This is a genomic window from Mycobacterium sp. 852002-51152_SCH6134967 (assembly GCF_001667105.1).
GTDB lineage: Bacteria > Actinomycetota > Actinomycetes > Mycobacteriales > Mycobacteriaceae > Mycobacterium > Mycobacterium neumannii_A.
In genome coordinates, this window is sequence record NZ_LZIK01000012.1 from 57036 (window position 1) to 172378 (window position 115343).

At 66.5% G+C, this 115343-nt stretch carries 107 protein-coding genes, 4 tRNA genes and 2 pseudogenes (2 of these 113 cut by a window edge); 57 read left to right on the forward strand and 56 right to left on the reverse strand.

What is annotated here, in order from left to right:
* Window positions 1–373, reverse strand: partial view of a helix-turn-helix domain-containing protein gene (locus A5790_RS02920; protein ID WP_066841329.1) — the 5' portion only. 95 nt of this gene lie to the left of the window's left edge; only the first 373 of its 468 coding nucleotides appear in the window; its start codon is at window positions 371–373; the stop codon falls past the left edge of the window.
* A 93-nt stretch (window positions 374–466) separates the two neighbouring features.
* Here A5790_RS02920 and A5790_RS02925 point away from each other — a divergent pair, with 93 nt between their 5' ends.
* The gene (locus A5790_RS02925) at window positions 467–1648 is read left to right on the forward strand and encodes a thiolase family protein (protein WP_066841330.1); all 1182 of its coding nucleotides are present in this window, start codon (window positions 467–469) and stop codon (window positions 1646–1648) included.
* Window positions 1649–1702: 54 nt separating this feature from the next.
* Here the strand turns inward: A5790_RS02925 and A5790_RS02930 are convergent, their stop codons facing one another.
* Window positions 1703–2125 (reverse strand): nitroreductase family deazaflavin-dependent oxidoreductase, encoded by a 423-nt coding sequence (locus tag A5790_RS02930; RefSeq protein ID WP_066841331.1) that lies wholly within the window; start codon window positions 2123–2125, stop codon window positions 1703–1705.
* A gap of 56 nt (window positions 2126–2181) precedes the next feature.
* On the opposite strand from A5790_RS02930, the gene A5790_RS02935 reads away from it, so the two are divergent.
* The gene (locus A5790_RS02935) at window positions 2182–2976 is read left to right on the forward strand and encodes an SDR family NAD(P)-dependent oxidoreductase (protein ID WP_066841332.1); all 795 of its coding nucleotides are present in this window, start codon (window positions 2182–2184) and stop codon (window positions 2974–2976) included.
* Here A5790_RS02935 and A5790_RS02940 read toward each other — a convergent pair whose 3' ends face one another.
* Window positions 2977–3846, reverse strand: coding sequence for a DUF4436 family protein (locus tag A5790_RS02940; RefSeq protein WP_231987580.1), 870 nt, complete (start codon window positions 3844–3846; stop codon window positions 2977–2979).
* Between the two features lie 46 nt (window positions 3847–3892).
* Complete coding sequence (aspS, locus tag A5790_RS02945) at window positions 3893–5659, reverse strand: aspartate--tRNA ligase (RefSeq protein ID WP_066841333.1); 1767 nt, start codon at window positions 5657–5659, stop codon at window positions 3893–3895.
* A gap of 76 nt (window positions 5660–5735) precedes the next feature.
* Between aspS and A5790_RS02950 the strand changes: the two genes are divergently transcribed.
* Together A5790_RS02950 and A5790_RS02955 are read left to right on the forward strand one after the other, a co-directional pair.
* Window positions 5736–6623, forward strand: coding sequence for an oxidoreductase (locus tag A5790_RS02950; protein WP_066841334.1), 888 nt, complete (start codon window positions 5736–5738; stop codon window positions 6621–6623).
* A gap of 36 nt (window positions 6624–6659) precedes the next feature.
* Window positions 6660–7160, forward strand: a complete 501-nt coding sequence (locus A5790_RS02955; RefSeq protein ID WP_066841335.1) for an SRPBCC family protein — start codon at window positions 6660–6662, stop codon at window positions 7158–7160.
* Window positions 7161–7226: 66 nt separating this feature from the next.
* Here the strand turns inward: A5790_RS02955 and A5790_RS02960 are convergent, their stop codons facing one another.
* Window positions 7227–8732, reverse strand: a complete 1506-nt coding sequence (locus A5790_RS02960) for a carboxylesterase/lipase family protein (protein WP_066841519.1) — start codon at window positions 8730–8732, stop codon at window positions 7227–7229.
* Window positions 8733–8763: 31 nt separating this feature from the next.
* Between A5790_RS02960 and A5790_RS02965 the strand changes: the two genes are divergently transcribed.
* The 5 genes from A5790_RS02965 to A5790_RS02985 are packed head-to-tail and all read left to right on the forward strand — an operon-like array spanning window position 8764 to window position 13668.
* Window positions 8764–9657: a neutral zinc metallopeptidase gene (locus A5790_RS02965; RefSeq protein ID WP_066841336.1), complete on the forward strand. Its 894-nt coding sequence runs from the start codon at window positions 8764–8766 to the stop codon at window positions 9655–9657.
* The gene (locus tag A5790_RS02970) at window positions 9650–11308 is read left to right on the forward strand and encodes a DUF885 domain-containing protein (RefSeq protein WP_066841337.1); all 1659 of its coding nucleotides are present in this window, start codon (window positions 9650–9652) and stop codon (window positions 11306–11308) included. Before A5790_RS02965 ends, A5790_RS02970 begins: the two co-directional genes overlap by 8 nt.
* Window positions 11309–11348: 40 nt before the next feature.
* Window positions 11349–12023: an MBL fold metallo-hydrolase gene (locus A5790_RS02975; protein ID WP_066841338.1), complete on the forward strand. Its 675-nt coding sequence runs from the start codon at window positions 11349–11351 to the stop codon at window positions 12021–12023.
* 56 nt (window positions 12024–12079) lie between these two features.
* Window positions 12080–12844 (forward strand): SDR family oxidoreductase, encoded by a 765-nt coding sequence (locus A5790_RS02980; protein ID WP_231987581.1) that lies wholly within the window; start codon window positions 12080–12082, stop codon window positions 12842–12844.
* Window positions 12841–13668, forward strand: a complete 828-nt coding sequence (locus A5790_RS02985; RefSeq protein ID WP_066841339.1) for a mycofactocin-coupled SDR family oxidoreductase — start codon at window positions 12841–12843, stop codon at window positions 13666–13668. Before A5790_RS02980 ends, A5790_RS02985 begins: the two co-directional genes overlap by 4 nt.
* 100 nt (window positions 13669–13768) lie before the next feature.
* Here the strand turns inward: A5790_RS02985 and A5790_RS02990 are convergent, their stop codons facing one another.
* Window positions 13769–14653 carry an acyl-CoA thioesterase II gene (locus tag A5790_RS02990; protein ID WP_066841340.1) on the reverse strand — a complete coding sequence of 295 codons (885 nt, stop codon included), beginning with the start codon at window positions 14651–14653 and terminating at the stop codon, window positions 13769–13771.
* 77 nt (window positions 14654–14730) lie between these two features.
* On the opposite strand from A5790_RS02990, the gene A5790_RS02995 reads away from it, so the two are divergent.
* The 4 genes from A5790_RS02995 (at window position 14731) to A5790_RS03010 (ending at window position 19196) form a co-directional block, all read left to right on the forward strand.
* The gene (locus A5790_RS02995) at window positions 14731–15381 is read left to right on the forward strand and encodes a TetR/AcrR family transcriptional regulator (RefSeq protein ID WP_064426131.1); all 651 of its coding nucleotides are present in this window, start codon (window positions 14731–14733) and stop codon (window positions 15379–15381) included.
* Window positions 15382–15491: 110 nt separating this feature from the next.
* Window positions 15492–16715 carry an amidohydrolase family protein gene (locus tag A5790_RS03000; protein ID WP_064395393.1) on the forward strand — a complete coding sequence of 408 codons (1224 nt, stop codon included), beginning with the start codon at window positions 15492–15494 and terminating at the stop codon, window positions 16713–16715.
* Between the two features lie 73 nt (window positions 16716–16788).
* Window positions 16789–17937 (forward strand): acyl-CoA dehydrogenase family protein, encoded by a 1149-nt coding sequence (locus A5790_RS03005; protein ID WP_066841341.1) that lies wholly within the window; start codon window positions 16789–16791, stop codon window positions 17935–17937.
* Window positions 17934–19196, forward strand: a complete 1263-nt coding sequence (locus tag A5790_RS03010) for an acyl-CoA dehydrogenase family protein (RefSeq protein ID WP_066841342.1) — start codon at window positions 17934–17936, stop codon at window positions 19194–19196. Before A5790_RS03005 ends, A5790_RS03010 begins: the two co-directional genes overlap by 4 nt.
* Window positions 19197–19203: 7 nt before the next feature.
* Here A5790_RS03010 and A5790_RS03015 read toward each other — a convergent pair whose 3' ends face one another.
* Window positions 19204–20223, reverse strand: coding sequence for an Rv2578c family radical SAM protein (locus A5790_RS03015; protein WP_066841343.1), 1020 nt, complete (start codon window positions 20221–20223; stop codon window positions 19204–19206).
* A gap of 80 nt (window positions 20224–20303) precedes the next feature.
* On the opposite strand from A5790_RS03015, the gene helR reads away from it, so the two are divergent.
* Window positions 20304–22478: an RNA polymerase recycling motor ATPase HelR gene (gene helR, locus A5790_RS03020; protein ID WP_197696699.1), complete on the forward strand. Its 2175-nt coding sequence runs from the start codon at window positions 20304–20306 to the stop codon at window positions 22476–22478.
* Window positions 22479–22505: 27 nt separating this feature from the next.
* On the opposite strand, the gene A5790_RS03025 is transcribed toward helR, so the two are convergent.
* Window positions 22506–22925, reverse strand: a complete 420-nt coding sequence (locus A5790_RS03025; RefSeq protein ID WP_231987586.1) for a hypothetical protein — start codon at window positions 22923–22925, stop codon at window positions 22506–22508.
* A gap of 253 nt (window positions 22926–23178) precedes the next feature.
* Here A5790_RS03025 and urtA point away from each other — a divergent pair, with 253 nt between their 5' ends.
* The 7 genes from urtA (at window position 23179) to A5790_RS26095 (ending at window position 29162) form a co-directional block, all read left to right on the forward strand.
* Window positions 23179–24444: an urea ABC transporter substrate-binding protein gene (urtA, locus tag A5790_RS03030; protein ID WP_066841345.1), complete on the forward strand. Its 1266-nt coding sequence runs from the start codon at window positions 23179–23181 to the stop codon at window positions 24442–24444.
* 36 nt (window positions 24445–24480) lie between these two features.
* On the forward strand, window positions 24481–25365 hold the full coding sequence (gene urtB, locus A5790_RS03035) for an urea ABC transporter permease subunit UrtB (RefSeq protein ID WP_066841346.1): 885 nt from the start codon (window positions 24481–24483) through the stop codon (window positions 25363–25365).
* Window positions 25362–26480 (forward strand): urea ABC transporter permease subunit UrtC, encoded by a 1119-nt coding sequence (urtC, locus tag A5790_RS03040; protein WP_066841347.1) that lies wholly within the window; start codon window positions 25362–25364, stop codon window positions 26478–26480. The genes urtB and urtC overlap by 4 nt, the downstream gene beginning before the upstream one ends.
* Window positions 26477–27295, forward strand: coding sequence for an urea ABC transporter ATP-binding protein UrtD (urtD, locus tag A5790_RS03045; RefSeq protein WP_066841348.1), 819 nt, complete (start codon window positions 26477–26479; stop codon window positions 27293–27295). The genes urtC and urtD overlap by 4 nt, the downstream gene beginning before the upstream one ends.
* Window positions 27295–27987 (forward strand): urea ABC transporter ATP-binding subunit UrtE, encoded by a 693-nt coding sequence (urtE, locus tag A5790_RS03050; protein ID WP_066841349.1) that lies wholly within the window; start codon window positions 27295–27297, stop codon window positions 27985–27987. The genes urtD and urtE overlap by 1 nt, the downstream gene beginning before the upstream one ends.
* Window positions 27988–28092: 105 nt before the next feature.
* Window positions 28093–28623, forward strand: a complete 531-nt coding sequence (locus A5790_RS25915; RefSeq protein ID WP_197696700.1) for a hypothetical protein — start codon at window positions 28093–28095, stop codon at window positions 28621–28623.
* Window positions 28620–29162 (forward strand): hypothetical protein, encoded by a 543-nt coding sequence (locus tag A5790_RS26095; protein WP_082961547.1) that lies wholly within the window; start codon window positions 28620–28622, stop codon window positions 29160–29162. The genes A5790_RS25915 and A5790_RS26095 overlap by 4 nt, the downstream gene beginning before the upstream one ends.
* 94 nt (window positions 29163–29256) lie before the next feature.
* Here A5790_RS26095 and hisS read toward each other — a convergent pair whose 3' ends face one another.
* Window positions 29257–30522 (reverse strand): histidine--tRNA ligase, encoded by a 1266-nt coding sequence (gene hisS / locus A5790_RS03065; RefSeq protein ID WP_066841350.1) that lies wholly within the window; start codon window positions 30520–30522, stop codon window positions 29257–29259.
* 9 nt (window positions 30523–30531) lie between these two features.
* Window positions 30532–31218, reverse strand: coding sequence for an MBL fold metallo-hydrolase (locus tag A5790_RS03070; RefSeq protein WP_066841523.1), 687 nt, complete (start codon window positions 31216–31218; stop codon window positions 30532–30534).
* Window positions 31219–31321: 103 nt separating this feature from the next.
* Here A5790_RS03070 and A5790_RS03075 point away from each other — a divergent pair, with 103 nt between their 5' ends.
* Both A5790_RS03075 and A5790_RS03080 read left to right on the forward strand, forming a co-directional pair.
* Complete coding sequence (locus A5790_RS03075; protein ID WP_066841351.1) at window positions 31322–32191, forward strand: peptidylprolyl isomerase; 870 nt, start codon at window positions 31322–31324, stop codon at window positions 32189–32191.
* Window positions 32192–32195: 4 nt separating this feature from the next.
* On the forward strand, window positions 32196–33194 hold the full coding sequence (locus A5790_RS03080) for a peptidylprolyl isomerase (RefSeq protein ID WP_066841352.1): 999 nt from the start codon (window positions 32196–32198) through the stop codon (window positions 33192–33194).
* 4 nt (window positions 33195–33198) lie between these two features.
* Here A5790_RS03080 and A5790_RS03085 read toward each other — a convergent pair whose 3' ends face one another.
* The 7 genes from A5790_RS03085 to yajC form a co-directional block, all read right to left on the reverse strand.
* Window positions 33199–33492 carry a DUF4333 domain-containing protein gene (locus tag A5790_RS03085; RefSeq protein ID WP_066841353.1) on the reverse strand — a complete coding sequence of 98 codons (294 nt, stop codon included), beginning with the start codon at window positions 33490–33492 and terminating at the stop codon, window positions 33199–33201.
* 116 nt (window positions 33493–33608) lie between these two features.
* Window positions 33609–35963, reverse strand: coding sequence for a bifunctional (p)ppGpp synthetase/guanosine-3',5'-bis(diphosphate) 3'-pyrophosphohydrolase (locus tag A5790_RS03090; RefSeq protein WP_066841524.1), 2355 nt, complete (start codon window positions 35961–35963; stop codon window positions 33609–33611).
* A gap of 84 nt (window positions 35964–36047) precedes the next feature.
* Window positions 36048–36614 (reverse strand): adenine phosphoribosyltransferase, encoded by a 567-nt coding sequence (locus tag A5790_RS03095; RefSeq protein ID WP_064417062.1) that lies wholly within the window; start codon window positions 36612–36614, stop codon window positions 36048–36050.
* Window positions 36581–38272, reverse strand: a complete 1692-nt coding sequence (locus A5790_RS03100; protein ID WP_082961548.1) for an ABC transporter substrate-binding protein — start codon at window positions 38270–38272, stop codon at window positions 36581–36583. The genes A5790_RS03095 and A5790_RS03100 overlap by 34 nt, the downstream gene beginning before the upstream one ends.
* Before the next feature lie 4 nt (window positions 38273–38276).
* Window positions 38277–39548 carry a protein translocase subunit SecF gene (gene secF, locus A5790_RS03105; RefSeq protein WP_066841354.1) on the reverse strand — a complete coding sequence of 424 codons (1272 nt, stop codon included), beginning with the start codon at window positions 39546–39548 and terminating at the stop codon, window positions 38277–38279.
* A gap of 3 nt (window positions 39549–39551) precedes the next feature.
* Window positions 39552–41375, reverse strand: coding sequence for a protein translocase subunit SecD (gene secD / locus A5790_RS03110; RefSeq protein ID WP_066841355.1), 1824 nt, complete (start codon window positions 41373–41375; stop codon window positions 39552–39554).
* A gap of 79 nt (window positions 41376–41454) precedes the next feature.
* Window positions 41455–41790, reverse strand: a complete 336-nt coding sequence (gene yajC / locus A5790_RS03115) for a preprotein translocase subunit YajC (RefSeq protein ID WP_064415788.1) — start codon at window positions 41788–41790, stop codon at window positions 41455–41457.
* Window positions 41791–42158: 368 nt separating this feature from the next.
* On the opposite strand from yajC, the pseudogene A5790_RS03120 reads away from it, so the two are divergent.
* Window positions 42159–43600: pseudogene (locus tag A5790_RS03120) on the forward strand (gamma-aminobutyraldehyde dehydrogenase).
* 66 nt (window positions 43601–43666) lie between these two features.
* On the opposite strand, the gene A5790_RS03125 reads toward A5790_RS03120, so the two are convergent.
* The gene (locus tag A5790_RS03125; protein WP_066841356.1) at window positions 43667–43975 is read right to left on the reverse strand and encodes a hypothetical protein; all 309 of its coding nucleotides are present in this window, start codon (window positions 43973–43975) and stop codon (window positions 43667–43669) included.
* Between the two features lie 248 nt (window positions 43976–44223).
* Window positions 44224–44964, reverse strand: coding sequence for a hypothetical protein (locus tag A5790_RS03130; protein WP_066841357.1), 741 nt, complete (start codon window positions 44962–44964; stop codon window positions 44224–44226).
* A gap of 74 nt (window positions 44965–45038) precedes the next feature.
* Here A5790_RS03130 and A5790_RS03135 point away from each other — a divergent pair, with 74 nt between their 5' ends.
* Complete coding sequence (locus tag A5790_RS03135) at window positions 45039–45677, forward strand: maleylpyruvate isomerase N-terminal domain-containing protein (protein ID WP_066841358.1); 639 nt, start codon at window positions 45039–45041, stop codon at window positions 45675–45677.
* A gap of 148 nt (window positions 45678–45825) precedes the next feature.
* Complete coding sequence (car, locus tag A5790_RS03140) at window positions 45826–49344, forward strand: carboxylic acid reductase (protein WP_066841359.1); 3519 nt, start codon at window positions 45826–45828, stop codon at window positions 49342–49344.
* A gap of 34 nt (window positions 49345–49378) precedes the next feature.
* Here car and A5790_RS03145 read toward each other — a convergent pair whose 3' ends face one another.
* From A5790_RS03145 to A5790_RS03170, 6 genes are all read right to left on the reverse strand, one after another.
* A complete protein-coding gene (locus A5790_RS03145) occupies window positions 49379–49765 on the reverse strand; it encodes a DUF1304 domain-containing protein (RefSeq protein WP_066841360.1) in 387 nt (128 codons plus the stop codon).
* Window positions 49765–50403 carry a hypothetical protein gene (locus A5790_RS03150; RefSeq protein WP_066841361.1) on the reverse strand — a complete coding sequence of 213 codons (639 nt, stop codon included), beginning with the start codon at window positions 50401–50403 and terminating at the stop codon, window positions 49765–49767. The genes A5790_RS03145 and A5790_RS03150 overlap by 1 nt, the downstream gene beginning before the upstream one ends.
* A gap of 10 nt (window positions 50404–50413) precedes the next feature.
* Window positions 50414–51481: a Holliday junction branch migration DNA helicase RuvB gene (gene ruvB, locus A5790_RS03155; protein ID WP_066841362.1), complete on the reverse strand. Its 1068-nt coding sequence runs from the start codon at window positions 51479–51481 to the stop codon at window positions 50414–50416.
* Window positions 51478–52065 (reverse strand): Holliday junction branch migration protein RuvA, encoded by a 588-nt coding sequence (gene ruvA / locus A5790_RS03160; RefSeq protein ID WP_066841363.1) that lies wholly within the window; start codon window positions 52063–52065, stop codon window positions 51478–51480. Before ruvA ends, ruvB begins: the two co-directional genes overlap by 4 nt.
* The gene (gene ruvC / locus A5790_RS03165) at window positions 52062–52628 is read right to left on the reverse strand and encodes a crossover junction endodeoxyribonuclease RuvC (RefSeq protein WP_064395616.1); all 567 of its coding nucleotides are present in this window, start codon (window positions 52626–52628) and stop codon (window positions 52062–52064) included. The genes ruvA and ruvC overlap by 4 nt, the downstream gene beginning before the upstream one ends.
* Before the next feature lie 75 nt (window positions 52629–52703).
* A complete protein-coding gene (locus A5790_RS03170) occupies window positions 52704–53012 on the reverse strand; it encodes a hypothetical protein (RefSeq protein ID WP_066841364.1) in 309 nt (102 codons plus the stop codon).
* Window positions 53013–53140: 128 nt separating this feature from the next.
* Between A5790_RS03170 and A5790_RS03175 the strand changes: the two genes are divergently transcribed.
* The gene (locus A5790_RS03175) at window positions 53141–54370 is read left to right on the forward strand and encodes a mechanosensitive ion channel family protein (protein WP_066841365.1); all 1230 of its coding nucleotides are present in this window, start codon (window positions 53141–53143) and stop codon (window positions 54368–54370) included.
* Window positions 54371–54377: 7 nt separating this feature from the next.
* Here the strand turns inward: A5790_RS03175 and A5790_RS03180 are convergent, their stop codons facing one another.
* Window positions 54378–54710, reverse strand: coding sequence for a hypothetical protein (locus A5790_RS03180; RefSeq protein ID WP_066841366.1), 333 nt, complete (start codon window positions 54708–54710; stop codon window positions 54378–54380).
* 46 nt (window positions 54711–54756) lie between these two features.
* Between A5790_RS03180 and A5790_RS03185 the strand changes: the two genes are divergently transcribed.
* Complete coding sequence (locus A5790_RS03185) at window positions 54757–55158, forward strand: nuclear transport factor 2 family protein (protein WP_066841367.1); 402 nt, start codon at window positions 54757–54759, stop codon at window positions 55156–55158.
* Here A5790_RS03185 and A5790_RS03190 read toward each other — a convergent pair.
* Together A5790_RS03190 and A5790_RS03195 are read right to left on the reverse strand one after the other, a co-directional pair.
* The gene (locus A5790_RS03190; RefSeq protein ID WP_066841368.1) at window positions 55155–55913 is read right to left on the reverse strand and encodes a YebC/PmpR family DNA-binding transcriptional regulator; all 759 of its coding nucleotides are present in this window, start codon (window positions 55911–55913) and stop codon (window positions 55155–55157) included. The genes A5790_RS03185 and A5790_RS03190 overlap by 4 nt on opposite strands.
* An 86-nt stretch (window positions 55914–55999) precedes the next feature.
* Complete coding sequence (locus A5790_RS03195) at window positions 56000–56434, reverse strand: hypothetical protein (protein ID WP_066841369.1); 435 nt, start codon at window positions 56432–56434, stop codon at window positions 56000–56002.
* Between the two features lie 81 nt (window positions 56435–56515).
* On the opposite strand from A5790_RS03195, the gene A5790_RS03200 reads away from it, so the two are divergent.
* Window positions 56516–57727 (forward strand): acyl-CoA dehydrogenase family protein, encoded by a 1212-nt coding sequence (locus tag A5790_RS03200; RefSeq protein ID WP_066841370.1) that lies wholly within the window; start codon window positions 56516–56518, stop codon window positions 57725–57727.
* 60 nt (window positions 57728–57787) lie between these two features.
* Here A5790_RS03200 and pdxT read toward each other — a convergent pair whose 3' ends face one another.
* From pdxT to pdxS, 3 genes are read right to left on the reverse strand one after another with little or no spacing between them, the layout of a single operon-like run.
* The gene (gene pdxT, locus A5790_RS03205; RefSeq protein ID WP_066841371.1) at window positions 57788–58378 is read right to left on the reverse strand and encodes a pyridoxal 5'-phosphate synthase glutaminase subunit PdxT; all 591 of its coding nucleotides are present in this window, start codon (window positions 58376–58378) and stop codon (window positions 57788–57790) included.
* On the reverse strand, window positions 58375–59211 hold the full coding sequence (tesB, locus tag A5790_RS03210) for an acyl-CoA thioesterase II (RefSeq protein WP_066841372.1): 837 nt from the start codon (window positions 59209–59211) through the stop codon (window positions 58375–58377). Before tesB ends, pdxT begins: the two co-directional genes overlap by 4 nt.
* A gap of 8 nt (window positions 59212–59219) precedes the next feature.
* Window positions 59220–60140: a pyridoxal 5'-phosphate synthase lyase subunit PdxS gene (gene pdxS / locus A5790_RS03215; RefSeq protein WP_066841373.1), complete on the reverse strand. Its 921-nt coding sequence runs from the start codon at window positions 60138–60140 to the stop codon at window positions 59220–59222.
* A 370-nt stretch (window positions 60141–60510) separates the two neighbouring features.
* Here pdxS and A5790_RS03220 point away from each other — a divergent pair, with 370 nt between their 5' ends.
* The gene (locus tag A5790_RS03220) at window positions 60511–61230 is read left to right on the forward strand and encodes a hypothetical protein (protein WP_082961549.1); all 720 of its coding nucleotides are present in this window, start codon (window positions 60511–60513) and stop codon (window positions 61228–61230) included.
* A 7-nt stretch (window positions 61231–61237) separates the two neighbouring features.
* Here the strand turns inward: A5790_RS03220 and A5790_RS03225 are convergent.
* The 9 genes and pseudogenes from A5790_RS03225 to A5790_RS03265 all read right to left on the reverse strand — a co-directional run bounded on the left by A5790_RS03225 (window position 61238) and on the right by A5790_RS03265 (window position 69692).
* Window positions 61238–62262: pseudogene (locus A5790_RS03225) on the reverse strand (NUDIX hydrolase).
* The gene (locus A5790_RS03230) at window positions 62262–63449 is read right to left on the reverse strand and encodes a glycosyltransferase family 4 protein (RefSeq protein ID WP_066841374.1); all 1188 of its coding nucleotides are present in this window, start codon (window positions 63447–63449) and stop codon (window positions 62262–62264) included. Before A5790_RS03230 ends, A5790_RS03225 begins: the two are co-directional and overlap by 1 nt.
* Window positions 63446–64384, reverse strand: coding sequence for a phosphatidylinositol mannoside acyltransferase (locus A5790_RS03235; RefSeq protein ID WP_082961550.1), 939 nt, complete (start codon window positions 64382–64384; stop codon window positions 63446–63448). The genes A5790_RS03230 and A5790_RS03235 overlap by 4 nt, the downstream gene beginning before the upstream one ends.
* Window positions 64381–65058 (reverse strand): phosphatidylinositol phosphate synthase, encoded by a 678-nt coding sequence (pgsA, locus tag A5790_RS03240; RefSeq protein WP_066841375.1) that lies wholly within the window; start codon window positions 65056–65058, stop codon window positions 64381–64383. Before pgsA ends, A5790_RS03235 begins: the two co-directional genes overlap by 4 nt.
* Window positions 65055–65642, reverse strand: coding sequence for an HIT domain-containing protein (locus tag A5790_RS03245; RefSeq protein ID WP_066841376.1), 588 nt, complete (start codon window positions 65640–65642; stop codon window positions 65055–65057). Before A5790_RS03245 ends, pgsA begins: the two co-directional genes overlap by 4 nt.
* Entirely contained in the window at window positions 65639–67693 is a 2055-nt protein-coding gene (gene thrS / locus A5790_RS03250; RefSeq protein ID WP_066841377.1) for a threonine--tRNA ligase, read from the reverse strand. The genes A5790_RS03245 and thrS overlap by 4 nt, the downstream gene beginning before the upstream one ends.
* A gap of 77 nt (window positions 67694–67770) precedes the next feature.
* A complete protein-coding gene (locus A5790_RS03255) occupies window positions 67771–68190 on the reverse strand; it encodes a TIGR02611 family protein (protein ID WP_066841378.1) in 420 nt (139 codons plus the stop codon).
* Window positions 68187–68804, reverse strand: coding sequence for a PaaI family thioesterase (locus tag A5790_RS03260; protein WP_066841379.1), 618 nt, complete (start codon window positions 68802–68804; stop codon window positions 68187–68189). The genes A5790_RS03255 and A5790_RS03260 overlap by 4 nt, the downstream gene beginning before the upstream one ends.
* A 21-nt stretch (window positions 68805–68825) precedes the next feature.
* Window positions 68826–69692 carry an aldo/keto reductase gene (locus A5790_RS03265; protein ID WP_066841380.1) on the reverse strand — a complete coding sequence of 289 codons (867 nt, stop codon included), beginning with the start codon at window positions 69690–69692 and terminating at the stop codon, window positions 68826–68828.
* A 38-nt stretch (window positions 69693–69730) separates the two neighbouring features.
* Here A5790_RS03265 and A5790_RS03270 point away from each other — a divergent pair, with 38 nt between their 5' ends.
* Entirely contained in the window at window positions 69731–70228 is a 498-nt protein-coding gene (locus A5790_RS03270; RefSeq protein WP_066841381.1) for a DUF1990 family protein, read from the forward strand.
* 130 nt (window positions 70229–70358) lie between these two features.
* Window positions 70359–71054: a GAF and ANTAR domain-containing protein gene (locus A5790_RS03275; RefSeq protein WP_066841528.1), complete on the forward strand. Its 696-nt coding sequence runs from the start codon at window positions 70359–70361 to the stop codon at window positions 71052–71054.
* A 13-nt stretch (window positions 71055–71067) separates the two neighbouring features.
* Here A5790_RS03275 and A5790_RS03280 read toward each other — a convergent pair whose 3' ends face one another.
* Window positions 71068–71934, reverse strand: a complete 867-nt coding sequence (locus A5790_RS03280) for a L,D-transpeptidase (protein WP_066841382.1) — start codon at window positions 71932–71934, stop codon at window positions 71068–71070.
* A gap of 228 nt (window positions 71935–72162) precedes the next feature.
* Complete coding sequence (locus tag A5790_RS25920; RefSeq protein ID WP_082961551.1) at window positions 72163–72651, reverse strand: hypothetical protein; 489 nt, start codon at window positions 72649–72651, stop codon at window positions 72163–72165.
* 353 nt (window positions 72652–73004) lie between these two features.
* Here A5790_RS25920 and A5790_RS03285 point away from each other — a divergent pair, with 353 nt between their 5' ends.
* Window positions 73005–73406 carry a phage holin family protein gene (locus tag A5790_RS03285; protein WP_197696702.1) on the forward strand — a complete coding sequence of 134 codons (402 nt, stop codon included), beginning with the start codon at window positions 73005–73007 and terminating at the stop codon, window positions 73404–73406.
* On the forward strand, window positions 73403–73732 hold the full coding sequence (locus A5790_RS03290) for a DUF3618 domain-containing protein (protein ID WP_066841384.1): 330 nt from the start codon (window positions 73403–73405) through the stop codon (window positions 73730–73732). Before A5790_RS03285 ends, A5790_RS03290 begins: the two co-directional genes overlap by 4 nt.
* Before the next feature lie 7 nt (window positions 73733–73739).
* Here A5790_RS03290 and A5790_RS03295 read toward each other — a convergent pair whose 3' ends face one another.
* Window positions 73740–74147, reverse strand: coding sequence for a pyridoxamine 5'-phosphate oxidase family protein (locus A5790_RS03295; RefSeq protein WP_066841385.1), 408 nt, complete (start codon window positions 74145–74147; stop codon window positions 73740–73742).
* 175 nt (window positions 74148–74322) lie between these two features.
* Between A5790_RS03295 and A5790_RS03300 the strand changes: the two genes are divergently transcribed.
* The gene (locus tag A5790_RS03300) at window positions 74323–74616 is read left to right on the forward strand and encodes a hypothetical protein (protein ID WP_066841529.1); all 294 of its coding nucleotides are present in this window, start codon (window positions 74323–74325) and stop codon (window positions 74614–74616) included.
* Window positions 74617–74649: 33 nt separating this feature from the next.
* On the opposite strand, the gene A5790_RS03305 is transcribed toward A5790_RS03300, so the two are convergent.
* Both A5790_RS03305 and A5790_RS03310 read right to left on the reverse strand, forming a co-directional pair.
* Window positions 74650–77403 carry a LuxR family transcriptional regulator gene (locus A5790_RS03305; RefSeq protein WP_082961553.1) on the reverse strand — a complete coding sequence of 918 codons (2754 nt, stop codon included), beginning with the start codon at window positions 77401–77403 and terminating at the stop codon, window positions 74650–74652.
* A gap of 66 nt (window positions 77404–77469) precedes the next feature.
* Window positions 77470–77541 (reverse strand) — tRNA-Val (locus tag A5790_RS03310).
* 490 nt (window positions 77542–78031) lie between these two features.
* On the opposite strand from A5790_RS03310, the gene A5790_RS03315 reads away from it, so the two are divergent.
* From A5790_RS03315 to A5790_RS03325, 3 genes are all read left to right on the forward strand, one after another.
* Window positions 78032–78104 (forward strand) — tRNA-Gly (locus tag A5790_RS03315).
* Window positions 78105–78131: 27 nt separating this feature from the next.
* Window positions 78132–78202, forward strand: a tRNA-Cys gene (locus A5790_RS03320).
* A gap of 13 nt (window positions 78203–78215) precedes the next feature.
* A tRNA-Val gene (locus A5790_RS03325) sits at window positions 78216–78290 on the forward strand.
* 335 nt (window positions 78291–78625) lie between these two features.
* On the opposite strand, the gene A5790_RS03330 is transcribed toward A5790_RS03325, so the two are convergent.
* Entirely contained in the window at window positions 78626–82570 is a 3945-nt protein-coding gene (locus A5790_RS03330; RefSeq protein ID WP_066841387.1) for a cadherin-like domain-containing protein, read from the reverse strand.
* A gap of 691 nt (window positions 82571–83261) precedes the next feature.
* Between A5790_RS03330 and A5790_RS26360 the strand changes: the two genes are divergently transcribed.
* The 4 genes from A5790_RS26360 (at window position 83262) to A5790_RS03350 (ending at window position 87171) form a co-directional block, all read left to right on the forward strand.
* On the forward strand, window positions 83262–83390 hold the full coding sequence (locus tag A5790_RS26360) for a hypothetical protein (protein ID WP_255361500.1): 129 nt from the start codon (window positions 83262–83264) through the stop codon (window positions 83388–83390).
* Between the two features lie 866 nt (window positions 83391–84256).
* On the forward strand, window positions 84257–84805 hold the full coding sequence (locus A5790_RS25675) for a hypothetical protein (protein ID WP_156656285.1): 549 nt from the start codon (window positions 84257–84259) through the stop codon (window positions 84803–84805).
* Between the two features lie 717 nt (window positions 84806–85522).
* Window positions 85523–85987 carry a hypothetical protein gene (locus tag A5790_RS03345; protein WP_066841390.1) on the forward strand — a complete coding sequence of 155 codons (465 nt, stop codon included), beginning with the start codon at window positions 85523–85525 and terminating at the stop codon, window positions 85985–85987.
* Window positions 85988–86223: 236 nt separating this feature from the next.
* A complete protein-coding gene (locus A5790_RS03350) occupies window positions 86224–87171 on the forward strand; it encodes an alpha/beta hydrolase fold domain-containing protein (protein ID WP_197696703.1) in 948 nt (315 codons plus the stop codon).
* 403 nt (window positions 87172–87574) lie between these two features.
* Here A5790_RS03350 and A5790_RS03355 read toward each other — a convergent pair whose 3' ends face one another.
* On the reverse strand, window positions 87575–88147 hold the full coding sequence (locus A5790_RS03355) for a hypothetical protein (RefSeq protein ID WP_231987582.1): 573 nt from the start codon (window positions 88145–88147) through the stop codon (window positions 87575–87577).
* Window positions 88148–88231: 84 nt separating this feature from the next.
* Entirely contained in the window at window positions 88232–88540 is a 309-nt protein-coding gene (locus A5790_RS03360; protein ID WP_066841393.1) for a hypothetical protein, read from the reverse strand.
* Window positions 88541–88864: 324 nt separating this feature from the next.
* Here A5790_RS03360 and A5790_RS03365 point away from each other — a divergent pair, with 324 nt between their 5' ends.
* Window positions 88865–89290 carry a hypothetical protein gene (locus A5790_RS03365; protein WP_066841394.1) on the forward strand — a complete coding sequence of 142 codons (426 nt, stop codon included), beginning with the start codon at window positions 88865–88867 and terminating at the stop codon, window positions 89288–89290.
* A 3-nt stretch (window positions 89291–89293) separates the two neighbouring features.
* On the opposite strand, the gene A5790_RS03370 is transcribed toward A5790_RS03365, so the two are convergent.
* On the reverse strand, window positions 89294–89647 hold the full coding sequence (locus A5790_RS03370) for a helix-turn-helix transcriptional regulator (RefSeq protein WP_064395337.1): 354 nt from the start codon (window positions 89645–89647) through the stop codon (window positions 89294–89296).
* 75 nt (window positions 89648–89722) lie between these two features.
* Between A5790_RS03370 and A5790_RS03375 the strand changes: the two genes are divergently transcribed.
* From A5790_RS03375 to A5790_RS03400, 6 genes are all read left to right on the forward strand, one after another.
* The gene (locus tag A5790_RS03375) at window positions 89723–90211 is read left to right on the forward strand and encodes an SRPBCC family protein (protein WP_066841395.1); all 489 of its coding nucleotides are present in this window, start codon (window positions 89723–89725) and stop codon (window positions 90209–90211) included.
* Window positions 90212–90244: 33 nt separating this feature from the next.
* Complete coding sequence (locus tag A5790_RS03380; RefSeq protein WP_066841396.1) at window positions 90245–90970, forward strand: Clp protease N-terminal domain-containing protein; 726 nt, start codon at window positions 90245–90247, stop codon at window positions 90968–90970.
* Window positions 90971–91011: 41 nt separating this feature from the next.
* Window positions 91012–91485, forward strand: a complete 474-nt coding sequence (locus tag A5790_RS03385; protein ID WP_066841397.1) for an RNA polymerase sigma factor — start codon at window positions 91012–91014, stop codon at window positions 91483–91485.
* Complete coding sequence (locus A5790_RS03390; protein ID WP_066841398.1) at window positions 91482–92075, forward strand: methylated-DNA--[protein]-cysteine S-methyltransferase; 594 nt, start codon at window positions 91482–91484, stop codon at window positions 92073–92075. Before A5790_RS03385 ends, A5790_RS03390 begins: the two co-directional genes overlap by 4 nt.
* Before the next feature lie 66 nt (window positions 92076–92141).
* Window positions 92142–92633, forward strand: a complete 492-nt coding sequence (locus A5790_RS03395; protein WP_066841399.1) for a hypothetical protein — start codon at window positions 92142–92144, stop codon at window positions 92631–92633.
* Window positions 92634–92639: 6 nt separating this feature from the next.
* On the forward strand, window positions 92640–93170 hold the full coding sequence (locus tag A5790_RS03400) for a GNAT family N-acetyltransferase (protein ID WP_066841400.1): 531 nt from the start codon (window positions 92640–92642) through the stop codon (window positions 93168–93170).
* Between the two features lie 66 nt (window positions 93171–93236).
* Here the strand turns inward: A5790_RS03400 and zapE are convergent, their stop codons facing one another.
* Window positions 93237–94256, reverse strand: coding sequence for a cell division protein ZapE (gene zapE, locus A5790_RS03405; protein WP_066841401.1), 1020 nt, complete (start codon window positions 94254–94256; stop codon window positions 93237–93239).
* Window positions 94257–94290: 34 nt separating this feature from the next.
* Here zapE and A5790_RS03410 point away from each other — a divergent pair, with 34 nt between their 5' ends.
* The 6 genes from A5790_RS03410 to msrB all read left to right on the forward strand — a co-directional run bounded on the left by A5790_RS03410 (window position 94291) and on the right by msrB (window position 107843).
* Window positions 94291–95073, forward strand: a complete 783-nt coding sequence (locus tag A5790_RS03410) for a pyrimidine reductase family protein (protein ID WP_066841531.1) — start codon at window positions 94291–94293, stop codon at window positions 95071–95073.
* Window positions 95074–95098: 25 nt separating this feature from the next.
* Window positions 95099–96664 carry an alpha/beta hydrolase gene (locus tag A5790_RS03415; protein ID WP_066841530.1) on the forward strand — a complete coding sequence of 522 codons (1566 nt, stop codon included), beginning with the start codon at window positions 95099–95101 and terminating at the stop codon, window positions 96662–96664.
* A 36-nt stretch (window positions 96665–96700) separates the two neighbouring features.
* Window positions 96701–98014 carry an arabinofuranan 3-O-arabinosyltransferase gene (gene aftC / locus A5790_RS03420; RefSeq protein WP_082961555.1) on the forward strand — a complete coding sequence of 438 codons (1314 nt, stop codon included), beginning with the start codon at window positions 96701–96703 and terminating at the stop codon, window positions 98012–98014.
* Between the two features lie 128 nt (window positions 98015–98142).
* Entirely contained in the window at window positions 98143–99210 is a 1068-nt protein-coding gene (locus A5790_RS03425; RefSeq protein WP_066841402.1) for an oxidoreductase family protein, read from the forward strand.
* 2 nt (window positions 99211–99212) lie between these two features.
* Window positions 99213–107420, forward strand: a complete 8208-nt coding sequence (locus tag A5790_RS03430) for an adenylate/guanylate cyclase domain-containing protein (protein ID WP_066841403.1) — start codon at window positions 99213–99215, stop codon at window positions 107418–107420.
* A 9-nt stretch (window positions 107421–107429) separates the two neighbouring features.
* Complete coding sequence (msrB, locus tag A5790_RS03435) at window positions 107430–107843, forward strand: peptide-methionine (R)-S-oxide reductase MsrB (RefSeq protein ID WP_064395327.1); 414 nt, start codon at window positions 107430–107432, stop codon at window positions 107841–107843.
* 82 nt (window positions 107844–107925) lie between these two features.
* On the opposite strand, the gene A5790_RS03440 is transcribed toward msrB, so the two are convergent.
* The 4 genes from A5790_RS03440 to hemE are packed head-to-tail and all read right to left on the reverse strand — an operon-like array spanning window position 107926 to window position 111381.
* Entirely contained in the window at window positions 107926–108237 is a 312-nt protein-coding gene (locus A5790_RS03440; protein ID WP_094292059.1) for a hypothetical protein, read from the reverse strand.
* Window positions 108238–108264: 27 nt separating this feature from the next.
* Window positions 108265–108960: a hydrogen peroxide-dependent heme synthase gene (hemQ, locus tag A5790_RS03445; RefSeq protein WP_064426012.1), complete on the reverse strand. Its 696-nt coding sequence runs from the start codon at window positions 108958–108960 to the stop codon at window positions 108265–108267.
* 4 nt (window positions 108961–108964) lie between these two features.
* Window positions 108965–110320: a protoporphyrinogen oxidase gene (locus A5790_RS03450; RefSeq protein WP_066841404.1), complete on the reverse strand. Its 1356-nt coding sequence runs from the start codon at window positions 110318–110320 to the stop codon at window positions 108965–108967.
* Complete coding sequence (gene hemE / locus A5790_RS03455) at window positions 110317–111381, reverse strand: uroporphyrinogen decarboxylase (RefSeq protein WP_066841405.1); 1065 nt, start codon at window positions 111379–111381, stop codon at window positions 110317–110319. Before hemE ends, A5790_RS03450 begins: the two co-directional genes overlap by 4 nt.
* A gap of 164 nt (window positions 111382–111545) precedes the next feature.
* On the opposite strand from hemE, the gene A5790_RS03460 reads away from it, so the two are divergent.
* Window positions 111546–112082, forward strand: a complete 537-nt coding sequence (locus A5790_RS03460) for a DUF3000 domain-containing protein (RefSeq protein ID WP_231744895.1) — start codon at window positions 111546–111548, stop codon at window positions 112080–112082.
* Between the two features lie 2 nt (window positions 112083–112084).
* The gene (locus A5790_RS03465) at window positions 112085–113383 is read left to right on the forward strand and encodes a ribonuclease D (protein WP_066841406.1); all 1299 of its coding nucleotides are present in this window, start codon (window positions 112085–112087) and stop codon (window positions 113381–113383) included.
* On the opposite strand, the gene A5790_RS03470 is transcribed toward A5790_RS03465, so the two are convergent.
* Together A5790_RS03470 and dxs are read right to left on the reverse strand one after the other, a co-directional pair.
* Entirely contained in the window at window positions 113380–114294 is a 915-nt protein-coding gene (locus tag A5790_RS03470; protein WP_066841407.1) for an alpha/beta fold hydrolase, read from the reverse strand. The two genes, A5790_RS03465 and A5790_RS03470, sit on opposite strands and share 4 nt — an antisense overlap.
* A gap of 129 nt (window positions 114295–114423) precedes the next feature.
* Window positions 114424–115343: the final stretch of a 1-deoxy-D-xylulose-5-phosphate synthase gene (gene dxs, locus A5790_RS03475; RefSeq protein ID WP_066841408.1), read on the reverse strand. The gene runs 994 nt beyond the window's last position; only the last 920 of its 1914 coding nucleotides appear in the window; its start codon lies off the right edge, out of view; its stop codon occupies window positions 114424–114426.

Below are 115343 nucleotides of genomic sequence, written 5' to 3' on the forward strand. Positions count from 1 at the left end.
GCGCAAGGCGCAACAGCGTGCGGTTGGGCAGATGGCGCCGGCCCCACTCGAACATCGCCCAGACCACCGGCATGAACTCCCGGCCGGCGTCAGTGAGGACGTACTCGTCGCGGCTGCGCTGGCCCGGCTCCTGATAGGGCTGCCGCTGCAGCAGGCCGGCCTCGACCAGGTCCGAAAGCCGGGCCGCCGCGGCGGCTTTGGTGATGCCGACCCGGCGCCAGAAGTCGTCGAAGCGGGTGGTGCCGTAATAGGCCTCGCGCATGATGAGCATCGCCGACTTGGTGCCCAGCACCGCCATCGTCTTCTCGATCGGGCACTCCCCGACCGCCGACCAGGCGTCCCGGTCGGCCAGCCTCCCCTGCAGAACTGTCATGGAATTCACCCTACCCCTGAGTTGTTCTACCTATACCTAGCTGGTATAGCTGGGTATAGACAAGTTCACTCAGCGTGGAGGTAGGAGGCAGCAATGTCCGGATTCTCAGGTCGGGACGCCGTCATCGTCGGAGCGGTTCGCACACCGATCGGCAAAGGCAAGCAAAACGGGGCGCTGCACGACGTGCTGCCCGTGGACCTGCTCGCACACAGTCTGAAGGAACTGGTGGCCAGGACAGGCATCGACCCGGTACAGATCGACGATGTCATCGCCGGGGCGGTCACCCAGGTCGGCGACCAGGCGGTCAACATCGCGCGCAACGCGCTACTCGGCGCGGGATTCCCCGAATCGGTACCGGGTACGACGGTCGACCGGCAGTGCGGCAGCAGCCAGCAGGCCATCCACTTCGCCGCCCAGGGCGTCATCTCGGGCGCCTACGACATCGTCGTCGCCGCCGGGGTGGAATCGATGTCGCGGGCTCCGATGGGTTCGAGCGTGCTACCCGGCAGTGACCCGTTCGGCGCCATGGCGCAGCGCTACCCCGAAGGGCTTGTGCCGCAGGGCATCAGCGCTGAGTTGATCGCCGCGAAGTGGGGTCTGTCGCGTCAGCAGCTCGACGAGTTCTCGGCGGGCAGCCATGAGAAGGCCGCGACCGCGACCAAAGAGGGCCGCTTCGACAACGAACTGATCCCGATCGCCGGTCTGACCACCGATGAGATCATCCGGCCGGGTACGACCGTCGATACGCTGGCCGCGCTGAAGCCGGCGTTCTACAACCCGGCCTACGAGCAGCGGTTCCCGCAGATCGGCTGGGAGATCACCCCGGGCAACTCGTCGCCACTGTCCGATGGCAGCGCCGCGGTGTTGATCACGACCAGCGAGGTGGCCGCGAATTTAGGTTTGCAGCCGCTGGCCCGGATCCACTCGATGACCGTCGTCGGCTCTGACCCGCTCTACATGCTGACCGGTGTCATCCCAGCGACGGAGAAGGTGCTGCAGCGCGCCGGCCTCACCCTCGCCGACATCGACCTATTCGAGGTCAACGAGGCGTTCGCGCCCGTCGTCCTGGCGTGGGCACACGACACCGGAGCCGATCTCGCCAAGACGAACGTCAACGGCGGCGCGATCGCGATCGGTCACCCCCTGGGTGCCAGCGGCGCGCGCATCATGACGACTCTCGTGAACGCGTTGGAGCAGCGCGGCGGACGGTATGCGTTGCAGACGATGTGTGAGGGCGGCGGGATGGCCAACGCCACGATCATCGAACGCCTCTGAACCGAACGACTTCGGTGTAGTTGGTCGCGCTGACCGCGCCCAACTACACCGAAGTCACGCCCTGGCGAGCTCGAAGACCGGGATGACCCGACTCGTCTTCGCTTGGTACTCGGCGAACACCGGCGCATACTCGACGAGCTTCGGGTAGAGCTCGTCGCGCTCCTGGTGCGGCAGCTCCCGAGCGGTGGCGTCGTAGTCGGTGGTCCCGACCTCGACGTTGACCTTCGGATTCGCCCGGAGGTTGTGCACCCACGCTGGATCTTTGTCGGAGCCGGCGTAGGAGCCGACGACGTAGATCCTGTCCTCGTGTCGCAAGTACGCCAGCGGCGACACCCGCCGTTGACCTGACTTCGCGCCGGTGGTGTGCAGCAGCAGGAGGTTTCCGCCCTCGAACGGCCCGCCGACCTTGCCGCCGTTGGCGCGGAACTCATCGACGATGCTTGCGTTGAAGTCCTTGATGTTGGAGATCTCGGTCATTCCCTCTCCAAGTCCCGGCGGACGCCCGGTATTCCGCATCCGCATAATCGACGACCATGCGGGTGATAGTGACGGGCGGTAACAGCGGTGTCGGCAAGGCCACGGCGGCGGCTCTCGCGGCCGACGGCCATAGCGTGCTGATTGCCTGTCGCGATGTCGACAAGGGGCGCCGCGCGGCGGCCGAGATCACCGGTGACGTCGACGTGGCCGCCCTCGATCTCGCCGACCTGGCCAGCGTGCGCGCGTTCGCCGACTCCGTCGAATCCGTTGACGTGCTGGTGAACAACGCCGGCGTGATGGGCATGCCGCTGACGCGCACGGCCGACGGTTTCGAATCCCACATCGGCATCAACCATCTCGGCCACTTCGCGTTGACGTCGCTGCTGGCCGACCGGATCACCGACCGGGTGATCTCGGTGGCGAGCGCGACCTATCTGTTCGCCACTTTGCATCTCGACGACCTGAACTGGCAGCGCCGCAAGTACTCGAAGTGGAGCGCCTACGGCGAGTCCAAATTAGCCAACCTGCTGTTCGTCGCCGAGTTGGCGAACCGAGGTGTGCGCGCGTATGCCGCCGACCCGGGCGCCACCGACACCGACATCACACGATCGCTCGGAATGGGCGAGCATCAACGGATTCGGCGCCTGATGCACACCCCCGCCCAGGGTGCCCGGGCCATCTTGCAGGCGGTGACGACCGACCTGCCCAGCGGGACCTATCTGGCGCCGCGGTTCAATCAGCTCGGCAGGCCCAAGGTCACCCGGTTGCGACGCAAGGCCGTCGATCCGGCGACGGCCCGCCGACTGTGGGACGCGTCGGCCGAACACACCGGCTGCGACTGGCCGCGCTGATCAGTCCCGCTGTCGCCACCACGCGACGACGTACAGCACCATCGCCGCCGCCAACGCGATCAGCACCCACAGCACCACCGCCAGATCGATCCAGGCGCCCGCCGGCGGCGCGCCGGGCAACAGGTTGCGAAGCGGCACCACCGCGAACAGCATCGCCGCGAACCAGGTCGTCAACGGAGGCAGGAACTTTCGGCGGCCCAGCACCGTCTCGATCGCCACGAACAACGCCGCCGCAGGCAGTGCCAGCAGCACCAGCAACACCCCGAGGTCGAACGCGAGCGCTCCCCTGGTGCGCTCCATGGTGAAACGTACGGTCGGGATCGGGTCCGGCGCCGAATCGACCGTGCCGTTCTGGACACGAAAGTCCCATCCGTTGATCTGCCCCGCCGCGACGATTCCCGCCGGGATGCGGCGTTGTTCGGCACCGTAGCCCGCGAAGGCCTCCACGCCGATGGTGTCGGTGGTGAACTTGTCGAACGGCCAGTCGTCGGGGTCGCCGACCGCGACGAGGTGGGTGGCCGATTCACTGACAGACAGGTCGCCGTGCACATAGATCAACTCGCCGGAAGCGGTCCATGAACTCAACCGGACGGTGAAATCGGCGGGCTCGTACTGCTGCAGGTTGGGGCCCGGGTGTATGAGAACGTCGACCGCCAGGCGGTTCTGGATCGCGTCCATCTGCCGCAAGCGGATGATGACGACGGATTCACCGGTGACCGACGGCTCCGAGAATTCGAAGTTGCGAGGCCGCGGCTCCAACAACGCATATCCGAGGAGGGATCCGACGTAGACAGCCATCACCGCCACGACCGTCGTCACGACGGTGACCCGTCGCCGTTTGGGCGTGCCTGATGGCGCCGCACCTGTCACGCGCGGATCGTAGCCTCAGTCGCGCCGAACCCGACGCGGATTGGGATCAGTCGGTCCTCGGCTTGGCGTCGATCCCGGATTCCTTGCGCTGCTGCGGGGTGATCGGCGCGGGCGCGCCGGTCAACGGGTCGACACCGCCACCGGACTTCGGGAACGCGATCACTTCGCGGATCGAGTCCGCACCGGCCAGCAGGGCGGTGGTGCGATCCCATCCGAACGCCAGACCGCCGTGTGGCGGCGCGCCAAAAGTGAACGCCTCCAACAGGAATCCGAACTTCTCCTCGGCTTCGGCCTTGTCGATACCCATCACCGCGAACACCCGCTCCTGGATGTCGCGACGGTGGATACGGATCGAGCCGCCGCCGATCTCGTTGCCGTTGCACACCACGTCGTAGGCGTCGGCCAGCACGCTGCCGGGATCGGTGTCGATGCGGTCCTCGAACTCCGGCTTGGGCGCGGTGAACGCGTGGTGCACCGCGGTCCACGCGCCGGATCCGACCGCGATGTCACCGTGCGCGGTCGCCTCGTCGGCGGGCTCGAACAGCGGCGGGTCCACCACCCAGGTGAACGCCCAGGCGTTCGGGTCGATCAATTCGAGCCGTTTGGCGATCTCGATGCGCACCGCGCCGAGCAGCGCGCGCGAACTCTTCGCCGGGCCCGCCGAGAAGAACACGCAGTCACCCGGGGATGCGCCGACGTGCGCGGCGAGGCCGTCGCGCTCGACGTCGGAGAGGTTCTTGGCCACCGGGCCGCCCAATGTGCCGTCCTCGCCGACGAGCACATACGCAAGCCCCTTGTGCCCGCGCTGCTTGGCGAAGTCCTGCCAGGCGTCGAGCGTGCGGCGAGGCTGAGAAGCGCCGCCGGGCATGACGACGGCGCCCACGTACGGCGCCTGGAACACCCGGAACGGGGTGTCCTTGAAATAGTCGCCGCACTCGACGAGTTCGAGTCCGAACCTCAGATCGGGCTTGTCCGAACCGAAGCGGCGCATCGCGTCGGCGTAGGTGATCCGCGGCAGCGGCAGGGGTACGTCGTAGCCGATCAACCGCCACAGCGCCGCGACGATCTCCTCGGAGACCGCGATCACGTCCTCGGAGTCGACGAAGCTCATCTCGAGGTCGAGCTGGGTGAACTCGGGCTGGCGGTCGGCGCGGAAGTCCTCGTCGCGGTAGCAGCGCGCGATCTGGTAGTAGCGCTCCATGCCCGCGACCATCAGCAGCTGCTTGAACAGCTGCGGGCTCTGCGGCAACGCGTAGAACGACCCGGGCTGCAGCCGTGCGGGCACCAGGAAGTCGCGCGCACCCTCGGGGGTCGAGCGCGTCATCGTCGGGGTCTCGATCTCGACGAAGTCATGCCGTTCCAGCACTTCGCGGGCGGCGGCGTTCACCTTGGACCGCAGCCGGATCGCGTGGCCGGGGCCGTCGCGCCGCAGGTCGAGGTAGCGGTACTTCAGGCGCGCCTCCTCGCCGGCCTGCTCGTCGAGCTGGAACGGCAGCGGCGCGCTCTCCCCGAGCACGGTCAGCGACGTCGCGTTGACCTCGATCTCACCGGTGGCGATCTCGGGGTTGGCGTTGCCTTCGGGGCGGATCTCGACCACACCGTCGATCGCGATGCAGAACTCGGCGCGCAGCCGGTGCGCCGCCTCGAGGACGCCGGCCTCACGGAACACGACCTGCGACACCCCGGACGCGTCGCGCAGATCGATGAAGATGACGCCGCCGTGGTCGCGCCGACGCGCCACCCACCCGGCCAACGTCACCTTCTGACCGGCGTCGGCGGGCCGCAACGATCCGGCGGCATGACTGCGCAGCACTGAAACTCCTGGAATTCGCCTGACAAGACAACTGCACAAGTGTAGAGGGGTCGGATCCGCCGGTAGTTTGGCGTTCATGCCCAGTCGCGTCGCGCTCGTCGGACCCGGGGCGATCGGATCGACGGTCGCGGCTCTGCTGCACGCGGCCGGCCACCCGGTGATGCTGTGCGGGCGCACGCCGCGCGACGCGATCGAGGTCAGGTCCGACGACGGCGAGCCGATTGTGGTGCCCGGCCCGGTGCTGACCGACCCGGCCGACATCTCCGAACCGGCCGATGTCGTGCTGCTGGCGGTCAAGGACACCCAGAACGAGCAGTCGGCCGGGTGGCTGGCGAAGTTGTGCGACGAGCGCACCGTGGTGTGTGCGCTGCAGAACGGTGTCGAACAGGTCGAGCGCGTCGGGCGCTACTGCCCTTCATCGACGGTTGTGCCTGCGGCCGTCTGGGTTTCGGCGGAGCCGACGGAGCAGGGTTATGTCCGGTTGCGCACCGGGGCCCGCCTCGTGCTGCCCGACACCGACGGGGCGCGGACACTGGCGGCACTGTTCGCCGACAGCGCCGTCACGGTCGACATCGACCCGAACTTCCTCAGCGCGGCGTGGCACAAGCTTCTGGTCAATGCGGTCGTGGGGTTCATGGTGCTCAGTGGGCGCCGCTCGGGCATGTTCCGCCGCGACGACGTCGACGGCCTGGCGCGTCGCTATCTGGCCGAATGCCTCGCGGTGGCGCGGGCAGAGGGCGCACAGCTGAGCGAAGAGGTGATCGACGACATCGTCGGCCTGCTCGCCAAGTCGCCGGAGGACATCACCACCTCGATGCTGACCGACCGCGAGGCCGGCCGGGAGCTGGAGTGGGACATCCGCAACGGGGTGATCGCCCGCAAGGCCGCCGAGCACGGGCTGAGCACGCCGATCAGCGACGTGCTGGTGCCGCTGCTGGCCGCGGCCAGCGACGGGCCTGGCTAGGCTTGGGCTCTGACTAGACAGCGTCCTTTACTGTGTATGCCCATGCAGCAGTGTGAACGCGTCGACCTGGACTTCGTCGAGAACGCGCCGTTTCGGTTCGTCAGCACCGTCGACCTCGCGATCACGCCCGAGCAGCTCTTCGACGTGCTCGCCGATGCGGAGTCGTGGCCGCACTGGGCCACCGTGATCACCGAGGTGACGTGGACCAGCCCCGAACCACGCGGCGTCGGCACCACCCGAACGGTGAAGATGCGCGGCGGCATCGTCGGCGACGAGGAGTTCCTGGCCTGGGAGCCATACAGCCACATGGCGTTTCGGTTCAACGAGGCCTCGACCGGAAGTATCGGCGCGTTCGCCGAGGACTACCGGGTGGTTCGGACGCCGCAGGGCTGCCACCTGACGTGGGTGATGGCGATGAAGCCCAACGGCGCCGCCGCCCGGATCGGAATGACGTTCGGCGGGCCGGTGATGGGCTGGCTGTTCCAGAAGTTTCTCTACAACCTGCGCGACTACTCCGCGAAGCGCTTCGGGGTCTGAAGTTCGCGAAATTGCATTCCCGCAGGCGTCTACTCGCATTTTCGCTGCTGGAATTCCATTTCGCGGTTAATACAGGCCCGCCCAGGCTTCGCGGCGCTCGGCGTCGGGATCGGAGACCACCGTGTCGCGCGCACTCATGATGATCCGGGTGCAGCGCCGTTGGGTGTCGTAGACGGGCCAGTCGTGTCCGTTCGACCAGTGGATCTCGCCGGTGTCCCACCCCTGAGAAGCGAAGTCGAGCCACGCCCGCTGCATGCGCCTGCCGACCGCAGGCTGCAGCCGCCGCCCCAGCGGGTGGATCTTGCGTCCGAGATATGACGCGTAGCTGTGCTGGATGTGCACGATCTCGCTGCCGTGGGTCGCGCCGAGGCCGAGCATGCGCAGGCTGAAGCCGAAGTGGTCGAAGCGGTACATGTGGGTCGGGGCGTGTGCGCTGTAGGCATCGGCGAACGCCCACGCCGGACCGCCGAACATCACGTCGGAGGCGAACGCCAGCAACTCCCTTCGGCGCGGAAAGTGCGGGTACGCGGCCAGCACCCGCTGTTTGGCGTCGGGCGCGACGCGGGCGAAGTAGGCCTCCACGGACGCCTGGGTGGTCGGCAGCATCGGCGGTTTGGTCCAGGCGAACATCGACGCTTCGTGGCTGTTGGTTCCGATGATCAGTGGCACCCGCCGCAGGGTTCCGGCGCGCGCGGCGTCCACAGGGTGACGCGGCAGCAGCTCGACGCCGTGGGTCAAGCCGTAGGCCAACGTCGGCGTGCGCGCGGCGCTTTCGAGTTGCAGCCTGCCCGCCGCTCTGCGCAGCTCGCGTTGCGGTAAGCCCTTGATCTCCGAGACCGGCACGCCGAGTCGGCGCACGAACTCGTGTGCCTGCTCGGCGCGCAGCTCGCGATCGGCGATCAGCGGCAGCGCCGGGCTCTGGGCGATCGCGCGGCTGAAAAGACCATCGGCGGCGGGGCTGGCGATCAGCGCGAGCACCGATGTGCCGCCCGCGGACTCACCGAACACCGTCACGCGGGACGGATCACCGCCGAAGGCCGCGATGTGGTCGCGGACCCACCGCAGTGCGGCGATCTGGTCCCGCAGGGCAAGGTTGTCGTCGAACCCGTCGCCGAGGTCGCCGAGTTCGAAGCCACCGAAGACGCCGATGCGATAGGTGATGTTGACGACGACCACGTCGCCGTTGGCGGCCAACCGCGAGCCGTTGTACAGCTGGAACTGTCCGGCACCGAACACGAACGCGCCGCCGGGGATCCACACCATCACCGGAAGCGACGCACTGGTGTCGGGCGACCACACCGTCAAGGTCAGGCAGGCTTCGTCACGCACTTTCGGATCGTCGCGCCCGCCGCCGACGAACGACTTGCCCTGCGGGGGCAGCGGCCCGTGCTCGATCGCGTCTCGCACCCCTGCCCACGGTCGCTTCGCCTCGGGACCAAGGAACCGGCGCTCGCCCACGGGCTGCTCGGCATACGGCACGCCTCGCCAGACCCCGACGCCGCCCTCGCTAGTGCCGCGGAGATCACCGAGGTCGGTGTGCACGATGACCGAATGTCCGACAACGGTGGCCACGACCGAATCGTAGTGTGCAAAGCTGAACGTCATGACCTTCAACGAAGGCATGCGAATCGACACCAGCACCGCCTCGTCCAGCGGTGGCGGTGGCGGGCCCGGGCGGGGCATCGCGGTCGGCGGTGGCGTCGGCGGCCTGCTCATCCTCGTGGTGGCGCTGTTCCTCGGCGTCGACCCCAGCACGGTGGTGCCTCAGCAGGGTCAGTACGACAGCCAGGGCGTCGAGTCGCCAGGTTTCGACCTCAGCCAGTGCAAGACCGGTGCGGACGCTAACGCGATCCCCCAGTGCCGGGTGCTCGCCACCGGCAACTCGCTCGACGCGATCTGGCCACAGCTGATGCCGGACTACACGCGGCCCGGCGTTCATCTCTTCAGAAACAGCGTCAACACAGCCTGCGGCCCGGCGACCAGCGAGGTCGGCCCCTTCTACTGCCCGGCGGATCAGACCGCTTATTTCGACGTCGAGTTCTTCGACGTGCTGCGCGACCAATTCGGTTCCAGCGGCGGCCCGTTGGCGCAGGAGTACGTGGTCGCACACGAGTACGGTCACCATGTTCAGAACCTCACCGGCGCGCTTCGGCAGTCGCAGGGTCCCGGCGCCGCGGGCCCCACCGGCGGCGGCGTCCGCACCGAACTGCAGGCCGACTGCTACGCGGGGGTGTGGGCGCACTACGCCGCCATCACCAAGCAGGAAGGCACCGATGTCACGTTCCTACAGCCGTTGACCGACAAGGACATCGCCGACGCGCTGTCGGCCGCGGCCGCGGTGGGCGATGACCGCATCCAGAAGCAGACCACGGGCCGGGTCAACCCGGAGGCGTGGACGCACGGATCGGCCGCGCAGAGGCAGAAGTGGTTCACCGAGGGCTACCGCACCGGTGATCCGAAGGCCTGTGACACGTTCTCCACGAACGACCTTGGGTAGGACACCCACGGCCGTCGACGCCGTCGCCGAACGCTATCTGGACACCCTCGCCGCGCTCGACCCTTGTGCGGCAACCGAAATGGGGATCACCGGCCACGACCGCAACTACGACGAGGAGATCACCGACTACTCCCCCGACGGTGTCGCCGCACGTGCCGACGCCGCGCGCCACACACTGCGGGAGCTCGACAACGTCACCGCCGAGGACGCCGTCGACGAGGTGACGGTGGCGGCGATGCGCGAGCGCCTCGGCATCGTGATCGACATCAACGACGCCGGGCTCGATATGGGCGAACTCAACGTGATCGCCTCCCCGCTGCAGTCGATGCGCGACGTGTTCGACCTCATGCCGACCGAAACCAACGACGACTGGGCGGTGATCGCGCGCCGACTCTCGCAGGTGCCCGACCGTGTCGCCGGATATGCCGACGCGCTGCGGACCGCGGTCACCACCGGCCATCCCCCCGCGGTGCGCCAGGTCGCGCGCGGCATCGAGCAGTCCGCAAGCATCCAGCACCTGTTGGTGGACATGGTCGCGGCCGCGGTCCCCGACAACGCAACGCTGCACGACGAACTGCAACAGAACGCCGCCCATGCGGCGAACGCCTACCGCGAACTCGGCAGGATTCTCGGAGACGAGATCGCACCACATGCGCGCGTCGAGGATGCGGTCGGCCGCGATGCCTACCGGTTGTGCTCACGTTCCTTTCTCGGCGCCGAGGTCGATTTCGAGGAGACATACGAGTGGGGCCTTCAGCGGCTGGAAAGCATTGTCGCCGAACAGGAGAAGCTCGCCAAGCAGTTGTACCCCGGAACGTCGATCGCGGACGCGCTGCGGCGCCTGGACACCGAGGAGCGCTACCTCATCCAGGGCGTCGACGCACTGCAGGCATGGATGCAAGACCTCTCCGACCGCGCTGTCGAGGCGCTCGCCGACACGCACTTCGACATCGCCGAACCGCTGCGCGAGCTGGAGTGCCGGATCGCGCCGACCCACACCGGCGGCATCTATTACACCGGTCCGTCGGAAGACTTCAGCAGACCCGGTCGGATGTGGTGGTCGGTTCCGCACGGCATCGACACCTTCCATACGTGGCAGGAGACGACGACGGTGTTCCACGAGGGCGTTCCGGGACACCATCTGCAGATCGGGCGTGCGGTCGTGCGCGCCGACCAACTCAACCGGTGGCGGCGACTGGGCTGTTTCGTATCGGGCCACGGGGAGGGTTGGGCGCTCTACGCCGAACGGCTGATGGCCGAACTCGGTTGGCTCGACGATCCCGGCGACCACATCGGAATGCTTGACGCGCAACGTTTTCGGGCCGCACGCGTCGTCATCGACATCGGTGTGCACTGCGCCATGACCGCACCCGACGGCACCGTGTGGGATGTCGACAAGGCGTGGCAATTTCTGGTCTCGCACAGCGCGATGAACGAGGAGCACCTGCAGTTCGAACTCGACCGCTACCTCGGCTGGCCGGGTCAGGCGCCGTCGTATGCGATCGGCCAGCGGATCTGGCAACGGCTGCGCGACGAGATGCTGGGCCGGGGTGTGCCGCTCAAGGAGTTCCATGACCGCGCCCTGGACCTCGGCGGATTGCCGCTCGACGTGCTCCGGTCCGCGCTGACGCGCGATTTCGCCTCCGGCTGAGCCCCTTTCACTGCCCGCTCGTACGCCCTAGCGTGGACGCATGGATTCCGTGGCCGTCACGCCGAACCTCACCATGCTCGTCGTCAACGGGTGGCAGGTCTACGCCTGGCGCGACGGTGACTCGGTCACGCTGATCGACACCGGGGCACCGGGATCCGGCGCAGCCATCGCCGAGGCGGTGCCATCAATCGATCGGATAATCCTGACGCACGGACACGTCGACCACATCGGCTCGGCCGCCGAACTCCACAGATCGACCGGCGCCCCGGTTGTCGCCGGCGCAGGGGATGCCGCCGCGATTCGCGACGGAGCTGCGCTGCCCCCACCGGTGTTCGAGGACTGGGAGGTGCCGATCCACGCGCGTGTCGCAGCAGGATTGCCCGATGCTGCCGAGCCCGTCCCTGTCGCCCGGGAACTGTGCGACGGCGACATGCTGGATTTCGGTGGCGGCGCCGAGGTCCTGTCGATACCGGGTCACACCGAGGGCAGCATCGCGATTCATCTGCCCCGCCACGGCGTGCTGCTCACCGGCGACACCATCGCCAACGTCGGCACGCTCATGCTCGGCACCTTCAACCAGGACCGTGCGCGCACGGTGGCATCATTCCGCCGTCTTGCCGCGCTCGACATCGACACGGCGTGTTTCGGTCACGGCGACCCGATCGCTGCCGGCGCGGGCGACCGGCTCCGCGAGGTCGCCGCCACGTTGACGTGACCGGCTCCATCCGAGTCACCCGACGAGTACCGTCACCGTGGTCGAAGGAGGCATTCATGCGCATTGCAATCGCAGGTGCGACGGGGAACATCGGCGCCCGCACCGCCGCCGCGCTCGAGCGCGACGGCCACGAGGTGGTCCCCATCAGCCGCTCACAAGGGGTCGACCTGATGTCCGGTGAAGGCCTGGACGTCGCGCTCACCGGCGTGCAGGCCGTCGTCGACGCCATCAGCGCACCGCCCACCGATCGGGACCGAACCATCGAGTACTTCGGCACCACCACACGCAACCTGCTCGCCGCCGAACAACGCACTGGCGTCGGCCATCACGTCCTGCTCTCGATCGTCGGCATCCACGACATCGAAGGCAATCCGCACTACTCAGGCAAGCGGGAGCAGGAGCGTCTCGTCGCCGACGGACCGGTGCCGTGGACGATCGTGCCCGCCACCCAGTTTCACGACTTCGCGGCCATGGTCGCCGGTTGGTTCGAGCAGGACGGGGTGTCGACCATCGCGCCGCTGCTCGTGCAACCGATCGCGCCCGACGACATCGCCGAGGTTCTTGCCGAGGTCGCCGTCGGCCAACCGCAGGGCCGGTACGTGGATGTCGCGGGGCCCGAGACACAAGACCTCGTCGACATGGCCCGCCGGACGCTGGCCGCAAAGGGGCAAACAGGTCAAGCTGGTGCCGACCTGGTCGGGCATGTTCGGGTTGTCGATGTCGGGAAATGTGTTGCTGCCGGGCGAGGATGCGCGCATCGCCCCGACGACGTTCGACGACTGGCTCGCCGCCGGTGCCAATTGATCAGGAGAACTCGATGACCAACCCCGATACCCCCCTCGCCGGAAAAGTTGCCTACGTGACGGGCGCCGCTCGCGGACAGGGCCGTTCGCACTGCATACGGTTGGCCCGCGCCGGGGCCGACATCGTCGCGATCGACGCGTGCGGTCCGGTCGCCGAGCACAACGGCTATCCGCCCGCGCTTCCCGAGGATCTCGCCGAGACGGTGAGCCTCGTCGAAGGCGAGGGCCGCAAGATCGTCGCCGACCGCGTCGATGTCCGCGACCTCGCGGGCCAGCAGCGGGTGGTCTCCGACGCGATCGAACAGTTCGGCCGCCTCGACATCGTCGTCGCCAACGCCGGTGTGATGAATTGGGGTCGGCTGTGGGAGATTTCGGCACAGCAGTGGCAGGAAGTCCTCGACGTCAACCTCACCGGTGTGTGGAACACGATCAAGGCCGCCGTGCCGCCGATGATCGAGGCGGGCAACGGCGGCTCCATCATCACGATCAGTTCGGCGGCCGGCATCAAAGCCGTTCCCGGGTGCGGTCACTACTGCGCCAGCAAGTTCGGCGTGGTCGGGCTCACCAACTCGTTGGCGGTCGAACTCGGCGAGTTCGGCATCCGGGTCAACTCGGTGCATCCGTACGGCACCGACACCCCGATGGGCAACGACACCTCGATGTGGCAGGTCTTCGCCGACCACCAGACCTACATCCACAGCTTCTCCCCCGGCGCGCTGCCGACGGAGTCCCTGGCGGACCCGGATCTGATCTCCGACATCGTGGTCTGGTTGGCCAGCGATGCCTCGTCACTGCTGACCGCGGCGCAAATCCCCGCGGACAAGGGCTATCTGAAGATTTGAGCTTGCCGCGAGTCTGAGCTTATGCGTCAAATCCGGCCGAAACTTCGTGCAGAAGTTCAGTTTCGGCGGGCGGGCACCGGCCGGGCGGGCACCGGCCTTGTTACAGGCGCGACTGCTCCTTGATCGCCGTGTCGCTGGTGCGCAGCGGCCGGATCAGCGCGTCCTGGGTGAACGATGCGATCAGCTCACCGGCCTCGGTGTGCACGGTTCCGCGGACATACGACATGCCCGCGCCCACCTGCGTGCTCTCGTGGCTGTACAGCAGCCACCCGTCGAATCCGAACGGCTCATGGAAGCTGACCGACACCGTCATCGGTGCGGTCGACACGGTGACGTGGGACTGCGCGGTGCCGATGCCCTCGTGGGCGCGCATGGTCGTCGAAATACCCAGGTGTCCAGTCAGATACGCGACGAGAGCCTTGGCGAGCTCGTCACGCTCGGGTGTCTTGTCGTAGTGCACCCAGGCATACAGTTCCGGCGGGCCGACCTCGTCGGGGCTGTTGACGTCGACGACATCGACCAGCCGGATCTCGCGACCGGCCATGGCCATGCGCGCGTCGTTCGCCTCGGCGGGCGGCTTGACCTCGGGGCGCGCGACGGCGTGGCGGATAACGTCGTCGGTCGGGACGTCGGTCAGCACGGTGACGGTGATGCAGCGCTTACCGTTCTGCTTGGCGGTGACGACAGCCGTTGCGGTGGAACGACCTTCGTTGACGACATCGATCTCCAACTCCAGCGGGCCCGCGGCCACCATCACCGCCCGTGAGAACACCGCGTATGCCGAGCGCACCGACTTGCCCTCGAAGCGTTTGGCCACCGCCACGATCACCTGGGCGAGCACCTGTGTGCCCTCGACGACCTGCCGGTCCTCCTCCCCGGCCGGGCCGGTCTCGGCGATGAATCGGTTGTCCCCGTCCTGGCGGACGTCGAACAGGTCGAGCAGGGTGTCGACGGTCCACTGTTGCTGCGCTGAGTCTGTCGTCATGACAAGGAACAGTAACCGAGCTTCTACAAAAGCGGTAACGTCGTTACCAGTCGATCTCGAGCCGGAAGGTGACGACCATGGCCAAGCCGAGCGGGCGCCCCGCCGCGGGCGCCACACGCATGGCCGACGCCGCCGATGGCGACCCCCGGCCCAAGCGCTTCATGAAGTCGGCGCTGGCGATCCTCGGCGAGACCGGGCGCACCGACTTCACCGTGCTCGAGGTGGTCGAACGGTCGAAGACATCGCTGCGGTCCTTCTACCAACACTTCTCGACCAAAGACGAACTGCTGCTCGCGCTCGTCGACAAGATCATGGCCGAGTCGACGCGCCGCTGGCGCGAAGACACCGCCGGCCTGCCCGCCGCGACGGCCCTTCGCGTGCTCATCGACCGGATCTGCACCCCGCCCGAGACCACCACCCAGGACAAGGTCAACCGCGGCCTGACCAACTACAACGACCGCCTCGCCGAGACCTTGCCGCGCGAATACTCGCGCGTGCTCTCACCGGTCTACGAGCTGATCAAGGACATCATCAACCGCGGGATCGCCGAGGGCGTCTTCCGGTCGGACCTCAACGTCGACGCCCGGGCCGCACTGATCATGCAGTCGTCGCTGGGCGCGATCCGGCTGCAGGTGCTCGGCGCGGAACTCAGCGGCATACCGGTCGGCGCAGACGACATCTACGACTTCTGCCTCAGCGGGCTCACCGGCCCGGACCACAACGCTTGACCTGCGCCGCACCGGCAGAGAACAGGCTTCTCCGGCGCCGCTGTTTCTGCTGGTCCCAAAGTGGTAATGTCATTACCACTAACAGCCAATCAGACTTGCAGGAGGCGAACATGACACGCCAGCTTCCGTATCCCGTGTTCGACGCGGACAACCACTTCTACGAGCCCAAAGAGGCGCTGACCAAGTTCCTCCCGGACCACCGCAAGCACGTCATCGACTACATCGAGGTGCGCGGACGGACCAAGATCATGGTGCGCAACCAGGTCAGCGACTACATCCCGAACCCCACCTTCGAGGTTGTCGCGCGCCCGGGCGCCCAGGAGGAGTACTTCAAGCACGGCAGCGGCGGCAAAAGCTTCCGCGAGGTGATGGGCAAGCCGATGAAGGCGATTCCGGCCTTCCGCGAACCCGCCGCGCGACTCGAGGTCATGGACGGCCTCGGCCTGGATTACTCGCTGATGTTCCCGACCCTCGCCAGCCTGGTCGAGGAGCGGATGAAGGACGATCCGGAACTGATCCTCGACGTCATCCACGCGCTCAACGAGTGGATGTACGAGACCTGGCAGTTCAACTACGAGGACCGGATCTTCTCCACCCCGGTGATCAACCTCGGCATCGTCGACCGCGCGCTCGAAGAACTCGAATGGTGTCTGGAGCGCGGCGCCAAGACGGTTCTGGTCCGGCCGGCGCCGGTGCCCGGTGTGCGCGGCACGCGGTCGTTCGGGTTGCCCGAGTTCGACCCGTTCTGGGACGCCTGCGTCAAGGCCGGTATCCCGGTGTCGATGCACGCCTCGGACTCCGGCTACGCCGAGTACCTCAACGACTGGGAACCGGCCGATGAGTACCTGCCGTTCAAGCCGACCGCGTTCCGGATGGTGTCGATGGGCAAGCGGCCGATCGAGGACTCGATGGCCGCGCTGGTGTGCCACGGCGCGCTGACCCGCAATCCCGATCTGCGGATTCTGTCCATCGAGAACGGCGCCGACTGGGTGCCGTACCTGTTCAAGCAGTTCGAGGGCGTCTACAAGAAGATGCCGCAGGAGTTCCCCGAGAACCCGATCGAGGCGTTCAAGCGTGGGGTGTATGTCGCACCGTTCTGGGAGGACGACTTCGCCAAGATGGCCGACCTCATCGGCGTCGACCGGGTGATCTTCGGGTCGGATTGGCCGCACCCGGAGGGGCTGGCCGAGCCGACCCATCTGATCGACGACCTGCAGGGACTCGACGAGGAAGGCCAGCGGAAGGTCATGGGCGGCAACATGATCGACCTGTTCAAGGTGCCCAACGAGATCGTCCACAACCCCGACGTGCCCGCGCTCGTCATCCCCGCCTGAGTTCAGGCACCGTCGCGGAACGTGCGTGTCGATGCGTCGACACGCACGTTCGCACGATTACGAAAGAGAGCCCGTGACCGATAGCTCGAACAACGGCACGAATCCTGAGGTACTGCTCTTCGCCTCGACGACGCAGTCGTTCCTCGAAAAGGTAGTGCCGCTGAGTCGGATACGCGAGATGCACGATGCCGGAACGTCGTTCGACGCCGACTGGTGGCGCCGCGCCGTCGAGCTGGGCTGGACCAGCCTCCTGATTCCCGAGGAACTCGGCGGCGGCAGCGTCTCCGGGGAGGGCGTCAAGGACCTGGCGCTCGTCGCCGAGATCGCCGGCAAGACCGTCGCTCCCGGTCCGCTGCACCCGGTCAGCACCGTGCTCGCCGGACTGGTGGAGGCGCCCGTCGGCCACGAGGACACCATCGAGGCGCTGGTGGCCGGCGACGCGGTGGCCAGCTGGGCGGTCTACGAGCCCGGGCAGCAGTGGTCACCGCTGACGCCGACCGTCACCGCCACCGCCACCGCGACCGGGTTCCGTATCGACGGGGTCAAAGACCGGGTCGAGGCCGGCGCCGACAGCGCATTGTTCTTGGTCACAGCACAATCCGACGACGGTATCCATCAGTTCCTCATACCCGCGGACGCACCGGGTGTGCGCGTGGAGCCGCAGCGCTCGATCGACATGGTGAAGACCTACGCCCGCGTGCACTTCGACGGGGTCGAGGTCGATGCGGGCGCGGCGGTGAGCACCGCCGATCAGACACCGGCCCTGATCGAGCGGCAGACCCAGATCGCCTGCGTACTGCAGTGCGCGGAGGTGGTCGGCATCCTGGATACGGTGCTGGCCTTCACGATTCAGTGGGGCTTCGACCGGCTTTCCTTCGGTCGCCCCCTTGGCTCGTATCAGGCGCTCAAGCACAAATACGCCGACCTGAAGATCTGGTTCGAAGGGTGCCGTGCCACGACCAACGCAGCGGTGGCCGAGGTGGCAGCGCGGACGCCCGGTGCGGCGATGGCCGTCAGCGTCGCGAAATCGTACGTGGGCGAATACTCACCGGGCATGTTGCAGCTGTGCGTGCAGCTGCACGGCGGCATCGGGGTGACGTGGGAACACGACCTGCACCTGTTCCTGCGACGCACCACGTTGAACCGCTCGATGTTCGGCACTCCCGAGGAGCACAACCTGCGCGTCTACTCCCTCACCAAGAACCTGGAGCATGCGTCATGACCGAGACCACATCGGCCCCCGCCGCGACCGCCACTACGGAGTCGGCCGAGGAGTTCGCCGCCCGGGCTCAGGCGTGGCTGGCAGAAAACATGCCCCCGATCGATCCGAACAACCCACCCGAACACGACCGCGGCGAAGAGGAGCCGTGGCTGCGCGCGCGGGAACTCCAGAAGCGGTTGTGGGAGGGGGGATTCGCCGGCATCTGTTTCCCCAAGGAGTACGGCGGGCTCGGTCTGCCGATCGCCTATCAGAAGGCGTTCGACAGGGTCTCGCGTGCATATGAGCTGCCGATCATCCTCAACACTCCGACGTTCACGATCTGCGCGGCCACCATTCTCGACACCGGTAGCGAACAGCAGAAACGACAGCACATCTCGGCGGCGCTGCGCGGCGACGAGGTGCTGGTGCAGCTGCTGTCGGAACCGAGCGGCGGCTCCGACCTCGCCGGTGTGATCACCCGCGCCGACCGCAAAGGCGACAAGTGGGTGATCAACGGGGCAAAGACCTGGAGCACAAGCGCTTTCGCCGCTGACTACGGGTTGATGCTGGCGCGCACCAACTGGGACGTGCCCAAGCACGAGGGTTTGACGATGTTCCTGGTGCCCATCGACAGCCCCGGCATCACACTGCGCCGCATCAAGCAGGTCAACGGTTCCGTCGAGTTCTGCGAGGAGTTCTTCGACAACCTCGAGCTCGACGACGACGCCGTGGTCGGCGAGGTCGACGCGGGCTGGCACGTCGCCTCCCGGCAGCTGTACCACGAGCGGCGCGCGGTCGGCGGCGGATCGGAGTTCGCCAGCGGGATCGGCGCCGAGGGCAAATCCGACGTCCCGACCAATTACGTTGAGCTGCTTGAGAAGGCGGGTCAGGCCGACAACGCGCGGCTTCAGGAGATGGCCGGGCGCGCGCTGGTGCACCGGACCGTTCGCGAGCAGCTGATCGACCACGTCTACCACGGTGTGCTCGACGGCTCGCTACCGCCGGCCGCCGGGTCCATCATCCGCATCGCGCACGCCGACGTCCATCACGTCGAGTTCGACACGGCGCTGGCGATCACCGGCAGCGCGGGTGTGGTCGACGTCGACGGTGTGCTGATCCGTCACGGCGAGCGGTACCTGTCGCGCCAAGCCGCCGCCCTGGGCGGCGGCACGACCGAGATCGCGCGGAACATCATCGGCGAGCGCGTGCTCGGCTTCCCCCGCGAACCCGCCGCCGACCGCGACGTGCCGTTCAAAGAGGTCAAGCGCAACAGGGGCTGACCCTTTCTCAGAACAATGTGGGTTGCAACGCTGGGACGGGTGCAGGCGCCGGCGGTGTGTCCGCGGCGCGGAACGACCGGCGGTCGGGCGCCAGGCCGTGCTTGGCCACAAGCGGCGCCGCCCGGTCGTGCAACCTCTTTCGGTAGTCCTGCGGCAGGTAGGCGCCGCGGCGATACAGCTCGCGGTACTTTCCCACCAGCTCCGGGTGCGAGCCGGCCAACCAGTTCATGAACCAGCCGCGCGTCGAACCACGCAGGTGCAGGCCGAACACCGTGACACCGGTGGCGCCCGCGGCCGCGATCTGGGCGAGCAGCGCATCGAGCTGCTCGGGCGAGTCCGTCAGATGCGGCAACACCGGGGCTACCATTACGTGGCAGTCCAGCCCGGCGTCCCGGATCGCGGCGATCATCCCGAGCCGCGCCTGCGGCGACGGTGTGCCCGGTTCGACTTCCCTGTGCAGCGCGAGGTCTCCGACGGCGAGCGAAACCGCCACGCTGACGTCGACCTGACGGGCGGCCTCGCGGATCAGCGGAAGGTCGCGTCGCAGCAGCGTGCCCTTGGTGAGGATGGAGAACGGGGTACCGGAATCGGTCAGGGCCGAGATGATCCCGGGCATGAGCGCATAGCGGCCCTCGGCCCGCTGGTACGGATCGGTGTTGGTGCCCAACGCCACCGTCTCGCGCTGCCACGACCGCCGCGACAGTTCGCGGCGCAGCACGTCGGCCACGTTGGTCTTGACCACAACCTGACTGTCGAAGTCGCTGCCGCAGTTCAATTCGAGATATTCGTGCGTGGGCCTCGCGAAGCAATAGCGACAGGCGTGCGAGCATCCGCGGTAGCCGTTGACCGTGAACCGGAACGGCAGCATGGCCCCGTTGGGCACCTTGTTGAGCGCCGATTTGCACAGCACTTCGTGGAATGTGATGCCCTCGAACTGCGGCGTCCGCACGCTGCGCACGAAACCGATACGCTGCAGGCCGGGCAGCGCGCCGTCGTCGACGCCGACACCCTGACCATCCCACCGCATACACTCGATTCGAACTCACGTTCGATGGGTTGTCAAGGTCGACGCGCGCGAACGCTTTGCAGAACAGATTTGGGGGCGATGTGGCGAGCGAGAGCCACGAGGACGAACTGCGCTCTGAGCAGCGCTACATCGACGGGTTGTATGCACGACTCGACGCCGAACGCGCACGCGTGCGGGCGCACTACGACGCGGCGCTGCGCGGTGACGGCGGCTCACTGGTCGACCGTGACGCCGAGGTGCGCGCGGTGGCCAAGCGGATGAACCGGCTCAACGTGGCCGACCACGGGCTGTGCTTCGGTCGGCTGGACAGCGTCACGGGTGACCGTCTCTACATCGGTCGAATCGGGTTGCTGGACGAGGCCAACGAGTACGAGCCGCTGCTTCTGGACTGGCGGGCTCCCGCGGCGCGCCCGTTCTACGTCGCCACCGCGGCCCACCCCGCGGGCATGCGCCGCCGGCGCCAGTTCCATTCCATCGGGCGTCGCATCACCGATTCCACCGACGAGACTCTGGGCAGGCCCACTGAAGGCGCCCAGGGTGACGCCGCGCTGCTCGCGGCGGTCAACGCGCCCCGCGGCGAGGGCATGCTCGACATCGTGGCGACGATCCAGTCCGAACAGGACGAGATCATTCGGCTCGAGCACCCGGGCGTGTTGGTGATCGAGGGCGGCCCGGGCACGGGCAAGACCGTCGTCGCACTGCACCGGGTGGCCTACCTGCTCTACACGCAGCGGGAGCGGATGGAACGCCACGGCGTGCTGGTGATCGGCCCGAACACCGCGTTCCTACGACACATCGACCGGGTGCTGCCCTCGCTCGGCGAAACAAACGTCGTGTTCATGACCGCCGGTGACCTCGTTCCCGGCCTGCGGGTCACCGCCGAGGACCCTCCCGATGCGGCGCGCGCGAAGGGTTCGCTGACGATGCTGGACGTGCTGGCCGCGGCGATCGCCGACCGGCAACGGGCTCCCGAAGAACCGGTGCCGATCAAGCTGGCCGACGTCACCGTACGGATCGACGCCGAGACGGCCGAGTGGGCGATCCAGGAAGCCCGCGACAGCGGCTTGCCACACAACGACGCGCGCGCGGTGTTCGTCGACGTCATCACCTGGGTCCTCACCGAGCGGGCGATCGCCCGCATCGGCAAGGGCTGGCTGAGCCGCGACGACAAGGCGGCGTGGGAACACCTGCGTGCCGAGCTTCTCGACGAACTCGGTGATCACGAAGCGTTCAACACCGCCTTGGACGATCTGTGGCCGCAGCTGACGCCGGAGGCTCTGCTGGCCGGACTCTACGAGTCTGTCGAACGGCTCAGTGCCGCAGGCGCCGACGAGTCCCTGCTGCGCGCCCAAGGCGATGCCTGGACGGTGCCGGACGTGCCGCTGCTCGACGAGCTGGTCGACATGTTGGGCGGGCTCAAACCGGACGCCGCGGCCGAGACTCAGCGGCAGGAGGAGGCCGCGTACGCCGCCGGTGTGCTGGACCTGATGGTGGCCCGTGAGGACCTGATGGCCGACGAGGATCATCTGCTCGCCACCGACCTCATCGGCGCCGAAGACCTCGCCGAGCGATTCATCGAACGCGACACCCGCGATCTCGCTGAACGTGCTGCCGCAGAACGTGATTGGACGTACGGCCACGTCGTCGTCGACGAGGCGCAGGAACTCTCGGAGATGGACTGGCGGGTGCTGATGCGTCGGTGTCCCAGCAAGTCTTTCACCGTTGTCGGAGATCTCGCGCAGCGCCGATCGGCCGCGGGCACCACGTCGTGGGGCTCGATGCTCGATCCCTATGTGCCCGGTCGCTGGATCTACCGGCCGCTGTCGGTGAACTACCGCACGCCAGCCGAGATCATGGACGTCGCCGCGGGCCTGCTCGCCGAGTTCGCCCCCGAGGTGCGGCCACCCGAATCCGTTCGCGCATGCGGTGTTCGGCCATGGGCGCGCTTCATCGATACCGACGAACTACCCGGCGCGATCGAGGAGTTCCGTCGCGACGAAGACGGCCGCGATGGGACCAGCGTCGTGATCGGGCCTTCGGGAATGGACGGGGCGGTGTCACCGTCGGAGATCAAGGGTTTGGAGTTCGACGCGGTTCTCGTCGTCGAGCCGGGCCGCATCCTCGCCGACGGTCCGCGCGGGGCGGCCGACCTCTACGTCGCGCTCACCCGCGCGACACAACGGCTCGGTGTGCTGCACACCGAGCCGCTGCCACCCACGCTGAAATTGTCCGAGCTCCAGAACGTGGCCGACTGAGCGGCCGCGATACCTACAGCGGCGCGGTCACCACTGGCTCAGCTGGCACTGCACCGTGTAGGTACCGTCCTGCTGCACCGCCACCTCACCGTCGATCGCGATCTCGCAGTGCGGATTCGGGGAGGCTTGCATGGCGTGGACGCCCGTGCTCGCGGTGAGGATCGCCCATTGCGGGTCGGCCATTGTCGTCTCGAAGACCCACGGCACGCCCGGCTGCAGGACCACTTCTTCCTTCTTCAGGTACGCATACGCGTCGGCGTTGTACGCCTCCTTGCTCGGAGGCTGAGCCGTCAGATAGTTGAGTTGGAAGTCGGCAGGAGCCGTTGACGTCAGCGTGTACCGGACCACGTGGCCTTCCGATTGGGCATTCGCCGTCGCATGGCTGACCGCGACTGACGCCGCAGCCACCATGAGAGCCGCCCCGACCTTGGTTATAGCTGTTCGCATGTTCGTCACATCGCCGGACGGTACCAAACCGTTACAGCCGCAGCGCCGCCGCTGCCGAGCGCCTTCGATGCGCCGCTGAACGGCACACGACCTGCGGAGAAGTCACAGGTTAATTTGTTTGTCACACGCAGACATTTCCCAGAAACACCACCGCTCTAACGTCCCGATTCGACAACCACGCGATGTCGGGACCCGCGCCCGGCTCGACGCTCATCGCCGATGTGCGCTGCGGATATATAGGGAAAGGCTGTTCATGCGACTACCACGACGGTCCTCCGTGAGACGTTCAGCCCTTGTTGCCGGCGGAATCGTCGCTGCGACAAGCCTGGTGCTGGCCGGCTGCGGAAGCAAGGCGACCGAGTCGGATTCGACGAACGCCCAATCGTGCGTCGACACCTCGGGCCCGACGATCAAAGTGGGTGCGCTGAACTCGTTGTCGGGCACCATGGCCATCTCGGAAGTGACCGTCCGCAACGCCATCGACCTCGCGGTCGAGCAGATCAACGCCTCCGGCGGTGTGATGGGCAAGCAGATCCAGCTCGTCGGCGAGGACGGCGCGTCCGAGCCGACGGTGTTCGCGGAGAAGGCCGAGAAGCTGATCAGCAGCGACTGCGTGGCAGCGGTGTTCGGCGGGTGGACCTCCTCGTCGCGCAAGGCGATGCTGCCGGTCTTCGAGAGCGCGAACTCGCTGCTGTATTACCCCGTGCAGTACGAGGGCCTGGAGTCGTCGAAGAACATCTTCTACACCGGCGCTACCACCAATCAACAGATCGTGCCCGCGCTGGACTACCTCAAAGAGAAGGGCGTCAAGTCGCTTTATCTGGTCGGCAGCGACTACGTGTTCCCGCAGACCGCCAACCGGATCATCAAGGCATACGCGGGCGCCAACGGCATCGAGATCAAGGGCGAGGACTACACGCCGCTGGGCTCGACGGACTTCTCGACCATCGTCAACAAGGTCCGCACCGCCGCCGCCGACGCCGTGTTCAACACGCTCAACGGCGATTCGAACGTCGCCTTCTTCCGGGAGTACCGCAACGTCGGCCTGACCCCGGAGGCGATGCCCGTGGTGTCGGTGTCGATCGCCGAGGAGGAGGTCGGCGGAATCGGAATCCAGAACATCACCGGTCAACTCACCGCCTGGAACTATTACGAAACCGTCGACAACCCGGCCAACAAGGCGTTCGTCAAGGCCTACAAGGACAAGTACGGCGCCAACAAGCCGACGTCGGACCCGATGGAGGCCGCCTACGTCTCGGTGTACCTGTGGAAGAACACCGTGGAGAAGGCGAAGTCGTTCGACGCCAAGGCGATTCAGGACAATGCGGGTGGCGTGACGTTCGACGCGCCGGAGGGTCTGGTCACCATCGACGGCGAAAACCATCACATCACCAAGACCGCGCGCATCGGCGAGATCCGGCCCGACGGGCTGATCTACACGATCTGGGAGTCGCCGGGGCCGATCGAACCCGATCCTTATCTCAAGTCGTATCCGTGGGCGGCCGGCCTGTCCAGCTGAGACTTCGAGCCAGCGAAGCGACGGGAGTATGTCGTAGTGGATGTCCTGATCGGGCAGCTGGCAACGGGATTGAGCCTCGGCTCGATCCTGTTGCTGGCGGCGCTGGGGTTGTCGCTGACGTTCGGCCAGATGGGCGTCATCAACATGGCGCACGGCGAGTTCATCATGGCCGGTTGCTACACCGCCTACGTGGTGCAGCAGATCGTGTCGAGCGCCGGTGCGTCGCTGTTGATCTCGCTGGCCGTCGGATTTGTGATCGGTGGCGCGATGGGTGCGCTTCTGGAGACCACGCTGATCCGCCGGATGTATCACCGGCCGCTGGACACACTGCTGGTCACCTTCGGTGTCGGGTTGATTCTTCAGCAGGTCGCTCGCGACGTCTTCGGAGCTCCCGCGGTCAACGTGGTGGCGCCGGCGTGGTTGTCGGGCGGGGTGGAGATGTTCGGTGCGGTGGTGCCCAAGACGCGGATCTTCATCCTGGTGCTGGCCCTCGTCTGTGTCGCGGCGCTGGCCACCGCGCTCAAGGTCAGCCCGATGGGACGGCGGATCCGGGCCGTCGTCCAGAACCGCGACCTCGCCGAGACCAGCGGAATCTCGTCCCGGAAGACCGACATCACAACGTTTTTCATCGGTTCGGGGCTGGCCGCGGTGGCCGGTGTCGCGTTGACGCTGATCGGGTCGACCAGCCCGACCATCGGGCAGAGCTATCTGATTGACGCATTCCTGGTGGTCGTGGTCGGTGGACTCGGCCAGATCAAGGGCACGGTGATCGCGGCGTTCGCGCTGGGCTTTTTGAACTCGTTCATCGAATACAACACCACCGCGTCACTGGCGAAGGTGGTCGTGTTCGTGATCATCGTGATCTTCCTGCAGGCTCGGCCGCAGGGCCTGTTCACCGTCCGGACAAGGAGTCTCGCGTGAGGACCTTCGTTGGCCGCTGGCAGACCTGGGCCGGTTTCGCGGTGGCCGCGGTGCTGCTGTTCGCCGTGGCGCCCGCGGTGCTGTCCGATTTCCGGCTCAGCCTGCTGGGCAAGTTTCTGTGCTTCGCGATCGTCGCGGTCGGGATCGGACTGGCCTGGGGCCGCGGCGGAATGCTCGTGTTGGGTCAGGGCGTGTTCTTCGGCCTCGGCGGCTACATGATGGGCATGCATCTGAAGATCTCCGACGCACAGCTGCGGGGCGACGATGTGCCGGACTTCATGCAGATCGCCGGTGTGCGCGAATTACCCGGCTATTGGCAGCCGTTCGCCTCCCCCGTCTTCACCCTGGCGGCGATCGTAATTGTGCCGACGGCGATCGCGGCCGCGCTGGGGCTCGGCGTATTCAAGCGCCGCGTCAAGGGTGCCTATTTCGCCATCCTGTCGCAGGCGCTGGCCGCCGCGCTGGCGATTCTGCTCGTCGGGCAGACCAGTATGGGTGGCAGCAACGGACTCAACAGGTTTCGCACGTTCTTCGGGTTCACGCTCAACGACCCGGCCAACCGGCGCATGCTGTACTTCATCGCCGCCGGCGTGTTGCTCGCCGTCGTCGCGGTGGTCCGCCAACTGATGCAGAGCCGGTACGGCGAACTGCTGGTCGCGGTTCGCGACGGTGAGGAGCGTGTCCGCTTCCTGGGCTACGACCCGGCGAACATCAAGGTGGTCGCCTATACCGTGGCGGCACTGTTCGCCAGCGTCGCGGGCGCGTTGTTCGCCCCGATCGTCGGGTTCATCGCACCCTCGCAGGTGGGCATCCTGCCCTCGATCGCGTTTCTGATCGGCGTGGCGATCGGTGGGCGCACCACGCTGCTTGGGCCGGTGCTCGGCGCGATCGGGGTCGCGTGGGCGCAGACGCTGTTCTCCGAACGCTTCCCCTCGGAATGGACCTACGCACAGGGTCTGCTGTTCATCGTCGTGGTCGGCTTCTTCCCGGCTGGGCTGGCCGGTCTCGGTGTGCTGTTCAAACGGCGCCGGATCCGCAGGCGCACGAAACCCGTCGCCGTCGAGCCCCAACCGCAGGCGGATCCCGACACCGAGAAGGTGGGTGCAGCCACATGACGCTGGAAGCGGAGCCGATCGCGGGCGGCAACGTCGGCATGGGCACCGAGTACCTCGAAGTACGCGGACTCACAGTCGATTTCGATGGCTTCAAAGCGGTCAGCGATGTCGACTTGACGCTGTTTCAGGGCGACCTGCGGTTCCTGATCGGCCCGAACGGTGCGGGCAAGACGACGGTCATCGACGCGATCACCGGCCTGGTCAGCGCCACCGGGTCGGTCAACAAATCCGGCGTCGAACTGCTCGGCAAGAAGGTGCATCAGATCGCCCGGCTCGGCGTGGGTCGCACGTTCCAGACGGCCACCGTCTTCGAGCAGTTGACCGTGCTGCAGAACCTCGACATCGCCGCGGGTGCCGGACGGTCGGCGTGGACGTTGTTGCGCCGCCGCAAGGGTGTGCTTCCCGCGATCGAAGAGGCGCTCGACACCATCGGGCTGAGCGACCTGGCCGACAAGCCGGCCGGTGTGCTGGCCCACGGGCAGAAGCAGTGGCTGGAGATCGGCATGCTGCTCGTGCAGAACGCCGACGTGCTGCTGCTCGACGAACCCGTTGCGGGCATGAGCCACGAGGAACGAGAAGAGACCGGAAAGCTGTTGCGCCGCATCGGCGCCCAGCGCACGGTCGTCGTCGTCGAACACGACATGGACTTCATGCGCGCGTTCGCCACGTCGGTGAGCGTGCTCGCGCGCGGACAGGTGATCGCCGAGGGCTCTGTCGCCGAGGTGCAGGCCAACCCCAAGGTGCAAGAGGTCTACCTCGGCACCGCCGCGGCGGGCACCGCCGATGTCCCCGCCGAACTCATCGAGGAGTCCTGATGCTGTCACTGGTCGACGTGCGTTGCGGGTACGGCCGTTCCGAGGTCATCCACAGTGCCAGCGTCGACGTGCCCTCCGACGGGGTGGCCGCGGTGATGGGCCACAACGGAGCGGGTAAGACCACGCTGCTGCGTGCCGCGGTCGGACTGGTGCGATGCAGTGCGGGCAAGGTGCTCTTCGACGGCGACGACATCAGCAGGCTGCGCCCGAGCGCGCGCGTCGCGCGTGGACTGGCCTACGTGCCGCAGGGCCAGCAGGCGTTCGGCCAGCTCACCACAATGGAGAATTTGCAGGTCGTCGCGGACGGACGCAAGAACGGCAAGCGGCTCATCGACGAACAACTCGACCTGTTCCCCGCCCTCAAGGAACTGTTGGCTCGCCGCGCCGGTCTGCTCTCGGGGGGTCAGCGCCAGCAGTTGGCGATCGCCCGTGCGCTGATCACCACGCCGAAGTGCCTGATTCTCGACGAGCCGACCGAGGGCATCCAGCCGTCGGTGGTCGGCGAGATCGAAGCGGCGATCACGTCGCTGACCCAGCGGGGTGACATGGGCGTGCTGCTGGTCGAACAGCACATCGGTTTCGCGCTGGAGTCCTCACAGCACTACTACGTTCTCGAGTCCGGTCGCGTGACCTCCAGCGGCGCAGGCGGCTCGTCCTCTGAAGCCGACGTCCGCGCCGCGATGGCCATCTAGCCGCTGCGTGCCCCCTTCCGCGAGCGCGCGCGTCTGCCTACGACACGCCGCGCATTTCCAGCAGTTTGCGCACGCTCGAGGCCGCCGAAGTGGCACAGTGCACCCGTGAACACAGCTTCGGAGCCGCAGGTACTGGCCGACACCGGCGGACTTGTCGTCACCGACGACGGTCGTCGGGTGTTGGTCGTGGACCGTGGCACGGGACCGCTGACGGTGCTGGCGTTCGTGCTCGGCGTCCTGACGATCGTCGTCGGCGGGTTCGGGCTGATTGCTCTGATCGGCGGTTCCCCGTCGCGGGCGCTGGGCGCCGTCTTCCTCGCCGTCGGCGTGGTATTGGCGGTGGCCGCGTTTCTCGTCGTCCGCAGAATCCGCAAGTACCGCAGCCGACCGTTGCACGACTGCCGGCCCGCCGCGGTGCTGGACCGCAAGCTCGGGCTGTTCAGCTACCGCGGTGGCGCCCTGGTGCAGCTGGATCAGGTGCGCTTTGCACGTAAGTTCCAAATCGGTTCGAGCTCACCGAAACTCGTTGCGCTCACACCCGGCGGCACGAAGACACTCAAGCGCGGCAACCCGTTCGACGGTGGGGTCGGGCACATCGACGAACTTCTCAACTCGGTCGCCCGCGGCTCTGCGTGAACCCGTCGCTCGAGCCGATCGCGCTGGCGGAGCAGGGACCCGTCGTGGTGGCCGAGCGCGGTTTTGAGGTCCTGCTGATTGACCGCGGACGCGCGCCGACGGAGATGACGGTGCTGCTGTTGACGATGTCGGCGTTGATCTTCGGCGGCTTCGGCGTCGTGTCGATCTTTTACGCGTTCGCGTATTCGATGGTGTGGCCTTCGGCGGCGATCGGGGCGGGGCTGCTCATCATCGGCATCGTGGCGTTCCGGGCGATGATCCGCGGCGGTGCAGCACTTCGGCACATGCGGATGACACCGCTGAGCGCGTACCCCGCGGCGGCCGTCTTCGACCGGCGGAACCAGACTTACCGCGACGGTACCGGCGAGATCGTGGCACCGCTGAGCCAAGTGCAGTTCGAGCGGCGATCGCGGTTGCTGACCTCGACTCTGGTCGCGGTCACCCCGTCATCGACGCGAGTCCTCATGCGCGGCAACGTGTTCAGCGGCGGCGTCGGGATGCTCGACAGGGTGCTCACCGACGCCGTACACCGCGTTTGAGCACGCTCGATAGCCCACGAGTGTGCGCAAACTGTCGGAATTTCGCGGCGTGTCGTGTGCAGACACGCACGCTCGCGCCAACAGGGGCAAGGAGTCAGGCGCGGTTGAGGCGGGCGAGCACTTCGGCCAGCACGTCGTCCACCGCTACGTCCGTCTGCTGCCCGGTCGCCAAATTCTTCACACCGATCGTGCCCGCCTCGATGTCGCGGTCACCGGCCACCAGCGCAAGCGCCGCACCCGAACGGTCCGCTGCGCGCATCGCCCCCTTCATCCCGCGGTCGCCGTAGGCAAGGTCGACGCGCACACCGGCGGCGCGCAGTCGCGCGCCCAGCACCGACAGCGTCACCTTGGCCTGTTCGCCCAGCGGCACGCCGAAGACATCGACCCGCGCCGTCCCGCCGACGGTCTTGCCCTCGGCTTTCAACGCCAGCAACGTGCGGTCGACACCCAGGCCGAATCCGATGCCCGACAAGTCTTTTCCGCCGAGCTGTGCCATCAGGCCGTCGTAGCGTCCGCCCCCGCCGATACCCGACTGGGCGCCGAGCCCGTCGTGGATGAACTCGAAGGTGGTCTTGGTGTAGTAATCCAGCCCGCGCACCATGCGCGGGTTGATGACGTACGGCACCCCCAACGCGTCCAGATGTGCCAGCACGGTGTCGAAGTGCTGTTTGGCGCCGTCGGAGAGGTGGTCGAGCATCACCGGCGCATCGGCGGTCATCTCGCGGATCTTCGGGCGCTTGTCGTCGAGCACCCGCAGCGGGTTGATCTCCGCGCGCCGCCGAGTCTCCTCGTCGAGGTCCAGCTTGAACAGGAAATCCTGCAACAGTTCCCGGTACTGCGGACGGCAGGTCTCGTCACCCAGCGAGGTGATCTCCAGCCGGAAACCGTCGAGCCCCAACGATCGAAAACCCGCGTCGGCGACCGCGATCACCTCGGCGTCCAGGGCCGGGTCGTCGACGCCGATGGCCTCAACCCCGACCTGCTGCAGCTGACGGTAGCGGCCGGCCTGCGGTCGCTCGTACCGGAAGAAGGGCCCCGAGTAGCACAGCTTCACGGGAAGCGGCCCACGGTCCAGGCCGTGCTCGATGACTGCGCGCATCACCCCCGCCGTGCCCTCCGGCCGCAACGTGACCGAGCGGTCACCGCGGTCGGAGAACGTGTACATCTCCTTCGACACCACATCGGTCGACTCCCCGACCCCCCGCGCGAACAACGCGGTGTCCTCGAAGATGGGCAGTTCGACATCGCCGTAGCCCGCCCGCCGGGCGGTGTCGAGCAGACCGTCGCGCACACCGACGAACTGCGCCGAGTCGGGCGGCAGGTAGTCCGGGACGCCCTTGGGCGCCTGAAATTCACTCACTGGAACTCACTAGATCAAGCCTTCGAGAAACGGGTTGGTGCGGCGTTCGAGACCGATCGTGGACTTCGGGCCGTGCCCCGGTAGTACCACGGTGTCGTCGTCGAGCACCAACAGTTTGTTGACGATCGAGCCGAGCAGGTCCCGACCACTGCCGCCCGGCAGGTCCGTCCGGCCCACCGACTGCCGGAACAGGGTATCGCCCGTGAACGCGACCGCACCCGGCCCCGACCCGATGGCCTCGTCGACGCGGAACACCACCGACCCGCGGGTGTGTCCGGGCGTGTGGTCGACGGTGACCGTCACACCGCCCAACTCCACCTTGTCGCCGTCCTTGTCCAGTTCGACGACCTGCTTGGGCTCGCGGAACAACGCGCCGAACGCCGAGCTGGCCAGCCCCCCGAGGAACCCCCGCCCAAAGTCCTTGATCGGGTCGGTCAGCATGAAGCGGTCCTCGGGATGGATGTAGGCCGGGCAGCCGTACATGTCGGCCACCTTCTGGGCCGACCAGATGTGGTCGATGTGGCCGTGGGTGAGCAGCACCGCCGCAGGTGTCAGCCGGTTCTCGTCCAGGATCCGGCGCAACGGCCCCATCGCCCGCTGGCCGGGGTCGACGACGATGGCGTCGCCCCCGGCCCGTGGGGCCAGCACGTAGCAGTTGCACGCCAGCATGCCGGCGGCAAACCCGGTGATGAACACGACGTCCAGTTTCCCACCACCCGATGGCGTGGGTCGCGGCGCCACACTCAGCAATGCCTGGCACACTCGTTGCCGATCGACCGACAACAGGAGGACATCAGCGGTGCCGACCAACGAACAGCGGCGGGCGACGGCCAAGCGCAAGCTCGAGCGGCAATTGGAGCGTCGCGCGGAGAAGGCACGCAGGCGGCGCCAGTACACGATCATCGGCTCGGTCGCAGGCGCGATCGTCGTAGTCGCCGCGGTGGTCGCGCTCGTCGTCACCAACCGCGACTCCGACAGCCAGACCGCGGCCGCCACCGAGACCTCCCCCACGTCGGCGGCCCCGTCGGCGGCAGGATCGCTTCCGGCGTTCGTAGCACCGGCCGGACTCGGCGAGAACTGCCAGTACCCGGCGTCCGCCGAGCAGGCCAGCAAGCCCGTTGATCCGCCCCGCGCAGGCAAGGTGCCCACCGAACCCGCCGAGATCAGCGCCAGCATGTCCACCGACCAGGGCAACCTCGGCCTGCTGCTCGACAACGGCAAGGCGCCGTGCACGGTGAACAGCTTCGCGAGCCTCGCCCAGCAGGGCTACTTCGACAACACCCCGTGCCACCGGTTGACCACCGCCGAACAGCTCAAGGTGCTGCAGTGCGGCGACCCGACCGGCAAGGGCTCCGGCGGGCCGGGTTACTCGTTCGCCAACGAGTACCCGACCAATCAGTTCCAGCCCGACGACCCCAAGCTGCAAGAGCCCGTCACCTATCCCCGCGGCACCCTGGCCATGGCCAACGCCGGCCCGAACACCAACGGCAGCCAGTTCTTCCTCGTCTACCAGGACTCCAAGCTCCCGCCGAACTACACGGTGTTCGGCAGGGTCGACGACACCGGCCTGGCCACGTTGGACAAGATCGCGCAGGGAGGCGTTGCCGGCGGTGGCCAGGACGGTGCGCCGGCCACCCCGGTCACCGTGAAGTCGATCCTGTTGGACTAATGCCGTGAGCGCGCCCCCGCCCTACGGCGGTCCTCCACCGCCTTACGGCTATCCCGCGCAGCCGTCCTCGTTCGGATATCCGCCACCCAGGCAGACCAACACGCTGGCCGTCGCGGCGCTGGTGTGCGCGTTCGTCTTCGCGCCGCTGGGCATCGTGTTCGGCCACGTGTCGCTGTCGCAGATCAAAAAGTCCGGCGAGGAGGGTCGCGGGCTAGCCATCGCGGGTCTGGTCATCGGATACCTGGTGTCGGTGTTGACGGTGCTGGTGGTCATCATCAGCGTCGTCTTCCTGGCGGCGTTGGGCCGTGAACTCGAGAGGTTTGACGGCGCGGTTCCCGACGACACCGCGACCGGCGGTCTGGCGGTCGACGAACTGCCGAAGTTCGATCGGCCCGCGACGCTCGGCTCGAACTGCCAGTACCCCCGCACCGCAGAGCCGTCGAGCAAGCCGGCCAAGCCGCCGCGCACCGGACGCGTACCCACGGACCCCGCCGAGGTCAGCGCCAGCATGACCACCAGCAAGGGCGACATCGGCCTGCAGTTGGACAACGCCAAGGCCCCCTGCACGGTCAACAACTTCGCCAACCTGGCCCAGCAGGGCTTCTTCGACGACACCCCCTGCCACCGGCTGACGACGGCAGTGCATCTCGGGGTGTTGCAGTGCGGCGACCCCAGCGGAACCGGCATCGGCGGCCCCGGGTATCAGTTCCCGAACGAATACCCGACCAACCAGTACCGGTTGAGCGATCCGGCGCTGCGATCGCCGGTGCGCTATCCGCGCGGGACGCTGGCGATGGCCAACGCCGGCGTCGGCACCAACGGCAGCCAGTTCTTCCTCGTTTACGAGGACTCGCAGCTGCCGCCGACGTACACGGTGTTCGGCACGATCGACCAGACCGGTCTGACGACACTGGACAAGATCGCGGCCGAGGGTGTGGCCAACGGCAGCGAGGACGGCAAGCCCGTCGCCGACGTCGTCGTCGAGTCGATCCGACTGGATTGAGCGACTACTCGGCCGGGGCGGTCTCGATGTAGAACTCGACGTCCTCGCCCTCGACCTTGGTCACCCGCATGTTCGCGGTGTACGCCACACCTTCGGGTCCAGTGAACGTGCACTCGAACTTCGCGCCCTCTTCTGCCTCGACGTCCTCGGGGCACTTCACGTCGGTCGGTGTGAACCCCGTCTGCTCGGAGACCAGGTCGACGACGGACTGCGCAGCTGCTTCGGGCTTGATCGTCGACCCGCAACCGACGACGGCGACTCCGAGGGAGACGAGAAGGACGACGACGGCGGGCCGCATCGTCGCAGTATCCCAGAACGAGCAAAAATTGACGCGCTTCAGCGAAATTTGCCATTGCGCCGGCTCACGCCGCTTCTGCCCAATTGCGGCTCACGCCGCTTCTGCCCAATTGCGGCTCACGCCGCGGAAGTGACCCGGTAGACGTCGTAGACACCCTCCACATTGCGCACCACGTTGAGCACGTGGCCCAGATGCTTGGGGTCGCCCATCTCGAAGGTGAACCGACTGACGGCCACCCGGTCGTTGGACGTCGTCACCGACGCGCTCAGGATGTTCACCTTCTCGTCGGCCAACACCCGCGTGACGTCCGACAGCAACCGGTGCCGGTCGAGCGCCTCGACCTGGATGGCGACCAGGAACACCGACGACGGCGACGGCGCCCACTTCACGTCGATGATCCGCTCCGACTGCTGCTGCAGCGACCCGGCGTTCGTGCAGTCGGTGCGGTGCACGCTGACCCCGCCGCCGCGGGTGACGAAACCCATGATGTTGTCGCCGGGCACCGGCGTGCAGCACTTGGCGAGCTTGGTCAGCACACCGGGAGCACCCGGCACGGCCACCCCGACGTCGTCGCTGGTGCGTTGGCGCACCGGCATCGTCGCAGGCGTCGACCGCTCGGCGAGTTCGTCGGAGGCCTCCTCGTCGCCACCGACCTGAGCGACCAGCCGCTGCACCACATGCCGCGCCGAGACGTGGCCCTCACCGACCGCGGTGTAGAGCGCCGAGACGTCACCGTACCGCAGTTCGCGGGCCAGCGCGCCCATCGACTCGGCGTTCATCAAGCGCTGCAACGGAAGTCCGCCCCGCCGAACCTCGCGGGCGATGGCGTCCTTACCGGCTTCCAGCGCCTCCTCGCGGCGCTCCTTGGCGAACCACTGCCGGATCTTCGCCTTCGCGCGCGGTGAGACCACGAAGGTCTGCCAGTCGCGCGACGGCCCGGCGTTGAGTGCCTTGGACGTGAAAACCTCGACCACTTCGCCGTTTTCGAGCTTGCGTTCCAATGCGACGAGGCGGCCGTTCACCCGTGCACCGATACAGCGGTGACCGACCTCGGTGTGCACCGCGTAGGCGAAGTCGACCGGCGTCGACCCGGTGGGCAGCGTGATGACATCACCCTTGGGGGTGAACACGAAGATCTCCTGCACCGCAAGGTCGTAACGCAGCGACTCGAGGAACTCGCCGGGGTCGGCGGCCTCCCGCTGCCAGTCCAGAAGCTGTCGCATCCATGCCATGTCGTCGATCTCGGCCGACGAGTGTTGGTTGGGAACGGCGTTGCGGCCCTTGGTTTCCTTGTAACGCCAGTGCGCGGCGATCCCCAGCTCGGCCGTCTTGTGCATGTCGTGGGTGCGGATCTGCACTTCCAGGGGCTTGCCCTCGGGCCCGACGACGGTGGTGTGCAACGACTGGTACACGCCGTAGCGCGGCTGGGCGATGTAGTCCTTGAAGCGCCCGGCCATCGGCTGCCACAGCGAGTGGACCACACCCAAAGCCGCGTAGCAGTCCCGGATCTCGTCGCAGAGGATGCGCACGCCGACGAGGTCGTGGATGTCGTCGAAGTCGCGGCCCTTGACGATCATCTTCTGGTAGATCGACCAGTAGTGCTTGGGCCGGCCCTCCACGATCGCGGTGATCTTCGACGCATTCAGCGTCGCGGTGATCTCGGCGCGCACCTTGGCCAGGTAGGTGTCGCGTGACGGCGCACGGTCGGCGACCAGTCGCACGATCTCCTCGTACTTTTTGGGGTGCAGGATCGCGAAGGCGAGATCCTCCAGTTCCCACTTGACCGTCGCCATACCCAGCCGATGCGCAAGCGGTGCAATGACTTCCAGCGTCTCGCGCGCCTTGCGTTGCTGCTTCTCGGGCGGCAGGAACCGCATCGTGCGCATGTTGTGCAGCCGGTCGGCGACCTTGATCACCAGCACGCGAGCATCGCGTGCCATCGCGATGATCATCTTGCGGATGGTCTCGCCCTCCGCGGCGGTACCCAGCGCGACCTTGTCCAGCTTGGTGACGCCGTCGACCAGATGGCCGACCTCGGTGCCGAACTCCTCGGTCAGCGCTTCCAGGGTGTATCCCGTGTCCTCGACCGTGTCGTGAAGCAGCGCCGCGATCAGCGTGGTGGTGTCCATGCCGAGCTCGGCCAAGATGTTGGCCACCGCCAACGGATGCGTGATGTAGGGATCACCCGAGCGGCGAAGCTGATCGGCGTGCCGCCGCTCGGCCACCTCGTAGGCCCGCTGCAGCAATTGCAGATTGGCCTTCGGGTAGATCTCCTTGTGGACGGCCACCAGCGGCTCGAGCACCGGGTTGATCGCGCTGCGCTGCGACGTCATCCGGCGCGCCAACCGGGCTCGCACGCGGCGCGACGCGCTCGCGGAGGGCTTCGGCATCTCCAGCGGCTGCGTCTCGGGGATCTGGGCGCCGGGCGGCGCTGACTGCACGGCCTGGCCCGTGCCGGGTTCTTCAGCCATGGTCACCTCCCGGTCTGGTCCTCACGCAAAGCGCGCATCGGTCTGGTACGGCTGCGTCACAACACGCGCCTTCGAGGATATCCCTCAGACGGTGTACAGCGAGGTGACCGGCAGCGGTTCGAGCGCTTCGCGGCCACCCAGCGCGGTCAACTCAAGCAGCACCGCGGCGCCCGGCACGGAGGCACCCGCGTTCTGCAGCAGTTTGACCGCCGCGGCCGCGGTGCCGCCGGTGGCCAGTACATCGTCGATGATGAGCACACTGCGGCCGCCGAGGTCGATCCCGTCGGCCGGAATCTCCAGCGTGGCCGTGCCGTATTCGAGCGCATAGGTCTCACTGAACACCGGCGGCGGCAGCTTGCCGCCCTTGCGGATCGCCAACACACCCGTGCCCAGCCGCAATGCGACCGCCGCACCGAGCAGGAAGCCGCGTGCGTCGATCCCCGCGACCAGGTCCGCGCCGCGGGCGACCTCGGCGAACGCGTCGGTCACCGCGGCCAGCCCGTGCGCGTCGGCCAACAATGGGGTGAGGTCTTTGAACGCGACGCCAGGCTCCGGAAAGTCGGGCACCTCGCGCATCATCCTCGCGATCAGCGACGAGATGTCTTCGCCACCGCCACTCACCGGTCCAACACCCAACGGTCCATGTTCCATCCCGCGCCCCACCGCGTCGGGTTGGTGCTCACGGCGAACATCTTCTTCGATGTCAGCACCGTCCGCTGCTGCCGGTACAGCGGCAGCGTCGGCATGTCGGCCCACAGCACCGGGCTGCCCTCGCTGAGCAGCCGGGCCATTTCCTTGGGGTCGTTGGTGATCGCGATCGCCGAGATGACGCGGTCTACCTGCGGGTTGGAGTAGCGCGGCAGGTTGTTGCCGTTTCCGGTGTGGAACTGGTAGGCGTCCATCGCCGACGAGCCGGACGACCCGCTGCCGGCGGCACCACCCGTGCTGGCGATCAGCACGTCGATCTCGTTGTTGCGCAACGACAGTGGGCCCACCGCGTCGCCTGCGGCCTCTTCGATGGTGATGCCGGCGGGCGCACACGACTTGGCGATGGCGCCGACGGTGGCCGCCAGCCGCGCGTTGGGGGTCTGATACCCCATGCGGACGGTCAGGGGGCGCGCGTTGAGCGCGGCGCGGGCGGCGTCGGGGTTGGCGGCGACGAACTGTCCCGGCTCCGGACCGGCCTCGGCCCCGCTGTAGGCATCCTCGGTGGCGGGATTGAGCCGCGAGTTGGCGATGGGCTGCTCGGCGTTGCGGGCGATCACGTCGCGCGGTGTGCAGAGGGCCAGCGCGCGGCGGGCCGGCGGGGCAGCCAAGGGCCCCTCCGGCGCGAAGATCAGCTGTTGGATGCCGGCCGACGGGGCATCGGTTCGCACGTAGTCGTCGGGCATGTTCAGCGTGCCCGACGATCCGGTGGCGATGTCGACGACGTCGTAGGCGCCCTGATTGACGCGCTCCTGGATGTCGGCGCCGCGCGGCCACACGGTGACCTTCTTGGTGACCGGCTCGGCGCCCCACCATTTGTCGTTGGCGACCAGCACGACGGCCCCGTCCTCGGTCACCGATTCCAGCTTGTAGGGCCCCGACGAAGGGAACCGCTTCAGGTCGAGATCGGGTTTGAGTTCCCAACCGGTGTTCCAGACCGCGGCGATGCGCTCCACCGCGGCGCCGTCGTTCTCGAGGATGGCCCGCGTGACTCCGCCGTCGCCGAGACCCAACTGGTCGGCGATGACGTGCGACGGCATCATCGACGTCGCGGAGAACAGCTGTCCGAAGTCGACGAACCCACGATCGGGCGCGAACGACACCCGCGCCTTCTTCTGCCCCGGCGTGCAGTCCACCGTGGCGATATCGCTGTAACCCGCGCGGCTGGCGGCGTCGAAGTTCGGGAACCGCCCGGACTGTGACGCCCACGCCAACACGACGTCGTCGCAGGTGATCGGTTTACCGTCGGAGTACACCGCGTTCGCGTTGACCTCGTAGTCGAGGACCAGCGGTTGCCTGCCGACGACCGAGATGGTTCCGAAGTCGTGATCGCCGACGATCTGGCCGTCGGGTCCGTGGTAGTTGAAGCCCGTCAGCACCCGCGCGAACGCCTGCGGACCGGCCGAGGCGGCGCCCGCAACGGTGTTGGTGTTGTAGGTGATCAGCGTGCCGTCGACGGCGTAGTCGATGCTGTCGGCGGGGCTGCGCGTGCACGCCGACGCCAACGACGCGGCGAGCACGAGTACGCCCGCCAGGACCCCGCAACGCCGGATCGGGTTCACTGCCCTCGCGGGCTGTGTGCCCGCCCGCTTACCGGCGCTCATCCCCTTACCGCCGCCGCGTGTCGCGCTTACCCGACGGGCGTCCGGTCCGGCTGCTGGTCGGGCGCACCGGACGTGCCCCCGGTGCGGGCTTGTCCGGCGGCGGAGTGGTTCGCGTCGCAGCGTCGGCGCGCGGCGTCGCGGCCGCGCCGACCGTTTCGGGTTCGTCGGAATCCTCGTCGGCTTGGGAAGCGCGTGCGGTCGCGTTCTTGCGGCGGTTCATCACCCGGCGGGTGTGGTTGCGCACGAGGTCGGTGCGCTCGCGCAGCGTGACCAGCAGAGGGGTCGCGAAGAAGATCGACGAGTAGGTGCCGACGATGACGCCGACCAACTGCACGAGCGCCAAGTCCATCAGCGTGCCCACACCCAGCAGCCACACCGCCACGACCATCAGCGCCACGATCGGCAACACGGAAATGAGGCTGGTGTTGATGGACCGCATGAAGGTCTGGTTGACCGCGAGGTTGGCGTGTTCGGCGAAGGTGCGTCTCGTGGTGTGCTCGAAGCCGTGGGTGTTCTCCTCGACCTTGTCGAACACGATGACGGTGTCATAGAGCGAGAAGCCGAGAATCGTGAGCAGGCCGATCACCGTGGCCGGGGTGACCTCGAAGCCGACGAGCGAGTACACACCGGCGGTCACCACAAGGTCGAACACCAGCGTCGCCATCGCGGCGATCGACATGTAGCGCTCATAGCGCAGCATGATGTAGACCGTCGCCAGCACGATGAACACCACCAGCGCGATCAGCGCCTTCTGGGTGATCTGGCCGCCCCACGTCTCCGACACCGCGGAATCGCTGATGGCCTGCTTGCTGGGCGCTCCGTTCGCCCCCCTCGGCTTGAACGCGTCGAACAGCGCGGTGCGCAGCTCCTCGGTCTCCTCGTTGGTCAGCGTCTCGGACCGGATCTGCACGGTGGCCGATCCGCCGCTGCCGACCACGACCACCGACTCGGGGCTCTTACCGAGCGTCTTGCTGAACACGTCCTCGACCTGCTGGACGGTCACGGTGCCCGATTCGGTCGCGGTCGGCATCGACACCTTGGTGCCGCCCTCGAAGTCGATGCCGAAGGTGAAGCCGCGCAGCAGCATGCTGAGCAGGCACACCAGCACGATCGCACCGCTGACCGCGTACCACAGCTTGCGCTTGCCGATGACCTCGAAGGCGCCGGTGCCGGTGTAGAGGCGGACGAAGAAGCCGTGCTGAGGCGCGGTCGACTCGAGGTTCGGCGCCTCCACGGCGCTGCTCTGCTGTTCTTCCGATGACTGTTTGGGCGCCATATGTCAGTCCCGTCCCGTCGCGTGCGCGGCCGCTCGTCGCTCCCTGGCGATCTGTTGCACCGCACCGAGTCCGTTCAACGAAGGCTTGGCCAGTGTCGGCGACTTCGACGCCAGGTACACCAGCGGCCACGTCACCAGGAAGACCACGACCACGTCGAGGATCGTGGTCAGGCCCAGGGTGAACGCGAAGCCCTTTACCTGTCCGACGGCGAGGACGTAGAGCACCGCCGCGGCGAGCAGCGTCACCGCGTTGCCGGACACGATCGTCTTGCGGGCCCTCGCCCAACCGCGCGGCACCGCCGACCGGAATGAACGCCCTTCGCGTATCTCGTCTTTGATGCGTTCGAAGAACACCACGAACGAGTCGGCCGTCATACCGATACCGATTATCAGACCGGCGATACCGGCCAGGTCCAGCGTGTAACCGATCCATCTGCCCAGAAGCACCAGGATCGCGTAAACCATTGCGCCGGAAGCGACCAGCGACAGGGCGGTCAACACGCCCAGCATCCGGTAATAGAGCAGCGAATAGGCCAGCACCAGCGCCAGGCCGACCGCCCCGGCGATCAAACCCGCGCGCAGCGACGACAGACCCAGTGTGGCCGAGACGGTTTCGGCCTCCGACGACTCGAAGGACAACGGCAGCGATCCGTACTTCAGCACGTTGGCCAACTCGCGGGCCGTCTGCTGGGTGAACTGGCCGCTGATCTGCGTGCGCCCGCCCGGGATCGGCTCGCGGATCTCGGGTGCGCTCATCACCTTCGTGTCGAGCACGAACGCGGTCTGCGTTCCGACGTTGGCGGCGGTGAAATCCGCCCAGGTCTTCGCGCCATCGCTTTTGAACTGGACGTCGACGACGTACTCACCGCGCTGCTGGTCGAGACCGGAGGTGGCGTCCTGGATCTGCTCGCCGTTGATGATCGCCTTATCCAGCAGGTACACCTCGTTGCCGTCCGCCGAGCAGGTGATGAGCGGAAGATTCGGGTCGTCGTTGCCCGCGAGGACGTCCTCCTCGCCGCAGCGCGTGGCCTGGAACTGCAACGCCAGGATCTGGATCTGCTGATCGGTGCTCTGCCGCAACTGCTTCTCGTCGGCGATGCGCTGCGCCAGCGGAACGTTTTCCGGTGACGCGGGTGTAGTCGGCGTCGGCTCGGGAGCGTCCGGTGACGGTGCGGGGCTACCCGGCGCCGGCGTCGGAGGTGGCTCCGGTGCGGGTTGGGCAGGCGGTTCCTGGGGATAGGGACGCGGCTGCGGGGCCGGAGGGGCGGCGGGCTCGGCAGGCGGCTGCTGACCGGCGGGAGGCTGCTGGCCGGCGGGAGGCTGCTGACCGGCGGGCGCCTCGGTTCCCGGCATCCCCGGCATCATCCCGCCCGGCATCCCCGGAATCGGACCACCAGGAGGCATACCGGCCGGTCCCTCCGTCGGCGGCTGCTGGCCGGGCACCTCGGCGGGCATCACATGCACGACGGGGCGGATGTAAAGGCGTGCCGTCTGGCCGAGGTTGCGGGCGTCGCTGCTCTCGCTGCCGGGCACCGTGATGACGAGGTTGTTGCCGTCGATGATCACCTCGGAGCCGGACACGCCGAGACCGTTGACCCGGTCGTTGATGATCTGCTGCGCCTGGCTCAACGCGTCGCGGGTGGGCGGCGACCCGTCGGGCGTGCGGGCGGTGAGGGTGACGCGGGTACCGCCCTGCAGATCAATGCCGAGTTTGGGTTCGGGCTTCTTGTCTCCGGTCAGGAAGACCAGGCAGTAGGCGCCGACCAGCAATACCAGAAACAGCGAGAGGTAGCGGGCAGGGTGCACCGGCGTCGAAGACGATGCCACGTTTTGTCAGGTCTCCTCGGGATCGGTTCGTCAGCACCGCAGAGACTACGGGCTTCAGCTGTGAAGATCGCCCGCGGACTCAGCCGTCGGTCTTGGTGTTGGGGCTTTCGGTGAGTTCGGTCGCGGTCGACTCGGGCTCGTCGTCTTCAAACTCGTCATCGTCGGTGATGCGGTCACGCACCGCGAGCTTCATCCAAGTGGTGACGACGCCCGGGGCGATCTCGAGCTCCACCTCATCGTCGGTGATGCCCTTGATGGTCCCGACCAGGCCGGACGTGGTGTGCACGCGGTCGTCGATCTGAAGAGATTCGTGCAGGTCGATGGTGGCCTGCATGGCTTTCTTCTGTCGGCGGGACGCGAAGAACATGAATGCGCCCAGCACGATGAGCAGGGGAAGGAAGACAACCAAGTCCATGGCGACAAAGTCTTTCGTTAGGTCATGTGGTCACGGCGCAGCGCGGTTGGGGCGCGCACCCATAAGTGACCAGTGTGCCATTGCGGGCTTCGGCAGCGACCAGCCCACCGCAATGAGATCGCGAAATCGTTGGGTCGCGAGCGTGCCGGGACACGCCCGAGCTGCGGTGGTCAACGGATTTCGTCGTCGTCGCATCGGATGACCGCGGATCACACCCCACTCCCCCGTAGTTATCGACCGGATCGGTGCTGTCTTGGTTAGGCTCTTGCTCGATGATCACCGTCGAGCAGACCCGGCGTATCGCGGAGTTCGGCGGGTAGTCGGCGACGCGCTGCGCTGCCTCCCATTCCTGACGACGAGAGGATCGAATGGCCAGCGACTTCAAGGTCCAGAACTTCATCGGCGGTGAAAGCGTCGACTCGGTCAGCGGCGCCACCATGGCGCTCGTCGATCCATCGACCGGTGAGCGGTACGGCACCGCGCCGATCTCCACCGAGGCCGACATCGACAACGCGTACACGGCCGCGTCGAAAGCGTTCGCTGACTGGAAGCGCACCACGCCGTCGGTGCGGCAGAAGGCACTGCTCGACTTCGCTGACGACGTCGAGCGAAGCGCCCAGGCGCTCGTCGCGGCAGAGGGACGCAATACGGGTAAGGCCAACCACGTCACGATGGCCGAAGAAATTCCCCCGATGGTGGACCAGATCCGCTTCTTCGCGGGTGCCGCGCGGATGCTGGAGGGCAAGTCGGCCGGCGAATACACGGAGAACCACACCTCGTGGATCCGTCGCGAACCGGTCGGCGTCATCGGGCAGGTGGCGCCGTGGAACTACCCGATGATGATGGCGATCTGGAAGTTCGTGCCCGCGGTCGCGGCGGGAAACACCGTCGTCATCAAGCCCAGCGACACCACGCCGGTGACGACAGTGATGCTGGCCGAGATCGCGGCCAGGCATTTTCCGCCCGGAGTGCTGAATGTCGTTTGCGGAGACCGGGAAACGGGCGCAGCGGTCGTGGCACATCCGACTCCGCAGATGGTGTCGATCACCGGTTCCGTCGCGGCGGGCCGTGCGGTGGCGGTCAGCGCGGGCGGACATCTCAAGCGCACGCACCTCGAGTTGGGCGGCAAGGCGCCGGTGATCGTGTTCGACGACAGCGACATCGCGTCGGCGGCCGAAGGCATCGCCACGGCGGGCTATTTCAACGCCGGACAGGACTGCACGGCGGCAACGCGCGTGCTCGCGACGGCCCGGGCGGCCTCGGACCTGACCGAGGCGCTGGCCGAGCAGGCGCGCGCTGCCACCACGACGTACGGCAAGCCGGTCGATGACGAGGACGCGTGGGTGCCGCCGGTGAACAACTCCACTCAGATGGAGCGGGTGCTGGCGTTCCTGGGAGACGTCCCGGCACATGCCTCCGTCGCGGTCGGTGGAGGACGCCAGGGCGACAAGGGCTTCTACGTCGAACCGACGGTGATCGGCGGGCTTCGGCAGGACGACAGGCTGGTTCAGCAGGAGATCTTCGGGCCGGTCATCACCGTCCAGGCGTTCACCGACGAGGACGAGGCGATCGCGTGGGCCAACGGCACCGAATACGGGTTGGCGTCTTCAGTGTGGACCCGCGATGTGTCACGAGCACTACGGGTTTCGGCTGCCCTTGATTTCGCTGTGTCTGGATCAACACCCACATTCCGCTGGTGGCCGAGATGCCGCATGGCGGGTTCAAGTCGTCGGGCCACGGGAAAGACCTGTCGATGTACGGGTTCGACGAGTACACCCGCATCAAGCACGTCATGGCCTACACGGGCTGACAGTCCGTGCGATTTGTGGAGCAGCCGCGCGCTGACCGCCGGTGCGGCTCCACAAATCGCGGAGGATTAGAAAACCCTGACGCCGATCAGCGTGGAGACGAATCGGTGGATGTCGTCGACGGTCAGTTCGGTGCCGTCGACCTCGACGTCGATCAGGTTGGACAACAGGTCGTCGGTCGGCTTCCAGCAACGCTCGCCGATCTTGACGTCGATGTACTGATATAGCGCCTCTTCGTCGTGGGGCGTCATCGGACCGCTGGCCAGCCGCGCGAACAGCGGCCAGTCCTCTTGCGGGAAGCCGAACGCCTCGCAGACTGCGGTGGCCGAATTCTGGCGCGCGACAATGGAATCGGTGATACCAGGCCTGTCGGACATGGTTGTTCTCCTGACAAGATTTCAAGTCACTATCGAACGCCGTTGCGCGGAATCACCGGGAGGCGCACGTTGAGCGGATTACATAGTCAGGCTAGCTTCTGGCCAGGCCGCGGGCAGTCATGCACGTCACAGGGAGGCGGTGAAACTCCTCGCTTGAGCGGACATTTGGGATCTACGTCACCCCCCATAGCCCATGGCACGCGAAACGCCCCACAACCTGTGTGGGGCGCTTTGCGATCCGCTAACGCTTACCGGTGTGCGAGCTTGCCGCCACGGTGGCCGCGAGAGCGGAACCTGTCGAGCAAACCGCGGCGACGCGGTTGTTGTGCGGCCTCGGCCGTGGGTCCGATGACCTCGGTTCGCTGCTCCGCCATTGCCGGCTGCCCGGCGGTGTGGGGAGTGTGATCGGCGACCGGCGCGGGGTCGGCCGCAGCAACCGGAGCGGCAGTGGCCGGCGCGTGTTCGTCGGCGACGGTGTGTGCGGCCACTGGACGATCCGCCCACTCCACGTCGCGCACGCTTCGCACCGAGATGCGGCCAAGCGCCGCTGCGCCCAGGAACACGATCAGCGCGCCCAGACCGTAGAAATACGTCAGCTCCAGCGCGATGCGCTTGCCCTCGGTGGCGGCGACCGGTACACCCGCGTCACCCATACCCAGCGGGCCGGCCATAGCGCGGCCGATGATGAACCACACGCCACCTGCCACGGCGAGCCAGCCGCCGAGCGAGGCCGTCGCACGGTTTCGTGACATCAGCAGGAGCAGGCCGCCCAATACGGTCACCACGCCCGGCAGTACCTCCAGCCAGCCTCGGCCGGTGGTCCACGTCCAGGCCTGGTCGGGGCTGTAGGCGAAGTTGAACAGGGGCCCGATGAAGGGAGCCAGTGCGCCCCACGCGCCCAGCAGGATCAGCAGGAATCCACTCGTGGCGCCGCGACTGCGCGGCATCCGCAGACGGCCACCGCGGGGGTGTACACGCGTATCGGTCATGATGCCTCCTTGGTTGTATTAGCGTGATTACCCAGGCTGGCGATCTGTAACCCGTCGTTGGCTAGGTTGGCGCCATGCGACTCGACGGTGACTTCGACGGTGACTCGGCCCGCCGCGTCCTGGCCGACGCGTGGGAGCGCTGGGCACGACGGTGCGAGCAGTTGACGGCGCAAGAGTGGTCGACATCGACGCGCTGTGAGGGTTGGAATGTGGCCGCGCTGCTCGCCCACGTCTGTCCCGAACCGTCGATGTTCGACCGTCTCACGGGAGCAGTCGTCGACGGACCCGCTGCCGTCACAGATGCGGCGACAATGTTGCGCCGCTTCAACGAACCCGACGGTGTCGCCAACACCAATGCCGGAAGCCTTGCCGAGCAAGCAGTTTGGGAAGCCGCGGCGCTGACACCGCGGACGGCCGCCCAGCGGTTCGTCGAAAGTGCCCGGGTTCTGCGTGACACGCCGATGTCCGCCGAGACGACGATCGCGTATCCGGTCGTCGGCAGCACGACGCTGGCAGTCGTCGCCGAGACCGCCCTGATGGAGGCGACGGTGCATCTGCTCGACCTCGCCGATGCGGTCGGCGGTGTCGAACCCTCGGCGGCGGCGTTGTGCGCCGCCCGGGACCTCTTGATCTGCGTGCCCGATGCGCTGTCAGCGGTCGAGGTGCTTTCCGGCCGCGCCGCCCCCGAGAGGGCGATACCGGCGATTCGCTGACCAGGCACGTCGAACCCGCACAGGAAGCGCTGCCGGTTTTCACAGCGAGCTCCCAGCCACGCCGGGAATAGTTTTTATATCGCTTATCGATGTTTTTGGTGGACGCAATGGCGCGCCCTGCAGTCCACGTTCGTCCGAAGGATTTCTTATGACGACTGATACCCGTGAGGCGCGACTCGAGCGCCGTATCTCTCATTTGTTCGACACCGACCCGCAATTCGCCGCTGCGCGCCCTCTGGTGAAGATCGCGAACGCGATCGAAGAGCCCGGTCTGCCTCTCCCCCAACTGGTCCAGACGATCTTCGACGGCTACGCGGACCGGCCCGCGCTCGGTGAGCGCGCCGTCGAGTTCGTCACCGACCCGGTGACCGGCCGCACCTCCGCACAGCTCCTTCCGCGCTTCGACACCATCACCTACCGCGAGCTGTCCGAGCGTGCCGCAGCCGTCGCCGCCGCGCTGAACCAGGCTCCGGTCCAGCCCGGTGACCGCGTGGCCATCGTGGGCTTCACCAGCGTCGACTACGTGACCGTCGACTTGGCGCTGATCCACCTGGGAGCGGTCTCGGTGCCGCTTCAGACCAGCGCGGCGGTGGCGCAGTTGCGGCCCATCGTCGCCGAAACCGAACCTGTCGCCATGGCGTCGAGTGTCGACTTCCTCGACGACGCGGTCGAGGTGATCGCCGACGGCCATGTCCCACAACGCCTGATCGTGTTCGACTACCACCGCGAGGACGACGACCACCGCGCGGCGATCGATGCCGCGACGGCTCGCCTCGACGGAACCGGCGTGCACATCGAGACATTGACCGACGTCCTCGCTCGCGGCCGTGCGCTGCCCGTTCCTCGGCCCGCCGTCCTGGCCCCCGACGACCTCGCGCTGCTGATCTACACCTCGGGCAGCACGGGCGCACCCAAAGGCGCGATGTACCTGCGCGAGATGGTGGCGAACTCCTGGCGTCGCTCGAGCATGGCCATGTGGGGTGGCGGCCCGGCTCTTCCGTCGATCACGTTGAACTTCATGCCGATGAGCCACGTGATGGGCCGCGGCGTCCTTTACGCCACGCTGGGCGCCGGCGGTACCGGGTACTTCGTTGCCAAAAGCGATCTGTCGACACTGCTCGAGGACCTGTCGCTGGCGCGTCCCACCCAGCTGAGCTTCGTCCCGCGGATCTGGGACATGATGTTCCAGCGATTCCAAAGTGACGTCGACCGCCGCACGGCGGACGGTGTCGATCGCTGGGTTGCCGAGACCGACGTGTTGGCCGAGTTCCGGCGGCACCTGCTGGGCGGGCGGTTCATTTCCGCGATGACGGGGTCCGCCCCCATCTCGCCGGAGATGAAGGAGTTCGTCGAATCGCTTCTGGACCTCCACCTGACCGACGGTTACGGATCCACTGAAGCCGGTTCGATATTCGCCGACGGTCAGGTCACCCGCCCGCCCGTCATCGACTACCGACTGGTCGACGTTCCCGACCTCGGCTACTACCGCACCGACCGCCCGTATCCGCGCGGCGAACTGCTGGTCAAATCGGAGACGATGTTCCCGGGTTACTACAAGCGTCCGGAGATCACCGCGTCAGTGTTCGACGCCGACGGCTACTACAAGACCGGCGACATCGTCGCCGAGGTCGGACCGGACCAGTTGGTCTACCTCGACCGGCGCAACAATGTGCTCAAGCTGTCCCAGGGTGAATTCGTCACGGTCTCCAAACTCGAAGCGGCGTTCGGTACCAGCCCGCTGATTCGCCAGATCTTCGTGTACGGCAACAGCGCTCGTTCCTATCTGCTGGCGGTGATCGTACCGACCGAGGATGCGCTGGCGCGTTACGGCGGTGCTGACCTGAAGCCCGCGATCACTGAATCCCTGCAGGAGGTCGCCAGGACCGCCGGGCTGCAGTCCTATGAGATTCCCCGCGACTTCATCGTGGAGACGACGCCGTTCACGCTCGAGAACGGTCTGCTCACCGGGATCCGCAAACTCGCGCGCCCGACGCTCAAGAAGCACTACGGCGATCGACTCGAAGCGCTCTACACCGAACTCGCTGACAGCCAAGCCGCCGAATTGCGGGGACTGCGTCAGCACGGCGCCGAACGGCCCGTCATCGAGACGATCAGCAGGGCCGCGGGTGCCCTGCTCGGCGCCACCGCGACCGATCTGCAGCCCGACGCGCACTTCACCGACCTCGGCGGTGATTCCTTGTCGGCGTTGACCTTCGGCAACCTGCTGAACGAGATCTACGACATCGAGGTGCCCGTCGGCGTCATCGTCAGCCCGGCCACTGACCTGGCCGCGCTCGCCGCCTACATCGAATCCGCGCGTGAACCGGGTTCCAAGAGGCCGACATTCGCGTCGGTGCACGGCCGCGATGTCACCGAGGTCCATGCGAGTGACTTGACGTTGGACAAGTTCATCGACGACAGCCTGGCCGCAGCGCCCGCCCTACCGGGGCCGAGCACCGAGGTGCGCACGGTGCTGCTGACAGGCGCGACCGGCTTCCTGGGCCGCTATCTGGCGCTGGAATGGCTCGAGCGGATGGCCATGGTCGGCGGCACGGTGATCTGCCTGGTCCGTGCGAGGGACGATCGGTCGGCGAGGGACCGGTTGGACCGGACGTTCGACTCGGGAGACCCCGAATTGCTGCGGCACTACCGGGGATTGGCCGCCGATCATCTCGAGGTCATCGCCGGGGACAAGGGCGAGGCCGACCTCGGGCTGGATCGTCAGACGTGGCAGCGGCTCGCCGACACCGTGGACCTGATCGTCGATCCGGCCGCATTGGTCAACCACGTGCTGCCCTACAGCCAGCTGTTCGGGCCGAACGCCGTCGGCACCGCCGAGCTGATCCGTATCGCCCTGACCACGAGGATCAAGCCGTTCGTCTATGTGTCGACGATCGGCGTCGGTGCGGGCATCGCGTCCGGACAGTTCACCGAGGACGGCGACATCCGGCAGATCAGCCCGGTACGCAGGCTCGACGACAGCTACGCCAACGGCTACGGCAACAGCAAGTGGGCCGGCGAGGTGTTGCTGCGCGAGGCCCACGATCTGTGCGGGCTGCCGGTCGCGGTGTTCCGGTGCGACATGATTCTGGCCGACACCACATACGCCGGTCAGCTCAACGTGCCGGACATGTTCACGCGCTTGATCCTGAGCCTCGTCGCGACCGGCATCGCGCCGTTCTCGTTCTACGAGGTCGACAAGGACGGCAACCGTCAACGTGCGCACTACGACGGGCTTCCCGTCGAGTTCATCGCCGAGGCCATCTCGACGCTGGGTGCGCAGGTCGGCCACGACGGCGGACCGGGTTTCGAGACGTACCACGTCATGAACCCCTATGACGACGGCATCGGGCTCGACGAGTTCGTCGACTGGCTGATCGATGCGGGGTATCCGGTCGAACGCGTCGGTGACTACGCCACGTGGCTGCCGCGATTCGACACCGCGATGCGCGGGTTGCCCGAGCGGCAGCGACAGGCATCGCTGCTCCCGCTGCTGCACAACTACCAGCGGCCTGAGACCCCGATCCAGGGTTCGATTGCCCCCACGGAGCGGTTCCGCACGGCGGTGCAGGATGCGAAGATCGGTCCGGACAAGGACATTCCGCATATAACGCGCGAGGTCATCGTCAAGTACGCCACCGATCTGGAGCTGTTGGGGCTGCTCTAAGACGACGGTGAGCGTGCGTTCGGCGCTACGCGCGCTACAGCGTGACGGCCACCGCCAACAGCACGATCGCGATCAGCGGGAAGATGCCCTGGGTGAGGGCGGCTTTCGCCTTGTCCGGTGACGACAGCAACAGCACCAGCGCCGCCGCCAGCATCGATCCGACACCGGCGAAGATCAACGCAATGCCTACCCAGTTGTAGCCGATGCCGCCGATCACGATTCCAGCGAGCGTGATGATGGCCAGAAAGAGGTTGTAGAAGCCCTGGTTGAAGGCCAACTCCTTGGTGGCCAGCGCTTCTTCCTCGGTGAGACCGAACGTCGCTCTGGTGCGCGCCGACGTCCACGTCAGCGACTCCATCACCCAGATGTAGATGTGCAGGAGGGCGGCCAGTCCCGCGAAGAACAATCCGACGAAACCCATTACGCGACCACGCTTTCCACTCGTACTACCGGCGGAACGGCCAACATCACCAGACCGGTCAACGCGATCCAAACCACCACGCTGTATGCACCGGGCAGACCGATCCAGGTGTGCAGCAGCGCGGGAATCCCGAGCACCGCAAGGAACGCCGACCACTTCGGCAGCACGCCGGTGCGCCACACGATGTAGGCGGTGGCGAATATCAGTGCGGCCGAACCGATATGGCTGTAGTGATAAAGCCATACCGCCAGGCCGAGGAACGGCTGCGAGTACGACGTCACGGTGAGGTCGTCGAACCGCACGATGGCGGCGGGCACGGCCACCTCGGCGGCCAGACCGGCCGCGGTCAGTGCGAAAAACACCGTCCCACCGATCGCCGCGGTGTACACCGCACCCGTCGGCCCGGCGGCCGACCGGAGCGTCGACACGAGCACGCCGACGAAGAGCAAGCCGAACAGCAGATGTAGTAGCGGAAGCGTGCCGTTCAGCATGAGAAACGTTGCCGCGCTGTCGAAATAGGCGCCCAGCCCGTCGGCGTCGTTCGGCGTCTCCGGCGAGCCGACCAGATACGCCGGTACCACCACGCCGGCGCAGGCCACGCCGAGCAACCCGCCCAGCCTGATCGTGCCGCTGCCCATTGCCGCCTCCTCAGTCGAAAAGTCCCACCTGTCCCAGACCGGTGACTCCGCTCGGCGGGGTCAGGCCGAGGTGCGTCCAGGCCTGCGCGGTGGCGACCCGTCCCCTCGGCGTGCGCGCGATCATCCCGGCGCGCACGAGGAACGGCTCACACACCTCTTCGACGGTCGTCGCCTCCTCCCCGACCGCGACCGCCAACGTGGAGACACCGACCGGTCCCCCGCCGAAACTGCGTGTCAGCGCGGACAACACCGCACGGTCGAGGCGGTCGAGGCCGAGTTCGTCGACGTCGTAGACCTCCAGCGCCGCCTTGGCGATATCGCGGGTGATCACGCCGTCGGCGCGGACCTCGGCGTAGTCGCGGACCCGGCGCAGCAGCCGGTTGGCGATGCGCGGCGTGCCCCGCGACCGGCGCGCGATCTCTGCACCCGCGTCGGCGCCCAACTCGATACCGAGTATCCCCGCCGAACGCGCCAACACCCGCTCAAGTTCGGCGGGCTCGTAGAAGTCCATGTGGGCGGTGAAACCGAACCGGTCACGCAGCGGCCCCGTCAGCGCACCCGAGCGGGTGGTCGCCCCCACGAGCGTGAACGGAGCGACATCCAGCGGAATCGACGTCGCGCCCGGGCCCTTCCCGACCACGACGTCGACGCGGAAGTCCTCCATCGCCAGGTACAGCATCTCCTCGGCAGGCCGGGCGATGCGGTGGATCTCGTCGATGAACAGCACGTCGTGCTCGACGAGGTTCGACAGCATCGCGGCGAGATCACCGGCACGCTCGAGCGCCGGCCCGGACGTCACCCGCAGCGAGGAGCCGAGTTCGGCCGCGATGATCATGGCCAGCGATGTCTTGCCCAACCCCGGCGGCCCCGACAGCAGGATGTGATCCGGTGTGCCGCCGCGGTTCTTGGCGCCCTCGATGACCAGTTGCAGTTGCTCGCGGACGCGCGGTTGCCCGATGAACTCGTGAAGCGACCGCGGCCGCAGGCTCGCGTCGATGTCGCCCTCGCCGACCGTCAGCGCGGGCGAGACCTCGCGCTCGTCGGCGTCGTCGTCGTCGTCGTCGGTGAATCGGCTCATTTGTTACCCAGCATCGACAACGCCGCCCGCAACGCGGTCGACTGATTGGCTTCGGGGTCGTTGGCCAACACCTTGTCGGTGGCTTCTTCGGCCTGTTTGGCCGCGAATCCAAGTCCAATGAGCGCTTCCACCACCGGGCCACGCACGGTATGGCCCGTCGCGGTCGCCGCGCCGGACGGCGAGACTGCGCCCACCTTGTCGCGCAGGCTCAACGCCATCAACTCGGCGGTCTTCTTGCCCACCTTGGGAATCCGGGTCAGCGCGGTGATGTCGGCGTCGCCGATGGCCTGGCGCAAGGTCGCCCCGTCGTACATCGCCAGCGCGCCCAGCGCGATGCTGGGACCGATTCCGGACACCCCGAGCAGGGTGAGGAACAGGTCGCGGGCGTCGCCGTCGGCGAAGCCGTAGAGCGTCTGGGAGTCTTCGCGCACGATCATCGCGGTGATCAGCCGCGCCTCGGCCCCGCGGCGCAGGGTCGCCAGCGTCGACGGGGTGGCCATCACCTTGTAACCGACCCCGCCCGCCTCGATCACGACGTGGTCGAGTGCGATGTCGAGAACCTCACCGCGAACGGATGCGATCATCGTGCCGCCCTCGCTTTCGCCTTGAGCGTGGCCTTGTACTTGCGTTGTTGTTCGGCGGCCAGCGCCTCGGCCGCCGCCATCCGGGCGATCATCGGCGCTCGCCAACAATGGCAGATCGCAAGGGCCAACGCGTCGGCCGCGTCGGCGGGTGTCGGCTTGGCCTGCAGCGCAAGGATTCTGGTCACCATCGCGGTCACCTGCGCCTTGTCGGCGTTGCCGTTGCCGGTGACCGCCGCCTTCACCTCGCTGGGTGTGTGGAAGTGCACGTCGATATCGCGGCGCGCGGCCGCGAGCGCGATCACTCCGCCGGCCTGCGCGGTGCCCATCACCGTGGAGACGTTCTGCTGGGAAAAGACCCGCTCGATCGCGATCACGTCGGGTCTGTGGGTGTCCATCCAATACTCCACGGCCTCGCTGATCGCCAACAGCCGCCGGTGCAGCGGATCGCCCGACGGGGTGCGGACGACGTCGACGTCGAGCGCGGTGACCTGCCGACCCGTACCGCCCTCGATGACCGACAGGCCGCAGCGCGTCAACCCGGGGTCGACTCCCATCACCCGCACGTCCGGCCCTTCTGTGAACACTTGTTCGAGAGCTTAGCCGCCCGGAGGCTCGCCACTCGGCAGGGACACGCCCGCTCAGATTACGAACTGACCGCCGCGGCCGCCCGCGGTGATCTCCAGCGCGATCTCGCTCATACGGCCCTTCGACCTGCTCCACCCGCGGACGAGTTCGCGGCCCACCTGATGCCCGTCGCGCTCGACCGTGATCACCCAGCGCACACCACAGACCTTGCCGAGCAACCAGAACGGCCACAGCACCACAAACAGTGCGCCGACGAGAATCTCCAGCCAGCCGAACATCAGGTCGAGGGCGTCGCCCGGGAACGGCCACCACCGTCTGCTGATCTGCCACTCGGCGCCGAATGTGTCGCGTACCACTGCCACCCGCCAATTGTGCTTGTGAGAAGGCAGAATCCGCGTTCGACGCCCCGAAGCCGATGTTTCTTCACGCGGCAACAGGGCTACCGTCGATTGAGGACCTGATCCCGATTCGTGGAGTTGACCTCATTCCCATGCCCGACGAGACCGAACTGCAGACCGCAAGCAACCTCGCCGTCACCCTTGCCTGGGCGGCCGGAGCGATCGCCGCCGTGTACGTGTTCGGGGTGGTGCTGACCTGGGTGATGGCACGCGTCAGTCGCCGCAGCGCGCTGATCAAGGACATCGAGGTGCTCACGCGCAAACCCGTGCGCATGCTGCTGATGGTGATCGCGGCGACGGTCGCGGTGCGACGGACGTCGGAGACCACGGACTCGTGGCGCGGGTGGGTGGACCACTGGCTGCTGATCCTGATGATCGTCTCCATCACCTGGCTGGTCACGGGCTTTGTCCGCGTCGCCGAGCGGCGCATGATCGCCCGGTACGGCGGGGGCGGTGAGGAGATCTCGGACGCCGACCGGCTGTGGCGCCGGGTTCGGACGCAGGTGACCGTGCTGCGCAGGCTGGCGATCGCGGTCGTCGTCATCCTCGGCGGTGCCGCGATTCTGATGACGTTCCCGTCGTTCTCCGACATCGGCACCACGGTGTTCGCCTCCGCCGGTGTGTTGTCGGTGGTCGCCGGCCTGGCCGCGCAGACGTCGCTGGGCGCGGTGTTCGCCGGAATGCAGATCGCGTTCTCCGGGGCGATCCGGGTGGGCGACATCGTCCAGCTCGAGAACGGTCAGTGGTGGGGCCGCATCGAGGAGATCACGCTGACCTACGTCGTCGTGCGGATCTGGGACGAGCGCCGGCTCGTGTTGCCGTCCACCTACTTCACCACCGAGCCGTTCGAGAACTGGACCCGCAGCGCCACCGAGATCATGGGCACCGTCGAGTTCGACGTCGACTTCAACGTGCCGTTCAACGACATGCGCGCCGAGTTGGACCGGCTGCTGTCCGAAAGCGACCTCTGGGACGGCCGGCGCGGCGTCCTGCAGGTGACCGACGCGGTCGGCGGTGTGGTCCGGGTGCGCGTCGTGGTCAGCGCACACAACGCCGGTGCGCTGTACGACCTGCAGTGCACGGTTCGCGAAGGCTTGGTCGACTGGGTGCAGCGCACCGGCGGCGTGGTGCCGATCCACCGCATTCAGCCCGCCGAAGCGGCTCCGGCACCAGAGATCGGTGGCGACGTCGCCGGGGAGACCAAGCGCGTGGCCGCGGGGATGTTCTCCGGTAGTCCCGAAGCCGAGGAGCGGGCCAAGGCGTTCGACCACACCATCGACTGCGACGACGACGAGCTCGTGCGGTCCAACGGCAGGGGCTGAGCGCGCCTCAGGACGCCGCGGGCTGCTCGACCGGATCGATCGGGTACGTACCTGCCTGCACGGACGCCGCGATCTCGTAGATGCGCTCGCCCGACCGGCGCCAGCCGCGCACCCGTTCGCGTCCGACCCGCTCGCCGTCGCGTTCGATGACGATCTTCCACGACACGCCGAGCCACTTCAGCAACAGCCAGAACGGCCACATCACCATGAACGGCAGGACGAGCAGAAAGATGAACGCGTCCAGTGTGGAAAACCCGGTCTCCCATGGGATCGTGCGCCACCACCAGCGCCGCACCGTCACCGTCTCCCCCTCGGGATCGGTCACCGTCACCCTGGCCATACCCGCGGCCTCCGCTCGTTGAAGTCGTCATCCCGATAATGAGCCAATGACGTTCAGCGGGCACGCCGAAGACAGACAACTCATCCGAGAGCGCCTCGAAATCTACAGCGACGCAGTCATGCGCAAGGACCTCGACGCGTATCTGGCGTGCTGGACCGAGGACGGCCGCAGAACCGGTTCGGGCGGGGAGTGCCGCGGCAAGAGCGAACTGCGCGACCACTGGGACGGCATCTTCGGAGCCATCGAGCAGATGGCGTTCTTCACCCAGATGGCGTCGCTGACCGTGCGCGACAACCGGGCCGACGCACGGTCGTACTGCCTGGAATTCATGAAGTTGCGCGATCAACCGGGCCGCAGACTGGTCGGCGAGTATGTCGATGAACTGGTGCGCGTCGACGGGAACTGGCTGTTCGCCCATCGCCACTACCGCGTGGCGATGACGATCTAGTCCTCGGCGTCGAGTTCGGCGGCGACCTCGTCGGGGATATCGATGTTGGTGTAGACGTCCTGGACATCGTCGAGGTCTTCGAGCGCGTCGACCAGCTTCATGATCTTGCGCGCGCCGTCGGCGTCCAGCGGCACCGTCACCGAGGGCACGAACCCGGCTTCAGCGGACTCGTAGTCGATGCCAGCATCCTGAAGCGCCGTGCGTACAGCAACGAGATCCGTTGGCTCACAGATGATCTCGAAGGAATCACCGAGGTCGTTGACGTCCTCGGCCCCGGCGTCGAGCACCGCCATCAACACGTCGTCCTCGGTGAGGTCGTTCTTGTCGAGGGTGACGACGCCCTTACGCGAGAAGAGGTAGGACACCGAACCCGGATCGGCCATGCTGCCGCCGTTGCGGGTCATCGCCACGCGCACCTCGCCGGCCGCCCGGTTGCGGTTGTCGGTCAGACATTCGATCAACACCGCAACGCCGTTGGGTCCGTAGCCCTCGTAGGTGATGTTCTGGTACTCGGCGCCGCCGGCTTCCTCACCGCTGCCCCGCTTGCGGGCGCGTTCGATGTTGTCGTTGGGCACCGACGACTTCTTGGCCTTCTGGATCGCGTCGTACAGCGTGGGGTTGCCCGCCGGGTCGCCGCCGCCCACACGCGCCGCGACCTCGACGTTTTTGATCAATTTCGCGAACATCTTGCCCCGGCGGGCGTCGATGACGGCTTTCTTGTGCTTGGTGGTGGCCCACTTGGAATGGCCGCTCATGCAGGTAGTACCTCTTCCGTGCGCTTTCGTGCGCCAAGTTTTCGTGCGCTGAGTCCGCCCGACGAGTCTACGTGGACGTATGCGCCCTACCGAACCGCGTCGGGCGACGTCAGCGCGATGACGCGGTAGCCGACGGCGGCCGGCCAGCCGATGTGACCCTGCACGTGCAGTTGCAGCCACGTGGGTGTGCCCGACGGGTCGTCGGTGAAGGTCACGGCCGCGTCGACGATCGCGCCGGTCTCGCCGGAGGCCTGCAGGACCACCGACACCGTCAACGTCGCGCTGCTCAGCGAGGCCCGGTTGTACGGGAGGCTGTCGGGAAGAAAGAACGACGCCGAGAAGTTCGGCGTCCGGATGCCTTTGGGAGCGTTCGGTGCTCTGCGCAGTGCCAGACCCGACACGAGAGGTTTGCCGTCGAACCACGCGGTTCCGGTGTACTCGGTGTGCCGCGCGTTGCTTCCATTTGAGAGCGTGACCAGGGTATCGATGCGCGGTTGCGGCTCGACCTCGACCATCGTCATCGCGGCGTCCCCGTTCTTGCCGGCGCTGTTAGGTCTGCCACAATACTTCGCCGCTATCTTACTCCGCAGTAAGATAGCGGCATGTCCTTCTCGCTTGAGCTCTCGCCGGATCTCGTCCACGTCCGGGACTGGGTGCACGAATTCGCCGCCGACGTCGTCCGCCCTGCCGCCGCGGAGTGGGACGAACGCGAAGAGACGCCGTGGCCGATCATCCAGGAGGCCGCGAAGGTCGGCCTGTACTCGATGGAGTTCTTCGCCGAGCAGGCCGGCGAACCATCCGGTCTGGGCATGCTCGTCGCGTTCGAGGAGATGTTCTGGGGTGACGCCGGTATCGCGCTGTCGATCCTGGGCACCGGCCTGGCCGCGGCGTCACTGGCCGCCAACGGCACCCCCGAGCAGATGGGCGAATGGCTGCCGCAGATGTTCGGCACCGTCGACGAGCCGAAGGTCGCGTCGTTCTGCTCGTCGGAGCCCGGCGCCGGTTCCGACGTCGGCGCCATCCTCACCCGCGCCCGTTACGACGAGGCCAAAGACGAGTGGGTGCTCAACGGCACCAAGACCTGGGCCACCAACGGCGGTATCGCCGAGGTGCACATCGTGGTCGCGTCGGTGTACCCCGAACTCGGCACGCGCGGGCAGGCGACGTTCATCATCCCACCGAACACCCCCGGCTTCCGGCAGGGCCAGAAGTTCCTCAAGCACGGCATCCGCGCATCGCACACCGCCGAGGTGGTGCTCGAGGACGTGCGCATCCCCGGCGGCCTGATCGTCGGCGGCAGGGACAAGTTCGAGGAGCGCATCGCGCGGGTGCGCGAGGGCAAGAGGGCCAAGAGCCAGGCCGCGTTGGCGACGTTCGAGCGCACGCGGCCCACCGTCGGCGCCATGGCGGTCGGCGTGGCTCGCGCCGCTTATGAGTACGCGCTCGACTACGCCGGTCAGCGCGAGCAGTTCGGCCGCAAGATCGGCGAATTCCAGGCCATCGCATTCAAGTTGGCCGATATGAAGGCCCGCATCGACGCCGCCCGCATGCTGGTCTGGCGGGCCGGCTGGATGGCGCGCAACGGCAAGGCGTTCGAGAATGCCGAGGGTTCGATGGCCAAGCTGGTGGCCAGCGAGACCGCGGTCTACGTCACCGACGAGGCGATCCAGATTCTCGGCGGCAACGGCTACACCCGCGAGTATCCGGTCGAACGGATGCACCGCGACGCCAAGATCTTCACGATCTTCGAGGGCACCAGCGAAATTCAGCGCCTGGTGATCGGCCGCGCGGTCACCGGCCTCGAAATCCGCTAACCCTTCTGGCGATTTGTGCACCGTTAGGAGCGCTCACCGCTCCTCAGTGTGCACAAATCGCTACTCGGAGAGCATCGAGACGAACAGTTTGTGGATGCGGCGGTCGCCGGTCATCTCCGGGTGGAAGGCCGTCGCGAGCCGGTTGCCCTGCCGCACCGCGACGATGTGACCGGCGGCCTCGGCGAGCACCTCGACCTCGGGTCCGACGCGTTCGACCCACGGTGCCCGGATGAACACGGCGTGCACCGGCCCGTTGACGCCGCCGAAGGCGATGTCGTCTTCGAACGAGTCGACCTGGCGGCCAAAAGCGTTGCGCCGCACCGTCATATCGATCCCCTTCAGCGGCGTGGCCTCCCGGCCCGCCGACCCGGCATCCAGAATCTCGGAAGCCAGCAGGATCATCCCCGCACACGAGCCGTACGCGGGCATACCGGCGGCCAGGCGCGAGCGCAGGGGTTCGAGCAGATCGAGTTCGCGCAGCAGGTGGCTCATCGCCGTGGACTCCCCGCCGGGGATCACCAGCGCGTCCACGGCCTCCAGTTCGCGCACCCGTCGCACGGTCGACGCCTCCGCCCCGGCCTCGCGCAGCGCCGCGAGGTGTTCGCGGGTGTCGCCTTGTAGCGCAAGGACACCGACGTGCGCAGTGCTCACGGTGTGTAGTCGCGCTTGAAGCGGGTCAGCCCCTCCTGCATGACCGCCGCCACCATCTCGCCGTACTGGTTGAAGATCTTGCCCTGACACAACGACCGGCCCCCGGAGGCCGATGGTGACGACTGGTCGTAGAGCAGCCACTCGTCGGCGCGAAACGACCGCATGAACCACATCGCGTGATCCAGCGAGGCCACCTGCAGATGCTTACGCTCCCCGGCGTGGTGCACCTGCGCAGAACCCAACAGCGTCAGATCGCTCATATAGGCCAGCGCGCAGATGTGCAGAACATAGTCGTCGGGCAGCGGATCGCGATGACGGAACCACACCTGCTGCTGAGAAGCCTTGCCGGGCAATCGGGTCAGCTTCTCCTGCGGCACGATGCGGACGTCCCACTCGGCGAATTGGTTGAAGCCCGCGTCGTCGAACGCCTTGATCTCGGTCAGTCCCGGGCAGTCGTCGGGTGGCGGCGCCACCGGCATCGCGTCCTGGTGTTCGATCCCGCTCTGGTCGGTCTGGAAGGAGGCCGACATCGAGAAGATGGTCTCGCCGTGCTGGATCGCGTTGACGCGGCGGGTGATGAACGACCCGCCGTCGCGCAGCCGCTCGACGATGTAGACCGTTGGCGCCTTGGCATCGCCCGGGCGCAGGAAGTAGCCGTGCAGCGAATGCACCTGAAACGTCGGGTCGACCGTGCGCACCGCAGACACCAGCGACTGGCCCGCCACGTGTCCGCCGAAAGTGCGCTGCAGGAACCCGGATTCGGGGCTGAACACGCTTCCCCGATAGATGTTGACCTCGAGCTGTTCGAGATCGAGGATTTGTTCGATCGCCATTCGGTCGGTTACCAGCCGCGTTCGGCGAGCCGGTGTGGCGCTGCGACACTCTCCACGTTGATGCCGACCATCGGCTCACCCAACCCGCGCGACACCTTGGCCAGCACGTCGGGATCGTCGTAGAACGTGGTGGCCTTGACGATGGCCGCGGCGCGCGCTGCGGGGTCGCCGGACTTGAAGATGCCCGAGCCGACGAACACGCCCTCGGCGCCGAGTTGCATCATCATCGCCGCGTCGGCCGGGGTCGCGATGCCGCCTGCGGTGAACAGTGTCACCGGCAGCTTGCCTGCCCGAGCCACCTCGACGACCAGGTCGTAGGGAGCCTGCAATTCCTTGGCCGCGACGTACAATTCGTCCTCCGACAGCGACGTCAGCCGACGGATCTCACCGCCGATCTGACGCATGTGGGTGGTCGCGTTGGACACGTCGCCGGTGCCGGCCTCGCCCTTCGAGCGGATCATCGCCGCGCCCTCGGTGATGCGGCGCAGCGCCTCGCCGAGGTTGGTCGCACCGCACACGAACGGCACGGTGAACTTCCACTTGTCGATGTGGTGGGTGTAGTCGGCCGGAGTCAGCACTTCGGACTCGTCGATGTAGTCGACGCCGAGGCTCTGCAGAATCTGTGCCTCCACGAAGTGGCCGATGCGGACCTTGGCCATCACCGGGATGGTGACCGACGAGATGATCCCTTCGATGAGGTCGGGATCACTCATGCGCGCGACGCCACCCTGAGCGCGGATGTCGGCGGGCACCCGTTCGAGCGCCATGACCGCCACCGCACCGGCGCCCTCGGCGATCTTGGCCTGCTCGGGAGTGACCACGTCCATGATCACGCCGCCTTTGAGCATCTCGGCCATGCCGCGCTTCACCCGGGCTGTTCCGGTGTGGCCAGAGCCGTTGTGATGCGAGCCGTTCGCTGCGGTCTCCACTGCTATCTCCTCCGAATTGCTACCGATCCAGTGTAGTGGGGCCGCCAAATCAATTGAATCCGCAGTTCGCGGACGGTGACTTGCGAACCGCTGCCGTGACGGCTCCCCCACCGGGAATCAGTTCAGGTGTCATTGTCTCATCACACCGGCGATAGCCGACAATCCAGCAGCGCCCGAGTGACCCACGCTGCGTGGGAGAGACCTGAAGCCGCACGATTCGGCCGCGGCGTCACCTGACGTCCACGCCCCCCGCTGTACATCTCCGATGCGCTGACGCCGGCGATCCGTGGACGATAAGCTCCCCCCGCGAAGCTGGGAGCCGACTGGCTGTCCGCTGAATCCGGGTCCAAGGAACGACAGGAGCGGCCAGATGACGAGCACTCCCATCGGGTTCACGTCGCTGGTGGCCGCGCTGACACTGGGCGTCTGGGGGGTCGGCGCCGTGGACGTCACGCACGAAGTCGCGTTCGCCTCAGTGGGGACACCCGGTGTCGCGGAGAGTCCGATGCTTCCGACGGAGATGCACGGTGACCCCGACGAAGCGAGCAATTACTGGAGCCAGCAGAACTTCCAGGACTGCGGCCTGATGGCGGTCGCCACCGTCGTGGGCCTGAGCACTGGGAAGGCACCCACCGAGCAGGAAATCGTTGCGGTGGCCTCGAACCTCAAGAGTCCCGGCAGCGACCGGCCGATCTACACACCCCCCAATCCGAACGATCCGAACTCGGACAACGGAACCGACTCCGACGACCAGGTGCTTCTCCTGAAGCACTACGGCGTCAACGCCACCGCCACCGACGATGATCTGGCCGCCCAAACCGGCTTGGCCACCGGCATTCCCGCGCTCATCACATACCTCGACAGCGGACGTCGACTGATCGCGGGCGTCAACTCCGAGACGATCTGGGCGGAGGACGGCAGCCACACCGACGACGACCACTCCGTCGTCGTGAGCGGTGTGGACCCGGAGGCCGGAATCGTCTACCTCTCCGACAGCGGGAGCGAGGACGGCGACGGCGAACAAGTGCCCATTGACGTCTTCGAGAAGGCGTGGGCACCCGGGGCGCACGATTTGATCGTGGCCGGCTGACGACCCGTCAGCGAATCTGCACTGTCGGCCCCGCGGGGCGGGTCGGCCCGTCGGCCAGAACGGCGGCCTGATCGAGCAGTTCGCCGAGTTGCAGCGGGTAGACGGTTTCGCCACCGGCAACCAACTCTTGAATCACCGTTCCATCACACCAGCGGTAGCCGTGAATCATGCGCCGTTCCAGCGCTGTGTGACCGCCCATCGTCGGCTCGAATCGTGTTGTGCGGTGCACGAAGAACAGCTCTTGGCTGCGGATCACCGAACCGTCGAACTCGAAGACCGCCTGCCGCCGCCACAGCGGGCCGACCAGGTCGGCGGCGGCCACCCGCAGACCGGTCTCCTCGCCGACCTCCCGCGCCGCGGCGGCCGCGAGTTCCTCCCCCGCCTCAACAGCACCGCCGACGGTGAACCACCAGCGCGGTGCGTCGGGCAGCGCCGGGTCCGAACCGCGAAACAGCAGCACGGCGCCGGCCTCGTCGAGCAGAATCACCCGCGCCGACGTGCGCCAGCTCACCTCCGACCGCCCTCCGGTACCGTCTCGGGCCGCTCGACGATCTCGAAATATGTTGGCAGCGCGGCGGTTCCACCGAGCCGCAACATGCGCACCACCGGCCGTTCGCGCAGGGCGAGCGTGTCGCGCACCGCGTCGTTGTGGAATCGCCTGGCCAGCACCACCCGCGCTTCGGCGTCGGCCAGTTCGGCGACCAGAGCCTGCGGCACGGACCCCGGATCCACCTGGGCCAGCGCCGCGGACAGGTCGTTCTCGGCGCCCTCGCGGGTAGACCTCGGTGCCCGTTCGGCGGCGTCGGCCAGCACGGCCAGCCGGGTGGCTTCCGGCCCGTCACCGTAGGCATCGACGGCCACGGCGCGGGCGACGACGGCGCGGCGGGCCAATGCTCCGTCGAGCGCCTGCCAGGACAGGTCGTATCGCACATGCAGCCGGTCGAGCCGGTTGGCGGTCTGCAGCGCCCACGCGCCGACCGCCAGGATGACCACGACCAGCACCGCCAGCGTGATCACGACGATCCAGGTGATCACCGGACGCCTCCGGTCGCCTTCCTGGTCCTCGCCGTCGCCGTGGCCTTGGCTGAGCTGTCACCGCCGGAAACCGTCACCGTGGTGCCCGACCCGGAGACTGTCTCATACACCCGCATGATCTGTCGGGCCACCACCGACCAGTCGTAGGGCCGGACGGCGTGGGTCGCGGCGGTGACGTAGCGTTCGCGCACCGCATCGTCGGCGAGCACCTCGATCAACCCTTCGGCCAGCGCCGCCGCGTCGTCGACCGGGACGAGGCGGCCGGCCCTCCCATCGTCGAGCACCTGCCGAAACGCGTCCAGGTCGCTGGCGACCACAACGGTGCCTGCGGCCATCGCCTCGACGAGCACGATGCCGAAGCTCTCGCCGCCGGTGTGGGGGGCGCAGTACACGTCGGCACTGCGCATCGCCGACGCCTTGACCGCGTCATCGACCTGACCGAGAAAGCGCAGATGCGAGGCGAGGTCGCCGGCATCGTCACGCAGTTCGTCCGCGTCTCCGCGACCGACGACGAGGATCTCGACGTCGGGGAACCGTTCGACCAGTGTGGGCAGTGCGCGCAGCAGCACGGCCATGCCCTTGCGCGGTTCGTCGAAGCGGCCCAGGAACAGCACCGACCTACCCGGGCGGGGATAGCCGTCGAGCAGCGGCGCGGACGCGAACGCCCCCACATCCACCCCGTTGGGGATGACGACGGCATCGCTGCCCAACGCCTCCATCTGCCAGCGGCGGGCCAAGTCCGAAACCGCGATGCGCCCGACGATCTTCTCGTGCATCGGCCGCAGGATCGGCTCGAACACGGTCAGCGTCAACGACTTTGTGGTCGACGTGTGGAAGGTCGCGATGATCGGGCCCTCGGCGATGTTGAGGGCGAGCATCGACAGGCTGGGGGCGTTGGGCTCGTGCAGGTGCAGCACGTCGAAGTCGCCGTCGGCCAGCCACCGCTTGACCAGGCGGTGTGTGGCCGGTCCGAACCGGAGGCGTGCGATCGATCCGTTGTACGGAATCGGCACGGCCTTGCCGCCGGAGACGACGTAGTCGGGCAGATGCGCGCCCGGCGACGAGGGGGCCAGGACGCTGACGTGGTGGCCCAGCCCGTGCATCACCTCCGCCAGCTGCAACACGTGCGATTGCACTCCGCCCGGCACATCGAATGAGTACGGGCAGACCATGCCGATCCTCACGGGCTGGCCTCCAGCCTCGCCCGTCGCTCTGCCGACAGGTCGGCCAGCCACTGCGGTTGCATCATGTGCCAGTCGGCCGGGTGGGCGGCGATGTTGCGGGCGAACCGGTCGGCCAACGCCTGGGTGATGACGGTGACGTCGCCCGATGACGTGTCGATCTCGGGAAACACGCGCATGCCCCACCCATCGCCTTCGAACCAGCAGTGCACCGGGAACAGTGCCGCCCCGGTCTCGATGGCGAGTTTGGCCGAGCCCGCGGGCATGCGCGTGGGTTCGCCGAAGAAATCGACCTCGACCCCGCTGCGGCTGAGGTCACGGTCGGCCATCAGGCATACCGGCCGGTTGTCGCGTAACCGCTCGGCAAGCACCTCGAACGGCGGCCGGTCACCGCCGGTCAGCGGGACGACTTCGAATCCCAGACCCTCCCGGTACGCGACGAAGCGGTTGTACAGCGACTCGGGCTTGAGGCGTTCGGCCACCGTGGTGAACGTGCCGTAGTTCTGGGCCAGCCAGACCCCCGCCATGTCCCAGTTGCCGCTGTGCGGCAGCGACAGCACCGCGCCGCGGCCGGCGTCCAACGCGGCCCACAGCAGGTCGACGTCGTCGACGACGAGTTCGCGGGCGATCGCCTCGTGGTCCATCGTCGGCAATCGGAAAGCCTCCCGCCAGTATCGGGCGTAGGAGGCAAGCGAAGCACGAATCAGGCCGTCGGGCACCTGCTCGGGCGGTACACCGACGACACGGGCCAGGTTCTTGCGCAGCTGTTCGGGCCCACCGCCGCGCGCCGCGAAGTAAGCACCGGCATCAAATGTGTTGCGTGCGAAGAATTCCGGCATCGCGCGCACCATCCGCCAGCCCGTCGCGTACCCCCAGTCCGCCAACCGGCCACCCAGCGGGTTGGCAATGGCCGACGGTCCCGAGGGGCTGGTCGTCACGGCTCGTCCGCCTCCGGTTCGTCCCCGCCCGCGTCGGTGGCCTCGGGTTTAGCGATTCGGTCCATCGCTCCCGGTGAGGTCCGCACGCTGTGCACACGCTGACCCAGCGTCACCAGGCTGGTCACCGCGAGCACCCACATCGCGATGTGCAGCAGCCACACCACCCCGAACAGACCGGATAGTCCTGCACCCAGCAGCACGATGATCAGCCGCTCCGGACGTTCGATCAGACCGCCCTCCCCCGACAGTCCGCTGGCTTCGGCCCTGGCCTTGATGTAGGAGATGACCTGCGAGGTCACCAGGCAGATCGCCGTCGCGACCACCAGCGATGCGCTCTGTAGCCCGAACGCCGCCCACCACAGCAGCCCGCAGAAGATGGCGCCGTCGCTGATGCGGTCGCAGGTGGCGTCCAGCACCGCCCCGAATCGGGTGCCTCCGCCGCGCTGGCGGGCCATCGCACCGTCGAGCATGTCGGCCAGCACGAAGAGCCACACGACGAACGAGCCCCACCACAGATGACCGATCGGGTAGAGCGTCAACGCCCCCAGCACCGACCCCGCGGTGCCCAGAATCGTGATGCTGTCCGGGGTGAACCCCGCGCGCAGCGCACCCTTGGCAATCGGCGTGCTGATCTTCTCGTACGCCGCGCGGGTCATCAGGTAGAAGTTGCTCACTGCTGTCTCGCCCATTCGGTGGCCAGCAGTTCACGGGTCTCACGCAGCAACTGCGGCACCGCTTTCGAGCCGCCGATGATCGTGATGAAGTTCGCGTCGCCGCTCCAGCGCGGCACCACGTGCATGTGCAGATGGTCGGCCAGCGAGCCGCCCGCGGACTGGCCCAGGTTGAGCCCGACGTTGAAACCGTGCGGGTGAGAGACCGACTTGATCACGCGAATCAGCTTCTGCGTGAACGAGATCAGCTCGAAACTCTCGTCGGGGTTGAGGTCCTCCAATTCCGACACCCGTCGGTAGGGCACCACCATCGAGTGCCCCGGGTTGTACGGGTAGAGGTTGAGCACGATGTAGACGGACTCGCCACGCGCGACGACCAGTCCCTCCTCGTCGGGCATCGTGGGGATGTCGGTGAACGGCTGGCGGGACTTGCCCGAGCCCGCCGACCCGCCCTTCATGGGCGCTTCGGCGATGTAGCTCATCCGGTGCGGCGTCCAGAGCCGCTGCAGGTGGTCGGGGTCCCCGGCGCCGCGGTCGACCACGGTGTGCTCGTCGATGCCGCTGTCGGCTTGCTCTTCGGGGCTCACTTGGCGGTACCCGCCTCGAGCAGTTCGGCTGTGGGAGCGGCGTTTCGACGGCTGGCGATCCAGTCGGTGATCGCGGCGACGGCCTTGTCGCGCGGTACACCGTTGATCTGCGTGCGGTCACCGAAGCGGAAGCTGACGGCGTCGGCTTCGACGTCGCGGTCCCCCGCCACCAACATGAACGGCACCTTCTGGTTGGTGTGGTTGACGATCTTCTTGGCCATCCGGTCGTCGCTGGCGTCCACCTCAGCCCGGACACCTTTCATCTTCAGTTGCGTCGCAAGGCCGTTCAGGTAGGGAACGTGGTCGTCGGCGACGGGGATGCCGACCACCTGCACGGGCGCCAGCCAGGCCGGGAAGGCTCCGGCGTAGTGCTCGGTGAGGATGCCGAAGAACCGCTCGATCGAGCCGAACAGCGCGCGGTGGATCATCACGGGGCGCTGTCGCGATCCGTCCGCGGCGGTGTACTCCAGCTCGAAGCGCTCCGGGAAGTTGAAGTCCAGCTGAATGGTCGACATCTGCCAGCTGCGGCCGAGCGCGTCTTTGACCTGCACCGAGATCTTCGGGCCGTAGAACGCCGCGCCGCCGGGATCGGGCACGAGGTCGAGCCCCGAGGCGGCGCCGACCTCGGCCAGCACGTTGGTGGCCTCCTCCCACAGCTCGTCGGAGCCGACGAACTTCTCGGGGTCCTTCGTCGACAGCTCGAGATAGAAGTCGGTCAGGCCGTAGTCGGCGAGCAGGTCGAGGATGAAGCGCAGCAGTGAGGTCAGCTCGTCGCGCATCTGTTCGCGGGTGCAGTAGATGTGCGAGTCGTCCATCGTCAGCCCGCGCACCCGCGTCAACCCGTGTATGACGCCGGAGAGCTCGTAGCGATACACCGTGCCGAATTCGAAGAGACGCAACGGAAGTTCGCGGTACGAACGCCCACGCGAGCGGAAGATCAGGCAGTGCATGGGGCAGTTCATCGGCTTGAGGTAGTAGTCCTGGCCGGGTTTACGCGCCGTGCCGTCGGGGTCGAGTTCCGCGTCGAGGTGCATCGGCGGGAACATGCCGTCGGCATACCAATCGAGGTGGCCGGAGATCTTGAACAGCTCGGCCTTGGTGATGTGCGGGGTGTTGACGAACTGGTAGCCGGCCTCGATGTGCTTGCGCCGCGAGTAGTCCTCGAGCTCACGGCGGATGATCCCACCCTTGGGGTGGAAAACCGCCAGCCCCGAACCGATTTCGTCCGGGAAGCTGAACAGGTCGAGCTCGGCGCCGAGCTTGCGATGGTCGCGGCGTTGCGCCTCCTCGATGAGCTCGAGGTGCTTGTCGAGCGCCTCCTGCGACTCCCAGGCGGTGCCGTAGATCCGCTGCAGGCTGGCGTTGTTCTGGTTACCGCGCCAGTAGGCCGCCGAGCTGCGGGTGAGCTTGAACGCCGGGATGTATTTCGTCGTCGGGATGTGGGGACCGCGGCACAGATCGCCCCAAACACGGTCGCGGGTACGGGGATTGAGGTTGTCGTAGGCGGTCAGCTCGTCGCCACCGACCTCCATCACGTCGGGGTCGCCGGACTTGTCGTCCACCAGCTCGAGCTTGTAGGGCTCGTTGGCGAGTTCTTCGCGCGCTTGGTCTTTCGACTCGTAGACGCGCCGGGAGAACAGCTGGCCTTCCTTGACGATCTGGCGCATGCGCTTCTCCAGCGCAGCGAGGTCTTCGGGCGTGAACGCGCGCTCGACGTCGAAGTCGTAGTAGAAGCCGTCGGCGATGGGCGGACCGATGCCGAGCTTGGCCTGCGGGAAGAGGTCCTGCACGGCCTGTGCGAGCACGTGCGCGGTGGAGTGCCGGAGCACGCTGCGGCCGTCGTCGGTGTCGGCGGCCACGGGAGTCACCTCGACGTCGGTGTCGGGCGCCCACGACAGATCGCGCAGCCGGCCCTCGGCGTCGCGGACGACGACGATCGCATCGGATGCGCCCCGGCTCGGCAGGCCCGCCTCGCGCACCGCCTCCCCCGCAGTCGTCCCCGCAGCGACCCGGATCAGGGCTGCTGGGGTGCGGTTGGTGGCGGCGCTCATCGGTGACTCTCCAATTTCATTGTCAACAGACTCGAGGACGCGACCATGCTATCGGTGCCCACCTGCGATCGGCCCCGTCAGGATCCGATGCCCAGAGGGCTCTGAAGCAGCTTGTGCTCCAGCCCGACGAGGTCGCCGAAGAAGTGGACCGCGCCCAACAGCCACAGCGTGGCGAACACCACCAGCGCGGTGAACACCCCGCCGAGGATCTGGACGATGCTGTGCTGACGATGAAACCAGTCCATCACCTTGTCGTAGCGCTCCTTGGCGTAGCGCAGCAGCCGTCGCGCCCACTCGAACTCGGTGGCCAGGATGCCGAGGCCGACGAAGACGATCGCCCAGCCCGGGCCCGGGTACGGGATGGCCAGGATGCCCAGCCCGAGGACCACGGCACCGACGACGCCCACCCCGATGCGGTAGGCGAAGTTGATCGAGCGACGGTCCCGGACCCGGTCGCGCCACCGCCCGAGGCGCCGTTTCACCTCGGCGGCGTTCACGGCTGACCCGGTTTGAGTTTGACGAACAGCGCCTGTGCCTCGGCAAGCACGGTGTCGCTGTCGAGCAATCGCCCGGAGACGAAGATCTTGCGGCCTTCGATCCGGTCGATCCCCGCCTGCACCTGGAACTGCTTCTCGACGTGCGCGATGTGCCGGTAGTCGATGTGCAGGAATGCCGTCCGCTGGGCCCTACTGCCGCTGAGCTTGAACGCGGTGAAACCCAGCAGGGCGTCGAACAGCTGCGCGACGCTGCCGCCGTGCGCAGCCCCGTTGCGGCCGAGGTGGAAGCGGCGAAACTCGGCGGTGCCTTCGATGCGCTGATCGTCGGTGACGTGCACGTCGAGCGGGATCGACAAGATGTTGCCGCGGTTGGGCAGGTCCAGCCGTCGGCCGGACGGTGAGGACCATTCGTCGGCGTAATAGGGGGCGAGCAGCTGCGAGACCTTCTCGATCTGGTCGGCGGCTTCGCTGATGACATCGTCTGGAGCATCGGCAGCGCGGGCATGATCCTGCAACGTGCGGACCGCTTCGATGAAACGTCCGTAGTCGGGTCCACCGCTATCGGTGGCGACCGGCGGATTGAAGCCACCACCGGGCGGCCGCTCAGAGCTCACCCGTCCACCGTATTGCCTCGCTCAGTCGCCGGCGGCTCCGGCTTTGCTCAATGTCTCGAACTCGTCGTCGGACAGCTCGATCTCGGCGGCGGCGACGTTCTCCTCCAAATGGGCGACCTTGGAGGTGCCGGGGATCGGCAGCATCACCGGCGAGCGTTTGAGCAGCCACGCCAGCGCCAACTGCGAGGCCTTGGCGTGATGGTCGGCGGCGATGCGCTGCAGTGGCCCGTCGGGCGCGGCCAATGGCCCGGCGGCCAGCGGGAACCACGGGATGAACCCGATGCCGCGGGCTTCGCAGGCATCGAGCACCGGTTCGGCGGTGCGGACGGTGAGGTTGTACATGTTCTGCACGGTGACGATCGGGGCCACCTTCTGCGCGGCCTCGAGCTGGTCGACGGTGACCTCGGACAGGCCGATATGGCGGATCTTGCCCTCCTGCTGCAGCTTGAGCAGCTCGCCCACCTGGTCCTCGGCGGGAAACTTCGTGTCGATGCGGTGCAACTGGAACAGGTCGATGGTCTCGACGCCGAGGCGGCGCAGGCTCATCTCGCACTCCTGGCGCAGGTACTCCGGGTAGCCGAGCACCGGCCATACGTCGGGCCCGGTGCGCAGCAACCCGGCCTTGGTCGCGACGACGACACCGTCGTAGGGCTGCAGTGCCTCGCGGATCAGTTCCTCGGAGACGTAGGGGCCGTAGGAGTTGGCGGTATCGATGAAGTTGACCCCGAGTTCGACGGCGCGTCGCAGGACCCGCAGACACTCATCGCGGTCCTGGGGAGGACCCCAGACTCCCTTGCCGGTCAACCGCATTGCGCCGAAGCCGAGACGGTTGACCGTCAGGTCGCCGATGGCGAACGTGCCAGACGCCTGTGCGACGGGGGTGGTCATGTCACCGACCGTACGCCGACAATGGCAAGGTAGCGCGGGTGAGGCTCAGCGATCTCGCCGCGCTCCCGCTGACGTATCCCGAGGTGGGCGCCACCGCCGGCACGCTGCCGCCCGGTTACCACCACGTGCACAAGACGGCGGTCATCGGCCACGGCCGCGACCGCTTCGACGAAGCCGCGGCGGCCGGCATGCGCTGGGGCATGCTGCGCGGCGCAGGGGTGCGAGTCGAGGCGACGACGGAGGTCGCCGAGGTCGGCTCGGAGGTCCTCGTACACCTCGGCCCGATCGCGGCACCGTGTCGCGTGGTCTACGTCGTCGACAACCGCCACGCCCGCGGATTCGCTTACGGCACCTTGCCCGGTCACGCAGAGTCGGGCGAGGAGCTGTTCCTGGTCCGCTACGACCCGGCTTCTGACGAAGTCTCGGCCGTGGTGACGGCGTTCTCGCGGCACGCGACCTGGTGGAGTCGCCTCGGGTCGCCGGCGACGTCCCTGGTCCAGCGAGTGGTCACCGACCGGTATCTGAGGGCGCTGTAGCGCACGGATCCGCGATGCAGATGAAAATGCACTGGCGGCGGCTTTCGTCACCGATAATTACGAGCTGTCGGCAGGTCGATCTTGAACTTGCCCGCGTAATCTGGACGACGGTGAAGGACTCCGAATGGTGATGGCGAACAGACCCGACGAACGCGAGGACGCGCACCTGCGCATCGCGGAGCTGGTGCGCGGGCTCTACAGCCGACCCGATGCGGACACCGTGATCGCGGAGTTGGCCGAACATGCGGCCGTCGAGATCCCCGGGGCCCGGTACGCCGGTATCACGATCACCCGCAAGCCCAAGAGCGTCGAGACGCCTGCGGCGACGCATATGTACCCGATGCTGTTGGACAAGATTCAGCAGCGCCACCAGGAGGGTCCGTGCCTGACCGCGGCGTGGGACAAGAAGGTCGTCTACGTCGCCGATCTCCACACGGACGACCGTTTTCCGCTCTATCGCCAGGATGCCTTGGCGGAGACGCCGATTCGCTCAATCATGGCGTTCCAGTTGTTCATCGAGGGCGAGACGATGGGCGCGCTCAACGTCTATTCCGAGGAACCCGACGCCTTCGGTGAGGAGTCCAGAAGCCTGGGACTGGTGTTCGCCGCCCATTCGTCGGTGGCCTGGAACGCCGCGCGCCGCGACGAACAGTTCAGGCAGGCCCTGGCCAGCCGCGACATTATCGGACAGGCCAAGGGGATGATGATGGAACGCTACGGCGTCGACGCCGTCCAGGCCTTCGATCTGCTCCGCAAACTGTCGCAGGACTCCAATGTGCCGCTGCTCAAGATCGCCAAGGAGATCGTGGACCAGTCGCGTCCTTGAACGCGAAGTCCCTTTACCGGGCGATCACCCGCGGAACCTCAGGATTCGCCGGTTCGACCCGCGGCCGCGGCACCTCGACGTTGTTCTCCTGCACCAGAACCGGGTCTCCGACCTTGACGTTGTCGAAGTACCACTCGGCGTCTGCAGGACTGAGGCTGATGCATCCGTGGCTGACGTTCTCGTGGCCCAGTGAGTTGATCGCCCACGGTGCCGAATGCACGAAGATGCCACGTCTGGTGAGCCTTACAGCCCATTCCACGTCGAGCAGGTAGCCGTCGTCTGCGGTCACGGGGATGCCGACGCTGCTCGAATCCATCTTCACTTCGCGTTCTTTGGCCAACACCGGGAATGTCCCCACCGGCGTCGGGTATTCGGGTCTGCCCATCGAGGCCGGAAAGACCCCGGGCTCACCGAAGAAGGGCCGGTGGTGCGGCGAAGGCAGTTTGTCGGGTGGGACCCCGTCGATCGTGACCGTGAAGGTGTGGTCAGCGATATTGGCCACGCCGACAACCGCTGCGCCGGTGGCGATGTTCGTCTTGAAGCCGCCGACAGACAGCGCAATGGTGCTGTGGGCGGGCCAGAATTCGTCGGGCGCCCAATGGACGGTCTTGGCGTCGAGCCACTCGAACGTACCCGTCATCGGGGGTGTCGAGGTAATGTCGAGCAACCGCTCGGCCGCATCCCGGTCGACGACGGAGTGCTTGAACGTCACTATCACGGGATGTGCGATCCCCACGACCTGATCCTCGGCGGGCAGTATGGAGGCGATGGCACCTCTCACCGCCTGACTAGCGGCCGCCGCACCTTCGCCGGCCGGCCCTGCGACCACACTGGTGGCGACGACAACCGCGGCGAGAACACACCGAAGTACAGCACGCAATCTTGGTGCCTCCCTTGAAATTACAACAATGTCAATAATGGTAGGGCAGCCGGAGCGCTTTAAGACCAAGAGCGCCTGGGCAATTCGGTTAAGTCTCCGTCACGGTTCGGCTACAGCGGCCCGCCCTGCGGAGATTAGTCCAAATTAATTGGGAACCAATGGATTTGGCCCGGCCGCGAGACTTGCTCGCCGCCGGGCCAAACCGGAGGGACTATCCTCGGTGGGCCGTCAGGTCGCCGGCCCTGGCGGAGTGGGCTGACCCGGAACGGGCGCTCCGGGCGCCGGCGGACGGGATGGGTCTCCCTTGCCCTTTCCGGCCAGTCCGCCCATCTCCGTGAGCGGAGCGCCTACCACTGCGGGAGCGCCGCCCACGATCGGAGCTCCGGCCACCGGCGGCACCAGCGGAGGGGGCACAAGCGGCGGCACCAGCGGCGGGGGCACAAGCGGCGGCACCAGCGGCGGAGGCACGACGGGCGGCACCAACGGCGGCGCGATAGGAGGCGGGCCGGGAAGTGCCATCGGCACGCCGGCCATATCTGTCAGCGGAGCACAGACGGGCGCCCCGGGTGCGCCGGCAGGTGCGCCGCCCTTCGATTCCACACATTCATATCCCCCGGCCGAGGCGACCGGACTCAGTGCGACGGCCACTCCGATGGCCGCACCCAACAAACCAGCCCCCACGGCTGCCGCGATGTTGACTCCTTTAAAGGTCGTCATCGACGTTGATCCCTCCACTCACGCTCACACATTCGTTCAACCGAGGCAGCAGACCTTGCATGCCGTACCGAGGTCGCGTCCATACGACCGCGTTAATATCAGCAGGCTGTTGTCAAGGACACGCCACGCCGCACCGCGCCGTTTCCAAATGGTGACCGCTTCGGCATGGTAGAGCCGCATTGAAAGTCGACCGCGGCCTCGATCTCCGGTCCCACCTGCGGTTCTGCCGCCCTTCCCGTCGTCGCTCAGATAACGGTCAGCAGATGCATTCAAAGGGGCTTTGGTGTTTCGGGCGTGTTGACCACGGGCATCACTGTCGCGACACGTCAAGACAAGTCAGAGGTTGGTATGTGATGACGGTGGAATCCAGGCCTGGCGCTGACGCGTCGGTCGGCGAGTTGATGAGCCAGTTGTCGAAGCAGACATCGCGGTTGATCCGTGACGAAATGCGGTTGGCGCAGAAGGAATTTCAGGAATCGGCCCGACATGCCGGGATCGGCGCGGGCTTGTTCAGCGTGGCGGGCCTGCTGGCCTTCTTCGGCGCGGCGACGTTGATCGCGGCGGGGGTGGCGGCGTTGTCTCTCGTGCTGCCCGTTTGGGCCGCGGCGCTGATCGTTGCGGCAGTGCTGTTCGTGATCGCGGGTATCGCGGCTCTGGTGGGACGCAGCCAGGCTCGGGAGGTCACACCGGCGGCGCCGAAGACCGTTGAGACGGTGAAAGCAGACATCCAAGAACTAAAGGACGCCCGGTCATGACCGCACCGAATCCACGCCCCGAGCCCGGACCGGATGCGGGCGTCGACGACATCGAGGCCGACATCGAGCAGACCCGCCAGGAACTCGGCGAGACGGTTGAGGCGCTGCAGGCCAAGCTGGATGTGAAGACGCGCGCGAAGGAGAAAGTCGACGAGACCAAGGAGCACGCCAAGGACAGGGCGGCCGAGGCCAAGGAGCGCGTCGTCGAGAAGGCGGACACGCTCCGCCACACCGCCACCGACAATCCGAAGCAGACGGTGCCGATCGCAGCGATCGTCGCCGTGCTCGCCGTTGTCGGGATCATCGTGTGGCGACGCAGGCGCTAGCCGGCCGCTACGAACCGAAGCGGAAGCGCCGGCCGGTGACGCGTCGCGGAAGCACCCGGATGTAGTGGTCCTTGGCGTGCGTGGTCCAGGGCAGTAATTGCGCCCGCTCGGCCTCCGCACGGTCGTCGTCGTCGTGCACGGTCCGCGCGACGCCCCGCACGATGACGCTCCATCCTTCGCCGACGTTGTGATCGTCGGCTTCAAAGAGCACGTCGCGGTTGACCGCAGTGCTGACCAACTTGGTGCCCTGCGCGGTGCGAAACAGGAGCGTCTTGCGCTGGACGACGAAGTTCACCGGAAAAATCTCGGGAATCCCATCAGCGCTGGTGACCAGGCGCCCCAACGACACACTGCCCAACAGGTTCCAGCATTCGCTTTCCGGAAGGATCTCGCCGGGCGGCTTCTCTTCAGACATGACGACTCGCTCGCTTAGCACCGATGGCCACAGGCATGGTACGAGTTTAGGGAGGTGAGGCGGCGGTCCGCGTGCCGAGGGAGATGTGACGTGGTCGTAGGGCCACGTGCTCCGAGCCCTCAACCTAGGGAATCTCCCGATTCCTTGCTATGCGGTTCCGCATAGCGTGCGGGACATGGATGCTTCGGTGGATTGCGTTTCGTGTTATTTCGCAGAGTGGTATCTCGCGAACTTGACTCAGGACGCCGTCGAGCGTCTGGTGACGAGGCTGCAGGCGGCACTGGAGAACAGCGACGGCGAATTCAGTGTGGTGCGCCTCGTGGGTGCCGTGGCAGTACCTGAGGACGAGGTTTTCTACGGAGTGTTTGCGGCCACGTCGCCGGAGAGTGTCACTGAGGTATGCGAGCGAATCGGGATGCCGCCGGGACGGCTCACGGCCAGTGTGGGAGCGTGGTTTGCGTCGGCTTGATCCAAAGGATCGGCGCGCGAGTCCGCGCCGGTGCTAGCTATGAGGGGCCATCCGCCTGCCCAGTTGAGCACGGGTGCGAATACCCAACTTGCGGTAAACCCGGCTCAGGTGATGTTCCACCGTTTTCGCACTGATGAACAAGGCCGATGCGATGTCACGGTTGGTCATTCCGGTAGCGGCCAGTTCGGCGACTCGTTGTTCGGTTGAGGTGAGTACCGAGTCCCCAGCACGGCTGCTCTTGGCGCGGGACAATTCGGCACGCGTGCGCTCGGCCCATATCGACGCGCCCGTGTCTTCGAAGATTTCCAGCGTTTCTCGCAGGGTATTTGCCGCTGCCTCTTTGAGACGCTGGCGCCGCTGCAGCTGACCGAGCAGCAACCGAGTGCGCGCAAGTTCAAAAGGCATCGAAGTCCGTTCATGTTCCGCGAGCGCCTCACGAGCAAGTTCTTCTGCCTCGGTCAGAACACCCTTCGTCGCGGCGAGCATTGCTCGACAGCGCAGGGCGGCCGCAATCATCCAAGCGCGGTCCAGACGGCGTCCATTGCTCTCCAACAGATCGAGTACCGCTGCAGCGTCTGTGACGTTGCCCAGGTTGATCATCGCCTCGGCGGCGTAGGGCACCCACCAGGCCGTTATCAATTCTGTACCTGGCGGTGTCGAGCCCAGGCCCGCCAGACCCGGTTCGAAATGACGAATCGCCTCGGCGTGGTTGCCAAGCGACACCTCGAGAAACCCCAAGATCATGTGCGCCCAGTTCTCAGCCCCCGGCGCTCCACATTGCCGTGCAGCGATCAGAGCGGAGTGCGCAGCATCGCGGGCGTCTTGCTCGCGACCGGTGAAGGCCGACACGGCGGCAGTGACAATGCCCGCAATGGCCAACGGGTGGTCCCCGCCGAGTTGCTGGGCTCGTTGCATCGAGTCCTCGGCGACTCGTGCCGCCTCCCCAAAGCGGCTCTGCCAGATCTCGATCAGGGTCGCATGGATAGCGATGAACAAGATCTCGCTGTCGGAACCACGCTCCTCGCAGGAGCGTCGCAACGACTCGCCATGCGCACGGGCTGCGCCGAAGTCCCCGGCCCACGCCAGCACCTGGAGTGCGGCGGCTCGTGGACACAACGGCACCGGCGCGTCGCTGGTCTCATCGTCGAGCTGCAGTGCCCGCTCAAGCGCGGTTTCGTCAATTCCATTGCCATACAGGGCGTTCACGGTCACATACGTCGCCAGTGCTTGGCTGATCAGACGGGGTTCCTCAAGAGAGTCGGCGATCGCGATTCCCTCTGCGGCGCTGCGCAGGGCAGCCTCGTAGTGAGTGGCGGTGGCCTGTGCGAAGGAAAGCATCAGCAGAGCACGCACCCTGATAGCGGGATGTTCCGCGGCATTGTCCAGGGCTCGCTCAAGTTGTACGGCCGCTTCATCGAACGTGTTCTCGTACACGAGAATGCCGCCATGCAGGATCAGTGCGAGGGCTCGCAGCGGTCCGTCTTCCAGCTCAACCAACGCAGGCCTCAGCACCTCTGCGGCCCGTTGGGTGTTCCCGGCACGCAGGTGATGTTCGGCCGCCCGCATTCGGCGCATCGGTGTGCCGCCGCCCAGGTTGATCACGAGTTCAACCAGCTCGGCCGCGGCCGCAGGTGCGCCGCGATGCCGAGTCGCCTCGGCTGCTGAGTCCAGAGTCGCGAAAGTCGCCTCGTCGGCAGTCGTAGCGGCAAGCGCAAGATGGCGCGCTTTGAGTTCGGGGTGGACTTCCACGGACGCCAAGGCACGATGCATGGCTCGGCGACTGGCCGCAGAAGCCTCGCTGTACACCCCGTAAGCGAGCAAGGGATGCGTGAAGCGGACCCTGCTGCCGTCAATTTCGACGACGCCATCGGTTTCGACGGCTTCGAGTACCTCCATGACGTGCTCCACAGTCGAGTCGGTGACCCGGGCCAAGAGATCGACAGTGGGAGCCGCAACAGACGCCGCGGCTAGCAGCACCGGCCTCGTATCCCCTTCCAGGCGCCCGACGCGCATGCGGACCAACTCGGCCAGGGTGGCGGGTAGACCCGGGCCGGCGAGCGGTTCACGTCCATCGATCACACGAGCAAGCTCAAGAGCATAAAACGGATTGCCGCCCGATATTTCTGCTATTCGCACGAGCACCACTCGGCTGAAGGAGTGCCCGATTCTCTGCAGCAGCAACTGATGGAGAGCTCCAAGACTCAACGGCTGCAATCGAATTCGAGCCATCGGCTCGGCGCTAGCCAAAGTCAGCCACTCCTCTGCACGACCCTGGCCAGGATCGCAGCGTTCGGTGGCCAGCACACTGACTCGGCCGCGTAGGCGGCGGATGACGAAGCCGAGCACTACGCGGCTAGATGCATCCAGCCACTGCACGTCGTCGATCGCTACCAGCAGCGGTGCGGCCACCGCGAGGCGTTCGAGAAGCGTGCCCACAGCGGCGGCCACGACGCGGTGATCGATTGGTGGACCGTCGCCGTCTGCACGCAGTAGCACCCGGTTCACGGCAAGTTGCTGGAGCCTGGGCAATTCGTCGATGGTCGCGGCATCGATGTCGGCGAGCAGATCTGCCACAGCGGCGTAGGCCAGCACCGACTCGGTCTGATGTCCGCGTGCGGAGAGGACCTGAAAGCCCCGTCCCCGTGCGGCATCCAGGACATTCAGCCAGGCAGTGGTCTTACCAATTCCCGCTTCACCCTCGACTAAGAGGCCCGCTGGCTCGATATGAGCCGCTGTCAGAAGCCGCTCAGCGGCCTGCTGCATCGCGGGATTTCCCCCAGCCGCCATAGGCCACATAATCGCAGCATCGCCGCTGATTGCGCAGAGCAAATCTCGAACGGCGGCGAGATCGAGTGGTCCCGGCTGGGTTCGAACCAGCGACCTTCCGCGTGTGAGGCGGACGCTCTCCCACTGAGCTACGAGACCGGAGAGTCGACCGAACGGTCGAACGACGTCGAACACTAGCACGATCCAGCATCGCGCCCCGAATTCACCGGCGAAGATCAGCGCCGTTGGCTTGGTGATTCGGTCGGCCGCGCAGGGGGTTGCCGGCCTATGGTCACGCGGTGGGCAATGCACGGCGGTGGGTCTCGCTGATCCCTGCGGCGCGACGTTGGTGGGGCCCGCCCGATACGGGGGTTCCGCCCACCGACGTGACGCCGCACTCGGCGTCGATGCGCGGTTGCCTACGGGTGAGGCGGTCCGGTCGGACATTCTGCGATGCGACAGCGCGGACGCGGGGTCACGTGCCGCGACTACCGCTCGGGACCGCGGATTCTTCGTCTCGCGCGGGGGGTACCAGCAGTTTTGAGATGTGAACGGGCAGAGACGCACCGGCGAACGTCGGGATTTGTGCAGCTACACTTTGGTGGACTATCGTCGTCCTTCGCGACGGGCGACGAGTCGTTCGTGGCGCGCGGATGTAGCGCAGTTGGTAGCGCATCACCTTGCCAAGGTGAGGGTCGCGGGTTCGAATCCCGTCATCCGCTCGAAGGTGCAGTGGCATCAACCCCAGCGGTGGAGTGGCCGAGTGGTGAGGCAACGGCCTGCAAAGCCGTGCACACGGGTTCGATTCCCGTCTCCACCTCTACGAAGGTTCGGCGCGATTAGCTCAGCGGGAGAGCGCTTCCCTGACACGGAAGAGGTCACTGGTTCAATCCCAGTATCGCGCACCATAGTCTGTGCAGTTCAGCGGCAGTTTTGTGGGCCGATATTCGACGACATGAACTACGTGTGAACTCGTGGTTCAAGGCGTTGGCAGCCCGATTCAGATATAGCCATGCCCTCCCCCGACATCCGCTGCTCAGATGGGGTGTCGGGCTACTTCCATCCCGAGGAATGCACGACTACTACACCCTTACCGGCCGGAGGAGCTGCCACAACCGAACCCGGGTCATCAAAGGTCCGGCAAGCACCGTCGTAATACCCGAGTCAAGACAGTATTGTCCCTTCATCAGGCATCGGCGCCGGTTCACCGCTTCCCAATCCGGGTGTTCAGGTAGGGCTGTCCTCACATTGACGTGCTTGGGGGTTCGGCGACTTTGATCTCGCGAACGGCGTTGCCGCTGATGAAGTAGAGAGTGCCGTCGTTGCTCATTTGTAGGGGGGCTGCCCAAGTTCCTCCGGGTAAGGGCACAACAGCGGTTGTGCCGTCGGGGTGGATGACGGCCACTCTGCTGGTGCCTGAACTTTTCCAGCCGGTTGATGTAGCTATATACACGGTGCCGTCGTCGCCAACGATCGGATTGCTGGATATTCCGTCCATGGGTGTAGTGCTGGTGGTGCCATCTGGGTGGATAACGGTGACGGTCGTTTCGTAGGTGCTCCAGTCACTAACGTCGACGTAGGTATTCGTCGCTTGAGCGACGGTGCCGTCAGCGCCTACTGACGGAGACCCAGCGGGAGTCCCGGTGATCGAAGGGCTGACGGTAACCGTGCCGTCGGATCTGATGATGGTGACTGTGGTGCGGTATGGGTCGGCGGTGGTGCCGCTGCCGGTGTAAGTGGTGTGCGCGACGGTGCCGTCGTCGCCCACGGCTCCGCCCCACCGGGGGTCCCCGGAGATTGAACTAGTCGTGACGGTCCCGTCGGGGTGAAAGACAGTGACCGTGGTCTTCGTCCGGTTAGGGTCGGGAAAGGCGCCTGTATAAGCGGCCGCCATCATCGTTCCGTCAGAGCCAGCGAGTATTCCATTGCTAGTAGCAAAGCCGCCCGTGACGGGTGCGGTGGCTGTGGTTGTCCCATCGGGATGAATCGCTGTGATTATCATTCCCCCGCTTTGAACGACGCCTTGGTAGATGGTGCCGTCGGCGTTCACTTTCGGGCCATACATTGGACTTCCAGTGATTTCTTTAGTGGTGATGGTGCCGTTGGGGTGGATAACGGTAACTGTGGTGCGGTACGGATCCGCAGCGGTGCCGCTTCCAGTGAAAGTCGTGTGCGCGACGGTACCGTCGTCTCCGACACGAAGGCCGGTCGATCCCCCAGTGATAGGTGGAGTCGTGGCGGTGGTAGTGCCGTCGGGATGGAAGACGGTAACAGTCATAAGGTACGGGTCGGCCGAGGTGCCGCTGCCGGTGAAGGTTAAGTGCGCGACGGTACCGTTAGCGCCAACAGCAGCGACCTGGTTTCCATCGACAGGTCCCGTAGTTGTAATCGTGCCGTCCGGGTGGACGATAGTGACAATTGATTTGCGAGGATCAGCACCGTTGCCGGTAGTTGTGGTGAGGACGGCGGTGCCATCAGCACCCACTTGGGGACCGCTTATAGACGTCCCGATTCTGGTTACCCGGGTAATGGTCCCGTCGGGGTGAATGACGGTGAGTTCAGTCGAATAGGGATCAGCGGTGGTGCCGAGGCCTTTTCTGATCGCTTCGGCCGCAGTACCGTCAGGGCCCACAGTGGCGTCGCCGAAGCCGTAAGGCAACACGAGATTATGCGTGACGGCAACCTCGGTGGGATGGATGGTGACCGGTACCGCGGCGGCGGCTGAATCTTTCTCGCGATCAGTTGCGGTAATCGTGAGTGTCACCAGGTCTGGGTCGGGACCGTTGCTGTAGGCGTCGAGCCGGTCCTGCGGGTCAGGGGTGTAGGTGAAGGTGTAGGTGCCCGGAGCTGTACGCACGGGCGTCGACACCGTGCCGGTATCGCCGGCGGGCTTGGCGACTTGCACACTTAGTTGTGAATCGGGTGTGTCGACGTCTGTCACGTTCACCGTGTAGCTGGCCGCACCGGTGGACTGGTTGACCGCCTCATGTTGAATCGAGGTGATGACTGGCGCATCGTTGATAGGGCTGATGCTGACGGAGACCGTGGCGGTGGAGGCGTCACCGTCGGGATCGGTGACGGTATAGCTGAAGCTGACCGGACCGTTCTTGTTCGCGCCCGGCGTGTAGGTGATAGACCCGTCGGCATTAACCACCGCACTACCGTGCGGCGGCGCAGACGTCACCGTCACCGTGGAGGCCCCGTCGGGGCTCGTGTCGTTGGCTAGCACCGAAATCGCGACCGGGGTGTCTTCGTTCGTAGTCACCGCATCATTGGTGGCTGTCGGGGCGTCATCGACCGCGGTGACGTTCACCGTGACGGTGGCTGCGGCAGTGTCACCGTCGGGATCGGTGACGGTATAGCTGAAGCTGACCGGACCGTTCTTGTTCGCGCCCGGCGTGTAGGTGATAGACCCGTCGGCATTAACCACCGCACTACCGTGCGGCGGCGCAGACGTCACCGTCACCGTCGGGGCCCCGTCAGGGCTCGTGTCGTTGGCTAGCACCGAAATCGCGACCGGGGTGTCTTCGTTCGTAGTCACCGCATCATTGGTGGCTGTCGGGGCGTCATCGACCGCGGTGACGTTCACCGTGACGGTAGCCGTGTTGCCGTCGACGGTGCCGTCACTCACCTTGTATGTGAATGAGTCTGAACCGTTGAAGTTGGCCACCGGCGTGTAGGTGAACGTGCCGTCGTCGTTGAGCTCGAAACTGTCCGGAACCGCTTTAGCCGGGCCGGACACCAACACCGCACGCTTGGTGTCGCCGTCGGGGTCGGTGTCATTCGTCAGCACGTTGCCTGTCGTAAGCGCGGTGTCCTCGTTTGTGCTGAACGAATCTTCTTGGGCCACTGGAGCATCGTTAACCGGAGCGACGGTTATCGACACGGTGGCCGCGTCGCTGTCGACGGTGCCGTCGTTAACCTTGTAAGTGAACGAATCTGGGCCGTTGAAGTTGGCGTCCGGCGTGTAGGTGAACGTGCCGTCGTCGTTGAGGTGGAAGCTCGCCGCGTTGGCGGGTCCGCTGACGAGCACGGCTTTTTTGGTGTCACCGTTGGGGTCGGTGTCGTTGGCCAGCACCCCCGGTCCGGTCACGGTCAGCGTTGTGTCTTCGTCCGTGCTGTAAGTGTCGTTGTTGGCCAAGGGTGCCCGGTTGGCGTTGACGGTGATGGTGACCTTGGTGCCTTTGCTGGCGTCGGTGCCGTCGCTGGCGGTGTATTTGAAGGTGTCGGTGCCGGTGAAGGACGCTTTCGGGGTGTAGGTGAACGACCCGTCGCCGTTGAGGGTGACAGTGCCATTCTTCGGGTTACCCGCCAGCGCCGCAGTCAAGGAATCGCCGTTGCCGTCGCTGTCGTTGGCCAACACTCCCGGACCCGCTACGGTCAGCGGCCTGCCCGCAATAGTGGTGTAGCTATCAGCGCCGGCGACCGGTTTGATGTTTTTCGGCGGCTTGACCTTCTTTACCGTAGGGGCACTAGCTTTCGCGGCTGCCAGCGGCGCGAGCGGGTCGCTGACTGTCTGCGCGGGCACTGGGGTTTCGAGTGGTTTCGCCTCGGGGGTTTCCTCGGTCAGTCCTAGTTGGGTTTGGCGACGCGCCCACGCCAACGCGGCCAACAGCGCCGGTGAGTCAGTTGGCACTCCGGGACCACCGGGCAACACGAACGGGGCCAGCACAGAGCTCAGCACGCGGGTGACGTCGACAACGACGGAATCGGCGGCTATCGGTGGCGGTGCGCTGACCGACGACAGCTCCGGTCCTGCGCTTGACGACAGCGTCGACATGCTCGCCGCTTCTTGGCTGCGACCCGACAATGACGAATCCACAACGGTTTTCGCCGGCTCGCTTCGAAGCGACACAACCGTGGTGCTCGGCTCGGCGGCCTTCTTGGGCACTGCGATAGGCTCGGGCTTCTTTGCCGCGGCCGACGGTAGCGCAACGGGCGCCGCCTTGTTCTTCTTGTCCGAACGTCGGCTGTCTGACAGTGCGTCTGCGGCCTCGGGGGTGATCGGTGCCGACGGTCCGGTGGCGATAGTCGCGGCGTCGGTGTCTTCTGGCGTCTGGGTTTTCTTCTGACGGTGTTCGGTCGCCAAAGGACCATTGTCGGCCGTCTCGGAGTCGGCTTTCTTCCTGCCGTTTGGAGCGTTGACCCGTTTGGAAGTGAGGGCGCCGCCGGAGCTGCCGAGCACCATGTCAGGCACCCTCTGGGTCGGCGTCGACGCCGACCCAGACTTGCTCGATGTATCCGACGTTGCCTCCGACCCCGGGGTTACCGCGTTCAGACCGCCATCAGTGGCTTCTGCATTAGAGGTAGCCGGTCCCGAATCTGACGCTGTGTCGGCTGAAGGAGAATCATCGGCCCATGCCAGACCCGTGTTCTGGCCGGTGACGATGGCCGCCCCAACGCCCAACGCCACCGCAAGCGCGCCAACCCGACCCACATAGCGTCCGTAACCCATCGCCCGAGCCCCCTGATCCTGCTGCTCGAGTGAGCAGCTAATTGCTTCAGTCTTGCTGAACGAAGCCTGAGAGGAATCAGGGATTTCCCTATACGTCGAAACTAGATTGTCGTCTGAACTGCAGATATGAGCGCAATACTTTGCATTCGAAAAGGACCGTCACCTCGGCACCACAATGTGGCCTACCGAGGCTAGAGCAAATTAGACGATTGGCTGGCCATCGGCAGTGCAAGCGTGCCTACCCGGAAGTGTCTGGTCGAGATGCTCCGCGCTGATCGACTCGTGACGAAAACTTGCCACTGCTGCGCAGGCTAACTACGGAAGTTGTCGACAGGGCTCGGGCACTGAACCCGACTTCGGGTTCAAGATGTGGATACCCGGTGAAAGCTGGTTGAGCGATCCGCGGCGAAAGGACGCGCTCTCCTTGGCCATCGTAGGAATCGATGCACACAACCGCAGCGACACCTTCGCGGCGATAGGCGACTCCGGCCGCAAGATCGTCCAGAAGGTCTCGAACACGAGCAGCATGGGACATCTGGAAGCGATTCGGTGAGCGCGCAGCAAGTTTGGCGCCGACCTGACGGTGCCGGTTGAAGACTGCCGTCACGTATCGAGGCTCCAGCGTCGTTGTCGTCGCCAGCCCTGTACCACGAATGCTCGAATTCGCGATCCGAACCGTGCTTCTAGATGAAATCGACGATCGTTGCGGCTCGACAAACCAGGCGTCGATGACGTGTTCGCGATCCTAAATTCGGGATACAAATTCGGCGCTACCGGCCGGTGCTCGTCCCCGTCAAAGGCGGCGGCTGGGAACCGCGCGACATGCCTACCCATGCCCCCGTTGCAATGGCCGATGACTTTCCGGGCGGCCGCACCGAACCGGTTGCGGGTCGCCGACATCACGTGCGTCCAGACCTGGCAGGGGTTTTGCCACACCGCATTCGTCACCGATGCGTGCACCAAGAAGCTCGCCGGTTGGGCGGTCGCAGCGACGATGCGTACCGAAGATCTTCCGCTGCAGCATTCATCATGCTGTGCGGCAGGCGAACTCGGACCTTTCCGAGTTGATGTGCGAGGTTCGCGAACGCGAGGTCCGAGCCGTTCTGGGCGACGACGCGCTGTGCGGGCGCAGCGGCGGTGGCCCCCGGAGACGCGCAATTGCTTCTCAGACCGGTTATTCCGGGTGTTTGAGGATGCAGAGGACCGGCCCCGCATCGCCGATACAGTTCCCCCGCAGGGTGACAGCCTTCTCCCAAGTCAATGACGATCATTTGCTGCCGTACGCAAGAAACGCCCAGAAATACCTGTGTATTTGCTGTACGGACCCTTGTCGGTGCCGTAAATTCGTCTTGGTCTCGGCAGTTCAGACGGCGATACTGCCACCCGTTCGGAATCTTCACAGTAGTCAAGGGGAATGGAATGAAGAAGGCGGCGCTCGGTTTGCTGGCGGTGGTTTCGATAGCTGGAGCGTTAGTACTGCCACTCGCGCCGACAGCTTCGGCCTTCCCGTCGATCACCATCCCTTCGGCTAGTCCAAGTGACGATGGCCGCGGCAGTAATGACGGCTGCGGTGCCGGCGGCGGTGGTGACGGCCCTGGCGGCGTTGGCGGCAACGGAGGCTGTAACCGCGGCACCGGTGGCGGTCCTCAGTCCGCCTTGAACACCGCACGCGAGTCGCTCAACGACCTCCGGCAAACCAAACCCAAAGATCGCGAAGCCATCAAGGACGCCCGCCAGACCGTCAAAGATGCCCGCAAAGCCGTCAAGGATGACCGCAAGGCCGCCAAGGACGCTGCCAAGGAGGACCGCAAGGCCGCCAAGAACGGCGGCGGCACGGACCCCGGCAGCGGCACGTACGGCCGCCCGCGCCCGCTTCGGCCAGTTGGCGGGGTCACTGGCCCGACGACCGAAACCTGCCCGCCTCTAACGGCGGCACCGACATCCAGCCGCCACCAGAGTGACAGCTAACGGGAGACGGTTGGCTCTGGCTTATCACTGTCTCAGAAGCGATTTGGCGTAATCCGCGAGACAAGCACTCGTGAGACGAACTTCTGAGACAACCTGGCCTTGGGGAACGCCCTGCCGGATGCTTCTCGACAGCGGTCTCATATGTGCTCTATTTCGAGACCTTCAGCGGGCTCAGACAGCCGTCGGAGTGATTTTGCGAGTGACGTCTTCGCCACGCCCGCTTCTCGATAGTGACGAGCCCGCGAGTCGATCTGTCGTCCTCGTTACGGCTCTCAGGCGGGGCTGGATGTCGGTGCCGCCGTTAGATGCGGTGGCGGTTTCGCCGGTGTTGTCGTTGCCGTTCCCTGCTTGCGCGAGGGTGGATAAAAGACCGTCGAGCGTGTTGGTCGGGCTTGAGACTTGGTGCCATGCGGCGGAAGGTCTGCCGGGCCGCGGGGGGTCGGCCCGGCGGACCTGTTAACCACTCTGCCGGTCTGTCCTGGCTTCAGTAAGGGGGTTTTCCCCCGTCTTCTGACGCGGTGAGCGTCCCCGTCTCCGGCGATATCCATCTGCTCCACCGTTGCGGCGTCGTACCGAGCGAACGCAAATATTGGCCGGCAGCGGCTGGCACCCTAGCGGCGGAGTCGTCGTACATATGCTCGTATCAGGGGGTTAACCCCCAAAACTCGGGAGGCCAACCTCGTGTTGCCACGCGGCCCTACTTCGTACGTTGGAGGTATGGCTGACATGAATACCGACCGGGAGGTAATCGAGGGCGCCCTGGCGCTCATCGAGGCTGACGGCGGGTGGACCCAAGGCGCCTACTACCGTGACGCCGATGGCACTCAGGTGCACCCGGCAGCCGACTCGCCAGGCAACTGGGTACGGGTGCGTACTGAGCACGTCGGCGCGGGGGCCTACCGGACACGCACCGAGCCTGTGGCCGCCCCATGCAGCTTCTGCCTGGGAGGGGCGCTTCGTACTGCGGCTGGTTACTGGCACACCGGGCAGCCTTACGCGGTACAACAGCAGGTCGATCGGCTCGAACTACTACTTGTGCGGCTGGCCAATTCCGCCGGCGCAATGGACTGGCCGGACCTAGACGCCTTCAATGATGACGTGCACACCACCGCGGCCGACGCGGTGCTGTTGTTAAAGCACGCCGCCGCCCATTTCGACGCTCAGGTGCACGGGCGGCCCTGAGCAGCCCAGCTTTCAGGGAACTCATTGTCGCGTTGAAGCTGAACTAACCCTTCAGCTTGTTGCCTGTCTCGTAGTGGGGTAGAACATCGAGAAGCGACGCCAATAGGAGCCGAAGCAGCTCCGCATCAACCTGGGTCTTCGTGGCTGTCGAGGCCTTTCGTTCCATCCAATGAGGCGCAGAAACTGGAGACACCGAAGTCGCACGCGCCGAGGCTGCTCAGTCCAGAATTATCGACGTGAGTCCTCGCGCCCGATTGCGACACCGCTTGGTGGCCAGAGCATTATGGCTGAGCCAGTCGCGTTACCTGACCCTGCGGCCGAAAAAAATCGACCGCTGGGCCGCCGGCCCGCCTCGACGTCCATACGCCGGATCACCGCCGAAGCGCCTCGACAGGAAGGTGGCGGTCACCCGCAATGACTTCGACGGTTGGCCCGTGTACGAGATCCGTCCGAAGCTGCCTGACGATGTCACCGTCAACGGTCACATGCTCTATCTGCACGGCGGTTGTTATGTTGTCGAGTTCGCGCCAGCGCTCTACTGGCCGTTCTTGGCCGACCTGTCCGTCATTCTTCGGCGCACTCTAACAGTGCCGATCTACCCCCTCGCTCCCGAACATACCTATCGGGAGGTCTACACGTTTCTCCTCGGCGTCTACCGCCGGATCCTGGCCGACCATGATCCGAAATCCGTTGTTCTTATGGGCGACTCAGCCGGTGGCGGGCTAGCGCTGGGATTGTGCCACGCAAGCCGCGATGCAGGGTTGCCGCAACCCAGCGATGCGGTACTGCTCTCACCGTGGTTGCACGCTGGGCTGCCCGATCCCGCGGTTCCCACGGTGGCCAAAGTTGATCCGGTCCTCAATCTCGACTTCCTGCACCGAGCAGCAACCTGCTACGCAGGCGGCGACCCACTCGATCATCCGTTGATCAGTCCAGCTACCGGCGCGCTGTCCGGGTTGCCCACCATCACGGTGATGACCGGAACCCACGACATGCTCAACCCCGACGCCCGAGCATTCCACCGACGCGCCCAAGCCGAGGGCGTCGACATCCACTGGTACGAACTCGACCGCGGCATTCACGGCTGGGTGGGGTTCAGCCCAGTGGGCTGTGACGCCGAGGACGCGCTCCAGTACATCCACAATGTCCTGGCAAAGCCTGAGCCACCGCCTAGCCCAAGCTAGTGACGGCCGTCATGCGACTCAACCACCCCGGGGGCCGCTACGCTGACCGCCTTGTCACTGTGCAGCACGCCGGCCGTTCTCGATAGCGCACGCCCTCAACGCGCCCTCGGAGACCTCGACGGCATCCGGCGCCCGAATGCGGCCGACCACCTCGGAGGATCTTTTCGACCCGTGCCGCCGCCTAACGACCTTGAGGGGCGATAACCTCCATCGGGCATGAGCCGGTCCACCATCGCGATCACGGGTTCAGCCTCTTCAGCCAGATTGATGCGGAGAAGTTGGCTTGCGGCAAGGGCACTTCCGTGCAACCGCAGCCTAATCCGTTTCTACGCCGTAACCACCACGAAGGTCCTTGTGCGCGGCTTTCAAGATCTGCTTGCAGAGTTCCACCAGCGCCTCGACGTCAATTTCCGACTCGTCGCCGAGCCTTTTGAGCCACGATCCTTCTTCTTCTTTGAGCTCGTCCCACTTGCGCTCCGCATATCGCTTGTTCGTCGGTCGGCGCGAGGTCGCCTGCGGTTTGGACGAGCCGCCTCTTGCAGGCATCCAACTGTGCCAAGGAGTAGCCGTGCTCTCGGAACTGGCGATCCCACTCGTCGAGCATCAACTCCGTGAGGTCGCGCACCGGCTCCGCGGCGTAGATCATCAACTCTGCTATTCCGTCGTCCATCCCCAGGCGTATACGGAATTCGTACAGTTGTCTGATCGCCTCGGCCCGCCGTTGGCTAAGGCTTTGTTCAGCTCCAGCGAGTTGTTCGGCTCCGCGCTTGAGGTGCAGAGTGGCTGAGATCAGACGCTTCAGCGCGGCCTTCTTGTCCTCACCAGCCCGCTTCTCGTAGTCCAGGACGAGAGCGTGATCTCGTTCTTCTCTCTTGGTCCTCGCATCGATGCGCTTGGTCCAGATCGCCACGGCCGCAGTCGATGTTACAGAGGCGAACGGCACCAACGTGCTCGTCACCGTGGTCGCCCAACTCATGTCGGTCAGTCTGCCGGACCTGCGCTGATCACAGGGAAGGTTTCGGCCTATCGTCGCTATCCGACAAGCACCACAGCGGTGTCGCTACACCATGGCGGTGACGAATGACAGCAGCGCGAGTACCAGGACGATGATCCCCACCAGGACGCAGAAGGCGCCGGCCGCGGTCAACTTCTGGGGCCGCCTCGCGTCCTCATTCAGAATGTCTCGGACCGATGTCTTCATCCGCGCGAACAGGTCTGTCCATGAGACGCTCCGCAGACCCTCTCGGGTGGCCGCCGGCTCGCGGCCAGGCTCGTCGGGAACCGTGCCGACGCCATTGCCGTAAAGCACCACGCCGAACAGGATCAACACAGCTGCCGAAACCAGTAGCACCACCGCGATTGCAATCACTTGCCGCGTTCCTCACCGAGTCGAAGATCGTTCCAAAGTCGAACTGCCCTCCGCGCCGATACGAGCATGACGCGAAGCCGCTTGTGAGCGGATATCAGTAAGGCTTCCCGGTAATCGCGCGGTTGAATCGGCGACCTCGCGACTTCGCCTGCATCTGGGCGGCAGGCTTCCACACGCCGCCGCCGTGCGGACCACCCGGGCGCGAACACCCCGCACCCTCCACAATCGCCGGTTCTGCGTGCAGTGACAGGAAAAGGGTCAGCCGGCGTGGCGCACCTACTACGCTTTGCAGAGACCGACCGGTCCTGACATCGAGGGTGGGACATGATTCGCCAACTGCTCGCCGCCACCGCGATCGCCGGCGCCGCCATCTGCGCGGCCCCGCTCGCTTCCGCTGATGACACCGACTACCCCGACACGCCGGGCCGCTACGCCTCCGACGTGCCGGGCATGAACTACGACGCCCACCTCACCGGGCCGTGCTTCAACCTCGAGCGGTTCACCTTCGGGCGCGGACCAGGCGGCGAAGTCCTGCAGTGCCGCTGGATCGAGAACCAGTGGCCGCCGATCCCGACCAACCAGGGATTCTGGCAGGCCTCGTACGAACTGTTCGGCGTCCAAGACGTGGGAGCGCCCTGCCCCAAGCCTCAAGCCGCCGCCCAGACGCCCGACGGCCGCCCGATGCTCTGCCTCGGCGCACGCGGATGGCAACCCGGCTTCTTCACTCGCGAAGGCTTCTTCCCGAGATAACCGTCAGGCCCGCAACGTCTCGCTCGGCGGAGTCCCGTAGGTGCGTTTGTACACGCCGCTGAACCGGCCTGCGTGAGTGAATCCCCACCGTCCCGCGATCGCCATCACGGTGTCGCTGCGCGGGTCGGCCGTTTGCAGTTCGCGGTGGGCTCGGTCGAGTCGCACGCGCCGGAGGTACTCCAGCGGCGTGGTGCCCAGATGTCGCCGGAACGCGTACTGCACCGAGCGTGGCGTCACATTGACGGCAGTGGCAATATCTCTGAGTGTTATTTCCCTGTGGGCGTTCTCGTTGATGAACGTGATCGCGCGCCGCAGCAGGGCGGACTGAACGCGAGCAGGGTCCACATGGTTGCGCATAGCAACTGGCGAATACCCCGACCGCTATGACCGAAACGATTTCGCGACGTTTCACGTTCGGGGCATGATTTGCTGATGACTGATCGCATCGAAGTCCAGCGGACCATCGCCGCACCCGCACCCGACATCTTCGCCGTGCTGACCGATCCTCAGGGTCATGTGGCGATCGACGCGAGCGGCATGCTGCAGGACGCCGAAGGCGAACCGGTTCGCGCCGCCGGGGACAGCTTCGTCGTGCACATGGACCGCGAAGCGCTCAACGACTTCCCCATGGGCAAGTACGACGTCACCGTCTCGATCCGCGACTACGAACAGGACAGCTTGATCTCGTGGACGATCCTGGGCCGGATCCGCCCGCAGATCGGTCATGTCTACGGCTACCGCCTCGAACCCACTGACGACGGCACGCTCGTGACGTCGTTCTACGACTGGTCGGACATCGACCAGCACTGGCGCGACGCCGGCATCTTCCCCGTCATCTCCGAAAGCGCGTTGCGCGCGACGTTGGGCATCCTCGACCGCACGGTCCGACGCGGATACCCGCGATCGTCAACCAACGGTTGACGTACAACCGGCCGTCAACCTAGGGTTGACGGCATGACGCAGCCCGCCAAGATCACCAACCCGGTCCGGCTCGACGACCTCATCGACGTCATCAAGACCGTGCACTCCGAACCCCTCGAACAGCTCACCGACGCGGTGCTGGCGGCGGAGTCGCTCGGCGAGATCGCCGACCATCTGATCGGCCATTTCGTCGATCAGGCCCGCCGCTCGGGAGCGTCGTGGACCGACATCGGCAAGTGCATGGGCGTCACCAAACAGGCCGCGCAGAAGCGCTTCGTGCCCAAGACACCCACCGACGCCGATCTTCTCGACCCCAATGCGGGCTTTAGCCGGTTCACCCCCCGCGCCCGTAACGTCGTCGTCGAGGCCCAGAACATCGCACACGCGGCCGGCAATCCCGAGATCGGATCGGATCATCTGGTGCTGGCGCTGTTCAAGGACCCCGACGGGCTGGCCGCCAAACTGCTTGCCGGCCAGGGCGTCGACGCGGACGCGGTGTCGCAGGTGGTGTCGTTGCCGTCGCCGGCCGACGGGAAGCTTCCCACGCTCATCCCGTTCGACAGCGCCGCCAAAAAGGTGCTCGAGCTGACGTTCCGTCAGGCACTTCGTTTGGGGCACAACTACGTCGGGACCGAGCACATCCTGCTGGCGCTGTGGGAAGCCGAGGCCGAGGACGGACCGCTGCACCGGGCCGGCGTCGACAAGGACCGCTTCGAAAGCGAACTCCTCGACGCGCTGCAGGCGTTCACCAAGGACTGATCTCACATGTGTCCACCCTTCGACGTCTACATGATGTGAGGGTGCGACCGTTCGAAGACGTGGTGGCCGAGCACGGTCCGACCGTGCTGCGGGTCTGCCGCGCGGTCGTCGGTCCCGTCGACGCCGAGGATGCCTGGTCGGAGACGTTCTTATCCGCGTTGCGCGCCTACCCGCAGTTGCCGGCCGACGCCAATGTCGAGGCGTGGCTCGTCACGATCGCGCACCGGCGCGCCCTCGACGCAGGCCGCGCGCGCTCCCGCAGACCCACGCCCACCGACTCGATGCCGGAACAGCCCTCATCGCGGGCGGACCCCGCGTCCCGCGACCCCGATTTGTGGGACGCCCTGGCGCGGCTGCCCATCAAGCAGCGCCAGGCCGTCGCCTACCACCACATCGCAGGCGTGCCGTTCGCCGAGATCGCCGGGCTGCTCGGCAACTCCCCGGATGCCGCTCGCCGCGCCGCGGCCGACGGCATCAAGACCCTGCGCAAGATCTACCGTGAGGAAAGCCGATGACTACCAACCTTTTCGATGAACTGAGCCCCGATACCGCAACGCTCGACCGGTTGCACCGACAGCTGGAACGCGCCGCCGACGACCAGGGCGTGCTCGATGTCGCCTACCGCATGGTCGACAGCCCCGTCGGTCCGCTCCTGCTGGCCGCCACCACCGTCGGACTGGTCCGCGTCGCCTTTGACATCGAGGGCCACGACGCGGTGCTCACCCGGCTGGCGGAGGTCGTCAGTCCGCGCATCCTGCTGGCACCCGCGCGACTCGACACCGTCGCCCGCCAACTCGACGAGTACTTCGCCAAGCAACGCACCGCGTTCGAGGTGCCGGTCGACCTGCGGCTGGCCGCTGGCTTCCGCCTCAGTGTGATCGAACACCTCCGCGACATCGGCTACGGACAGCGTGCGAGCTATGCGAGCGTCGCCGCCGCCGTCGGCAACCCCCGCGCCGTGCGGGCGGTGGGAAGCGCGTGCGCCCGCAATCCCCTGCCGGTGGTGATTCCCTGCCATCGCGTCGTGCGCTCGGACGGGACGTCCGGACAGTACGTCGGCGGCCCGCAGGCGAAGTCGACGCTGCTGAGCCTCGAGGCCGCCTGAGGCGTCGCCCGTGGGTCCTGCCTGGAAGCGTCTGTAACAGGTTTCAGTCTGTGCGATCATTCGGAGATGCGTCGCTGGTTCGTGCTCCTCGTGGTCGCCATGGCGACTGCTGCCGGGATCGTCGCTGCGCCCGCATCGGCGGTGACCGCCCCGATCGGCAGGCTCGGCGACACTTTGCAGGTGAAGTTCAAGGGTTTGGTCGCCGACATCACCGTGCACAGCGTCGATCCGTCCCCCATCCCGCCCGGCTTCGGCTATGCCCCGCGCCCCCCGCGCCAGCAGGTCTGGCGAGCCTGGGTGACCGTGCATTCCGTCCAGGTGCCGACGCCGTACGCGCAGTCGATCACCTACAGCTTCCGCGGTGTGACGCCGACCGGCGACAGCTACGAACCGCGCAACACCGACGCTCCGGACGCGCTGCAACCTCAGCTGGGGAACGCACCGGCCGGCTCCACGGTCAGTGGCGCGGTGTTCTGGGATTGCTACCGCGACCTGGTGTCCAACGTGGTGCTGCTCGACAAGATCACCGGCGAGCATCTGGCGCAGTGGAACGTGTAGGCGCCGTTGGGCATTGACGTCACGGCGGCCGTCGACGCCGACCTGCCTGAACTCGCCGACGTCGCCGCCCGCACGTTTCCGCTCGCCTGTCCCCCGGCGGTGACTCTCGATAACGTCGCAGCGTTCGTCGAGGAGAACCTGTCGCAATCGCGCTTCCGCGACTACCTCGTCGACCCCGACCGCGTGGTGCTCGTCGCGCGCACCGACGCGTCAATCACCGGCTACGCCATGCTGATTCGGGGTGTGCCCGACGACCCCGACGTCCAGCGCGCGGTCGAGGCACGCCCGGCGGTCGAGGTGTCGAAGATCTATGTGCTGCCCGAGTGCCACGGCTCCGGGGTGGCGACCGCGCTGATGCACGCGGCGCTCCAGGAGTGCGAGGAACTGGGCGCCGCGGCGGTGTGGCTGGGCGTCAACCAGCAGAACCAGCGCGCGCAGCGGTTCTACGCCAAGCACGGTTTCGGGGTCAGCGGCACGAAGACGTTCCGGTTGGGCGCGGCCATCGAGAACGACTACGTGATGGTGCGCACGTTCTAGCGGAGCCGAGTGTGGGCTCGACGCACGTGGCGGCGCGAAAGGCGTGCGGGTAACCCACGTTCGCGATCAGACGGGCTGCCGCGACAGGGCTAGCAACCGGGACGTCGCACGCAGGTACTTCTTGCGGAACCCGCCGGCCAGCATCTCGTCGCTGAAGATGGTGTCGAGCTTGGCGCCCGACGCCACGACCGGGATCCCCGCGTCGTACAGCCGGTCGGTCAGCGACACCAGGCGCAGGGCCACATTCTGGTCGTCGACTGTGTGCACGCCGGTGAGGAAGACCGTCGCGACACCTTCGATCAACGTCAGGTACCGCGACGGGTGCATGGTGGCCAGATGCGCGCACAGTGCGTCGAAGTCGTCGAGCGTCGCACCCGGCGACCGCGCGGCGCGCTCACGAACCTCGGCGTCTGCAAGCGGTTCGGGAGCCGGCGGCAGATCCCGGTGGCGATAGTCCGGCCCGTCGATGCGCACCGTCTCGAAAATGGCTGCCAGCGTGTTGATCTCACGCAGGAAATCCTGGGCCGCGAACCGGCCCTCCCCCAGTTGCTCGGGCAGGGTGTTCGACGTGGCGGCCACCGACACGCCGCGCTCGACAAGCTGTGAGAGCAGCCGCGAGACCAGCGTCGTGTTGCCCGGGTCGTCGAGTTCGAACTCGTCGATGCACACCACGACGTAGTCGGCCAGCAATTCGATGCACTCGACGAATCCGAAAACGCTTGCCAGTTGGGTCAATTCGCCGAAGGTCGCGAACGCTTTCGGTTCCGGCAACCGGTAGTACGACGAGGCCAGCAGGTGCGTCTTGCCGACGCCGAAGCCTCCGTCCAGATACAGCCCGACGCCCGGCAGCACTTCACGGCGACCGAACAGCTTCTTCTTACCCGCGCGGCGCTGCTGTGCCTGATCGCAGAACCGCAGGCATGACTGCACCGCCGCGGCCTGAGACGGTTCGGCGGGATCGGGGATGTAGGTGTCGAAACTGACGTCGGAGAACGTGGGTGGCGGCGCGAGTTGGGCGATCAACCGGTCCGGAGTGACGGCGGGGTGGCGGTCGACGAGATGCTGCACCGCTTCGGACCCGTCCATGCACGCACCCTATCGACGTGCTGCAATCATCTTCATGGCCGATACCGCCCCTGCGGCGCAGTTCACAGTGCTCGGGCCCGACGGCGCACCGATCGACGGCACCGACGGGCGGCTCGGCGACTTCTACGCCTACCCCGCCGACCTGCGCAGGTGCTGGGTGCGCGGGAACATGATCGCCAGCATCGACGGCGGAGCGACCGCCGGCGGCAAGACCGCGGCGCTCGGAGCGGCCGGCGACCGCAGCGTCTTCGAGCAGATGCGCTACGCCGCCGACGTCATCCTCGTCGGTGCGGCCACCGTGCGCACCGAGGACTACTCCGGCGCGCTGGTACCCGTCCCGCATCGGGGCGCCCGGCAGGCGCGCGGCCAGGCGGAGGTGCCGCCGATCGCCGTCATCACAAGATCCGGCGACCTCGACCCCGGCGCCCGGTTCTTCACCCGCACCGATGTGCCGCCGCTGATCCTGACCTGCTCCGCGGCCTGCGACGCCACCCGCAGACGCCTCGGCGGGGTGGCCGAGGTGATCGACGCCTCGGGCCCCCGGCCCGACGAAGTTGACGCAGCGACCGCGCTGCAGGCGCTGGCCGAACGCAAGTTGTTGCGGGTGCTCTCCGAGGGCGGCCCGCTGATCCTCAGCCTGCTCATCGAGAACGACCTGCTCGACGAGCTGTGTCTGACGGTGGCCCCGTTCCTGGTCGGCGGCAAGGCACCCCGCATCGCTTCCGGCCCTGGCGAGGTGCTGACGCGGATGCGCCCGGCGCATGTGCTGAGCGACGACGACGGCTATCTCTACACCCGCTACGTGCGGCTCGACTGAACCGCGCATCAGTACTGTGGTCGGCATGCATCGGCGTGGTCAGCTGGTTCGGCTTCTCAGCCTGGCGACCGTCGTGGCGTTCGTCGCGGCGTGTTCGCCGGGGCTGGCGGCCAATCCCCGCTTCGCCACCGACTCCGGGGCGGGGCCTCAGGGTGAGCCGGAAACGACCCAAGCCGCTGACGGCCCGCCGCCCATCGAAGCACCCAAAAACGACCTGGCGTGGCGCGACTGCACGTCGCGGGTGTTCGGCGACGCGGCCGTGCCCTCCGTGCCGGGTGTGACGCTGGACTGCGCCACCTACGACGCCGACCTCGACCCGATCAACGGTGCGTCGGGCTCGGTCAGCATCGGTGTGGTGCGCGCCCGCGGACCGCAGACCCCCCAGGACGCCGGCCCCGTGGTGATGACGACCGGCTCGGACCTGCCGTCGTCACTGCAGCTGCCGGTCTGGCTGTCGCGCGCGGGTACCGATGTGCTCAACAGCCACCCGATCGTCGCCGTCGACCGCCGTGGCATGGGCATGTCCGGGGCGCTGGACTGCCGCGACCTGTTCGACCGCCAGGAAATGCTCGACCAGGCGCAGTTCCAGTCCGGCGACGATCCGGTGGCGAACCTGGGCGCCATCGTGCAGACCGCGACCACAAGCTGCACCGACACCATCGCCCCCGGTGATTCGGCCTACGACAACTCCCACGCCGCCGAAGACATCGAGCGGCTGCGCAGCACGTGGGACGTGCCCACCCTCGCACTGCTGGGCGTCGGGAACGGCGCACAGGTGGCGCTCGCGTACGCCGGGTCGCATCCCAACAAGGTCGCGCGCCTGGTGCTCGATTCTCCTCTGCCGCTGGGCATTGCCGCCGAAGCCGCGATGGAGCAGCGGGTCAAGGGCGAGCAGGCCGCGCTGGACGCCTGGGCCGCGCAGTGCGCCGCGACCAACTGCGCACTGGGCCCGGATCCGAAGGGCGCGGTGGACGCGCTGCTGTCGGCCGCACGCCAGGGCCGTGGACCCAACGGCGCCGCCGTCGCGACCGTGGCCAACGCGATCTCGACCGCGCTGGCCTACCCCCGCGGGGACCGCATCGAGTCGAGTAATGCGCTGGCAACCGCGATCGCGGCCGCGCAGTCGGGTGATCCCGCGCCGTTCACCGATCTGATCGCGCGTGCCGAGAGCCTGCGGAACACCGACGGTCAGTTCGTCAACGGCTGTAGTGATTCGCTGAATCGGCCCACTCCGAACCGGGTGCGCGAATTGGTCGTGGCCTGGAACAAGTTGTATCCGCAGTTCGGCACGGTCGGCGCGCTGAACCTGGTCGATTGCCTGAACTGGCCGAGCGGTGCGACACCCCAGCAGCCCGAGAACCTCAAGATCCCCGTGCTGCTGCTCGGGACCCAGAACGACCCGATCGTCGGCAACGAGGGCGTCGCCGCGGTCGCGGCCACGGTGATCAACGCCGGGTCGGCCAACAGGCGGGTGATGTGGCAGGGCATCGGGCACGGCGCCTCGATCTACTCGCCGTGCGCGCTCCCGCCGGTCCTGGGTTACCTCGACAGCGGCAACCTGCCCGACACCGATACGTTCTGCCCTGCCTGACGCCTGACCTCGACCGCGGTCGGGTACCGTGCGGTCGTGCGCGATCTTGTGGCCAGTTCCTTGACGACGCCCTTCCGGCCCCGGACCTCCCCGCCCAGCGTTGCGTCGGTGTTGAAGGTGATCCTGTGGCCGCTGGCGATCCTGTTCATCATCCACCGCAGCTACGTGCTGGCGACCAACGGCTACATCACCGACGACTACGGACCCGTCTACCGGGCGGTCGTCAATTTCAAGATGGGCTGGGACATCTACAACGAGCACTTCAACCACGTCGACCCGCACTATCTGTATCCGCCCGGCGGGACGTTGTTGATGGCGCCGTTCGGCTACCTGCCCGTCGACGCCTCGCGGTACTGGTTCATCACGTTCAACACGATCGCGATCGTGTTGGCCGCCTACTTCCTGGTGCGACTGTTCGGTTACGGCTTCCGCTCGGTCGCCCTGCCCGCCCTGCTGGCGGCGATGTTCTGCACCGAAAGCGTGATCAACACACTGGTTTTCGGCAACATCAACGGGTGCATCCTGCTGGCCGAGGTGCTGTTCTTCCGCTGGCTGCTGGACGGTAAGCGCAACCATCAATGGCTGGCGGGTGCAGCGATCGGATTGACGCTGGTGGTCAAACCGCTTCTGGCGCCGCTTTTGTTGTTGCCGCTGCTGAACCGTCAGTGGCGCGCGGTGGTCGCCGCCATCGCGGTGCCGGTGATCTTCAACGCCGCTGCATGGCCGTTGATCAGCGACCCGATGAACTTCGTGACGCGCACCGTGCCCTACATCCTCACGACGCGCGACTACTTCAACAGCTCGATCGCCGGCAACGGCATCTACTACGGTCTGCCGACGTGGCTGATCCTGTTGTTGCGCATTGCGTTTGCGGTGATCGCCGTGATCTCGCTGTGGCTGCTGTACAAGTACTACCGCACCCGCGACCCGCTGTTCTGGATGACGACGTCATCGGGCGTGCTGTTGATCACCTCGTTCCTGGTGCTGTCCCTGGGCCAGGGCTACTACTCGATGATGCTGTTCCCGTTCCTGATGACGGTGGTGCTACCGAACTCGGTCCTGCGTAATTGGCCTGCGTGGCTTGCGATCTACGGGTTCATGAGCGCCGACCGCTGGCTGCTCGGACACTGGCCCACGACGGGGCGGTTCCTCGAATACATGAAGTTCACCTACGGGTGGGGCCTGATGCTCGTGGTGGTCTTCTCGGTGCTGTACTTCCGCTATCTGGACGCCAAGGCAGAGGGCCGACTCGACGACGGGATCGACCCGACCTGGTTGAAGAAGCCGCCGCCGACCGAGCCGGACAGTGCGGGAGAACCGGCGAGGCCCGTCGCACCGCCGATCAGCTGAAGGTGACGGCTCCGACAGTATTTGCTAAGTCAAATGCATTCCTGACGCTGCCGCCTTTATTACCAGTGCTGATGTGCTTGTGATCTCGTACGATTGATTCGCTCGCGGGTCAACTGGGGAGGCGCAATATGCCGAGAATCCCGGTAGATCCGCAACTCATCACCCCTGAATGGCTCAGCGAGGTCCTACAGGCTGATGTCCGGGTGTGCAAGCTCGAGCAATTCGGGATCGGCGTCGGGTTGCTCGGCCGCCTTTATCGGGCCCACCTCGTCGGCAGCCCCGACGTGCCGCCGACGGTCGTGGTCAAGCTCCCGACGCTGGACGCGATCGCGCGGACCAACCTGTGCGAGAACCTCGAGTTCTACCGCCGGGAGGTCCGGTTCTACCAGGAGATCGGCGTCACTAATCCGCTGCCGCCGGCGCGTCCGTACTTCGCAGCCTTCGACGACGAGACCCACGATTTCGTGTTGGTCCTCGAGGACCTTGGTCGACTGCGTATCGCCGACCAACTGGAAGGCTGCTCCGTCACCGACGCCGAGACCGTCATCGACACCCTCGCCCGGCACCAGGCACATTGGTGGGACAACGCGCGCCTCGCCTCGCTGCCATGGCTCAAAGTGCACGCCGTTCCGCCGTTCTCCGAGGTGATCATCAGCAACTACCACGCCGCATGGGCGACGTTCGTCAAGCGTCTGGGCGACGAGCTGTCCCCAGCGATCCGGGACTACGGCGACCGATTCGAAGCGTCGATGCCGTGGTTCCTCCATGAGGTATCCCGTCATCCTCGAACATTCCTGCACGGAGATCTTCGGCTCGATCAGATGTTCTTCGCCACCAACCCCGTCGATCCGCCCGTCACGGTGCTCGACTGGCAGGTCATCTCGAAAGGCCGGGGCGCCTTCGATCTCGGTTACTTTCTGACCCAAAGCCTCACACCCGAGGCGCGCCGTGGCTGCGAAGACGAACTGCTCGCTCGGTATCGCGAACGTCTTGCCGAGAACGGAATCGATTACTCCGCAGATCAATTAAGACGGGACTACCGGATCGCCACCGCGTGGTGCTTCCTGTACCCCGTCATGGCCGAGGGCCGAATCCAAGTTGTCAACGAACGAAGCCTTCGGTTGACCCGCACGATGTTCCATCGCGCCGTCGCGGCTCTCGAGGACCACGACGCCTTCACGCTGAGCCTGGATTGAGCATGGCTGAAAGCCGCCGCACCTGCGCCACCTGCGGGACGACGAATGAAGAGGACGCGCGCTTCTGCGAGGGCTGCGGCGGATCGCTGGCGCGGGTGTGCGCGACGTGCGGCCTGGAGGCGCGGGCCACCGCGCGGTACTGCCGGGGATGCGGCGCGCCGCTCGAGGTGCAGGCGAATCAAGCGGATTTGCCGGTTGCGGGTCCGGCGCGCAAAACGGTGACGGTGATGTTCGCTGATCTGGCCGGGTCCACCACGTTCGAGGAACAGGTCGACGCGGAGACAGCCCGCGATGTGATCGGCCGCTATCACGCCCTGCTGCGCTCGACTGCCCAGCGGCACAGGGCCGGTCTGACCAAGTACATCGGGGACGGGTTCATGGCCGTCTGGGGTGTGCCCGAGATCGGAGCCGAGGACGCCGCCAGCGCCGTCGACGCGGCCGTCGAGTTGCAGGACCGATTCGTCGGTTTGGCCGCCCAGGTCGCGGAGGCTCACGGAACCGAACTGGCGCTGCGAGTCGCCGTCAACACCGGCGAGGTCGTCGTCGGGGCGGGCGACGCCGACCTGGTGGGCGACGCCCTGAACGTGGGTGCCCGCCTCGAAGCCGAATGCCCTCGCGGTCAAGTCGTGGTCGGCGAGGAGACCTGGCGAGCGACGCGAAGTCGGTACGGCTACGAGTCGCTCGGCCGGGTGCAGGTGAAGGGCCGTAACGCGCCGGTCGCGGTGTACCAGTGGCTCGGACTGCAACCGGACGCGGCGGACGCCACCCCATTCGTCGGCCGATCGCAGGAGGTGCGGCGACTTCAAAGTGTGCTCGACGACGCGATTGCTACGCGTGCAGCCCGACTGGTCACCGTTGTCGGTGACCCTGGCGTCGGCAAGAGTCGACTGGCAGCGGAATTCATTGCTGCTCAGACTGATACGTCTGTGATCCAGTCTCGATGCGCGATCGACGGGACCGTTGCGCTAGCACCGATCGTCGAGATGCTGCGTGCCCACGACCTCGAAACCGACATACCGGCCGAAGTATCGGAGCGGGATCGCCTGCTGCGCGCCCTGAACGGTCTGGCCACCGGCGTACCCGGCTCGGTCGAGGAAAACTTCTGGGCGTTGCGCAGGTTCATCGAAGTGTTGGCGGGAAGCGGCCCGGTCGTGTTCGTACTCGACGACATCCAGTGGGCCGACAGCCTTCTGCTCGACTTCATGGAGCATATCGTCGAGTGGATCAAGGAAGTGCCGGTACTCGTCCTGGCTCTGGCACGACCCGAGCTGCGCGAGCTTCGTCCCGATCTCGTCGCCGCAAGCCGTTGGGTCGCCGACACCATCCATCTCGACGGCCTCGACGCCGGCGCGACAGCCGAACTCGCCGCCAGGGTTCTGGGCGCCGCCAAGTTGCCTTCCGAGCTGCTTCATCGGCTGCCTTCCTCCACCGGCGGCAACCCCCTGTTCGTGCGGGAACTCGTCGGAATGCTTGCGCACGACGGAGTTCTCGTCGAGCAGCCGACCGGCTGGGAACTGACGATCGACGTCGACGCCATCACCATCCCACCGACGATTCACGCCCTGCTCGCGTCGCGACTGGAACGTCTCGACCCTGCCGACCGGCGCGTACTGGAGATCGCCTCGGTGGTGGGGAGCGACTTCTCGGTCGGTACGGTGCGCGCGCTCGCCCGTGGTCAGGCGGATGCGATCAAGATGTCGCTCAACCGACTTCGCCGTCTGGAACTCGCCCAGCCCACGGGCACCTACGTCGGTGACGAAGCTGTATGGGGATTCCACCATGTGCTGATCCGCGACGTCGCCTACCGGCGACTGTTGAAGTCGGACCGAGCGGAACTGCATGTACGCCTGGCCGACTGGGTGGAGGCGGGCGGACCCAGCGTCGCGTTCGAAGCCGACGAGATGATCGCGCGACATTTGGAAGCCGCTCACGTCTATCGTCATGAACTCGGCGAATTCACCGAGCACACGAGTGATCTGGCTTTGCGTGCCGCACGCCATTACTCGGTTTCGGCGCGGCGGGCGCTCGACCGCGACGAGTTGATATCCGCGGGCACCCAGGCGGCACGAGGCTCGGCTCTTGCGGCGGCCGACAACACGGTGCACGCCGAGCTCTTACTGACAGCCTGCGAAGCGTTTCTGTCCGCCGGCGACGTCACCGCCGGAGCCGGACTTGTCGACGAGCTCGAGCGTACTGCAGGAGAAGCGTTGGCTCCATGGGCGACGTGCTACCGGTGCCAGCACGGCATCTATACAGACCCTGAGCGGTTACTGGAGTACGACAGCCTCCTCCAGGGCGCAATCGACGAATTCGCCCGCCGCGCCGACGCCGCCGGGCTAGCTAAGGCGCATCGCGTACGAGCGAGCGCACGGCTGCGTCTTGGCCGGGTCGGTGACGGCGAACTCGACCTGTTCGAGGCGTTGATCGCGGCGCGCCAGAGTGGGGACCATCGGCAGATCACCGCGGCGTTGGGCGCTGCACCGGGTGCAGCGCTGTGGGGGCCGAGTCCCGTGCCGAAGGCCGGCGGCCGATGTCTTGACGTGGTGCGGATGCAACGGATGACGACGGCCGCGCCCTCGCTCGAGGCGACGTCACTGCGGCATCTGGCCGTCCTGGAACTGCTACGCGGACGGCCGGACAAGGCGCGCAGGATGCTTGGCGATGCTCGCCAAATAGTGGCCGACCTCGGTCTGCGACACGGCCTGATGGAAACGGAGTTGTTCGCCGGGATCATCGAGTTGATGGAGGGCGATGCGGTCGCCGCGGAGCCGCACTTTCGAACGGCACTGGAAGGGCTCGACGCGTTGGGCGTCGGCGCCGACGCGGGGCAAGCCGCCGCCCTATTGGCAAGATCCGTTCTTGCGCAGGGCCGTATCGACGGAGCCGACCAGTACGCAGCTGAAAGCCAGGGGCTCGCAGGCCATAATCTGAAGACGGCGATCGCCTGGCGCGCGGTGCGGGCCGAAATCCTCTCGGCTCAGGGCCGCCAGGGTGATGCGGTAGCGATGGCCACGGATGCGGTGACGGTCGCCAGCGGGACAGACCTCGTTCTCGACCACGCGGAGGCCTGCCTCGCGTTGAGCCGTGTGCTCACGGCAGCGGGAGATCGCGAGGGCGCCGTCACCGCTCGAGATGACGCCAAGGCGCTGTATACGGCTAAGGAAGTGTCCATTTCGATTGGGCTTACCGACGAGCCCGTAGCCACGCCCTCGGAGAAACCCGTCCGAGCAGCAACAGGTCCCAGGGATGAGCGCACCGCGGTGGTCGCCGGCAGGCTCGCGGTCACCAATGACTCCTGTCGATACTTACCCGCCTTCATCAAGGCGACTAAGGAACACGACACCGAGGGCGCCCTCGCCTGGTTCTCAGACCGGTTCGTCTACGACGACCGGCGACGCCTGAGCGGCGAGCCCGTCATTGGCCTCGACGCGATGCGGACGGCGATAGAGCGGGTTTCAGAGCAGTACACGCACTTCGAATTTCACGTCCTCGCTGTCCGCGGCCGGCGCCTGCATCTTGTGTGGAGCCGGTGGGCAGACAACGACGGAAACGTCGCAACCTCCTTCTACGTCAATGAAACCGGCGACGACGACCGCCTCCTCTACCACATCCGCTTTGACGGGGACGACTTCGAAAGCGCCTACCGCGAACTCGAACGGCGCTACTACGCCGGCGAGGGAGAGGAGTTCGCCGCGGCGGGTGCTGTGACGACTGAGATAGTCCTCGCCATGAACCGACGAGACTACGACCGGGTTTTCGGTGAACTCTTCGTTGAGGACTTCAGGCTCGAGAATCGTTCCCACGCGGCGCATCCCGAACTCTCGGCCGACGAGTTCCGCGGCACTCTGGAAGAACTTGACGCGATTGTCGCCTCGTCTCGTGTGTGGGCGTCAGCGATTGAGTGGCTGTCACCGAGCTGGCTCGTTCTCCGCTTCTCGCGAGAAGCTACGGGACGAGATGACGAGAACTACGAGTGGGCCAGTATCCATGCAGCCGAGATCCGGGCCAACCGGCTCGTATCGATATGTCAATTCGAAATCGACGATGAGGCAGCCGCTTTCGCTTATGCCGAGGAGCGGGTGCGGGCGGCCGCCAGTCGGCTAGCACTCGCGAACCGAGCAACCGAGTTGTTACCGCAAGTGTTCGAGGCGCTACGGTCCCACGACATCGACGGCGTTGTTGGCGCCTATGCGGATGGATTCGTGTATGACGATCGGAGACGACTCAGCGGTGACGCCATCGTCGGTCGGGAAGCCATGCGGACGGCCGTGACACAAATTTGCAGGCAGTACACCGTGTTCGACTTTCACGTGTTCGCGGTGCGCGGTGATCGCCTGGTCCTGGTACGGAGTCGATGGTCCGACGAGGCTGGGAACGCGACGGCGTATATGCACGTCTTCGAGGTTGACGATGCGGCGTGTGTTCTCTATGACGGTCGCTTCGACGAGGATGACTTCGAAGGTGCCTACCGCGAACTCGAACGGCGCTACTACGCCGGAGAGGGCGCCGCGTTCGCCGAATTGGGGGCTGTCACGACCGAATGGATCACTGCGCTAAATCAACGCGACTACGGCCGATTGATCGGGGAGCTCACGGCTCCCTCCTATCGTCTCGAGAACCGGTCGAGTTCTGTGTTCGGCCACCGCACCGCAACCGATGTCAGAAGCTCCTTTGAAGACTTAGACGCCGCGGTGGGCTCGTCGCTGTCGTGGGAGGCCGCCGTGCGCTTCCTGTCGCCGACAATTGCCGTCTTTCGCTTCGAGCGCGAGGCAATGGGCCACGACGGCGAGTCTTATTCGTGGACTTGGCTTGATGTCTGCGAGGTTCGTGACGGACGGGTCGCCGCCGCCTGTCGGTTCGACCTCGACGATGAGGATGCAGCGTTCGCTTACGCCGACGAGCGGGTGCGGGCCACCACCAGTCGACTCGCAGTCACGAACCGGGCCAGTGAGCGGGTCGACAACGCCTGGCGCCAAGGGACGGCCGGTTACGTTGACAGCGCGATGGCGTTGTACTCGGATCTGTTTGTATACGACGATCGTCGACGCCTGAGCGGCCACCCGATCGAGGGTCACACTGGATTGCGGGCCGCCGCAGCGCGCATCAACGAGCAGTACCCACACTCCCAATGGCGAACTCTGGCGGTCCGCGGCGAGCGACTGGAGCTGCGCTGGAGTCGCTGGTGGGATGACGCCGGGAACGAAACGGTCAGTCTGAACCTCCACGAGATCGACGATGACGGGCGCGTCGCCTATCACGGCCGGTTCGATGAAGACGATTTCGAGGGTGCCTACCGCGAACTCTGCCATCGGTATTGGACCGCCGAAGGTGCTGCGGTCGCCGAATCAGCCTCTCTGGTAGCCGAATTCATGCTTGCTACCGACAAAGGAGACTTCGACCTGGCGTTCCGGCAGCTGGCCAGTCCTGAGCTGCGCACATACAACAAGTCAAGCTCAGTCTTCGCGGACCGGTCGGCAGGCGATCTGCGCGCCAGCTTGGAACAACTCAAGTCGATGGTGGCCTCCAATCGCTCGTGGATTGCGGTCGAGTATTACCTGTCGCCGGAGGTCGGGGTTGCCCGTCACGAACGTGAAGCCATCGGCCACGACGGCGAGTTGTACTCCTGGACAAGGATCATGGCCGGAGAGGTCCGCGACGGTCGACTTCTATCGATGTGCCAGTTCGAGTTGGACGATGAGCGGGCGGCGTTCGCTCATGCCGAGGATCTGCTGCGTGCGTCCGCCAGTCGGCTAGCCATCAGCAACCAGGCCAGCCGGGCGTGGCACTCCGTGAGGGCGGCGATGGAGGCTGGTGACGCCGATCGCGCCGCGGCATTGTTCGCCGACTCGTATGTCTACGACGACCGATGGGCGATGGCGGGCACCCCTCCGACGGACGTCCGCGCTGCCTGTGAGGAAATCCTCGCGCAGTACTCGATCTTCGAGGGCGAGGCCCTGGCGGTACGGGGTGAATCGCTGCAGCTGTCACGAACGCGATGGGCGAACGACGCCGGATTCGAGACGAGATACCTGCACGTCATCGAGACCGACGAAGATGGCCTCGTCTGCTACTACGGCCGATTCGGCGACGACGACTTCGACGGCGCGTATCGGGAGCTCGAACGCCGGTACTTCGCCGGCGAGGGAGCTGCATTCGCTGAAGCCGGCCAGATGACCATCGAGTATGCCTCCGCGCTGAACAACCACGAATGGGACCGACTCTTCGGCGAGCTCAGCGCGGACGGAATGCGCATCGAAAACCGGTCACGGTCTGGGTTCCCCAATCGTTCCGCCCACGAGCTTCGCGCGACCATCGAAGACCTCGACGGGATGTTCGCGTCGGTGCGCCAGTGGCATTCATCGACATGCTGGCTGTCGTCGACTGTCTGCGTCGGCCGTCACGAGCGGGAGGCGGTCGGGCGTGACGGTGAGCGCTATTCGTGGACACGGCTCCTCGCCTTCGAAGTTCGCAACGGACAGATGGCATCGATGTGCGTGTTCGAAATCCACGACGAGGAAGCGGCCTTCGCGTACGCCGACGAGTTACTGCGATCTGCGAACAGCCGACTCACAGTGAGCAATCTGGCGACCAGGACGTCCGACGACCTGTGGAAGACGATGGAAGCGCGAGAAGTCGATGCCGCTGCAGCACTTTTCGCGGACTCTTTCGTCTACGACGATCGTCGACGCCTTGCCGGGAACCCTCTCGGGGAGACTCGCGCTGCTTTGGAGCGGATCCTCGAGGATTATTCGACATTCGAAAGCAAGACCTTAGCGGTGCGCGGTGAATCACTGGCCCTCGGTTTGATGCATTGGGCGAATGATGACGGCTTCGAGGTTCGGTATCTGACGGTTCACGAGGTCGATGACAACGGGCGCATCGTCTACCACGGTCGCTTCGATGAAGACGATTTCGAGGGCGCCTATCGTGAACTTGAGCGACGGTACTACTTCGATGAGGGCGCTTCATTCGCCGACGCAGGTGCCACACAGACCGAGTGGATCGTCGCGCTCAACCGCGGCGACCTCGACCGGTTGTTCGGCGAACTCATGGAACCCGGGATGCGCTTCGAGATGCATTCCAGCTCAGCATTTCCCGACAGTTCGCTCACAGAGGCGCGCGCCGCTATCGAGGACTTCAATGCGCGTGTCGACTGGGCACGAACATGGCTATCAGCTCTCTGTTGGGTATCGCCGACATGTTGCGTCAACCGCACCGAGCGCGAGGCCATCGGTCCCGACGGCGAGCGGTACACCTGGACGCGACTCAGCGTCGTGGAGTTTCGCGACGGGCGGATGGCCTCGGAGTGCGAGTTCGACGCCGATGACGAGGACGCCGCGTTCGCCTGCGCCGAGGAGCGCATCCACGCCGTCGGCAGCCGGTTGCCGTTGACCAACAGCTCGTGCGATACCGTCGCCGCGCTGCAGAACGCCATGCGGGCCAAGGATCTTGAAGGGGGTATCGGCTGCTACGCAATCCCATGCGTATACGACGATCGACGCCGGGTCAGCGGGGATCCCGTTCGTAATGCCGCCGGGCTGCGGCTGGCCGGGAAACGGATCTTGGCTCAGTACAACAACTTCGAGTGGCGAACTCTAGCGGTCCGCGGCGACGTTCTGAGTATGCACTCCAGCGTCTGGTCGGACGACGCCGGCAACGCAACGTCTTACCTCCACGTCTACGAGGTCGACGACGCTGGACATTTCGTCTACGAGGGCCGCTTCGACGAGGACGACTTCGAGAACGCTTACCAAGAACTCACGCGGCGGTACTGCGTCGGCGAAGGAGCGGCCGTCGCAGAGGGTGCGACCCACATCGCCAAGTACCTGATGGCCATCAACCGTCGGGAGTGGGACCGGGTGTTCGGGGAGATGGCTACCGCCGACATGCACGCCGTCAGCCGTTCGCGATCCGGGTTCCCCGACCGGTCAGTCGCCGACTTACGAGCCAGCTACGAGGACCTGTGCGCAATGGTCTCCTCGGTACGTTCGTGGCACTCGATCGAACGATGGATTTCACCGACGGTCGCGGTGACTCTGCACGAACGCGAGGCCACAGGTCACGACGGCGAGCGATACGAATGGACCCGCATCATCGTGGGCGAGTTCCGCGAGGGACGTACCACGCATCTTTCGGAGTTCGACGTAGACGACGAGGCTGCCGCGTTCGCCTACGCCGAGGAGCGGGTGCGTCGCACAGAAAATCGCTAGCGTGGAGGCATGACCACACCGGCCCCCAAACTGCAGCTGACCGATGACGAGTGGCGCAAGAAGCTGACCCCCGAGGAGTTCCACGTCCTTCGCCAGGCCGGCACCGAGCGCCCGTTCACCGGCGAGTACACCGACACCAAGACCGAGGGCATCTACGAGTGTCGCGCCTGCGGTGCCGAGCTGTTCCGCAGTAGCGAGAAGTTCGAATCGCACTGCGGCTGGCCGTCGTTCTTCGACCCCGCCGACTCCGACGCCGTCATCTTGCGGTCCGACGACTCGCTGGGCATGCGCCGCGTCGAAGTGATCTGCGCCAACTGCCACAGCCACCTGGGCCACGTCTTCGAGGGCGAGGGCTACCCCACGCCGACCGACCAGCGCTACTGCATCAACTCGATCTCGCTGCGGCTCAAGCCGACCTCCTGACGCGAAATTGCATTCCAGCAGGGCTTTCACTCGAAAAAGTTCTGCCGGAATGCCATTTCGGCGCGATTCGGCGCCAAAAGAGCTACGCCGGGTAGACGGCGAACTCGGCGCGGTCCTCGGTGTCAGCGACACACTGGAACAGCAGCGGCGCGGTCATCGCGTTGCCCGAGTAGCAGGTGAACGGGCCGATGACCTGGTATTTGTCGCCGTTGAGGTCGTACTTCGCGGCGTAGTCCGATGCGGTGATGCAGTCGATGTCGCCGGCCGTGATGTCGATGACCTGACCGAACCGCGGCGCACACTTCTCGCTGTCTGGAGCCTGCGCCAACCCCGTCGGCGCCGCCGCCAGCGCCCCGATCGACATCGCCGCACCGAGCAGCACCTGTGTCCTCATCGGTCCATGATGACCGAGCGACGCCGGTTACGGCAGGCGATCGATCAACTGCTCCGCGCTGATCCGCGGACCGGTGAAGAACGGCGTCTCCTCGCGGACATGCCGCCGCGCATCCGTGGCACGCAGATCACGCATCAGGTCGACGATGCGGTGCAGTTCCGGCGCCTCGAACGCCAGGATCCACTCGTAGTCGCCCAACGCGAACGCCGGCACGGTGTTGGCCCGCACGTCCTTGTAGCCGCGCGCCGCCATGCCGTGCTCGGAGAGCATGCGGCGGCGCTCCTCGTCGGGCAGCAGATACCAGTCCAGCGACCGCACGAAGGGATACACGCAGATGTAGTTCCCCGGCTCCTCGCCCGCCAGGAACGCCGGAATGTGGCTCTTGTTGAACTCCGCGGGACGGTGCAATGCGACGTTGCTCCACACCGGATTGCTGGCGCGACCCAAGGCGGTGGTGCGCCGGAAGTCGGCGTAGGTGGCCTGCAGCGCCTCGACGTTGTCGGCGTGTGTCCAGATCATGAAGTCGGCATCGGCGCGCATACCCGCGATGTCATATAGGCCGCGCACTACGACGCCGCGCTCCTCCTGCTGTTTGAGGAACGTCGCGGTCTCGTCGACGACCGCGCCACGCTCCTCTCCCAGTTCTCCGGGCCGCACGGCGAACACCGAGAACATCAGGTAGCGAAGGGTCGAGTTGAGCGTGTCGAAGTCGAGCTTGGCCATAGCTCTATCGTGCCACGCGCGTGGTGACCAGCGACGCCGCCGCCCTGGTGGCCGCCGACACACACGCCGGTACGCCGATGCCGTCCAGATAGCCGCCTGCGACCGCGATCGTCGGCGGCAGTCCCGAGCGCAACTCGGCGACCAGCCCGCCGTGCCCCGGTCCGTACTGCGGCATCGCGTCGATCCACCGCTGCACGTGGTAGTCGACGGGCTCGGTCCTGACACCGAAGAGCGTGGCGAGATCCTCGGCCGCCCACATGAGCAATTCCTCGTCGCCCACGCTGCGGGCCAGGTTGTCGCCGAACCGCCCGAAGGAGAGCCGGACCAACTCGACGCTGCCGCGTTCACCCCACTTGCGCGACGTCAGCGTGACCGCCTTCGACCGCAGTCGTTCACCGCCGGCCACCAACACGCCGGACTGCTGCGGTAACGGCGTACCGCCCGGCAACGCCAACGCCACCAACGCCGTCGACGCCACCGGGATGCGCCCAGCCGCGGCCGCACTTCGGGGAGCGACCTCCGCGACCAGCCGCGCCAGCCGGGGCGCAGGCACGGCGAGCACGACAGCGTCGGCGTGGTAGCGGGCGCCCTCGTCGTCGACGAGTTCCCAGCCCCGCGCGCCGCGGTGCAACCTTTCGACGGTGACCTGCTGCCACTGTGCGCCGGCGCGCCGGACAAGCTCGTCGATCAACACCCGGTAGCCGCCGTCGACCGCGCCGAAGACCGACCCGGTGACCGGCGGCGGCGCCGCGTCCCGAACAGCCTCGGTGAGGGTTCTCGCGCCGCGGTCAAGCGCCACAGCCAGCGTCGGCACCGCCGAACGAACCCCGATCGTCGCCGCATTGCCTGCGTAGACACCGGCCAGCAGGGGTTCGACCGAACGGGTGACCACCTGCTCACCGAACCGGTCGCCGACCAGCTCGGCAACGGACGGGTCGGCGCCCGGGCGCCACGAGAACGGGCGATTGGGTTCACCGTGCATCCAGGCGATCGTCGCCTCGTCCACCAGCCCCGCCAGCGCCGACGGCTGCGCCGGTATCCCCTGCAGCGTGCCGGCGGGCAGCGGATGCAGCCTGCCCTGGCTGTAGATCAGCGGGCGCGCGCCGGTCGTGCCGATCTGGCGGTTCGCCAGACCCAGCTCGCCCAGCAAGGCAGGGACTTCGGGTCGACGCGCGACGAACGCCTCCGCGCCCACGTCCATCGGTTGGCCGCCGATCCGCTCGGTGCGCAGCACGCCGCCCAGCCGGTCGGCGGGGTCGAAGAGCGTGATCGACGCGTCGGGACCCGCGGCGACGCGCAGGCGGTATGCGGCGATGAGACCTGAAATCCCGCCGCCGACAACGCAATACGATGCACTCACAACGAATGCACCAGCGCCACCACTTCAGTGATCACCCCGGGATCGGTGGCCGGGAGCACGCCGTGCCCGAGGTTGAACACATGCCCGGCGGCGCCCGCATCGATCGCCCGTCTGCCGTCGTCGACGACCGCACGCGCGGCGCGTTCGGCCACCGGCAGGCCGGCCAGCAGCACCACCGGGTCCAGGTTGCCCTGCAACGCCGTCCCCGGGACCACCCGGGCGGCGGCGTCGGACAGCGACGTGCGCCAGTCGACCCCGACCACCGCCGGGGCGCCGTGTCCGGAGGCCGCCTGCGACATCGCGCCCAGCAGTTCGGCGGTACCGACACCGAAGTGGGTCATCGGCACTCCGGCTGCGGCCAGCGTCGCGAACACCCGGGTGCTGTGCGGCAGTACATAGCTGCGGTAGTCGGCCAGCGACAGCGTCCCCGCCCATGAGTCGAACACCTGGATCGCATCGACACCCGCGTCCACCTGAACCTGCAGGAACGCGATCGTCACCTCTGTCAGCGCGGTCATCAGCGCGTGCCACGTCTCGGGTTCTCCGAGCATCATCGCCTTGGTGCGTTCGTGGTTGCGGCTCGGTCCGCCCTCGACCAGATAGGAAGCCAGCGTGAAGGGCGCGCCCGCGAACCCGATCAACGGCACGTCACCGAGTTCGGACACCAGCGTCCCGACGGCCTGGGCGACCGGCGCGACCTGCTCACGCTCCAGCGGTCTCATCGCGCCGACGTCGGCGGCGGTGCGAATCGGGTGCTCGATCACCGGGCCGACGTCGGGCACGATGTCGAGGGCGATGCCCGAGGCCCGCAACGGCACCACGATGTCGGAGAACAGGATCGCGGCGTCAACACCGTGCCTGCGGATCGGCTGCAGGGTGATCTCGGTGATCAGCTCGGCATCGAAGCAGGCCTGCATCATCGTGTTCTTCGCCCGCAGTACGCGGTACTCGGGCAGCGAACGGCCCGCCTGCCGCATGAACCACACCGGCACGCGGCCGGGTTTGCGGCCGCGGGCGGCGGCCAGATAGGCGGAGTCGGGCAGCTCACGGCGTGTGTTCATCGCTGTCAATGCTGCCATGTGGACCTGGCGAGGCCCGCTTCGCCTCGACCGGATCGGTGCCCAACAAGATCGGCGCGCCACGCGCACAGACCTGCTCGGATGGTCTAGCGTCAAACGTCGTGACCACCGCCGAACCGGCTCAGTTCCGTGAAGCGGTGGCGGCGATGAATGCCACCACCGTCCGCCCGGAGATCGAGCTCGGCCCGATCCGCCCGCCGCAGCGGCTGGCGCCGTTCAGCTATGCGCTGGGCGCAGAGGTCCGCCATCCCGAGACGGCAATCGTGCCGGAGCGCTCGGAGGGTGACGCGTTCGGCCGCCTGATCCTGCTGCACGATCCCGAGGGCGCCGACGCGTGGGACGGCACCATGCGCCTGGTCGCCTACATCCAGGCCGATCTGGACTCCAGCGAAGCCGTCGACCCGCTGCTGCCCGAGGTCGCGTGGAGCTGGCTCGTCGACGCCCTTGCCGAGCGCGCCGAGCACGTCACCGCCCTGGGCGGCACCGTCACCGCCACCACGTCGGTGCGCTACGGCGACATCTCCGGCCCGCCCCGGGCCCACCAGTTGGAACTGCGTGCCTCCTGGACGGCGACGACGCTGGAGTTGGGCCCGCACGTCGAGGCGTTCTGTGAGGTGCTTGAGCATGCCGCCGGGCTGCCGCCGCAGGGCGTCACCGACCTCGGCTCACGCACCCGCGCTTGACGATGCCCGATCCCGACGAGGCCCTCCCGCAGGCGGCCGCGCCCGAAGAGGCCGAGCCGGAGGCGACGCCGCTGCTGGTGCCCCGCGACGGCGTGCCCGCGCTGTCGACCAGTGTCAGCGAGATCCGCAAGGCCGCCGAGTTGCTGGCGTCCGGCCACGGCCCGTTCGCGGTCGACGCCGAGCGCGCCTCGGGGTTCCGCTACTCCAACCGTGCCTACCTCGTCCAGATCCGACGCGACGGCGCCGGCACCGTGTTGATCGACCCGGTGAGCCACGGCGCCGATCCGGTCGAAGCGCTGGCCCCCGTGGCAGAGGTGCTGGCCACCGACGAATGGGTACTGCACGCCGCCGACCAGGATCTGCCGTGTCTGGCCGAACTCGGCATCCGGCCGGTCCGCCTGTACGACACGGAGCTGGCGGGCCGACTCGCCGGCTACGACAAGGTCAACCTCGCCGCGATGGTGCAGCGGCTGCTGGGCCTGCGGCTCATGAAGGGCCACGGCGCCGCCGACTGGTCCAAGCGGCCGCTGCCCGACGAATGGCTCAACTACGCCGCTCTCGATGTGGAGGTGCTCGTCGACCTGCGCGACGCGGTGGCCGCGGTACTCGAGGAGCAGGGCAAAACCGAGTGGGCGGCACAGGAATTCGAGCACCTCAGGAAGTTCGAGGCGACACCGACCCGCCGGGACCGCTGGCGACGCACGTCGGGCATCCACAAGATCCGCGACGCCCGCGCGCTGGCCGCCGTGCGCGAACTGTGGACCACCCGTGACCACATCGCGCAGCGCCGCGACATCGCGCCGGGCCGGATCCTGCCGGACTCGGCCATCATCAACGCCGCCACCACCGACCCCGACACTGTCGAAAAGTTGACGGCGCTGCCGATATTCGGCGGCAACCGGCAGCGCCGCAGCGCCAAGGTGTGGCTCGACGCGCTCGCCCGGGCCCGCACCACGCAGGACCTGCCGACATCGCAGGAGCCGCCGAACGGTCCGCCGCCCGCGTCCCGGTGGGCCAGGCGCAAACCCGAAGCCGCCGCGCGACTGGACGCGGTGCGCGCCGCGCTCACCGATGTGTCGCAACGGGTTTCCGTGCCCACCGAGAATCTGCTCTCCCCCGATACCGTGCGCCGGTTGTGTTGGGACTGGGAGCCGGTCGACGACCGGGCGAACGTGATCGAGTCGTTTCTGCGTGACGCGGGCGCGCGGCCTTGGCAACGCGAGTTGACGGTGCCTCCGCTGGCCGAGGCGCTGACCAAGGCCGACGCTGCGCTTGCCGAGCAGGGCTCCGCCGGAGGCTAGGCGGTCACCTTCTCGACGTGAATCAGGAAGTGGCGCAACACTTCCTCGGGAGCCTCGAGTTGCGGCCAGTGTCCGATGTCGTCGGCGAGCATCACCACGTCGGCGTCGGGAATCACTTCGGCGTACCGACGCGCCATGTGTGCCCCGGAGTTCGGGTCGACCGGTCCGTCGATCAGGCGCATGAGCACCGTGGTTCGGCGCATGGCGCGCACCCATCGGTTGCGGTGCGTGTACCGGTCGCCCAGGAATCGACCGACCTTGTGCAGCACGCGCTTACCGTCGTTGTATTCGAGAATCTGATGAAAGCGGTCCATCAGCTCGCGTGAGGGCTTCGTGTTCGGCCCGAACAGTTCGTCGAGTGTTCGCTCGAGCATCTTGCGCGACAGCGAACTGCGTCCCTGCAGAGGACTCATCAAGTCGCCCAGCGGAGTTCCCGACATGAGCTTCTGCATGGTGCGCGGAGTGTAGGCCTCGTTGAACAGCCCACCGTTGAGCCAGGTGATCGATTGATAACGCACCGACCCGTACGACTGCTGGCCGAACTCGCTGCGGGCCAGGAGTTCTTGGCCGACCGAATCGCCGAGATCGTGCGCCAGCACGTGACATTGCTCGACGTTCAGGTGCTCCAGCAGCGCCTCGTGGACGTCGGCATGATCGAGCACCGAGTATTCGTAGGCGACGGGTTTCGCCGAGAAGCCCATGCCGATCATGTCCGGTGCGATGACGGTGAAGCGATCGGTCAGCGTCGGCCAGACCAGTGACCAGTCCCACGAGTTGAAGGGATAGCCGTGAATGGCCAGCAGCGTGGGCGCCTCACCCAGCGGCGGGCCGTCGACCCGATAGAAGATCTCGAAGCCCAGGTAATCGAAGTAGCGGCCCGCGGCCTTCCAGCGCTCCAACTCGGCATCCATCGCCGCAGCCTAACCGGATTGTCGATGCACGCGGGTTCGAGCGGCTCGACCCCATCGACGAGCGTGCACAAACTGCTGAAAGTGCGCGGCGTGTGGTGAACAGACACGCACACTCGCGGGACTGGGGCGCTAGTCGAGCTGCTCGCTGACCTCGGCTTCGCTGACGGAGGCGCCCTGAGCCGCGACCCAGCCGGTGATCTGGCGGGCCACGGTGCGATCGGTCAAGCCGACTTCGGCGAGCACCTCGCCGCGGGACGCCTGAGCGAAAAACTCCTGCGGCAGGCCGACGTCGCGGCACGGCACATCGACCTCGGCGCGGCGCAATGCCGCCGATACCGCAGACCCGATACCGCCGTTGACACCGTTGTCCTCGAGCGTGACGACGAGCTTGTGTTCGCGGGCCAGCGCGGTGATCGCCCCGGGCACCGGCAACACCCAGCGCGGATCGACGACCGTCACACCGATGCCCTGGTTACGCAGGAGCTCGGCGACCGCCAACGCCATCGACGCGAACGGACCGACCGCCACCAACAGCACGTCGCCGGCGAGCCCGTCGGCCGGCACCGCCAGCACGTCGACCCCGTCACGCCGTTCGACTGCCGGAATGTCCTCGCCGACATCGCCTTTCGGGAACCGGATCGCGGTCGGGCCGTCGTTGACGTCGAGCGCCTCGCCGAGTTCCTCCCGCAGCCGAACACCGTCCCGCGGTGCGGCCACCCGCATGCCGGGCACGATGCCCAGCATCGACAGGTCCCACATGCCGTTGTGGCTTGCGCCGTCGGGGCCGGTGATGCCCGAGCGGTCCAACACCATCGTCACCGGCAGCTTGTGCAGCGCCACGTCCATCATGACCTGGTCGAACGCGCGGTTCAGGAAGGTCGAGTAGATCGCGACGACGGGATGCAGGCCGCCCATCGCCAACCCGGCCGCCGACGTCATCGCATGCTGTTCGGCGATGCCCACGTCGAAGAACCGGTCCGGGAAGCGCTGGCGGAATGCCGTCAGACCCGTCGGGCCGGGCATCGCCGCGGTGATCGCGACGACGTCGC

Bases quoted from the DNA above. Each gene is read 5' to 3' on its own strand.
- A5790_RS02925 (WP_066841330.1), top strand. From the start codon at position 467: ATGTCCGGATTCTCAGGTCGGGACGCCGTCATCGTCGGAGCGGTTCGC.
- A5790_RS02930 (WP_066841331.1), bottom strand. From the start codon at position 2,125: ATGACCGAGATCTCCAACATCAAGGACTTCAACGCAAGCATCGTCGAT.
- A5790_RS02935 (WP_066841332.1), top strand. From the start codon at position 2,182: ATGCGGGTGATAGTGACGGGCGGTAACAGCGGTGTCGGCAAGGCCACG.
- A5790_RS02950 (WP_066841334.1), top strand. From the start codon at position 5,736: ATGCCCAGTCGCGTCGCGCTCGTCGGACCCGGGGCGATCGGATCGACG.
- A5790_RS02955 (WP_066841335.1), top strand. From the start codon at position 6,660: ATGCCCATGCAGCAGTGTGAACGCGTCGACCTGGACTTCGTCGAGAAC.
- A5790_RS02965 (WP_066841336.1), top strand. From the start codon at position 8,764: ATGACCTTCAACGAAGGCATGCGAATCGACACCAGCACCGCCTCGTCC.
- A5790_RS02975 (WP_066841338.1), top strand. From the start codon at position 11,349: ATGGATTCCGTGGCCGTCACGCCGAACCTCACCATGCTCGTCGTCAAC.
- A5790_RS02980 (WP_231987581.1), top strand. From the start codon at position 12,080: ATGCGCATTGCAATCGCAGGTGCGACGGGGAACATCGGCGCCCGCACC.
- A5790_RS02985 (WP_066841339.1), top strand. From the start codon at position 12,841: ATGACCAACCCCGATACCCCCCTCGCCGGAAAAGTTGCCTACGTGACG.
- A5790_RS02990 (WP_066841340.1), bottom strand. From the start codon at position 14,653: ATGACGACAGACTCAGCGCAGCAACAGTGGACCGTCGACACCCTGCTC.
- A5790_RS02995 (WP_064426131.1), top strand. From the start codon at position 14,731: ATGGCCAAGCCGAGCGGGCGCCCCGCCGCGGGCGCCACACGCATGGCC.
- A5790_RS03000 (WP_064395393.1), top strand. From the start codon at position 15,492: ATGACACGCCAGCTTCCGTATCCCGTGTTCGACGCGGACAACCACTTC.
- A5790_RS03010 (WP_066841342.1), top strand. From the start codon at position 17,934: ATGACCGAGACCACATCGGCCCCCGCCGCGACCGCCACTACGGAGTCG.
- A5790_RS03015 (WP_066841343.1), bottom strand. From the start codon at position 20,223: ATGCGGTGGGATGGTCAGGGTGTCGGCGTCGACGACGGCGCGCTGCCC.
- A5790_RS03025 (WP_231987586.1), bottom strand. From the start codon at position 22,925: ATGCGAACAGCTATAACCAAGGTCGGGGCGGCTCTCATGGTGGCTGCG.
- urtA (WP_066841345.1), top strand. From the start codon at position 23,179: ATGCGACTACCACGACGGTCCTCCGTGAGACGTTCAGCCCTTGTTGCC.
- urtD (WP_066841348.1), top strand. From the start codon at position 26,477: ATGACGCTGGAAGCGGAGCCGATCGCGGGCGGCAACGTCGGCATGGGC.
- urtE (WP_066841349.1), top strand. From the start codon at position 27,295: ATGCTGTCACTGGTCGACGTGCGTTGCGGGTACGGCCGTTCCGAGGTC.
- A5790_RS03085 (WP_066841353.1), bottom strand. From the start codon at position 33,492: ATGCGGCCCGCCGTCGTCGTCCTTCTCGTCTCCCTCGGAGTCGCCGTC.
- A5790_RS03090 (WP_066841524.1), bottom strand. From the start codon at position 35,963: ATGGCTGAAGAACCCGGCACGGGCCAGGCCGTGCAGTCAGCGCCGCCC.
- A5790_RS03095 (WP_064417062.1), bottom strand. From the start codon at position 36,614: ATGGAACATGGACCGTTGGGTGTTGGACCGGTGAGTGGCGGTGGCGAA.
- A5790_RS03100 (WP_082961548.1), bottom strand. From the start codon at position 38,272: ATGAGCGCCGGTAAGCGGGCGGGCACACAGCCCGCGAGGGCAGTGAAC.
- secF (WP_066841354.1), bottom strand. From the start codon at position 39,548: ATGGCGCCCAAACAGTCATCGGAAGAACAGCAGAGCAGCGCCGTGGAG.
- yajC (WP_064415788.1), bottom strand. From the start codon at position 41,790: ATGGACTTGGTTGTCTTCCTTCCCCTGCTCATCGTGCTGGGCGCATTC.
- A5790_RS03125 (WP_066841356.1), bottom strand. From the start codon at position 43,975: ATGTCCGACAGGCCTGGTATCACCGATTCCATTGTCGCGCGCCAGAAT.
- A5790_RS03130 (WP_066841357.1), bottom strand. From the start codon at position 44,964: ATGACCGATACGCGTGTACACCCCCGCGGTGGCCGTCTGCGGATGCCG.
- A5790_RS03135 (WP_066841358.1), top strand. From the start codon at position 45,039: ATGCGACTCGACGGTGACTTCGACGGTGACTCGGCCCGCCGCGTCCTG.
- car (WP_066841359.1), top strand. From the start codon at position 45,826: ATGACGACTGATACCCGTGAGGCGCGACTCGAGCGCCGTATCTCTCAT.
- A5790_RS03145 (WP_066841360.1), bottom strand. From the start codon at position 49,765: ATGGGTTTCGTCGGATTGTTCTTCGCGGGACTGGCCGCCCTCCTGCAC.
- A5790_RS03150 (WP_066841361.1), bottom strand. From the start codon at position 50,403: ATGGGCAGCGGCACGATCAGGCTGGGCGGGTTGCTCGGCGTGGCCTGC.
- ruvB (WP_066841362.1), bottom strand. From the start codon at position 51,481: ATGAGCCGATTCACCGACGACGACGACGACGACGCCGACGAGCGCGAG.
- ruvA (WP_066841363.1), bottom strand. From the start codon at position 52,065: ATGATCGCATCCGTTCGCGGTGAGGTTCTCGACATCGCACTCGACCAC.
- A5790_RS03175 (WP_066841365.1), top strand. From the start codon at position 53,141: ATGCCCGACGAGACCGAACTGCAGACCGCAAGCAACCTCGCCGTCACC.
- A5790_RS03180 (WP_066841366.1), bottom strand. From the start codon at position 54,710: ATGGCCAGGGTGACGGTGACCGATCCCGAGGGGGAGACGGTGACGGTG.
- A5790_RS03185 (WP_066841367.1), top strand. From the start codon at position 54,757: ATGACGTTCAGCGGGCACGCCGAAGACAGACAACTCATCCGAGAGCGC.
- A5790_RS03190 (WP_066841368.1), bottom strand. From the start codon at position 55,913: ATGAGCGGCCATTCCAAGTGGGCCACCACCAAGCACAAGAAAGCCGTC.
- A5790_RS03195 (WP_066841369.1), bottom strand. From the start codon at position 56,434: ATGACGATGGTCGAGGTCGAGCCGCAACCGCGCATCGATACCCTGGTC.
- A5790_RS03200 (WP_066841370.1), top strand. From the start codon at position 56,516: ATGTCCTTCTCGCTTGAGCTCTCGCCGGATCTCGTCCACGTCCGGGAC.
- tesB (WP_066841372.1), bottom strand. From the start codon at position 59,211: ATGGCGATCGAACAAATCCTCGATCTCGAACAGCTCGAGGTCAACATC.
- A5790_RS03220 (WP_082961549.1), top strand. From the start codon at position 60,511: ATGACGAGCACTCCCATCGGGTTCACGTCGCTGGTGGCCGCGCTGACA.
- thrS (WP_066841377.1), bottom strand. From the start codon at position 67,693: ATGAGCGCCGCCACCAACCGCACCCCAGCAGCCCTGATCCGGGTCGCT.
- A5790_RS03265 (WP_066841380.1), bottom strand. From the start codon at position 69,692: ATGACCACCCCCGTCGCACAGGCGTCTGGCACGTTCGCCATCGGCGAC.
- A5790_RS03275 (WP_066841528.1), top strand. From the start codon at position 70,359: ATGGCGAACAGACCCGACGAACGCGAGGACGCGCACCTGCGCATCGCG.
- A5790_RS25920 (WP_082961551.1), bottom strand. From the start codon at position 72,651: ATGACGACCTTTAAAGGAGTCAACATCGCGGCAGCCGTGGGGGCTGGT.
- A5790_RS03285 (WP_197696702.1), top strand. From the start codon at position 73,005: ATGACGGTGGAATCCAGGCCTGGCGCTGACGCGTCGGTCGGCGAGTTG.
- A5790_RS03290 (WP_066841384.1), top strand. From the start codon at position 73,403: ATGACCGCACCGAATCCACGCCCCGAGCCCGGACCGGATGCGGGCGTC.
- A5790_RS03295 (WP_066841385.1), bottom strand. From the start codon at position 74,147: ATGTCTGAAGAGAAGCCGCCCGGCGAGATCCTTCCGGAAAGCGAATGC.
- A5790_RS03300 (WP_066841529.1), top strand. From the start codon at position 74,323: ATGGATGCTTCGGTGGATTGCGTTTCGTGTTATTTCGCAGAGTGGTAT.
- A5790_RS03305 (WP_082961553.1), bottom strand. From the start codon at position 77,403: ATGGCGGCTGGGGGAAATCCCGCGATGCAGCAGGCCGCTGAGCGGCTT.
- A5790_RS03330 (WP_066841387.1), bottom strand. From the start codon at position 82,570: ATGGTGCTCGGCAGCTCCGGCGGCGCCCTCACTTCCAAACGGGTCAAC.
- A5790_RS25675 (WP_156656285.1), top strand. From the start codon at position 84,257: ATGAAGAAGGCGGCGCTCGGTTTGCTGGCGGTGGTTTCGATAGCTGGA.
- A5790_RS03345 (WP_066841390.1), top strand. From the start codon at position 85,523: ATGGCTGACATGAATACCGACCGGGAGGTAATCGAGGGCGCCCTGGCG.
- A5790_RS03355 (WP_231987582.1), bottom strand. From the start codon at position 88,147: ATGAGTTGGGCGACCACGGTGACGAGCACGTTGGTGCCGTTCGCCTCT.
- A5790_RS03365 (WP_066841394.1), top strand. From the start codon at position 88,865: ATGATTCGCCAACTGCTCGCCGCCACCGCGATCGCCGGCGCCGCCATC.
- A5790_RS03370 (WP_064395337.1), bottom strand. From the start codon at position 89,647: ATGCGCAACCATGTGGACCCTGCTCGCGTTCAGTCCGCCCTGCTGCGG.
- A5790_RS03375 (WP_066841395.1), top strand. From the start codon at position 89,723: ATGACTGATCGCATCGAAGTCCAGCGGACCATCGCCGCACCCGCACCC.
- A5790_RS03380 (WP_066841396.1), top strand. From the start codon at position 90,245: ATGACGCAGCCCGCCAAGATCACCAACCCGGTCCGGCTCGACGACCTC.
- A5790_RS03390 (WP_066841398.1), top strand. From the start codon at position 91,482: ATGACTACCAACCTTTTCGATGAACTGAGCCCCGATACCGCAACGCTC.
- A5790_RS03395 (WP_066841399.1), top strand. From the start codon at position 92,142: ATGCGTCGCTGGTTCGTGCTCCTCGTGGTCGCCATGGCGACTGCTGCC.
- zapE (WP_066841401.1), bottom strand. From the start codon at position 94,256: ATGGACGGGTCCGAAGCGGTGCAGCATCTCGTCGACCGCCACCCCGCC.
- A5790_RS03410 (WP_066841531.1), top strand. From the start codon at position 94,291: ATGGCCGATACCGCCCCTGCGGCGCAGTTCACAGTGCTCGGGCCCGAC.
- A5790_RS03415 (WP_066841530.1), top strand. From the start codon at position 95,099: ATGCATCGGCGTGGTCAGCTGGTTCGGCTTCTCAGCCTGGCGACCGTC.
- A5790_RS03425 (WP_066841402.1), top strand. From the start codon at position 98,143: ATGCCGAGAATCCCGGTAGATCCGCAACTCATCACCCCTGAATGGCTC.
- A5790_RS03430 (WP_066841403.1), top strand. From the start codon at position 99,213: ATGGCTGAAAGCCGCCGCACCTGCGCCACCTGCGGGACGACGAATGAA.
- msrB (WP_064395327.1), top strand. From the start codon at position 107,430: ATGACCACACCGGCCCCCAAACTGCAGCTGACCGATGACGAGTGGCGC.
- A5790_RS03440 (WP_094292059.1), bottom strand. From the start codon at position 108,237: ATGAGGACACAGGTGCTGCTCGGTGCGGCGATGTCGATCGGGGCGCTG.
- hemQ (WP_064426012.1), bottom strand. From the start codon at position 108,960: ATGGCCAAGCTCGACTTCGACACGCTCAACTCGACCCTTCGCTACCTG.
- hemE (WP_066841405.1), bottom strand. From the start codon at position 111,381: ATGAACACACGCCGTGAGCTGCCCGACTCCGCCTATCTGGCCGCCGCC.
- A5790_RS03460 (WP_231744895.1), top strand. From the start codon at position 111,546: ATGAATGCCACCACCGTCCGCCCGGAGATCGAGCTCGGCCCGATCCGC.
- A5790_RS03465 (WP_066841406.1), top strand. From the start codon at position 112,085: ATGCCCGATCCCGACGAGGCCCTCCCGCAGGCGGCCGCGCCCGAAGAG.
- A5790_RS03470 (WP_066841407.1), bottom strand. From the start codon at position 114,294: ATGGATGCCGAGTTGGAGCGCTGGAAGGCCGCGGGCCGCTACTTCGAT.